Below are 114334 nucleotides of genomic sequence, written 5' to 3' on the forward strand. Positions count from 1 at the left end.
GAGCGCCAGTCCCGCAATCACTGGAATCCGGTGATAGATCACCGTGAGTGCCAGCACATCAAAGTACCCCGCCGCGAATCCTGTTGCTGCGGTGGCGATACCACCGACACGGCCACCAGGTCTGGATTGCACCCGGATGCCAAGGGCAACCAGACCCGCGGCAAGGACGGCGCCAGAGGCCATGCGCGGGATCGGACCGAAGTACCCGCTCTTGGCGGCGAGGACCAGGAGCATCACCACACCCGCGAGTGTCACCACCGCGCCCGCGAGGGCCATTGCCTTGCTGGCGAATCCTTCACGTGCCCAAAATGACTCCCGCGGCAGGGGCGTGGTAGGCACCGGGGCCTGAACGGGCCGCGCGGGAGCAGCCACCGGAGTGTGTCTCGCGGGTACCGGTGCAGCCAGCGGAGGCGCCCCCTGAGCGCGCCGGTAGTCATCCCAATACCGCTGCGCCTTGAGATATTCGGCCTGAGTCCATTCGACCATTCGGCCCCGCAACGCATCGAGCTCCGCACGCAGGGCGCGCTCACGCCCGTCCAACTCATCAAGCGCGGCGGTCATCTGCTGCAGCTGTGGATCTGTCATGCCTCTGAGCGTCGCGGCTACGGGTCCCGTAGTGAACACGTAGACCTACCTCGATGGGTAGGGGTTTCTCACGCCGTTAGGTAGCGCTACTCAGCACCACGCATCCGGTCCGGCGCATCCGCCGCCACGTGACCCAGATACGCGGTGTACAGGGTCCGGGAGGCAAAGGACTCCTGCTCGCCCCACGGCAGTTGCGGCCTGGTGACGAGCAGCGAGGCAACCCCATGCGTGGTCGCCCACAGTTGCAAGGCCGGTTCCAGGGTATTGCCCGGCGGGAACAGTTCCTCGTCGACGAGTTCCTGAACAACGCCGCGAAGATGCAAAAAGGCTGAACTGTTGAGTATCTCGTCAGATTCGATACCCCGCCGTGGTGGTCGGGTGGTCGCGAACCGGTACATCAACGGGTTCTGCGCGGCGAAGCGCACATAGGCCAGGCCCAGTGTGTGAAGACGTTCCACCCCGGCAGCGATGTTGGACGTTGCCCGCTGCAGTGCCTCACCGAGTTGCTCGAAGTACCTGGAGCACAGCGCGTCCGCCAACTCGTCGGTGCTCGAAAAATGCCGGTAGAAAGACGGCGCCGTGATGCCCAGCGCCCGCGTCAATTCACGGGCCGACGGGGCCCGGGCCTCGCCCGATCTGCGGATGAGATCCATTGCCGTATCGATGATCTGCTGTCGCAGCAGCCAACCCTGCCCCCGGGGCAGGCGCTTTCTCGGTGCGGTTGCGTTGTTTTCGTCATCCATGTGTCACTCCACCGCATGTCCTGGATCAGCTCGGGGGCGCGATGGGTAGTGTCGGCCCGCCCTGAGGTGTAGGGATGGTGAACCTCCCCTTGGGAGTGGGGTCCGTGGTCTTCCCGAGGTCGGCACCCATGGGAGGTCCGGCAGTGTCGTCGCCCGCGGGGCGCGGAGCGTTCTTGGCCCCGCGGATCAGAACCGCCGGATCGTCGTTGGCGCAGTACGTATAGATAGGCGGTTCCGGGAAATCGGCCGATGAGGGCGGTACTCGCGGGGTGCCGTAGTCACAGGCGTAGCGCGGGTACAGATCTGCCGTGGCCCACACACCACCGTCGCGCATGGTGTCAGCGATGCCACCGAACACCGAGCCCCGGTAGTTGGGGAAGAACGCGTTGATGGCTGGGGTACGCACGTACAGCATCTGCGCTGTCGAAGCGAGGTTGGCCAGGAGCGCGACCATGGTGTCGGAGTTGTCGGCGAACAGGTTGTCGACGGCGCCCAGGGTTTTGGGGGTTTGATCGACGAGGGTGCGGTAGCCGTTTTGCATCTTCTCGATGCCGCGCAGGGTGCGGCCCAGCTCGTTGGCGGTGGCTTGGATGCCCGAGTTCTTGTCGGCGGCCAAGGTGAGCACCACCCGGCTGGTCTTGAGCAGGCTGGTGGTCTCCGGCAACACCGAATCCAGGGTGCTCAGCAAGAAGGTGCCGCCGTCGATGATCTCGGTGAGCTTGCGCGGACCTTCCTTGCTCAGGCTCAGTTCCTTCTTGATGAGCTCCAGCTTCTTGGGATCCACCTGCGCCAGCAGACCATCGGCATCGGCCAACAGCTTGGCCAACGTCACCGGCACCTGCGCACCCTCAGAGATCACGGCGCCGTCCTGCAGAAACGGGCCTTGCTGACCGGGCCCGCCCTCGAAGTTGAGGTACTGCTCACCGGCTGCCGACAAACCCGTCACGCGGACTTTCGCCGCAGTCGGAATCCGGTACCTGGATTGAATCTCGGCGGTCGCATTCACACCCTGCTGGGTAATCTCGAGCGACTGCACCGTCCCAATCTTGACCCCCCGCAACGCCACATCCTGATTCGGTAACAACCCACCGGACTCCGGCAGCTGCACCATCACCCGATACGTCGAGGCAAATGGGTTGACGCGCAACGCGCCTACGAACAGATAGACCACCGCCACGACCATGGTCAGCGCCAGAGCGATACCCGACAACGCCGCCTTCTGGCGGTGGCCCGCACGCACAGCGCCGACCAGAGTATTTGCAACCGCGTTGATCATCGCCCACCTCCCGGAGCGGGCGGGATGGTCTCGATGACACCGGGCTCGGTGGGGCTGGGGCGCACCGGAACTTCCTGCCCGTACGCACCCTGGCCGACGACGCGTTCCTGCAAGCGCCATAGCGTGTACTTAACGGACCCCACCAGTTGCGCCCAGTTGTATCGCTTAGGGCCGTGTAGACCTGTGTCGGCGTGAGAACCCGCATCGGGTATCGAGCCGAGAACCAACTGGTCTATTCCCGCAGTGAGGGACAGCGAGTTACCGGCGGTTGCTTTGATCGCGGTGGGCATGATCCGGTTGAAGGCAGCAAGGCTGGTATCGGGATCCAGCGCCACGTCATTCCATGCCTTCGCAACGGTATTGGCGTCCTTGATAACGCTGCGACCACTGGTGTCGGTACCGGCAATCGATGGGAACTTCTGCAACTGCTTGGTGGTGTCGCCCGCCATCACCAAGAGTTCGGACAGCTGCGCGGTATTGGCGGCCAGCGTCTCCGTGGCCGGCCCCGCCGCCGTCACGATATCGGTAATAGCCTGGTTCTTGGCGTCGATCCGGTCAGCCAGCTGCGAAGTCTGGGTAAGGGCGTCAGAGATCTCCGCTGAGCGTGAATTCAGCTTTCCCAGTAACTGATTGGAGTCGTTGATCAGATCGCCGAATGCCTGGCCCTGATCACCGGTCGCCTTTCCGAAACCATTGACAATATTGGTCAGGTTGCGTACGGCGCCCCCGTTGGAGGCTAGCGCGGCCGAGCTGAGTACCGATTCCACTGTGGCGGCGGCGGTCGTCGAGTCCAGACCGATGGTGTCACCGTCTTTCAGGAGCGGGCCATCCGACAGTGCCCCCGCAGGGGGCCGGATCGAGACAAAAACATCACCGAGTGGTGTGGCCGAACGCAATTCGGCGGTGCTGCCCTTGGGCAGCCGAACCCCGTCAGAAATGCGCAACGTAGTGATCGCCGTGTAGTTACTCACGTGCATCTCGTCGACCTGTCCCACATCGGCACCGGCGAGTTTGACCTTCGCACTGTCCGGCAGGTTGAGGACGTTGGCGAACAGCGCCGTGAGGCGGTATCCGCCGCTGCCGATACCCGGCGCGGGCAGGGGCAGGTCACCGAGACCGTTAGTGGCACAACCACTCAACACACCAGCGGCCGCGACCGCCGAAGCCGCCAGTATCTTGCGCGCGCCCATCACTTCTGCCCCATCGCCGCGAGTCCGTCCAGCATGTAGGTCAGCCCAAAATCGGGTCCATAGTCCTGCAATGTCCCGGTGCCACAGCCCAATTGACGTAGGCCCATCATGTTGCAGATTTCCTTGTCCATCTGGCTCTCGAATAGCAGCCGGTCGGTCATGAACCGGACACGCAGCCGCTTGTTATCCTGGTCCACGACGTTGTACATGTTGTCCCATGCCAACGGCTGGACGTCGATCCACTCGGAGATCTCACGCTGGTTGTCCACTACCGCTTTGAGCGCGGTGTTGGAGTTGAGGATGGTTTGTTTGAGGTTGTCGCGATTGGCCTCGACAATGTCTCCAGCTTGCTTCACCAGATCGTTGAACTTGTGCCCAGTGGACCCGGTTCCCAATGCCTCATCATCGAGGATTTGGCTCAGTTGGTGAACAGTAGAGGCGAATTCACGCAACTTGCCATCGTTGGCTGCCGCTGCGTCAAACAGCGAGCTGACGTTCTTGATGATGGTGGTCAACTGCTCGCGGGTGGTCACCCCACCTTCGGAACTCAGGCGCAGCGCCTTGGATAACTCACCGAGCCCGGACTTGATCTTCTCCCCGTTGTTATCGGCGACCCCGGCAGCCGAGTTGACGATATCGGCCACCGGCCCCTGACCCTTGCCATCTCCTTTGAGGGACAATGAAAGCCGGTCCAGCATGCCTAGCACCCTGTCGAACTCCACCGGGGTTTTGGTGTGGTCCAATCCGATGGTGTCACCGTCTTTGAGAGTCGGCCCGCCGCGATAGGGCGGAGACAGCTCGACCTGGCGGTCGGTCAGAATCGAGGTGGACAGCGTGACTGCCTGGACATCGGCAGGCACCTTCACATCTTTGTCGACCGTGAACTGCACCTCGACGTAACCGGATTGCGGCGTGATCTTCGTAATCTTTCCTACCGGCATACCGAGCACCGCAACGACATTCGACTCATACAAACCGGAGGCATTGTCGAACTGTGCGGTCAGCGTGATGTGATCGAGTTGCGATTTAACGAAATACGCCCCCGCGCCGATGACGGCCGCTGCCAGCACGACTACCGTGCCGACCATCGCGATCAGCCTGCTGCGCCTAGCGCCCATTGTCATCATTTGCAGTCCTTGAAGTACGGGATCATTCCGAATTGCTTGGCGCGCCCACTGATCGCACACATCCACGAATCGACCAACAGGCCATTCGACAGGTTGATGTCGATAGCGTTGCCGGTACCTGTCGAGTTGGCGATACCGCGTATCAAGACCGGCGCAATCGGGTAGAGACTGCGTAGCAGATCGTCATGCTTACCCAGCATGTCGGAAAGCCCCCGCGCCGTCTTGAGCATCTCGTCGAGCTGCGGGCGGTCCTTGATCAGGACCTTGCTGAGCTGCTCAACCAGGTTCGTGAATGACTGCAGCATTGCGTGAAAAGTGGCGCGGCGGGCCACGAGTTCACCAAGCAGATCTTGTCCCTGGTTGATCAGCACGCCAATGCCGGACTGCTGGCGACGCAAGGTGTTAGTCACCTTTTCGGTGCTCTCGAGCAGCGTCCCCAACTGATCGCGCCGCTCGGCGATCACCGAGGACAGCGACTGGATGTTCGCCATGGCCTCTGGCACCACGTTGGGCAGTCCCTGCAGCTGCTTGCCGAGGATGCTCAGTGACTGAGCCACCTTGTCGAAATCGACTTGGTCAAAGGTGTTCGTCGCCCCAGCCAGCGCGGCCTGCAGATCGTAAGGAACCTCGGTATGCGCGAGATCAATTGTCTTGCCAGGCAACGCCCCCGCACCCTTGGGCTGCAGGTCCAAGTACCGGGATCCCAGGATGGTGGTGACACGGATCGAGGCTTTGGTGTCCTTGCCCAACGTGATGTCGTCTCGGACGCTGAGCCCGGCTTCAACATGGTCACCGACCAGTTTCATGCCGGTGATGTTTCCGACGGGTATACCCGCCACCGTGATCGGCTGACCCGCGCGTAACGAGGCAGCCTGCGCGAATTCCGCCGTGTAGGTGGTGTAGCCCAAGCCCATGGCCTTGACCAGCAGCATGCCACCCACCAGCGCAGCGATTGCCGCGATAGCGATGAACCCGAGCCAGGTCTTGTTGTAGGTCTCGACCGGCCGATTCTTGATCCTCTGCCATCTGGATTGCTCAGCCATTGGCCATGTTCCGGCATCGCGGGGTGTGCTGGGCGACGTTTCCCGGCGTAGCGGCGTTGACGATGATCGGTATCACGTCATTGAGACCGGGGAAGAAGCCGGTGAGGTTCAGGTCGCACATGTAGACGTTGATGAACGCTCCCTCGGAGTAAAAGCGAGACAGCCCCTTCAGAGTGAGCGGCAGGTTGGCTCCCAGGAACGCGTACTGCGGTTCAATACTCACCACATGCTTTCCGAATCCGGGCTGGCGGGTGATGAGTTCGTCGAGCGAAGGGTATACCTCGTCGGTGATCTTCGACAGGCGCCTCATGGACTGCGCCATCGAGCCCACCGAGGACACCAGCTCGGGCCGCTTGCGATCCAGATCCGACACCGTCTGCCGTGTCTGGGTCAGCATCTTGTCGAGGTTGTCGTTCTGCTGCGCAAGATTGCCCGTGACGGTGTTCAGGCTGGTGATGGCATTACCCAACGCCTGGTCACGCCCCGCAAACGTCTTTGTCAGAGTTGATGTTTGACTAACCAGCGTGACAATCGAGGCATTGTCACCTTGCAGTGACTGAATAACGCCCTTGGTCAGATTGTCGGCCTGCTCGGGCGACAGCGTGCTGAACAGCGGCTCGTAACCGTTGAGTAGCGTGGTCACGTCAAACGACGGGTCCGTGCGCTCCACTGGGATGGTCGACCCGCCCGGCAGCACATTGGTGTCGCCCGACTTACCCAGCGCCAGACCGAGGTAACGCTGGCCCACGATGTTCTGATAGGTCACCGAGGCAACTGTGTTGCCGTACAGCTTCTGGTCGTTCTGGACCACGAAGTCGACCTTGGCCTGGTCGTTGTTGACCAGCTCGATCTTCTGCACGCGGCCTACCCGGACCCCCGCCATGCGCACGTCGTCGCCGTCACGCAGTCCGTAGACATCGGTGAACACCGCCGAATACGCCGTAGTACTTCCCGATACATCGCGGCGAAGCGTGGCGTACACCAACCAGCCGAGTGTCAGCGCCACAGTCATGAAGACCGCAAGCCCGATCAGCGGGCCACGGAATTTCATTGCGGTCCTTCCTTCACGAACGACACCGCGGTCCCGCGGGCCACGGGGCCAAGCAGCAGTTGTGTGGCAGGAGTCCGCAGACCACCGGTGATCACGCCCAACTGATCCCGTTCATGCTGACTACCGACTGGCCCGACGTTCCCGCCGAACGATGCGGGCACGACGGGCACGCCTCCACTGTCATGGGCGCCGGGAGCTACCGGCGCGGGCGGGATCGGCGGTGCCTGAGGCGGCGGAGGTGGCTCCAGATCATCGGGATCGTGGGTGCCCGGAACACGCGGCGCCGGAAATGGATGCCATGGCGGCAGAGGCGGGTTGGGGTCCGTAAGGTTCGGGCCGCCCGGCGGCACCACGTACGGCGGACCCACCGCAACCAGATTTCCGTTGGGGCCCACGACTGTTCCGCGAGGCGGTTGCAGATTCGGCGGCACCTTGTAGTTCTGCGGAAGCAACGTCTCGGGCAGATCCGGTCGCACTACCTGTTCCGGAGCGGTGAAACAGCTCGGCCCCTTCAGATCCCCGTACCGCGGACAGTCCACGCGCGTATAGGTGTAGCTCGGAGCCAGAGTCACCGCGATTGGCATATGCGGCAGGTCCCGATCTGCCACCCACATCTGCTCAAACCAGTTGCGGGACAGCTTGTTCATGTTCCGGAAGATCGGAACGAACTTGTCGGCATTAGTGGCGAAGACACCGATCGGGGGCGTCATGTGTGTGGTGATACCGATCAACTGGTCGGTGTGGTTATCGAAAGCCTGCTTGGTGGTGCCCACCGTGGTCAGCCCCGCGTGTACCAGACTTGTGAGCTGCTCACGATTTTCGGCGAGCGTCTGCATCGGCCGCACCGCCTGATGTAGCGAATCCAACAGATCGGGTGCAGTCTGCTTGAGGCCTTCAGTGGCATCGAGAAGTGCCGAGATCGTTGAGGGGCCCGAGTCAGTCGCCACCACCTCGTTCAATTGGGTAATAAGCCGGTTGAGCTGGGCGCCGCCGGTGAGCAGTTTGACGCGGCGACTGTCGGTAGCGGCGGCTACCGCTGCGAGGATGCCCACCGAATTGTCCTCGCGACCACGGCCGGTGGCATTGAGAACATCACGCAACTTGCTCACGGTGGTCTGGAACAGCACCGTCGGCAACTCTTGGTCTTCGGCGATATGGGCTCCGGCACGGATGGGCGCACCCGGCCCGCGGTCAACAAGCTGCACCGAAGACACCGCGAACACATTGCTCGGCACCACACGGGCGGTTGCTGTCGCCGGGATTGCCTTGGCGTACTGCGGTTTGAGGTTGATGTGTACGAAGTTCGGCTTGTTACCGGTGGCCGGGGTGACGTCGTCTACCTCGCCGACCAGTACGCCGTGATACTTCACGTCCGACTTCTGCGGCAGCCCATCCCCGACATTCGTCAGGTCGGCGACCACGCGCAGGTAATCGTCGAGGCGGCCCGCAGACTTGAGCAACATCGTCGCGGTGAGGGCCACGATTGCGATGAGCGTGACGGCGGCCATGGTGAGCAGCTGCCTCTCGGACGGCCCCCGGCCGTCCACTTCGAAAGAGTTTGGCATCTAGCCACCCAGCCTCGCGCCGGCGTCCACACTCCAGAGCGCCATGGTGAGCAGCATGTTGACGACGATCACGATGGTGATGGCCGCACGCATGGCGTGCCCGGCGGCGATGCCGACGCCCTCAGGGCCGCCGCTTGCGTAAAAGCCGTAGTAGCACTGGATAGTTGAGGCCAACCACACGAACACGACGGTCTTGATGACGGAGTACACGACATCGATACCACTGACACCGATGCCGAAGTAGTGCAGATACGAGCCCACCGAGCTCCCGCTGAGAATCTGCACCATAACCTGGCAGGACAGGTAGCTGACGGCCAGGCACGCGACGTACAGCGGGATCACGGCGATGATCGATGCCATGAGGCGAGTGGTCACCAGGAACGGAATCGGTCTAATGGCAACCGAATCCATCGCGTCGATCTCCTCCGCGATCCGCATCGAGCCGAGCTGCGCGGTGAACCGGCAACCCGCCTGCATCGCGAATGCCAACGAGGCCATGATCGGCGCCAGCTCTCGCGTGCTGGCCAGCGAGCTGATGATGCCGGTTGCCGGCCCCAGACCCAGCAGATCCAGGAAGTTGTACGACTCGATGGCCACCAGTGCGCCAGCCGTGATCCCGAGGACCAATGCCACCCCGGCCGTTCCTCCACCCACCACCAATGAGCCATTGCCCCAAGCGATATCGGACAGGTGTCGCAGGAACTCCTTGCGATACTGCCGCAGCACCACGGGCACACCGGCAAGAGCCCTGAAGAAGAAGGCAACCATATGACCGAAACGGGCCATAGGAGAGCGAATCTTGTTGTAAACGACGACAAACGGACGAAACCGTGGCGACAGATAGCTGGATACCGTCATGTCACAGCCCCGTCCGCGGGAACATCATGATGTACAGCTGGCTGATGGCGACATTCACGATCATCAACAGCAGGATCGATTCCACGACCGCTGCGTTGACGGAGTTGGCGACACCGATGGGTCCGCCCTTGGTGGACAAACCCTTCTGGCACGCCACCACCGCCACGATGGCGCCGTAGATGATGGCCTTCAGGACCGCCAGAATCATGTCGCCAGGCGTCGCGAAGGAGGCGAACGTGGACACGAAGCTGCCCGGCGCACCGTTCTGCCAGTAGACGTTGAACAGGTACGCGCCGAGAAACCCGACGAAGCAGACGATCGCGGTGAGCGCGACGGCGATCATGATGGCGGCCGCGAATCGGGGCACCACCAGCCGCCGGATCACGGATACACCCATGACTTCCATGGCGTCGGTCTCCTCACGCATAGTGCGCGAGCCCAGGTCGGCGGTGATGGCCGAGCCCACGGCCGAGGCCATCAGCACCGCGGCAACCAGGGACGCTGCCTGGCGGATGATCGCGATGCCGCTGGCGGCACCCGCCAATGAAGTCGCACCCACTTGGCCTGCAAGTAGCGCGAATTGGATCGACAGCGTGACACCGATGGGCAGTGTCACCAAGATGACCGGCGTTACGGCCGTCGCGGCCTGGAATGCACCCTGCCGAACGAACTCCTGCCACTGGAACTGCCCGGTGAACAGGTCGACAAAGAACCATTGAATGGTGCGCACGCCCAGCATGAACTGCTCACCAACCGTGCTCAAGGATTCCAGCGGGTGACGCCTGACGTACCCGGTGGCCCAGTCCTCGATTGCCGCGACGCCGTCTCCCGTAGCGACTCCGGTTTCCGACCCGCTCACGGCCGACACTGGCGCAGCGCCACCCCTAGTCCAGTGGGACCAGACGCATGAATCGTCGCACCACGCATTCCAGACTCCTCGTTGACCCGGTATTCGCTGGGCGCCAAGGGCTGCGGCGCCAATGTGCGTTGACGCTAGATGATGAAGCGTTAATTTAACAGTTGGTAATATCCTAAATCACACCGATCGGTGTACTGTGTCGTGGGTCACAGTTTGTGATGATGTGCCGCCAGAGCCGGTCGGAAGCACGCGCTCAACGGGCTGAATTACATTGGTGAAAAGCATTTTTGACATAACGTGTGCCCGCTCACAGTCTCGCTGGACGGAGGCGCCATCCTTGGCTGGCCGCCCGCGGAGTGCGGTGTCGATCATTGCGTTCTGAGCCATAAACGCGGGTCCAGGAGCCGCACGTCACACTCGCGTTGATCTGCCAATGTTTGCTGAAACTGCACTCGCCGACACCAACGGTGAAAGCAGGGAAAGCCGGAGAGCCCTATTCGTCCAGTCCGTGTTCGATGGCGTACCGCGTGAGTTCCACACGGTTGCCCAGCTGCAGCTTGCGCAGGGTTGACTGCACATGATTCTCGACGGTTCGGTGACTCAGCGACAACCGTGTGGCAATCTGCTTGGCGCTCAAACCCTTCGCCACCAGACGCAGTACCTCGGTTTCCCGTTCGGAGAGCCGTGGCGTGTCGTCGCTCTCGGTCGACGGCGCGCTCGACATCCGCCGAAACTCCCCGAGTACCAGCCCAGCCAGGCCCGGAGTGAATACCGCCTGCCCCTTGGCCGTCGCCTTCACGGCATCGATGAGCTCGGTGGCAGACGCACTCTTGACCAGATACCCCGTGGCTCCGGCTTTAACCGCTTCCAGCACGTCCTCGCGTTCAGCCGAAGCCGACAGCACCAAGATGTGGCTTCCCGGAGAGGCCGCGAGTACCGCGGCAGTTGCCTGTGCTCCGTCACCGTCTGTCAGCTGCATATCCATCAGCACCACATCGGGTCTCACCGTCGCGGCAATCCGCCCAGAGGAGGCAACCCCGTCGGCAGTGGCCACAACCCGCAGCCCCGCCGCCTGCAAATCGCGAGACACCCCATCGCGCCACATGGGATGGTCATCGACCACCATCACCGAAATCTGCTCACTGTCAATGCTTTCCGGATTTTCGGTCACAACCCCACCTCCTGCGACCTGGGCACCGTGATCTCCCATTCGGTGCCTGCGCCCGGCGCTGTCTCCAGCAGGACAGCCCCGCCCAGATCGGCTACCCGGCCCAGAATCGATCGGGACACCCCCATCCGTCCCTCACGTTCTGCCTGATCCAGCCTGCCTGCGGCGATACCACTGCCGTCGTCGCGCACCGTCACGACCACCGAATCGTCGAGATCTTCGATAAGCACATAGGCGTGTGCCTGCGGCCCGGCATGCAAGGCCACATTGGACAGCGCGCTACGCACCACGGCCGCCAGCTCGCTGGCCATGTGCTGACCGATGAGCACCGGAGAGCCCGGCGCAGAGACCGAGACCGCGGTACTGGCCTGTGTGCGCAATAGTGGACGCAGATCGACCAATTCGTCGTCGGCCAACATCGTCTGGGTAGCCCCGGAGATCAGCTCCCGGAGGGCCACTTCCTGCTCGCCCGCGATGGCCGCCAGTTCCGCTGTCGGGCCACCGATCTCGGTGCCCCGCCGCTTCACATAGGACAGCACCTGGAGCACCCCGTCGTGTACCTGCCGTGCGAGCCGCTCGCGTTCGATGGCCGCTGCTGCCGCACGCTCCGCGCGCCGCAGCTCATGGAAGGTGCGCTTCGCGGTGGTCGATGCGGCACCAATCGCGAGCCCCACCACCACCAAGGCCGGCATGGTGGAATCGAGCCACAATGCGCTCACGGGCAGCCCGCGCGCAGCGATGCTGATGGCGGCCAGGACGAACCCCGAGATGACGCCGGCGAGCTGTCCGCGCAGCAGACCCATGGACACCACCGCATTGGCCACCCATAGCGTGGTCGGCAGCGTCTGATGTCCGCTGTACCACTGCACATCGACTACCAGCCGGCCGGCGAGCATCAGCGCGATGACTATCACCTGATCGCACAGCACTAGCTGCCAGCGCCGGAGCCAGTTGCGCGACAGTGCGACTGCCGCGAGTCCGGTCCATATCGCCATGCCTGCGTACAGCGCCCAGCTCAGTGCTTGCCGGTCGTAATGGGTGTAGGAGGTCAGCTGTGAGGCCAGCAGCGCGTACCCGAAACTCGCCAATCGGAACACCTGCGCGGCACGCCACAGCGATGCCGTCGGATCGTTACCGCTCACCCAGCGTGGGACGGTTCCGTGTCCGGATGCCATAACGGTCCGTCAGTCCTTGGGCGGAGCCGGGCCCAATTCCGGCACACCGTTGCTTGGACCGGCGCCGACTGCGGGTGGGCCACCGTCGGGCACCATCTCTGGATCGAGGATTTCCGCTTCCTCTTCTCCTTCAACCAGATACGGATCGGCGGAGTCCTCGGGTTCGATGAGGGCCCGGATCGCGGTGTTGAGCACCGCCACGGTCGGCACCGCCAGAAGTGCGCCGATGATTCCGCCCAGCACGCCGCCCGCGGCGATCGACAGCACCACCGCCAGCGCGTGGATCTGCACCGCATGGCCCATGATGAGCGGTTGCAGCACATGGCCTTCCACCTGCATCACCACGATCACGATGACCAAGATCATCAACGCGGTAAAGGCTCCCTTGGTGATAAGTGCGATGAATACCGCCACAAACCCGGAGATCGCCGCACCAATGATGGGGATGAAAGCACCCAGAAACACCAGCGAGGCCAGTGGAAGCGCCAGCGGCACACTGAAAGCCGCGAGGCCCACACCGATACCGATGGCATCGACCAGCGCCACCGCGACCGTGGCGCGCACGTAGCCGATCAGCGAACCGAAGCCGAGAGCACCGGCGCGACGCACCCGCGGCCGCACCGCCGTCGGGAAGATTCGGGTGACGAACTCCCAGATCTCCTTGCCGCCGTAGAGGAAGAAGATAGTGGTGAACAAGGTCAACACCGCACCGGTGATGATCTCGGTGACCGTGGTCGCCGTCGCCAGCGCCCCGCTGGTGACCCTTCCCTGGTTGTCCTTGATGGCGTTGACCAGAGCATCGCCGGCCTTGCCGATCTGGTCCTCACTGACGTGGAACCGACTGTGGATCGCCCAGTTCTTCAGCGACTCGATGCTGTTGGTCAGCTGCGTCGACAGGTCCGGCAGACCCTTGATGAACTGGTCCACCACGAAAGTCAGGATCCCGCCGACCGCCGCGGTACCGGTCAGCATGACCACGACGACTGCCAGCGAACGCGGAACCTTATGCCGCTGAAGGTAGTTGACTGTGGGAACCAGCAGCGCCGAACCCATCAGGGCGAGCAGCAGCGGGATGGTGATCGTTTTGAGATGCCAGAACAACCACAACGAGGTGAGCCCGAAGGCAAGCAGCACCAGCAGGCGCCAAGCCCATGCCGCCCCCTTGCGCACATACGGATGAACCGACTCGGCTGCGTCAGCGTGCGTCATGCGGCGAGCCTAGCTCAGCAACTATCCCTTCGGCGCAGGCTCGGCAAGTACCTCGGTCAGCCACTTCACGACGAGCTCGGGCTGCTCATCGACGATGAAGTGACCACAGTTGGGCACCTCGGTGATGTTCAGATCGTCGGCGTGGTCTTTGAAGCCGTCGAGCAGCGACGGGTGCACGGCGACGTCGTCGAGCCCGAACAGCACCCGCACCGGCATCGCGAGTTTCTGATCGTCGTATGGGCCGCGCGCCAACCTGGCGAATTCCTTGCCGACCATCGACCGGTAGATCTTGGATCCGGCCACCCGGCGGTCACGGTCACGGAAACAGCCGCGGAAGAAGTCCACCGACTCCTTGGGCATGCCGCTACGGCGGATGAACCACCACAGGGTCGGCGACAGGTGCGATAGCGGTCCGACGACGGGGGCTCCCACCACGAGCTGGTAGGCCAGCTTGTGGGCATGCCTGGCGACACGGCCCGGCTCCTGCCACACCGGCGGAATGTTGAGGATGGCCAGCCGCTTGATCCGCGACGGCGCCTTCAGGGCCACCAGCTGCGCCGTCCAACCACCCCAGTCATGTCCGACCAGGTCGAAGGATTCGAGCCCCAGCGCGTCGGCCGCGGCCAGCACATCGGAGGCGAACTGCTCCTTCTCGTAGCCCGCCGGAGCGACCTCGCTCCACCCCGCGCCACGAAGATCGACGGCGTGCACGCGGTACCCGGCATCGGCCAGGGCCGGAATCACCTTGTGCCACATCCACCAGTTCTCGGGCCAGCCGTGCAACAACACGACCGGTCGTCCATCCTGCGGTCCGGCTACGGCGACGTGGATCTTCACGTCCCCGGCTTGCACATATTCGTGGGTCACGCCCTCGAGGACGGGCATGCTGCGCTGCGTCATGAACCGCACCCTACCGCGCAGTAGGTTCCGTGGCGCGAGCGCGGCCTCCACATATGCATCCGTAAGACCTGCAAGAACTGGCATGCTTCGTCATAGCGGGCGGATAAGAGTACAAGTGAAGTAGACCGATCGGAATACCTAGGTGATGGAACGGCTGCGCGAATGGTTTCGGGCCATGCATGTGCTGGGCCCCCGCTGGACGGTGTTCGTGGCATCGATGGTCGGCATCAATGCCGCCACCCTGCTGTTGCTGTTCTACTTTCTGCGCCATTGGATGCCGTTCAAACGGCCGGCCGACGACTGGGTCTTCGAGAACGGTCCCCCGTTGTTCTGGCTGCTGTTCGGAGTCATGATCGTCACCAGCGTGGGCTGGGCGCTGCATATGGAACACCGGCTCGCCCGCTGGTACTGCCGGGGCGGGCCGCCCACCGCGCTGGAGTTACGCACGGCGTTGACCGCCCCCCTTCAGCAGTCGCTACTGCACCTCGGTGGTTGGGCCATCGGCGCGGGAGTGTTCATCGCGGTGGGCGCCATGCACGACTCCAAGTGGACTCTGGCCACCATCATCGGGTGTGTGCAATCGGCGACGGCCAGCTTCGGCCTCACCTACCTACTCGGTGAGCGCATCCTGCGCCCCATTGCGGCCAAAGCGTTGAGCGCCAGCGAATTTCACGGACGATTCGCCCCCTCTGTATTCGTCCGAGTCCGCCTGAGCTGGTGGATCGGCACACTGGCGCCGGCCATCGGAATCATCGCGCTGTGCGGCATGGCCCTCTGGAAGCCGGAGGACTTGACCTCCACGCGCGACCTTGCCCTGACCGTCCTGCTCATCGTCTCGACCACCCTGGTCGGCAGTTACGGGCTCGCCCTGCTTACCGCCGGACAGCTGGCCGACCCAGTGCGCCAGCTGCGCACCGCCATCAGCGATGTGGCGCAGGGCGACTTCGAGGCGCGCGTCGACGTCTACGACGGCAGCGAGCTGGGCGTCTTGCAGGCCGGGTTCAACAGGATGATGCAGGTGGGTGAGGAACGTCGTCAGCTGCGTGAACTATTCGGTAAGCACGTGGGTGCCGACGTGGCCAGCCAGGCCTTACAGCTCGGTACCAACCTCGGCGGCGAGAACCGTTATGTCGCAGTGTTCTTCGTCGACATGATCGGGTCGACGTCGATGGCTTCCGACCGCGACCCCGAAGAAGTGCTCACCATCCTCAACGACTTCTTCCGCATCGTGGTGGAAGTGGTCGACAGCCGCGGCGGCTTCGTCAACAAGTTCGTCGGCGACGAAGCGCTCTCGGTCTTCGGCGCCCCGTTGCACCGCCCCGATGCCACTACCGCCTGCCTGGCGGCGGCCCGGGAACTGCGCGACCGGCTCAACGAGGACTTCCCCCATCCCTTCGAGTTCGCCATCGGGGTATCGGCAGGGCTGGCGGTCGCCGGGAACGTCGGTGCGCCGGAACGCTATGAGTACTCGGTGATCGGCGACCCGGTGAACGAGGCATCTCGCCTTACTGAGCTGGCCAAACACCGGCCCAGCCGCCTACTCGCCTCCACAAATGCGCTCTATTTCGCCGACCCCGACGAACAAAAACACTGGGATCACGGCGACTCTGTGCTGCTCCGGGGCCGCACCAGGGCGACACACCTAGCGTGGCCTGCGGGAACCTGAAAGAAGTGGCCAGTCCGCGCCGTTACTGTGGTGCCCGTGCCCGATGACCGTGACCCACTCGACGGCGGCTGTACGCCGCCCGAAGGAAGCGGTCCGGCTTCATGCCCGGACGATCCCGAAGCGGATACCGCACCCCAACCCGTCATCAAGCAGCGGGGAAAGTACTGGTGGATCCGCTGGGCGGTCCTCGTGGTCCTCGCCATCGTGCTCGCGGTGGAAATCGGATTCGTCTCCGATCAGCTGGCATCGGCCTGGCGCAGCCTCAAGACCGCCAACCCGTGGTGGGTGCTGGCGGCAGCGTTCGCGGCGATGGCCTCGATGCACAGCTTCGCGCAGATCCAGCGCACGCTGCTGCGTTCGGCGGGCGTGAAGATACGTCAATGGCGCTCTGAGGCCGCGTTCTACGCCGGCAACGCGTTGAGCACCACATTGCCCGGCGGACCCGTGCTCTCGGCCACCTTTATCTATCGGCAGCAGCGACTCTGGGGCGCGACCCCGGTCGTGGCGTCCTGGCAGTTGGTGATGTCCGGGGTGCTACAGGCGGTGGGTTTGGCGATCCTGGGATTGGGCGGGGCATTCCTGTTGGGTGCCAAAACCAACCCGTTCTCGCTGATCTTCAGCATCGGCGGACTATTGGCCATCTTGCTCCTCGCGCAGGCGGTCGCATCGCGACCGGAGATGCTCGACGGCATCGGGGTGCGAGTCCTTCGCTGGGTCAACGATGTTCGCGGTAAGCCGCCGATGATGGGGGTGGCGCGCTGGCGCGAGATCCTCAAGCAGATGGAAGCGGTGACGCTGACCCGGCGGGCCCTCGGCGAGGCGTTCGGCTGGTCGCTGTTCAACTGGATCGCCGACGTGGCGTGCCTGGCCTTCGCTGCCTACGCCGTGGGCAGCCGCCCCTCCCTGGTCGGTGTCATGGTTGCCTATGCCGCGGCACGTGCCGCCGGTTCGCTCCCACTCATGCCCGGTGGCCTCCTAGTGGTGGAGGCCTTCCTGGTTCCCGGTCTGGTGTCCTCCGGGATGACGCTGCCCGACGCGATCTCCGCCATGCTCATCTACCGCGCGGTCAGCTGGATTTTCATCTCCGCGATCGGCTGGGTCATCTTCTTCTTCCTCTTCCGCAACGAGAGCCAGATCGACCCCGACGCCACGCCGAGCCCATCCAAGGAGCCCGAACCCGCGCCTGACGCTCGTCCAGGCGACCCTCCAAAAAATTCTTCCGATCCCCCGAAATAAAGCGGACTGTGGTCCGGTTGGCATGAATGTCCTACCCCAACTTTGAGGAGCATTCATGACCACCACCACGCCAGTTCTCGCCCCTGGAACCTGGACCATCGACTCGGTTCACTCAGACATCACCTTCTCCGTACGCCACCTGGGTGTTTCGAAGGTTCGCGGCTCGTTTACCGACTTCAGCGGTGACATCACTGTCGCCGAGGACGGCACTCCCTCGGTATCGGCCACCATCAACGTGGCCTCTGTCGACACCCGCAACGACCAGCGCGACGGCCATCTGCGTTCGGCCGACTTCTTCGACACCGACAACCACCCCACCGCCACCTACCGCTCCACCTCGGTACGTGCCGACGGTGACGACTACATCGTCGATGGTGAACTGACCCTGCACGGCGTCACCCAGCCGGTCTCGCTGAACCTGTCCCTGGAGGGCGTCGGCCCCGGAGCACAGGGCGGCACTGTCGCCGGCTTCGAAGCCAGCGCCGAGATCAACCGCGGCGACTTCGGCGTCACCGGCGGTGCCGGACTGGTCGGCGAGAAGGTCACACTGACCTTCAACATCGAAGCCGGGCACCCGGAGGCACCCTCCAACTGATCGCCGCACGGCACCCGCTACGGTCGGGGAATGCCCAGCGTGCAACAGAATTCGTCGCCCCAAGCGCCGGTGACATCCGTACTGCTCTCCCTGGTACTGGATGTCATCGGCGTCTTGGTCTTCTGCACCATCGGCCGCCGCAGCCACGCCGAAGGCATCACGCTGGTAGGTGTGTGGGAGACGGCGTGGCCGTTCTTGTCGGGCGCCGGAGCCGGTTGGCTGCTGAGCCGGGGTTGGTCGCGTCCGACATCCGTCGCCCACACCGGGATCGCGGTGTGGGTCTGCACGGTGCTGTTCGGGATGATCTTGCGCCGTCTGAGCAACCAGGGTGTGGCGTTCAGCTTTGTCATCGTCGCCTCGCTGGTGACTGCCCTATTTCTCCTGGGATGGCGCGTCGTCGCGAACCGGTTTGTCGGAACAGCCCGCAGCTGATCAATAAATAGCGAGCCGCCGTCAGGATCTCGTCAACGCGCTTGGATACACGGCCGGCGCCCCCGCAAGCTGACTGCATGGAAGGTCTCGCCGCCGTGCTGGTGCCCCTCGCCGGTTATGCCGTAGTGCTGCTGTCGGTGCGGTATCTCAACCGCCACGACGACATCTCCCCGGCGGGCCCGGAAGCCTTGCCCCGCTAGTCCCCAAACACCGAGTGCGAGCCTCGCGCGGATATCTCCAGAGAGATCCGCGCGAGACTCGCACTCGAATGACGTATGTGCCCTTAGACGCGCGGACCGGGCGCGGGACCTGTGCCCACCGGGCCGGCCGGAGCCGGAGCGACGGCGGCCGGAGCCGGTCCGGGCGCGGGACCGGGGCCCTGCGGGAAGCTGGCAGCCGGTGCCTGGTTCTGAATCGCGGACTGCACTGCAGGGTTCTGCACGAGGGCCTGCGCGGCCGGGTTCTGCGCCACCTGCTGTGCCGCCGGGTTCTGCGACAGCGCGGTCAGCAGCGCGGGGTTGACGCCCATCGCGGCCGGGTTCAGTCCGCCACCGTTGACCACCTGGGCCAGGTCCAGCGGCAGACCGCACTTGGTGCGCAGGTCATTGAGCGGTGCGGCGATGCCACCGAGGGAACCGGCCACATCGGGCCGCGACACCAGATAACTCTGCGTCTTCGCGGCGATCTGGTCCTGCGGGGCCGCCTTGATCTCGGTGAAAGCCGCATCGACGTCGGGATGCTGCTCCAGGTAGCCCGCGGCGTTCTGCACCACGTTGCCGACGGTCTTGGTCATCTTGCTGGCCTGGCATCCATCCGGCGTGGGTGTGGCAGGAGTCACCGTCGCCGCGGCAGGTGCGGCGGCGTTCGGGGCGGGTGCCGGTGCGACGGGAGCCGCCGGAGCCGGGGCGGGGGCCGGGGGGATTGGTTCGGCCGCGGCAATCGGTGCCAGGGCGCTCATCGCGAGCCCGCCAGCGAGAACACCTGCGCTCAGCAAGCCGTAGGCCGTGCGCCGCGAGGTTGTGGCTGACATGACATTCCTCCTACTTGGTTGGGGGATTACAGCCAACGTATCGAAATTCGGCGCCATTTCGAAACACGCACGCGCGTAGTGACCAGAGCGTTACCCACTCTTTATCGTCGGCCAGATTCTGAATTTCAAGATCCTATTTTCAGCTCAGCGCAACGTTGCCAGGGAGCGCGAAAAGCATGTCCAGCCACCACTGGTTTTTCGCCAAGGCCGGCTGTTAGTAAGCGTGTCATCGCAGGTTGCCGGGATATATACGGACAGGGGGCGAGGTTGGTCGCGTTGCTGTAGCATCACGACCACGCCACAGGAGACTGCGTGCGTCACACCGAACGACAGGAACCATCGTGCAGTCAGTCATGATGCGCACCAGCGACTACCTTCGCAGGTATAGGTGGTTGACGGTCGCTGTCTGGCTGATTCTTATTGCCTCCGCGGCGGGCCTGGTAGCCAGTCATGGAGAAAAGCTCACCGGTGGTGGTTTCGAGGTCGCCGGTTCGCAGTCGCTGAAGGTTCATGACGCGATGGAGACCGGGTTCCGTGATCACGGCGCCTCCCCGCTGGCACTGGTCGCCGCGCCCCGGCCCGATGCGACCGTCGCCGATATGACTGCCGCCGTCGACTATCTCAAGCAGGTGGCGGCGCAGATCCCTCAGGTCTCGGTCGAGCCCATCCCCCCGCAGCTGACGCCGCAACCGGATCGCCCGTTCGTCGTCACCCTGCGGATCGGCTTCGATAACACCGGCGCGACAGACATCGCCAAGGACCTTCGCAAGAAGATAGGTGTGCACGGCGGTGAGCCCGGGCAGATCGCCGGTGGCCGCGTCTCCCTCTATGTCATCGGCCAAGGTGCGTTGGGCGCCGCGATGACCGAACAGATCGCCGGGGATATCAAGCAGGCCGAGAAGTGGAACATCCCGGTCATCCTGATCGTGCTGATCGCCGCGTTCGGCTCGCTGGCCGCGGCCTCCCTGCCCTTGCTCCTGGGCCTGTGCACGGTCGCGTTGAGCGTCGCGATCGTCCTCGCGCTGTCCAACATCACCACTATCTCGGTATTCGCCCTGCCGACGGTGACCATGATCGGCCTCGCCGTCGCGGTGGACTACTCCCTTTTCATCCTCATGCGATACCGCGAGGAGCTGAACTCGGGGAAGAACCGGCAGGAGGCGATCGCCGCGGCGATGGCCACCTCCGGGCTCACCGTCACATTCTCCGGCCTGACGGTGATCGCCGCCCTCGCCGGCATCTACTTGATCGGAACCCCCGCGTTGGCATCGATGGCCTCCGGCGCCATCATCGTCGTCGCGATCGCCGTTCTCAGCTCCACCACACTGATGCCCGCACTGCTCGCCATCTTCGGTAAGGCCGCAGCCAACCAGTCCCGATTCCTACGTCTCTCACCGCTACGCAAACATTCAATTCCATTCTGGCGCAAGTGGACCCAAGAGGTTATGCGCCGGCCCTGGCTATCCGCGCTGGGCGCTTCGATTTTCTTGCTCGCACTGGCCGCACCGAGTCTGCACATGCAGGTCTCCAATAGCATGCTGCGCCAATTCGATTCGTCCCATGAGATCCGACGGGGCATCGACGCTGCGGCCGTCGCAATGGGACCGGGCGCGCTCGGACCGGTGCAGATACTGCTCACTTTCGACGGCAACGCGCAAGATCCTCAGCATGCACAAACCCTGGAGGCCGCGAAGGAGACAATCGCGCGGGCCCCCAACATCGCGCGGGTCTCCGATCCGATCTTCTCCACGGGCGGGCATAACGCACTGATCTCGGCAGTGCTGTCGGTAGACCCCGAGGCGAACGCCGCCCGCGACACCGTCAGCTGGATGCGCGCGAATGTGCCCGATGCACTCAAGGATTCGGGTGCCGATATCAGCGTCGGCGGGCCTACTGCGCTGCTGTTCGACTACGACAACAGGGTGGAACACGCACTGTTGGGAGTGTTCGCTTTCGTCTGTGTCCTCGCCTTCGTCATGCTGCTGGCCACGCTGCGCTCGCCGGTGCTGGCGCTCAAGGGCGTGGTGATGACGGTGCTCTCGGTCGCCGCCGCTTACGGCAGCCTGGTGATCGTCTTCCAATGGGGATGGCTGGAATTCCTGGGCTTCCACAAGGCCAACATCGACAGCAGCATCCCGCCGTTAGCGCTCGCGCTGACCTTCGGTCTCACCATGGATTACGAGATCTTCCTGCTAGCACGCGTGCGCGAGCGCTATCTGCGCACCGGTGATTGCGCCGACGCGGTCTCGTTCGGCGTACGCACGAGCGCGCGCACCATCACCAGCGCGGCGCTGATCATGATCGCGGTGTTCATCGGATTTGCCTTCGCCGGAATGCCGTTGGTCGCCCAGCTGGGCGTCGCGTGCGCCGTGGCGATCGCCGTCGATGCGACGGTGGTGCGCTTGGTCTTGGTACCGGCGCTGATGGCGATGTTCAACCAGCGCAACTGGTGGCTTCCGGGCTGGCTGGATCGGGTACTGCCCACCGTGGATTTCGAAACCCCGTGTGTCGACGAGCTTCCGGGCCCGCATACCGAGAGCGCCCTGCGACTTCAGGGATCCGGACTCGAGGAACCGCGCATCGACTACCACGCCATCGCTGTCTCGGCGGCCCGGCTCAAGCGGCTCGCCGATGGCGGCACCGTCGCCGCACCCGATGCCCAGTCGGTGCTCGTGGACCGCTGGCGTGACAACTTGACTGTGGCGCTGGAGGCACTGCAGGCCGGCAAAAACGGATCCGATGCCGACACCGTCGCCATGCCAGGTCCCCTCTCACGAGTGACACCGGTCGAAATCACCCAGGTAAAGCTGCCGACGGGACAAAAGTGTGTCGTGCCCACCGACGCTGAAGCACTACGCATGCAAGGACTGTTGTTGATGCGCCGCAACGCCGAACGCGATTACACCGAGTTCGCCAGGCTCGCATCGCTGATGGAACCGCAAACCGCGGCAAAGGTCCTCGCCGGTCTCGATCAGCATTACTGTGTACAGTCCAATCAGAGGTGGGTTTCCAGTCAGCTGGTGCGACGGCTCGCTGACCCGAAGCCCGGCGACGGTGCAATGGAATGCCCCGCGGTGCGCAGGCAGTGCCTGTCCGTTGCGGTTGCGATGTTGGAGGATGCGAGGTGACGGTCACGAGCGACGCTCCAGCCGTCTCCCCCGAAGTGCCCGATGAGCCTTCGGGTTCCGGCGACATCGGCTCCGGTTCCACTCACGCCGAGCAGCCGGCACGCAGCGACAAGCCGGTCACCCACTGGACCACCTCCGAGATACTCGACGCCCTGCAAAGTGGTGACCTTTCCGATTGGCAGGCGATAGTCCACGCGCTCAAGCGCGATCCCTTCGGACGAACCGCACGCCAGGTTGAGGAAGTCGTGGGCGCCGATGAGCTCTACGGCATTTCGACCGTGCTGCAAGAAGTCCTCACCCGGGCGCGCGACAACCTTGCCGAAGCCGAGCAACGAGAAGCAGCCAACGAGATCAACCTGCTGTTCGAGGCATCCGGTCTGCGCCAGGCCGAGTTTGCTTCCCGCATAGGTGTTTCAAGCGGCGAACTCTCCTCGTACCTGGCAGGCACAACGAGCCCCACGGTCGCGATGCTGGTGCGGATGCGCCGGGTAGCCCGGCGGTTCGGGCGCACCCGTCCCCGCGGATAGCCACCGGGCACATCGCGTTACATCCGGGTACCTGCGTAACCAATGTCAGTTCCCTGAGAGCTGTCCGATCGTTATGGCAGCCCGCCTGAAATCGGCCTAACCTCGTGCCATGACCGACGAGACGAAAACTGACGAACCTACCGGCGCCATTTCGACGCCCGCGCCCCCGCCCGCACCGACGGCCTCCGCGGGAGTTCCGAAGCCTCCCCCCACCAATGTCGGCTGGGCAGTGGCCTCCATTGTCTTCTTCTGGCCGTTGGCGTTCAGCGCATTTACCAATGCACTGAATGTCACCCAGTACTGGCTCACCGGCCAGTACGACCGCGCGCAGGAATCCTCGGATCGCGCCAAGCTCCTCGGCAAGATCGCCCTGCTGACCGGCCTGGTGCTGCTGTTCCTGTTCATCGCCTTCCGCATCGCATGCGCCATCTGGTGGCACACGCACGGTGGCGGCGGTGGCGGCTGGGGACACCACGGCGGCTGGCACCGCACCTGGGATGACGACGGATGGAACGGCCCGGGCCCGATGGGCCGTCCCGGTCGCGACAACTAGTTAGAAGTCATCGGGTGCACTAGGTGCGACGGGCCAGCCGAATGCGATCGCGGCCCGTTGCACCGCACCTGTTCGAAGTTCTCTGACCAAACCTGCCCTGGCCAGCGCCTGCAGGCTGACCCCACCCATATAGACGGACCCGAGATCGCGCACGGTCAACGCGATATCGGCGTCCGCCGTGGTGATTTCGCAGCTGGCACCGGTCAGACTGCCGCGCAGACGGTAGCGTCCCGAATTCTCTGGCAGGAATTCGTCGGTGACCTCCAGCACCACGTCCACCTCGGTGGCGTAGCGCCGCTGCGACAGCGCCTTCGCAATATCGACCAATCGCACGTGGATCGCGTCGCTCACAGCGCATTCGAGTGCAGGGTGGTTCGCCACCAGGTAGCGCAGCTCCTCATGTACCGATGCGCCGTGATATTTGATCTTGCGCACCAGATCCATATCCAGCAGGTAGCGCCACGTCCGCGCGTAGGCGCGCGGGTTGGCACCCAGCACCTCTTGCACATGCAGCTCCGCGTCGGGGCCTGCGTCGCCCCACCCCGGCTTCGGCCGATAGATGGCGAATCCGCTGACTGTTCCATCGGATTCGTAGTGCAGGACGAAGCGGATCTTGCCGGACTCCTTCTGGCGTTCCTCGTTATCCAGCGTCCAGATCGCCCACCACTCGGGCGTACGGGACATTTGGCCGGGCAGTTCGGCGATGGCGCCGTCATACACAGCAGGGGCCGATGCCAGGAAGGTGGCGGCGTCGACTTCCTCCAGGGTGCCGTCGCCCAGATCCACATCCGGCCGGAAAGACAGCTCCTTGACCCGGCCAGACAATTCCGCGGCTTCCGTCGCGACTCCATAACCAAATCGGCCGTAGATCAACGCTTCCGAGGCGAACAGCATGGCGATGGCCTCACCACGCGCGCGGACGTCCTCCAGTTGACGGCGCATCATCGCGGTCAACAGACCGCGACGCCGATGCGTTGGCGCCACCGTGACCGCGGTGATGGCGGCGACCGGTGCGACCGTTCCGCCCGGTAGCACCACGTGACGGCTGTATGCACCCGCCGTCGCCACCCACTTGCGCCCGTTGTGGAATCCGATCATGCGGTCCAGCTCGGTGAACTTGCGGCTGGCCGCTATCTCGTCCTGCTGGGGATCCTGCAGGAACACGGAGTACGCGAAGCTCACGTACGACTGATAGTCGTCCTCGTCTTGAATGGTGCGTAGGGTCAGCTCAGACACATACCCATGTCTACCGTGCCATGCCAAGGCCTGTCACTTGAGTTTTCGGCGTGCCACGGGTCAGCAGGAAAGGAACCGCGGTGTGGACTGCCCCCGATGACACGGCAATCGCCGAGATACTGCTCGAAACAAAGACCATTGCCATCGTTGGCGTTTCGGCCAATCCCGACCGGCCCAGTCACGGCGTCTACCGCTATCTGGCCACACACAGTCCCTACCGAATCTTCTTGGTGAATCCGACGCTCTCCGAGCTCGACGGCCAGACGGTCTACCCGAGCCTTGCGGCGCTGCCGGAGACACCCGACCTGGTCGATGTGTTCCGCCGCCGCGAGGAATTGGCGGGCATCACCCAGGAGGCCATCGACATCGGTGCACGCACACTCTGGTTCCAGCTCGATCTCGTCGACATCGACGCCGCGAACAAGGCCACCGATGCTGGGCTGCAGGTTGTCATGGACCGCTGTACCGAAATCGAATTCGCTCGTATCAGTTCGCGTTAGCCCCTGGGCGGCTGCGCCCCGATCCGATCGATCGGTGCGATGTTGTCCACGAGCCAGCGGCCATCACGCTTGGCGAGGGTCATCCGCAGCGCCAGCACCGATTCTTCGGGTTGCGCTTTCGCGGCAACGCTCGTGCGTCGCACCAGGGTGGCGGTCACGGCGTCTTCGGGTCCCAGGGCTTCGATGCCAACCGAGATGATCTCACCCTGCTGGGAGATTCCCTTGGCCTTGAGCTCGGCAGTGGCCCTGTCGAAGTCACGTGTGAAGGACTGCCTCTGCCCTTCCGTCATGTGCTCGGTGGCCTTGCGCACGTAGGAATCCGGGCTACCCGGGGCGAAATTCACCACCGCCCCGGCCACCGTCGCGACGACGTCGGTCACCGCCGCGCGGTCCGCGTTCCCCTCCCGGTCGGGAACCGTCCAGTGCCGGTACCCCACGACAGCGACCGCCAGCACCGAAATCGTGGCCAGGGCGACGATTCCGGTACGCAGCGCCGGCCCGTCATCGTCGGTGCCGACGGTCACCGAATCACGTCGGGCCAGATAGGCGTTCACGGCTAGACCTTGAGCGATAAGCAGACACGATGCCGTGCACACCACCACCCACCAGGTGGGCCAGCGCAGTATCACGCCGAGTTCGACAATCGCCAGCATCGTGACCAAAGGCGCCAGCAGGTCAAAGATGATGACCCGCACTGTATTACGGCTCATCGCAGCAGCTCCAGACCAGTGATCAGCAACTGGTCCCCAACCTTGGACACGGCAAGCCGGAGGTGCCATTGATTGACCTTCGGGGCGGCATCGGCGTCACGCGTCACCGACGTGGCCACCACCATGACGCGATCCACCCGCTCCACGGAAGGCAGGCCGATTTCCTCATCGGGAATTCTCGCGCCGACCCTGTCAATGGCCACCGCATCGATCTCTCCCGCCGCGTCGGCATCGACCGTTCGCGCGAGCTTCACGACGCCCGCGAGCATCTCCCCCAGATGATCGCTCAGCTGCCCAGCGGTACCGTCCTGCAGCATCTGCACACTGGAGTCGACATTGCTCTTCTTCATGTTGATCAGGGTGTTGACCCAGGTCACCGCGGTATCAAGCACGCGCGAGTCGTAGCGGTCACGGGCCGCTTGGCTGCGATGACCGGCAACGACGAAGACCGAAAGCACCACAGCGACAGCCGTGATCGCACCGAGAACGGCCGACAGCACGCCGTATCGGGAGAAGACGGGTCCGTCTGCGCTGCCTTGGCTGGTTGCCGGGGCCTCTTTGCTCACGGGCCTCACCCTAGCGACCCGTGCCACCATGGACGGGTGACGACAGAATCCGTGCTGCCAAAATCCGGTATCGACCTGAGCCACCGCGACGAATCCATCCGCCCGCAGGATGACCTGTTCGGCCACGTCAATGGCCGCTGGCTCGCCGAATACTCCATTCCGGCCGACCGTGCCGTCGACGGGGCGTTCCGAACTCTGTTCGACCGCGCCGAAGAGCAGGTGCGCGGGATCATCACGGAGGCCGCCGACTCGGGCGCACCCGAAGGTACCGAGGCGCAGAAGATCGGCGACCTGTTCGCGAGCTTCATGGACATCGAGACCGTGGCGGCTGTCGGCCTGGCACCGCTTCATCAGGAGCTGGACGGGATCACCTCGGCAGCCGATGTCACCGCACTGGCCGCTGTCATGGGCACGTTGCAGCGGGCCGGCGCCGGCAGCGGGGTGGGCTGCTACGTGGACACCGATGCCAAGGATTCCTCCCGCTATCTCCTGCACATCAGCCAGTCCGGCCTGGGCCTGCCCGATGAGTCCTACTACCGGGAGGAGCAGCACGCGGCGACGCGCGAGGCGTATCGCGCCCATATCGCCACCATGTTCGCGCTCGTGTACGGCGAGGGTGACCACGCCGATACCGCCGACCGGATCCTCGCGCTGGAGACCAAGATCGCCGCAGCGCACTGGGATGTGGTGAAGCGGCGCGATGCCGAGCTGAGCTACAACCTGGTGCGGTTCGCGGACCTGGAACACACCGCCCCCGGATTCGATTGGGACGGATGGATCTCCGGGCTGGGTGCCACCACCGGCCAAGTCACCGAACTAGTGGTGCGACAGCCCGACTACCTGACCGCCTTCGCCGGCCTCTGGGCCTCGGAGCCGTTGAGTGATTGGAAGCAATGGGCAAGCTGGCGGCTCATCTGTGCCCGCGCGGCATACCTCACCGAACCGCTGGTGGCAGAGAACTTTGACTTCTACGGACGCACGTTGTCCGGCACCGAGCAGATTCGCGACCGCTGGAAGCGCGGCGTCGCGGTGGTCGAGTCATTACTCGGCGAGGCCGTGGGCCAGCTCTATGTCGAGCGCCACTTCCCGCCGAACGCCAAGGCGCGCATGGAGGTTCTCGTCGATAACCTGCGCGAGGCCTATCGGGTCAGCATCACCGACCTGGCGTGGATGACGCCGGAGACCCGCGAACGCGCGCTGCAGAAGCTCGACAAGTTCACCCCGAAGATCGGCTACCCCGCCACGTGGCGTGACTATTCGACCATCGCCATCCGGCGCGATGACTTGCTGGGGAATGTCCGCCGCGCGACGGCCGCCGAATGCGACCGTGGCCTGGCCAAGTTGGCCGGACCCGTCGATCGTGACGAGTGGTTCATGACCCCGCAGACCGTGAACGCCTACTACAACCCGGGCATGAACGAAATCGTCTTTCCCGCAGCGATTCTGCAGCCGCCCTTCTTTGATGCGGACGCCGATGACGCCGCCAACTACGGTGGCATCGGTGCCGTCATCGGCCACGAGATAGGCCATGGATTCGACGACCAGGGTTCCAAATACGACGGCGACGGCAACCTGGTCAACTGGTGGACCGATACCGACCGCGACGAATTCGGTATGCGCACAACGGCGTTGATCAAGCAGTACGACGAGTTTGTGCCCCGCGAACTCTCCGATCAGCACGTGAACGGTGCGTTTACCGTCGGCGAGAACATCGGCGATCTGGGCGGTCTCTCGATCGCGCTACTGGCCTACGAGATCTCGCTGCGCGGCAACCCGGCTCCGGTCATCGACGGACTCACCGGAGCACAGCGGGTCTTCTTCGGCTGGGCGCAGGTATGGCGCACAAAGGCCCGTGAGGCTGAAGCCATTCGGCGTCTGTCGGTAGACCCGCACTCGCCGCCTGAATTTCGTTGCAATGGCGTGGTGCGCAACATCGACGCGTTCTACGAAGCCTTCGAGCTGAGCGCCGAGGACGAGCTGTTCCTGGAAGCCGATCAGCGTGTACGCATCTGGAGCTGAGCTCCCCCGACGAGAAAGCCCCCGGCCAGTGGCCGGGGGCTTTCTCGTGCGCTAGGAAATCTAGAAGCGCTGCCAGTCGTCGTAGCCGTCGTAGTCCTTGTACGGGCCACCGGGCGAGTTCTTCACGATCACCGGATCACCAGGGTGGGACTGGTTGAAGTACCAGGTGGCGTTGTCGGTGCTCAGGTTGATGCAGCCATGGCTGGTATCGCTCCTGCCCTGCTGGCCGACCGACCACGGTGCGGCGTGGACGAAGATGCCGGAGTTGGACAACCGGGTGGCCCAGTAGACGTCAAGCTTGTAGCCCTCGGCCGAATTGACCGGCACCCCATACGTTGACGAGTCCATCACCATCTTCTGGAACTTCTCGCTGACGTAATAGGTGCCGTTCTTCGTCTCGTGCTTCTTGTCGTGCTTACCCATTGACATGGGCATGGTGCGTTCCACAACCCCGTTGCGGGTCACCGTCATCGTGAAGGTGGCATCGTCGACTGTCGACACGAAGGCGTCACCGACCTTGAAGCTCCACTTGGTTCCGCCGGCATTCACATTCACATCGGTGTTCGCGGGCCAGAACTGGGTGGGCTTCCAGCGCAGCTGCTGATCGGTGTACCAGTAGAAATATCCCGGCGCGGGCTTGGACGTGGTGATCTTCACGGCGGCCTCGGCGGCCTTCTTGTCCGTCACCGGAGCCGCGAAGACAATCGTCACCGGCTGAGCCACACCAACGACATCGCCATTGTTGGGCGAGTTCTTCAACAGGCCCACCGGCAGCGGCGGCACATCGCCCGTCGGGGGCGCCCCGGGAGGCGGCGTGGTCGGCGCCGGAGCCGGCGGAACCTCGCCGGGAGGCGGCGCGTCAGGTGCGGGTGGCGGCGGCAGCTCCCACGGCAGCGGCGGGGGCGGCGGCAGCTCGAACGGCGGCGGCGGGGGCGGTTCTTGAATACCCGGATCGCCGGGGTCACCCGGCTCTGCGAAGGCAGGAACCACGCCAGCACCCAGCAGTCCTGCAACACAGATACCGCTGATGAGGGCGCGCCGGGACCAACGAGTTAAGACAAGCATGCTCACTCCTGTAGACGCGACACATCCAGTGTGTCATAGGGTTCGTCGCCACCAGGCAACACGATGTTTCACCGGTTCAAGAAAATACGTCTTGACCAGGCCTTATCGCCGTTGATTAGAAAAGGTCACATTCATAACCCCGTGGGGGTACCTGATGTGACTCAGCGCGCTGGGTGACCGTCGCGGAAGCCCAGCTCGCCTAGCCAGCTAAGTACTCCGACAGGCTACCGGCTCAACGCGCGGGCGATGAGCATCAGCTGCACCTCGCTCGTGCCCTCGCCGATCTCGAGGATCTTGCTGTCGCGATACTGACGAGCGACCGGTGACTCGTTCATGAATCCCGCTCCCCCGAAGATCTGGGTGGCATCCCGCGCGTTGTCCATCGCCGCCTCGCTGGCCACCAGCTTGGCAATCGAAGCCTCGGTCTTAAACGGCTTTCCGGCCAGCAGCAGGGCGGCAGCGTGGTAGTAGGCCAGCCGGGCCGTGTGCGCGCGCGCCTGCATCCGGGCGATCTTGAACGACACCGACTGATAGTCGATGATCGCGCTACCGAAGGCCGGACGGCTGCTGGCGTACCGCAGGCTTTCGTCGACGCATCCCTGTGCGGCACCGGTTGCCAATGCCGCGATGGCGATTCGCCCCTCATCGAGGATCCGCAAGAATCCGGCGTAACCGCGGCCACGCTCACCCAGCAGATTCTCGTAGGGCACCCGCACATCGTCGAAGCTCAGCGGATGAGTGTCCGAGGCATTCCAACCGACCTTGTCGTACCCGGGCTCGACGGTGAATCCCGGTGCACCTGAAGGTACGTGAATGACCGAGATCTCTGGCGATCCGTCCGCCGAACGTCCGGTCACTGCCGCAACACCCACCACCGCGGTGATATCGGTCCCGGAATTGGTGATGAATGCCTTGGAGCCGTTGATGACCCAGCTGCCGTCATCCTCGACGGCCCGGGTACGAATCGACCCGGGGATGTCGGTGCCACCACCGGGTTCGGTCAAGCCGAAGGCGGCCAAGGATTTTCCGGAGGCAAGCGCCGGAAGCCAGCGCTGCTTCTGCTCCTCGTTCCCGAATCGGTAGATAGGCATGGCACCCAGGGACACGGCAGCCTCGAGGGTGATGGCCACGCTCTGGTCCACCCGGGCCAGTTCTTCCAGCGTCAGGCACAGCGCGAAGTAGTCACCACCCATTCCGCCGTACTCCTCGGGGAAGGGCAGACCGAACAGCCCCATCTCACCCATCTGCGCCACCACCGCATAAGGAAAGGTCTTGGTGGCGTCATGATGGGCGGCCACCGGCGCGACCACCGAATTCGCAAATTCTTCAACGGTTTTACGTAGCGACTCGTACTCGTCGGGCAGTTCCGCGGTGCTGAATGTCATGCCTTCCCCTCCTCGGGGTTGATAACGGGGTGGATGGTGGCCAGGAGTTGGTCGACGGCCACTTGGTCGCCGACGGCCACCGCGACGGTCACGGTTCCGGTGATCGGGGCGCGCAGGGTGTGTTCCATCTTCATGGCCTCGACCACCACCACCGGGGCGTCGCGCTCGACAACGGCACCCGTGTTCACCGACACCACCCGCACGAGCCCGGGCATCGAGCTCCGGATCTCGCCGTCCTCGTCTTCACCGTCGTGGTGCCGCAACCGGGGTTCCGGCGCGATATCGGCGTGCCAGGTTCCTTCTTCGGTGGCGATCCACGCCGCGCTGCCGGCCTGTGCGGCGTTCGCGCGGTACAGCTGGCCGGCGAATTCGACACTCACCTGCCCCGGGGCGCGATGCGCCCGGGCAGAAGTGCGCTCGCCGTCTCCGATGCTGACCTCGGCCACCGGGTCACCCCAGAGCTGGACCAGTTCGATGGTCTCTCCGAAGCGCAGCCGGTACGAACGCGGCGCGTGTTCCCCAATACGCCACCCGGACTTGCTGTTCCACAATGTTCCGGATTCCGACTCGCCGTCCAGCAGGGCCGCCGCAGCCACCCACACCCAATGCGGAACGACGGGCGGACGATATTCGGACGCGATCTTGTCGAGCAGCGCCGTGTCGATGTCTCCGGATATCACGACGGGATTCGTGACCAGCGCGCGCAAGAAGTCGATATTGGTACCCACACCGAGTACCTGGGTGTGGGCAAGGGCCCGGTCGGCGTCGGCCAGTGCGGTGGCGCGGTCGTGCGCGTGCACGATGACCTTGGCCAGCATCGGGTCGAACCGCGAACCCACCACCGAACCAGTCGACAATGCCGTGTCCGTGCGCGCACTACTCGAAAAACGCGCCAGCGCAACCGTTCCTCCGGTCGGAAGGAACTCACGGGCCGGGTCTTCGGCGTACACCCGCGCTTCTATCGCATGGCCGCTGAGCGAGATCTGTTCTTGCGTCAACGGGAGGCGTTCACCGGCCGCGACCAGGATCTGCCACTGCACCAGGTCGATCCCGGTCACCATCTCGGTGACCGGATGCTCCACCTGAAGCCGCGTGTTCATCTCCATGAAGTAGTAGGACTCGGGAGCATCGCTGTCCAGAATGAACTCGACGGTTCCGGCGCCGAAATATCCAACGCTGCGCGCGATCTGGCATGCGGTCTCGCCCATCGCAGCCCGCAGCTGCGCGGTCAACAGTGGTGAGGGTGCTTCTTCGATCACCTTCTGGTGCCGCCGCTGCAGACTGCACTCACGCTCGCCCAGGTGCACCACATTGCCGTGGGTATCACCGAAGACCTGAACCTCAATATGCCTGGGGCGGGCCAGATAACGCTCGACGAGCAAGGTGTTGTCGCCGAAGATCGCGGTGGCCTCGCGCCGGGATGCGATCAGCGCATCGGGCATCTGCTTCAGATCGTGCACCACGCGCATGCCCTTGCCACCGCCGCCCGCGGACGGCTTGATGATCAGCGGGGTTCCGATTTTCTCGGCGGTGACAACCAGCTCTTCATCCGAGAGTGCACCGACGCTGCCCGGCACAACCGGCTCGCCGGCCGCGGCAACGGTGTCCTTGGCTCTGATCTTGTCGCCCATGGCGTCCATCGCTTCGGCGGGCGGCCCGACGAAGACGATGCCCGCCGACTGACACGCGCGAACAAAATCGGCGTTCTCCGAGACAAATCCGTATCCGGGATGGACAGCGTCGGCGCCGGCCTGTTTGGCGGCGCTGATGATCGCGTCGATGTCGAGGTAGCCCGCGGATTCCGCGCCGAGGTACACCGCGGTGTCGCAGGCACCGAGATGATCGGTGTCCCCGTCGGTGTAGACGGCGATCGATCGAATCCCCATGGTCCGCAACGTGGACGCGATGCGTACCGCGATCTCACCGCGGTTGGCGATAAGCACTGAACGAATCACTGTCCGCACCTTCTGTTTTTCGTGTAAACGGCTCCCACAAGCGGGTGGGGGCACCTCCCGCTCGCGGGGGAGTACCCCCACATCACTGTCACATCCGGAAGACGCCGTAGGAAACGGGTTCAAGTGGTGCGTTGGCGCAGATTCCGAGCGCCAGCCCGAGCACTGTGCGCGTATCGGCAGGGTCGATCACGCCGTCGTCCCACAGCCGCGCTGTCGAGTAGTACGGATTACCTTGCCGTTCATACTGTTCGCGTATGGGCGCCTTGAACGCTTCCTGCTCGTCCTCGGTGAACTCCTTGCCCGACGCCGCGCTTTGATCGGCGCGCACCGTCGCAAGCACCGAGGCGGCCTGCTCACCGCCCATCACCGAGATGCGTGCATTCGGCCACATCCACAGGAACCGCGGCGAGTACGCGCGCCCGCACATCGAGTAGTTGCCGGCCCCGTAGGAGCCACCGATGACCACCGTCAGCTTGGGCACGCGCGCACACGCGACGGCGGTGACCATCTTCGCCCCGTGCTTGGCGATGCCGGCGGCCTCGTAATCGCGGCCCACCATGAATCCGGAGATGTTCTGCAGAAACACCAGCGGTATGCGTCGCTGATCGCACAGTTCGATGAAATGCGCAGCCTTCATGGCACTTTCGGCGAACAGCACCCCGTTGTTCGCGATGATTCCGACCGGGTGTCCGTGCAGCCGTGCGGTTCCCGTGACGAGCGATTTTCCGTACTCCGCCTTGAACTCGGTGAAGGTGCCGCCGTCCACGAGCCGCACAATCACCTCGTGGACGTCGTAGGGGATGCGCGGATCGGTGGGCACCACGTCGTACAGGGTGCCCGGATCGCGCTCTGGGGCAATTGTTTCGGTGATCGGCCAGGGCGCCTCGACCTTGGGCGCTAGCGTCGACACGATGCGGCGCACGATCCGCAATGCGTCCTTGTCATCGGCTGCCAGATGATCGGTCACACCCGAGGTACGCGAATGCAGGTCGCCGCCGCCGAGCTCCTCGGCGGTCACCACCTCACCCGTGGCGGCCTTCACCAGCGGCGGGCCACCCAAGAAGATCGTGCCCTGCTTGCGCACGATGACGGCTTCGTCGCTCATCGCCGGCACGTACGCGCCACCGGCGGTGCAACTACCCAGCACCGCCGCGATCTGCGGAACTCCCTTGGCGCTCATGGTGGCCTGGTTGTAGAAGATCCTGCCGAAGTGCTCGCGATCCGGGAACACCTCGTCTTGCTTGGGCAGGAAGGCGCCACCGGAGTCCACCAGGTAGATACAGGGGAGCCGGTTCTGTAGTGCGATTTCCTGGGCGCGCAGATGCTTCTTGACCGTCATCGGGTAGTACGTGCCGCCCTTGACCGTCGCGTCGTTGGCGGCAATCACGCATTCGCGCCCCGAGACGCGGCCGATGCCGGCGATCATGCTGGCTCCGGGGGCATCGTCGTCGTACATGCCGTTCGCCGCCAGTGGTGATAGCTCCAGGAACGGGCTGCCCGGGTCGAGCAGCGCCTCGACGCGGTCGCGCGGCAGGAGCTTGCCGCGGTCCACATGCCGCTGCCGGGACTGTTCACTGCCGCCGAGCGCGGCGCGTGCGAGCCGCTCCCGCAGCTCGCCGACCAGTCGGGCATGCTCGGCCCTGTTCTGCTCACCAACCAGAGTCATACCCAGCTCCGAAGTCTGAAGTTTCAGTTAATGAGGATTAACTTGAATTAAGATAATCTCCATTAACTGATTTGTCTAGAGCGCGCCGCCGAGGAGGTGTGATGACCAACCTGGTACCCGAGTCGGAAACCCCGAACAAACGCGAACGTGCCAAAGCCGATCGCCGGGATCAGCTGCTGCAGGCCGCGGCCCGGCTGGTGGCCATGCGCGGATATGCGCGGGTGCGCCTGGAAGATCTCGGCTCGGCCGTGGGGATTAGCGGCCCGGCGATATACCGGCACTTCCCCAACAAGAAAGCCCTGCTGGTGGACCTGCTCACCGACGTGAGCCGCCGGCTTCTCGCCGGGGGAACCGACGTCGTCGAGGCGGCAGCCGGAGCGTCAGAGGCACTCTCGGGTCTCATCGATTTCCACCTCGACTTCGCGCTCAACGAGAGCGATCTGATCCGGGTGCAGGACCGCGATCTTGACTCGCTACCGGAAAACGCGCGGCGTCAGGTGCGCCAATATCAGCGCCGGTACGTGGAGGCCTGGGTCCAGGTGCTCTGCCAGATCGATGGCGAGCTCGACGAGTCGGATGCGCGCATCAAGGCGCATGCCGCATTCGGCCTGATGAACTCCACGCCCTACAGCGCCGGTCGATCAGCGCCCACTCAGACGCGAGCGGTGCTGCGGCAGATGGTGGTTGCCGCGCTCGGCTCCTAGCTGCGAACCAGCCGGGCAATCGCCGCGGAGGCCTCGGCCAGTTTCTCGTCGGCATCGGCGCCGCCAGAGGCAACGGCATTGGAGACGCAGTGACCGAGGTGCTCGTCGAGGAGCCCGAGCGCGACCGAGCGCAGCGCACTCTGCGCGGCGCTGATCTGGGTCAGCACGTCGATGCAGTACTTGTCCTCGTCGATCATCTTGGCGATGCCACGCACCTGCCCCTCGATACGCAGGAGCCGCTTGGCGTAGTCATCCTTTTTCAGCGAGTAACCGTGTGGAGTCGAAGTCTTGGTGCTCATGTCCATTTATCCCTTGAGGAGGCCTTGCATCGTGTCGATCTCAGGCTGCTGATTATCGATGATCTTTTGCGCCAACTGCTTTGCCGAAGGGTACTGGCCTCCGGAGAGTTCCGCATTCGACATGGCGACGGCACCCTGATGGTGAGCGATCATCGACTGCAACCACAGCTGGTCGAAAACCTCGCCGTTGAGGGTCTTCATCCGGTCCAATACCGGCGTGTCCACCATGCCAGGCATGTGTCCGGCGGGGTCATGCCCCTCCGGCATGAGCGGCTGACCCCAGCTGGTGAGCCATTCGGTGAAGGTGTCGATCTCGGGCTGCTGTGCCGTCTGAATGTTGTTCGCGAGCTCCAGTACCGCCGGGTTGGCGGTGCGCCCCTCGGTCAACTTCGACATCTCGACGGCCTGCTGGTGATGCATGATCATCTGCTGGGCAAACGTCACATCAGCGTCGTTGTGATCGGACGGAGCCGTCGCGGGGTTGGTATCGAGCGTCGTCGTCATGCCCGGCATGCCGGAATGACCTGAATGCTCGGACTTCGTCTCATCACCCTTTTTGTCCGAGCTACACGCTGACAGAATCAGCACCGCAGCAGCAGCGCCGGCAAGGATTGCAGTCCGAGTTCGGTTTCGCATGCCACTATCGTAGCTCAGATACCCCCGTAGGGTACGAGATCGCGAGAGGGTATACCCCTCGCGGGTACAACGCGCTAAACGACGGACTCCTCCAGCTGGGTCAGCGCCTCCTCCAGATGGGTCAAAATCCGCTGCAGATGCGGCACGCTGGTGCGGCACCCGGTCAATCCGAAGTGCATCGCCGACCCACTGCTGGTGCACGTGATGTTCAACGCCACTCCGTCGATCGGAATCGACGCCGGGTAGCACCCGTCCATCTCGAACCCGTTCCAGAACATATCGGTGCGGGGGCCCGGGACATTAGAAATGATCACGTTGAATGCGGGAGCCGCCCGGTCCACCAAACCCGGGACGGCACCGCTCAGCGCGGGAGCTCCATTGAGCGCGCCAACCAGCATCCGCTGCATGGGTGTCATCTCCGAGAGCACCGACTTGGCGGCCTGCACCGAGTCGCGGATCGCACTGAACCGCTCCAGCGGATCGGGCTTGTCGGTCGCCAGGTTGGCCAGCAGCGCGGTGATCGAGTTCCCCGCGTTCTGGTCCCCCTCGGCCCGGATCGACACCGGGCACATCGCGATGAGCGGCTTGTCGGGTAGCGCGTTCTGCTCCTCCAGATATGTGCGCAACGCACCGGCGCACATGGCCAGCACCACATCGTTGACGGTTCCCCCCAGGGCTTTGCCCGCCTCCTTGATCCGTGTCATCGACCAGGTTTGCGCCGCGAAGCGCCGGGCGCCTCCGATCGAGACATTCAGCATGGTGTGCGGGGCCGACAACGGCCTGACGAGCTGTGGGTCCGACAGCGCGTGGCGTCCGTACTTGAGCAGACCGGGCGGAATCGACACAACCTGCCGCACGGCGCCGGCGGCTCCCTTGACGAGGTCCAGCGCCGAGGTGTTGGTGGTGCTCACGATGCTGCTCTTCGCGCGCCGCTTGGCCGGGGCCCACACGGCCTGGCAGTCGCGCGCATCGGGATCATCGGAGAGCGAGCGCATCATCATGCGCAAGGCACCGACACCGTCGATGACGGCGTGGTGCATCTTCGTGTAGACAGCCAGTCGCCCGTCCGAAAGCCCTTCCACCACATGCATTTCCCATAGCGGCCGGTGCCGGTCCAGCGGGGAGCTGTGCCACCGTGAGGTGACGGTCAGCAGTTCACGCACCCGTGCCGGGCGCGGCAGCGCCGAACGGCGCACGTGGTACTCCCAGTCGATCTCGTCGTCGATGATCCAGGTGAGGTTGCCCATCACCGCCAGCGGCTGCCCGGGTCGTTTGCGGAAGTCCGACGACACCTCGGTGGTGGACATCAGCTGTTCGTAGAACACCTCGGCATAATCCGGGCCCGCATCAACGGGCGGTTTGAACAGCTGTAGGCCGCCGACGTGGAAGGGATGTTCCCGCGTCTCCCCGATGAGAAACATCGAGTCGCTGACCGGCATGAATGGCATGGCGGTCATGCTGCCACTTTGCTCGGCTTCCGGAGGCGGAATCCGCAGCGATGAGCTGCTGGCGCGAAGAGCGAATCCCCTTTGACCGGCTAAGTAGCCGCCGGGGATACTTAGGCGCATGTCAGCCCACGACGCACCTGATATCAAGCCGCGTAGTCGCGACGTCACCGATGGTCTGGAGAAGACTGCCGCCCGCGGGATGCTGCGCGCCGTAGGCATGGGCGACGACGACTGGGTGAAGCCACAGATTGGCGTCGGTTCGTCGTGGAACGAGATCACCCCGTGCAACATGTCGCTGCAGCGCCTGGCCCAGTCGGTCAAGGAAGGTGTGCACGCGGCCGGGGGTTATCCACTGGAGTTCGGCACCATCTCGGTGTCCGACGGCATCTCGATGGGCCACGAGGGCATGCACTTCTCGCTGGTGTCCCGCGAGGTCATCGCCGACAGTGTCGAGACCGTGATGCAGGCGGAGCGGCTGGACGGCTCCGTGCTGCTAGCCGGATGCGACAAGTCCATCCCCGGGATGCTCATGGCCGCGGCGCGTCTGGACCTGGCCTCGGTGTTCTTCTACAACGGTTCGATCATGCCCGGCAAGGCCAAGCTGACCGACGGCACCGAAAAGGAAGTCACCATCATCGACGCCTTCGAGGCGGTCGGGGCGTGCGCACGCGGTCTGATGTCGCGTGAGGACGTCGACATCATCGAACGCGCCATCTGTCCGGGCGAAGGAGCCTGTGGCGGTATGTACACCGCCAACACCATGGCCAGCGCCGCCGAGGCACTCGGCATGTCGTTGCCGGGCAGTGCTTCTCCCGTCGCCATCGACAAGCGTCGCGAGGAGTACGCACGCAAGTCCGGGGAGGCCGTCGTCGAGATGTTGCGCCGCGGGATCACCGCGCGCGACATCCTCACCAAGGAGGCCTTCGAGAACGCCATCGCCGTGGTGATGGCGTTCGGCGGGTCCACCAATGCGGTATTGCACCTGCTGGCCATCGCCCGTGAGGCAGAGGTGCCGCTGTCCCTGGATGACTTCACCCGCATCGGCCACAAGGTTCCGCACCTGGCCGACGTGAAGCCCTTCGGCCGTCACGTGATGAAGGACGTCGACGAGATCGGCGGCGTGCCCGTGGTGATGCGCGCGCTCCTGGACGCGGGCCTGCTGCACGGCGACTGCCTCACGGTCACCGGCAAGACCATGGCCGAGAATCTCGCACACATCGCGCCGCCGGACCCGGATGGCAAGGTGTTGCGCGCCATGAACAACCCGATCCACCCGACAGGTGGCATCACCATCCTGCACGGCACACTGGCCCCGGAGGGCGCCGTGGTCAAGTCGGCGGGCTTCGAGTCCGATGTTTTCGAGGGCACTGCAAGGGTTTTCGAGCGGGAGCGGGCAGCACTCGACGCCCTGGAGGATGGCACCATCACGCACGGCGACGTCGTCGTCATCCGCTACGAGGGCCCCAAGGGCGGGCCCGGTATGCGCGAGATGCTGGCCATCACCGGTGCGATCAAGGGTGCCGGCCTCGGCAAGGACGTGCTGCTGATGACGGACGGCCGATTCTCCGGCGGTACCACCGGTCTGTGCGTCGGGCATATCGCGCCCGAGGCCGTCGATGGTGGCCCCATCGCATTCGTCAAGGACGGTGACCGTATCCGCCTCGACGTTGCCAACGGAAAGCTGGATCTCCTGGTTGACGAGTCCGAACTTGCCTCGCGCCGTGAGGGATTCGAACCGTTGCCGCCGCGGTACAAGACCGGGGTGCTGGCCAAGTACACCAAGCTGGTGCAGTCGGCTGCTGTCGGAGCGGTCTGCGGCTAAGCCTTCCGGCCTCTCTTGAGCGCGGGATGGCTACGCGCCACCATCCGGGTGAGTAATCCGCGCGGAAGCAGATGGTTGGCGGCTGCGCCGATGCGGTTGGCCACCCCGGGCACGATCACCGTCTTGCCCGCTGTCAATCCATCGACCGCCGTCCTGGCAACGGTCGCCGCGTCCACCCACATGACCTTGGGCATCGCGGCTTCGGCGTCCTCGTCGGAGATTCCCACCGCCGCACCGAATCCCGTCTTCACCGGCCCCGGACACAGCGTGGCGGCGCGGACGCCTGTCCCGCGCAGCTCTTCATTCAGCGCGTGGGTGTACGAGACCACGAATGCCTTCGCGGCCCCATAGGCGGCTTGCCCGGGCAGCGGGCCGAAGGCGCCGACCGAGCCGAGGTTGAGCACGACCCCTCTGCCGCGTGCCACCATCTGCGGCACAAAGCGCGAGCAGAGATCCACTACCGCACTGACGTCCACCTCCACGAGGTTGAGCTCGGCGGCGGGGTCGGATTCGGCGACGGGACCCGCCGTACTCAGCCCGGCGTTGTTGACCAGCACGTCAACCGCGAGTCCAAGCTGCGCCACGCGCTCAGGCAATTGAGCGCGCTCCTGGGCATTCGAAAGATCAACGGGCAGTACGTAAGCAGACGGTCCCAGGCTCTCGGCCAGCCCACGTAGCCGATCGGCACGCCGCGCCACCAGCACCACGGGATAACCACGCCGGGCGAATTCTCGTGCGAGTTCTTCGCCAATGCCCGATGAGGCTCCGGTGATCAAGACTGCGGCGTCGGCGCGCGGGGAAGGAAGCACCTACTGAGCCTATGTCGACGGCGATGCGGCGACATCAGAAATCTTCGGCGCTACGGGAGGCGTGCGGGATCTCGGTAACGCTGCACGTTCCGAGCGATTTCCCCGGGTTCTGGCAGTGGCTCCTCGCTGTCGAGGTAGACACCGCCCGCACGCAAGCTGTCCTCCACGATGAGCCAGATGCGCCGAACCAGGCTCTCGATCAATCGTTCTTGTGAGGTCTGCCCTGGCTGGTCCAACCAGTAACTCACCGAGGTCTCGGCCATCCCGACAATGCCCATTGCCAGCAGCTCGGCATCGGTGTCAACCCCGAACGCTTCGAGGTACACCGCAAACACCCGCGAAAGATGCAGTCCTGCAGACATTTTGATATCGGCAATGGCATCGGGCGCATCCGAGCCCTCCGAAAGTGAGCATCGCGCAAGATACCGATACAGGTTGCGGTGGCCAACCAGGAAACGAACGTACGCACCGATACCCGCCTCGATGATCTGTGCCATCGAGCCGAGCGGCTGCCATACGGGTGCAAGCTCAGCGATGATCATGTCGCCGGCCCGCCGAGCCACGGCGCGCTGTAAGTCCGCGGCGCCGTCGAAGTGCCGGTAGAGCTTTGTTCGGGTGACCCCCACATAGACCGCGATCTGCTCCGTGGACGTCTGCGGACCGTGCTCGGCAATGGCGGCAAGGGCGGCCTCGACGAACTCGGCCCGGCGCCGTTCGCGCTGGCCATCCCACCTGCCAGCTGGGAGTTCTTGGCTGTCGGGCTGCACGAAGCTCACTCTAGCAATGGGGTGGTACGTCACGTACCATGTGACCCACCGAACACATCACCACCCGACTTCGATTAGAGCGCGAGCTGACATCCATGACCGACGTACAGATCGAATCCCCCGTCGACCAAGCCCTGCAGGACTTGACCGAAGGCGAAAAGGCCTGGGCCAAAACCTCGTTGGCAGATCGTTTGCGCTTGTTGGCGGATACCCGCCAGCGCGTGATCGACAATGCGCACCAGTGGGTGCAGGCGGCGGCATTCCAGATCAAGAAGCTCGACCCGGAATCTCCCCTGGTCGGCGAGGAATGGATCTCGGGCCCGTACGCCGTGGCGGGGGCCATCGCCTCCCTGATCGCCAGCCTGGAGCAACTCCAAGCTGGGCAGAGCCCGCTTCAAGACGCCGAATTCGGTGTCACTCCCGGCGGTCGTACGACGGTTTCGGTGTTGCCGCTCAACATCTTCGACAAGCTCCTGCTGTCCGGGTTCAGCGCTGAGCTGTGGTTGCAGCCTGGTGTGGATAAGGCCGAGGCGTTGCGCACAGCCGGCCTGGCGCAGCGTGACCCCAGCCGCACCCAGGGTGTCGGCGCGGTGCTCGGCGCAGGCAACATCACCTCGATCGCGCCCCTGGACACCCTGTACGAACTTTTCGCGAATAACCGCGTGGTGGCCCTCAAGCTCAACCCCATCACCGATCCACTGCTGCCGGTGTTCACCCAGGTGCTGCAGCCCTTCATCGCGATCGGCGCGGTACGCATCCTGACCGGCGGCGCCGATGTCGGCACCTATCTGGTGCACCATCAGCTTGTCGATCACGTCCATATGACCGGCAGCTCGGTCACCCACGACGCGATCGTGTTCGGCACCGGCGAGGAAGGCGCGCAGCGCAAGGCCGCCAACCAGCCGGTCCTGGACAAGGCCATCACCAGCGAACTCGGCGGGGTTTCGCCGACCATCGTGGTGCCCGGCCAGTGGAGCTCCTCCGATATCGAGTTCCAGACCCGGCACATCGCCACCCAGCGGTTACACAACAACGGCTACAACTGCATCGCCTCGCAGGTCGTGGTGCTCTCGAAGGCATGGCCGCAGCGCCAAGAGTTCCTCGCCGCGCTGCGCAAGGCCGTCGACGAGGCGCCGTCCCGTCCTGCCTACTACCCCGGTTCAGATGACCGGGTGGCCGGTGCGCAGCAGTCCTACCCCGACGCCGAGCGCCTCGGACAGAACGGCGCGCGCGTGCTCGTGGTCGATCCGCAGGACCGCACGGCTCTGCTGCGTACCGAGTACTTCGGGCCCGTCCTGGGCGTCATCGAACTCGATGTCGCCAATGACCCGGACGGAGCCCTCTTCCTGCAGGAGGCCGCACGGGTGGCCAATGACGAGTTCGTCGGAACGCTCGGCGTGAACGTGCTCGCGCACCCCGACACCATCAAGGCGCTGGGCTCGCATTTCGACACCTTGGTCGAAGACCTGCGGTACGGCACCGTCGCGATCAACGCCTGGACCGGGGTGGGATATCTGACCCCCTCCGCGACGTGGGGCGCATTCCCCGGCCACGTGCTCAACGACGTACAAAGCGGGATCGGCGTGGTACACAACGGCTTCCTGGTCGAGAAGCCGGAACGTACCGTGGTCCGCGGCCCCTTCCGGCCGTTCCCTCGGTCCTTTGCACATGGCGAATGGGCCCTGTCCCCGAAGCCACCGTGGTTCGTGAGCAATGCCACAGCGGCGGGCACTGGCGAACTGCTGGTCGACTTTGCCGGTAAGCCCAGCCTGCTGAAAGTGCCTCGGATCTTCATCTCCGCGCTACGCGGCTGAGGCGAATCACGTTGCCCGGCATCATCTCGGTGCGGCGTAATGTCGGGTCATGGGCAACGCAGAGAGCCGCTGGGTAGAAGTCGACCAGTACCTGGAGCGCACAGTCGCTACCGATGCCGCCGAGCTGGACCATATTCGGCAGGCGCAAGACGACGGTGGCCTACCGGATATCGCGGTGTCGGCCACGCAGGGCAAGTTCCTGTACCTGTTGGCGACGATCGCCAAGGCCAGCCGCGTGCTGGAGATCGGCACGCTCGGCGGGTACAGCACCGCGTGGCTGGCCAAGGCGGTCGGACCCGAGGGCGCCGTCGTGACGCTCGAGTACGAGCCCAAGCATGCCGCCGTGGCTCAGGCGAGCCTGGAGCGCGCCGGGCTGGCCGAACAGGTCGAGATCTTGGTGGGTAGCGCCCTCGACAATCTTCCGTCGGTCCAGGGGCCGTTCGATCTGGTCTTCATCGACGCCGACAAGGCCAACAATCCCAACTACCTGGGCTGGGCATTACGACTGACCACTGCGGGGTCGGTCATCGTGGTAGACAACGTGATTCGCTGGATCTCCGAAGACGGACCGAACGCCGAGGGGACGCGGGACGCGCTGGAACTACTGGGGTCCAACCCACGCCTTGATGCCACCGCGCTGCAGACGGTGGGCGTCAAGGGCTGGGACGGGCTGGCGATCGCCGTCGTGCGTTAGCGCGCTCCCTCGCGGGCATAGACGGTGCGCAGAACGAACTCCACCTCCGGCCCCATGGCCAGCCCCGCCAGTTCCGGATAAAGGGCCACGAAATCGTGCCCGTGCGCCGGAGCGTCGTGCGGGCACAGGTGATGCGCCAGCTCATGCAGGATCACCAGTTCACGCATGGCCCAGGCGCTTCCGTTGCGATCGTCGGGAACGGCGATGGCCGCCCGGTCTCCATCACGCTCGTAATGGGCGGCCGTCGCTCCCCGCCGGGCACGCACCGTGACGGGTCCGGCAGACCATCTGGTCGCGACGAGGTCCAGCACCTCATCGACATAGCGCTGCACCGATTCGACCGACGCGAACCGCGCCTCGGGCGGCAGGGTCAGCCTGGTACCGAAGAAATCGATATCCCGTTGGCTGTGACTGGCCGCCCGCTCGAACATGGTGCGCACAAACTCTTCGGCCGCGTATACCTTGGCGCGCTGGGAATCACGTGGATGAGCCGCTCGCGCGACGGCATCCGACTGCGGCCGTGACTGATCGCTCAGTTCTGCTCCAATGCGCCACGCGCACCTGCCAGTTCGGGACTGTTCCCAAGCCTGGCCCGGCGGCCCGCACGATCACCCGCACGCCGGGCGTGTGAGGAATAACCGGCCTGTGCGCTCACCGCACGCCACTGACCGCGGGCCGTCGAGGCACCCTTGTAGAAGTCTCGCAGCTCGATGTCTTTGTCACGCAATACCAGTTCGGTTCCCGTGCCCCGTTTCTCGGTCTTGACCGCCTCGGCGCGCGCCTCCTGCCGCGCATCGGCCAGCCGCTGCCCCACCCGTGTACCGAAGGCCAGCTGGAAGTTCAGGCGGGCCGTGATCGTCGGCGTGGGCCGGTGCGCACCCGAACCGATGTAGGTATCCGAGGCCCTGACCATCTGGACCACCAAACTGGCGTAGAGCGCGTGGACGGCGTCGATGTCCTCGGCGAAGCCGTAGGCATATACGTAGGTCGAGTTGGATGCGACATCACACGTGACGTCATTGGCGCCGGCGATCAACGCGAACAGGTTGACGTAGGTCCGCAGGCCACGGGTGCCTGCCTCACCGATGGTGATGGTGCGCTGGGTGGGCCGCGCCTGGGCGTCTCGTTTGGCCGAGTGCGCACGGGCGACCGCCAGGTCGATCGAGGTCGCGGTGGCAAGGCGCTGCGCCGCCGCCATGAAGGCCTCGGCTTCATGGGCGTTGTCCGTGCCCTCGGCCTGGCGGAGCAGTGCGGCGATCCGCGAGAGCTGCTTGTCCTCTGTCACGAAGGCCAGATTAGGCGAGCGCGGGGACATGCGACCGCGGCAAGCATCACCCTCACTTCTGACAACCTCTGTTGTCAAGTCGTTCGAGTTGTGTTTCGATAGCCGCACATGAGACATACGGAGATACCGGAGGCCGCGTGACCATTCAGGAAAATGCAGTACTGCCTGCGGCTTACGCGGAAAATCTCGCACATCCCGCACCCGCACACACAGGGCTGCGCAACACCCTGCGCCGTTGGACGGGATTCGATCTCACCCCATCCGAAGAGGTAGTCCGCCAATACGGGGCCGGCCTGTGGATAACCGATCCGGTCGCCGAGAGCTTCGTTGAGGAGGTCTACTACGGGGAGATCGGCCCGGAGCGCGGCCGCGCGTTACTGGAGCGCGCGCTCAGCGAGGGAATCGACGCCGTCGAGGAGGCACCGGAGTCAATGCGGGCGTTGTTCGCCGAATTCGACACGCTGCCACCGTGGGCCGATCCGCAGCTCATCGAGGCCGGTGCTGCCGTGTGGCGGCGGTGGGGCTATGACATGGGCTCCATCGCCAACGCCGGCACCATGGACACCTACACCGAGGGCTGGCTGGCGACCCCCCTGTCGCTGGCCGGTGGTTATGCGGGCCAGGGCGCGATGCACCGGCATCTCGAGACCAGCCGGTGGTGGCTGGAATGCGCACGACCCGGCGCCGCCCTGGACCGATACTCAGTTGCCCGGCAGATCACCATGAAGATCCGCGTCATGCATGTCTCGGTACGCCGCGGGGTGCGCAAGCATCCCGAGTGGCGCCGCGAGCAATGGGGCGAGCCCATCAGCCAATCAGAGATGCTGTTGACACTTATCGCCGGCAGCGTGGCGCCCGGGCTCGGCCTGTGGGCGGTCGGCTATCTCACCACACGATCGGAAATGATTGCGGCCCTGCATTTTTGTCGATACCTGGGATACCTGCTCGGGGTGCGCTGTGATGACATCTATCCCGAGACAGTCGCCGATGCGGTACGGATCCTGTACCACTTCGACGCCACCCGCGCCTACGACGGCGGTGACGCCTCACGTGAACTCGTGGAGTCCTTCGTCCCGTCGTTCACGCCGAGTCCCGGCTCATCACCGGCCAATCGGCTCCGGGGCCTGTTCCATCTGCAACTGCAGGCGGGTTTCACACGGCTGTTCATGCTGCCGTGGAACCGCCGGCTCTATCGGATTCCCAATGGCTGGCTGGGCACCGCGGCACTCGTCGCCCGTGCCCCATTTGTCGCCGCGATCGAGCTGGCGCGCCATGCCGTCCCGGCGGTAGACCAGCGCTGGCAGCGGGGCAAGATGCGGCGCTGGGAGCACTGGATCGACTGGCAGTCCGGCGCCCACACCCACGACTTCCAAGACCTGTCCGCCATGCGGCGGTAGCGGCGGCCGCGCGTCAGAGCCGGGCGTCGATCCAGGACAGCACCTCATCGAGCACGAGTTCCTTCTCGAACTCGTTGAAGATCTCGTGGTATAGGCCCTTCCAGATCTTCGGCGTCGCATCGGGCGCGGACTCGGACAGCCACACGCTGCCTTCGGGCGCGGTCAGCCGGTCGTCTCCTCCGTGCATCGTCAGCACCGGGCGCCGCAGACCGGCAGCGCGCTGCCGCATCGTCTTCCCCACCCCCAGCAAGGCCCGGCCGATGCCCGCGGGCACCCGACCGTGATGCACCAGCGGATCGGCGTTGTATGCGGCAATGATCGCCGGGTCATGGGAGATCGCGTTGACATCGAGCTTCTGCACCGGCAGCCCGGGCGCCAGACGCCCCACCACCGGAGCCACCAGCGTCAGCACGTACGGCAATCCGACCTGCGCGGCAATCGCAGGCCCCGAGAGCACCATCAGGTCGTAACGGTCCTGGTGGTCCACACCGTAGGCGAAGACGATGCCACCGCCCATGCTGTGCCCGAGCACAATTCGCTTGAGGTCGGGGTACTCGCGTGCCGCGATGTCCACCAGGGTGCCGAAGTCGTCGGTGTACTCGGAGATGTCCCGCAGATACACGCGCTTCCCCCCGGAACGACCATGACCACGGTGATCCAGGGCGTACACCAGGTACCCGGCATCATTGAACCGCTGCGCGACGTGGTCGTACCGCCGCGCATGCTCGCCGAAACCGTGCGAGAGCACGACCACGGCACGCGGCGGTCTCTCCGGCGTCCAGGTGTCATAAACAATCCGCACGTTGTCGGCGCCGTCGAAGGCGCGCTGCACCCGAGATCCACTCACCCCGAAAACTCTACGGAACCGCCGAACCTGCCATCCTCAACTAGAACACGTTCTAGTGTGGGGCCATGGGATTCCTCAAGCCCACACTGCCCGTCGTCGATATCGCCGAATGGAGCAAGGGCACCCGCGCCGAGAAGATACGTCCGATGGCCCGGCACTGGGCCGAGGTGGGCTTCGGGACACCGGTGGCCTTGCATCTCTTCTACGTCCTGAAGATCGGCCTGTACATCCTTGGCGGCTGGCTGTTCGCCATGGTCTCGACCGACGGAGTCGGGCCCGCCGACTGGTCCGCACCCATCGTCTTCCAGAAGGTGGTGCTCTACACCATGCTGTTCGAGGTCATCGGCCTCGGCTGCGGCTTCGGCCCACTCAACAACAGGTTCTTCCCTCCCCTGGGTTCAATCCTGTACTGGTTGCGTCCCAGCACCATTCGCCTGCCGCCCTGGCCACGCATCCCCCTCACCCGAGGCAGCGCGCGAACCCCCGTGGACGTGGTGCTGTACGCCGCCTTGCTGGCAATGCTCCTGGTCGCGTTGTTCTCCCAGCCCGCACCGACGGGGCTGCTGCCCCTCTGGCCGGTCGTCGCCATCCTCGGATTGCTGGCCATCGCCGGCCTGCGCGACAAGGTGATCTTCCTGGCGGCCCGCGGCGAGGTGTACGGCGCTCTCACCGTGACGTTCCTCTTCACCGGGGCCGACATGATCGTCGCCGCCAAACTGATCTTCGTCGTCATCTGGATGGGTGCGGCAACGTCAAAACTCAACCACCACTTCCCTTTTGTCATCTCGACGATGATGTCCAACAACCCGCTCATCCGCGCCAAACGTCTCAAGCGGGCGTTCTTCGAGAAGTTCCCCGACGACCTGCGCCCCGGACGGCTCTCCCGCGTCGTCGCACATCTGAGCACCGCAATCGAGATGCTGGTACCCATCGCACTGTTCTTCAGTCACGGCGGCTGGGTCACCATGGTCGCCGCCATCGTGATGGTGTGCTTCCACTTGGGCATCCTCACCGCCATCCCGATGGGTGTGCCGCTGGAGTGGAATGTGTTCATGATCTTCGGCGTGCTGTCGCTGTTCTTCGCGCACGCGAACATCGGTCTGCGCGATATGGAACATCCCGTGCCCGTGCTTGCCCTATTCGCCCTGAGCGCCGGGGTGGTTGTCGCGGGAAACCTGTTGCCCCGCAAGATTTCCTTCCTGCCCGGCATGCGCTACTACGCCGGCAACTGGGATACCACACTGTGGTGCATCAAACCGTCCGCCAGCGCGAAAATCGACAAGGGCATCGTGGCGATCGCGAGCATGCCGCAGGCCCAGATGGAGCGCTACTACGGCACCGACCAGGCACCGCTGCTCATGTACATCGGCTATGCGTTCCGCGCCATGAACACGCACGGCCGGGCCATGTTCACGCTCGCGCACCGGGCCATGGCGGGCCCGAGCGGTCGCGACCGCGAAGATGACTACGTCATCACCGACGGCGAACGGATCTGCAGCACGGCGATCGGCTGGAACTTCGGCGACGGGCACATGCACAACGAGCAGCTGATCGCCGCGATGCAGGAGCGGTGCCAGTTCGAGCCGGGTGAGGTGCGCATCGTCTTACTCGATGCCCAGCCCATCCATCGTCAAACCCAGCAATATCGACTCGTGGACGCGGCCACCGGCGAGTTCGAGAGCGGCTACGTTCGGGTGGCCGACATGGTCAACCGTCAGCCCTGGGATGACGAGCTGCCCGTGCACGTCAACACCCGGTAACCGGCTGACACGTGTCGGTGGACGCGACTATTGTCGCCCCCGTGACGGCACAAGCCATCGAGGATGAATTTCTTTCGCACACCGAACAATATCGGCGCGAGATTCTGGCCCACTGCTACCGGATGACGGGCTCCATCCACGATGCCGAGGACCTGGTGCAGGAGACCTACCTGCGCGGCTGGAAGGCCTACGAACGGTTCGAGGGCAAGTCGTCGGTGCGCACCTGGCTGTATCGGATCGCCACCAATACCTGTCTGACGGCGCTGGAAGGCAAGCAGCGCCGCCCGTTGCCCACCGGACTGGGAGCCCCCAGCGCCGACCCGCTCGCCGAGTTGGATGAGCGCACCGAGATCCCGTGGCTCGAGCCACTGCCCGACGACGCGACCGATCCGGCCAGCATCGTGGGTTCACGGGAGTCGGTACGCCTGGCGTTTGTCGCCGCACTGCAGCATCTGCCCGCCAAACAGCGCGCGGTGCTGGTGCTGCGCGAGGTGCTGCAATGGAAAGCCCAGGAGGTCGCCGAGGCGATCGGTTCCACCACCGCCGCGGTGAACAGCCTGCTGCAACGCGCCCGTGCACAGCTGCAAGAAGTATCGCCACGGGAAGAGACCCTGCTGGAACCCGAGGACCCGATGCTGCGCGAGCAGCTCCGCCAGTACATCAACGCATTTGAGCGCTATGACGTCGATGCGATCGCGAAAATGTTCACCACCGAAGCGATTTGGGAGATGCCGCCGTTCACCGGTTGGTATCAGGGCGGGCAGAGCATCGCCACGCTCATCAAGGAACAGTGCCCCGCCGAGCACGCCGGCGATATGCGCCTGCTCGAGACGTCAGCCAACGGGCAGCCCGCCATCGGCCTCTACATGCGCGAGGGCGACGGGGTGCACCGCCCGTTCCAGATGCACGTGCTGGACGTCACCCCCGACGGTGTAGCCCATGTGGTGTGCTTCTTCGACATCTCACTGTTCGAGAAGTTCGGTCTCCCAACCGAACTCACCGAACTCGAAACCTAGGTTGTGGCGGGTTCGTCTCGCCTTTTCGCGCCACAACCTCGGTCTCGGCGTAGCCGCTTACCGCTGAGCGAGGCTCCCCGGGAATAGGTACTGGTCCGCGGGGCGGGTCGTGCTGTGGAACCACGCGGTGAAGAATCCGGAGAGGTCCTTACCGGTGACCTTCTGCACGTACGCCTCGAACTGCGGCCAGGTCGCATTGCCCCATTTGTGCACCGACGGCCATGACCGCAGAATCTGCAGGAACGGCCCGTCCCCGATGGTGCGGCGCAGCGCATGAAGTGCCAGCGGGCCCTTGCCGTACACACCGAGCGGGTTGAAGACCTCGTCCGCACTGCATTCGGCAGCGTCCGGGCACATGTCGTAGAGCAGGTTCCCCCACACCTTGTCCTCATCCCAGATCTTCTCGACGGTCTCGCGGTAGTGCTTGTCGATGGACTTACCTTCCTTCTCCTCCGACCACATCCACGGCAGGTAAGAGGCGAAGCACTCGTTGAGGCAGATATCGCGCCACTGCTCGACCGACACCACGTCGCCGTACCACTCGTGGGTGTTCTCGTGCACCACCACCGACAGTCGCTTTTCCTCCTCGGTATCGCGGCTGAACGTGTAATACGGGCGGGTCTGCGTTTCCAGGGCGCTGAATGAAATGTCCTCGCGAATCGGGTCGGCGAAGATGCCGCCCGCCGCGACATGCGGGTACTTGCCCAGCTTGGATTCCAGGAAACTGAGCACCTCGGGCAATCGTGCCTCGGCGTTACCGGAGCCGGCGTCGGGCGCAAACGCGCTCACCACCGGAGTACCACTGGGCAAGGCGGACCGGAACACCGAGAAATGATCCACCGCGAACGGAACCAGGTACATGGCAACGGGATTCGGCTCGTTCCAGGTGGTGGTGGTCCAGCCGCCGGACTCGGTGGCCTTCCCTTCCCGGCCACCGCCCACGGCCACCCACGAGGACGGCACCGTCGCGGCGAGTTTGAACGGCGCCTTGTTCACCGGGGTGTTGTTTGACGGGTACCAGTTCTCGGCACCGTCGGGTTCACCGCCCTTGGCATAGCCACCGCTGGTGCTGCGTACCCAACCCGACAGCGCGCCAAGACCACGTTCCTCGGCCTCCTGTTGCTCGTTGAACGCGTACGTGACCGTGGTCGTGAAGGAACTTCCGGTGCGGATGCCCTTGTCCGGAGTAACAGTCATCTCGTGCTCGCCGCTGAATTCGGTGGCGGCCGGCCGGCCGTCCACGGAGGCCGTCACCGTTCCCAGATCCGAGAAGTCCAGGTTGAAGCTCGACAAGTTCTGGGTGGCGGCTGCGTGGATCACCATCGTGCCGTTCACGTCGGTGGTCTCCGGATCGAAGCGCAGCGTCAGGTCGTACTGGGTGACCCGGTATCCGCCGTTGCCATCCTGCGGGAAGTAGCTGTCGATCCCGTTGGGTGATCCCGGGGTGAAGACGTCGGTCGCCTGCGCGGGGGCCACGCCACCACCGATCACGAGCGCCGCCAGAGCGGCCGGGATCCCGAGAGTCTTGAAAATCATGTGAGCCTTACGTAGAGCGGGCCCCTGTGACCCTGATGAACGACTCTACGTAAGGCAGCACCGATCGCGGGTAGCTACTGCAGGTGTGCCGGATCCATCCAGCTGACCTCCCACACATGTCCGTCCAGGTCGCGGAACGACCGTCCGTACATGAAGCCAAGTTCCTGCGCCGGCATCCAATCCACCCCACCGGCAGCAAGCGCCGCATCCGTCAGTTCGTCGACACCCTCGCGGCTGTCGGCCGAAACACAGAGCAGCACTTCGCGATTCTTGGACGTGTCGGTGATGTCGTCGGCGATGAAACCGCGGAATCGTTCTTCCTCCAGCATCATCACCCAGCTCTGTTCGTTGATGACCATGCAGAGGGTGTTCTCGTCGCAGAACTGGTCGTTGAAAGAGAAGCCGAGGTGATCGAAGAACTTGCGGCTGGCCGCGGCATTGGCGATGGGAAGGTTGACGAACAGCATGCGGGACATCGGGTCTCCTCAGTGCGTAGACGGCGGCGTTTCCACCGTTCATCAGTACCGACTACTCGGAGTCCGGAAACTCATCGCCGTTCCCATGCGTACTCGGGAACGGCGCGCAGAATATCGCTCAGGTACCGCACGTGCGGCTCAACCCACTCTGGCCTGAGCGCCTCCCACCTCCAGGTAAACAGGTTGGAGTTATCGAACCTCATCGGCAGTTGAAACCGCCGGTCGGTCAGCATGCGGTGCATGGTGCTGGGATTCAGTACGTCGTAGGCGAATCGGTTGTTGTTGGTGCGGATGTGAAAGCGCCGATTGAAATCCTCCGACTCCAACTTGAGATCCCCGAGCCCCATCGCCTCCTTCAGTCCGGACAGCGCCCCTTCGGGAGTCACCACCAGCATGTTCGGCGACGGCGGAGTCCGCACACACGTCACCATGGCGGTGTAGGTGACCTCGGAGTTCTCCGATGAGTCACCCGTTCGATACGTGTAGGTGAACGACACGAAGGGCGCCCCATCAATGACGCCGCGAATCACGTCCGTCGCGGATCTACTGTGTCCCAGACCAAATGGCGCATAGGCCGAAAGCCTGACGAGACCGGGTTCACTCTCGGCGAAACTCCATCCCCGCCCGGACGCGAAGGACCACAACCACGCCGAGCGCCGCTGACGGTTCCGCTGAACTGCCTTGAACAACCACACGCCCAGCAGCACAAGTCCACCGAAACCCACGGCGAGCGCACCGAAGATCAGGACGCTGAGCAGCGCACTCACCTACTGCTGCGGAGGTGGATTCAGTCGGTCGAAGGCTCCGCGAATGTTGGGCACCTTTCGCGCCGCTGGATCGTCAAGCTCGAAGTAGTCGGCTGCGGTGAACCCGAACCATTTCGCCACAATGTTGGAGGGGACCGTCTGGACCTTCGTATTGAGCGCACGCACATTGCCGTTGTAGAAGCGCCGGCCTGCCGCGATGCGATCTTCGGTGTTGGCGAGCTCGCTCTGAAGTGCGACGAAGTTCTGAATCGACTGCAGCTGTGGGTAACTCTCGGCGATGGCGAAGAAGCGACCCAAGGCTCCAGAGAGCTGCTGCTCGGCCTGAGCCTGGGCCGTCACGCCCTGATGTGTGGCGGCCGCGTCGCGGGCAAGGTTGCGCGCAGCGGTCACCTGCTGCAAGGTGTCTCGCTCGAATTGCGCTGCCGTGCTGGCTACTTCAACGAGGTTGGGAATGAGGTCATGACGTCGCTGGAGTTCGACATCGATCTGCTTCCACGCTTCCTGAACCAGATTGCGGATCCTGACGAACCCGTTGTATGTGGTCAGGAGCCAAAGTCCAATCGCCAGCGCGAAAAACACCGCCACGACGATGACAATCAGAAGTGGAGTCATTTCCTTCTCCTAGTGTTGTTCCCACGCATACGCCGGGATTGGTTCAACGGTATCTATCAGGTACTGCACCTCGCTGGCGATTCTCTGCTCATCGAGCTTGCCGCGGCGCCAGGTCAGCAGTCTCCCGTTCTCGAATCGCAAGGGCTGCGAATATCTTTGGTCGGCCAGCATCCGCTCCATGGCCCGCGGATTGAGCACGTCATACGCAAACCGCTCCGGATTGGCCTTGACGTTGAACCGCTTGTTGAACTCGTCCGATTCGAACTCCAGATCCGTAAACCCCACCGCACGAGCGAGTCCCGCAAGTAGGCCCTCGGGCTTGATCTCGAGCCGATACGGCGACGGTGGCGTGACGAGGCAGGTCACCATGAAGTAGTAGGTCTCGGTGCTCCGCTGGTCACCACTGCCGGTGGTCACCTTGTATGTGTACTGGAATGACACGAATTCGTGACGGCCAATGCTGCCGTTGAAGACGTCTTGGAACCTGCGGCTATGCCCCTGCCCGAAGGGCTCATCATGGGACAGCCCCAGCAGACTCTGGTCCTCGGCGGTGTACGTCCAACCGTGCGCCTGGGCCCAGGCGCTCAGGGCGGCGATTCTCTTCTGCCGCATCCGGGACGAAAGAAACCACACCCCCGCAAAGACCAGCACGAAGAGAGCGACACCCGTCGCGATCAGCAGCCCCTCAGACACGATCCCCCCTCGCTAACCGTTGCCCCTGCACACATCGTACCGGGACACCGAGCATTGCCTGTTAGCTCGACGAATTCCACACTCGAGACAGCCCAGGACGGCAAGATCGGGGTATGCAATTCACCCAGTGGCTGCACCGTGCCCTACAGCAGGACCCGAACCGCCCCATCACGATCGATCGGGGTCGGGAACGCACCGTGGAGCAGTTCGCCGACCGTGTCGCCCGGCTGGCCGCGGGGCTTGCATCACTCGGCGTCCAACCGGGCGACCGCGTGGGCATGCTGTCGCTGAACTCCGACCGTTACGTCGAATACCTCACCGCGGTGCCGTGGTTGGGTGCCGCGCTGAACGCCGTCAACATCCGCTGGAGCCTTGCCGAGATCGGATATTCCCTGCGCGAGTCCGGCACCCGTGTGCTGCTGGTCGACGACGTGTTCAAGGCTGCTGCCGCGCCCTTGCGCACCGCGTGTGCATGCCTGGACACCGTCATCTACTGCGGTGACGGTCCGACACCCGAGGACATGATCAGGTATGAGGACCTCCTGACCGCACACGAACCCATCGGCGACACCCGCACCGGGGGCGCTAGCCTGCTGGGCGTCTTCTATACCGGCGGGACCACCGGAAACCCCAAGGGCGTCATGCTGTCTCACGACAATGTGTTGACGTCGGCGATGGGGTCGCTGTCCACCGGCAACTTCCTCACCCGGGGCGGCCGCCTGCTGCATTCGGCGCCGATGTTCCACATGGCCGACTTCAGCGCCGTGATGGCGGGGAACCTGTCCGGTTCTACGCACGTGATCATCCCGTCGTTCACGCCGCAGGGCGTGCTGGATGCCATCGTCGAACATGACGTTCAGGACATGCTCTTGGTACCCACCATGATTCAGATGCTGGTGGACCATCCGGCAGCCGCCGAGCTCGACCTCAGCGGCATCCGCGGAATCACGTACGGCGCCTCGGTCATCTCCGAGGCGGTGTTGCAGCGCGCCAAGCAGGTGTTCCCCAACGCGCGATTCACCCAGGCCTACGGGATGACCGAGGTCTCTCCGGTGGCGACACTGCTGCTACCCGATGATCATGACGACCCCGCGCTGCTGCGCTCGGCGGGACGCGCGGCACCGCACTGCGAGGTCAAGATCGTCGGCCCGGACGACAACGAGGTGCCGCGCGGCGAGATAGGTGAGGTAATCGTCAAGGGCGACAACGTCATGCTGGGTTACTGGGAACTGCCCGATGAGTCGGCAAAGGCCATCCGCGGCGGGTGGATGCACACCGGCGATGCCGGCCGGATGGACGACCGGGGCTACGTGTACATCGTCGACCGCATCAAGGACATGGTGGTGACCGGCGGCGAGAACGTCTACTCGGCCGAGGTGGAGAACGCGCTGGCCAAGCATCCGGCGGTGGCGGCATGCGCGGTGATCGGCATCCCCGACGAGCAGTGGGGTGAACGCGTGCACGCCGTAATCGTCAAACAGACGGAAGCCGTGTGTTGCGACAGCGACTTGCAAGAGCATTGCCGCGCGCACATCGCCAACTACAAGGTTCCCCGCAGCTTCGAGTTCGTCGACGAGCTTCCCCTGTCGGGAGCCGGAAAGATTCTCAAACGAGTTCTCCGCCAGAAATATTGGGAGAAACGAGACGCCGGCGTCTCCTGAGATACCTGGTGTACGGTGGCGCCCACGTCGACCGACAAGGAGAAATCGCATGGGACGCGTCACCGGGAAAATTGCTCTGATCAGTGGAGGAGCACGTGGGATGGGCGCCGCCCATGCGCGCGCCCTGGTCGACGAGGGCGCCCACGTGGTGATCGGCGACCTTCTCGACGAGGCCGGTCAAGCCCTAGCCGCCGACCTGGGCCCGAGTGCTCACTACGTGCACCTGGACGTCACTGACAAGCAGCAATGGATCGATGCCGTCGCAGCCACTAATACGACGTTCGGACCGGTGAATGTGCTCATCAACAACGCGGGTATCGCCAACGGCAACCTGCTCACGGACTTCGAGTTCTCCGAGTGGCAACGCATCCTCGATATCAACCTGACGGGCACATTCCTGGGTTGTCAGGCGGTGGCGCAGACGATGATCGACAACAAGGCCGGGTCGATCATCAACATCTCGTCGGTTGAGGGCTACCGCGGCAGCCCAGGCCTGCACGGCTACACGGCGACGAAATTCGCGGTGCGCGGGCTGACCAAGTCGGTCGCACTCGAGCTGGCACCGCACGGCGTCCGGGTGAACTCCGTCCATCCCGGACTCATCCGGACCGATATGACGGCGGGTATCCCGGAAGACTTTCTACAGATCCCGCTGGGCCGGGCGGCGGACCCCGCCGAGGTCTCGGCTCTGGTTCTTTACCTGGCCAGCGACGAGTCCTCCTACTCGACGGCAGCGGAGTTCCTCATTGACGGCGGCCTCATCGCAGGCGTTCCGCACAAGACCTCATAATCATGCATAGATAGTCGTCAGAGCCCCTCTTGGCTCGCTGACCACGCGCTTTTAGAACGCGTTTCACTTTTCGCCCAAAGCCGCTATCCTCGTCCACGAGAGTGATCTGGTTCACGTGTATCTGGAAGGACTAGCCAGTCAATGAAGACAAAAGGCGCGCTGATTCGCGAGCTCAACAAGCCGATCGTCGTCGACGACATCACGCTCGGCGATCCCGCTGAAGGCGAAGTTCAGGTCCAGTTGCACGCCGCCGGCATGTGCCACTCCGATTACCACGTGCTGACCGGCGCCACCCCGATGGAACTGCCGGTACTGCCCGGACATGAGGGCGCGGGCGTCGTCACCAAGGTGGGCAAGGGCGTCACCTCCGTCCAGGAGGGCGACCACGTCATCTTCGCCTTCATCCCGGCCTGCGGTAAATGTCCGCCATGTATGCGCGGCTATCGATCGCTGTGCGACCGGGGCGCAATCCTGCTGGGCGGCAAGGCTATTTCCGACGGCACCAATCGCATCCACGCCGGCGACACCCCCGTCTCCGCAATGAACCTGCTGGGCACCTTCTCGCCGTACGCCGTGGTCCACGAGGACTCCGTCGTCAAGATCGACGACAGCGTGCCCTTCGAGTCGGCCGCTCTGCTCGGCTGCGCCGTGCCCACCGGCTTCGGCTCCGCCACCAACATCGCCGAAGTCAAGGCCGGCGAAGACGTCATCATCGTCGGCGTCGGCGGAATCGGCATGAGTGCCTTGCAGGGCGCCGTCGTCTCCGGAGCCCGGTACGTCATCGCGATCGACCCGGTGCCGTGGAAGCGTGAGCAGGCCCTCAAGTTCGGTGCCACCCATGTCTACGCCTCGATGGCCGAGGCCATCATGCCCGTTATGGACCTGACCTGGGGCATCATGGCGCAGAAGACCATCATCACGGTCGGCGAGATGAAGGGCGAATACATCGAAGAGGCCATGATCCTCACCGCCAAGACCGGCACCTGTGTGGTTACCGGCATGGGCGCCATGGTCGACGTGGACGTCAAGTTCAACCTGTTCCTGTTCACCATGTTGCAGAAGACGCTGAAGGGCAACATCTTTGGTGGCGGAACCACACACACCGAGACCCCGCGCCTGGTCGGCCTGTACAAGCAGGGCCTATTGAAGATCGACGAGATGGTCACCACCACCTACAGCCTGGAGCAGATCAACGAGGGCTACCAGGACATGCTCGACGGCAAGAATATCCGCGGCGTCATCAAGTACACCGAAGCCGACTGGTAAGCCGAATCTTTCACCGGCAGTAACGCCACGCAGACGATTCCCCGGATTCTCTGCGTGGCGTTACTGTCGGTATATGGCCATCGACATTAGGCGCGCGAGTGAGCGGCTCGCGACCACAATCTCGTGGCTGGATTCCAAGCACTCGTTTTCCTTCGGCGAGCACTACGACCCGCACAACACCCATCACGGGCTGCTCCTGGTCAACAACGACGATATCGTGCTGCCGGGTGCCGGATTCGAGACGCATCCCCATCGCGACATGGAAATCGTCACCTGGGTCCTCCAGGGATCCTTGGTCCACCAGGATTCTGAGGGTAACGCCGGGGTGATCTACCCCGGTCTGGCACAACGGATGTCGGCAGGTACCGGCATCCTGCATTCGGAGAAGAACGACTCCTGGCGGTTGTCCGGAGAGCGGCATAGCGATCCGGTGCGATTCGTCCAGATGTGGGTGACCCCGGATGACTCCGGGATTGATCCCGGTTACCAACAACGAGAGATCGACGCAGAGCTGCTCGCCGGCGGGCTGGTGACCGTGGCCTCCGGAATGCCGCGGCACCGGGATCAGACGGCGATCACCATCGCCCAGAAGAACGCGGCGCTGCACGCGGCCCGTATCCGTGCCGGCAACAGCGTCGAGCTTCCCGCCGCACCCTTCGTGCATCTTTACGTCGCGCGCGGTGCCGTAGCCCTCGAGGGCGCAGGTGAGCTGACCGAGGGGGATGCCGTGCGGCTGACCGACACTGGGGCCGCCCGGGTCACCGCGACCATCGACGCGGAAATCCTCGTCTGGGAGATGCACACCCGCCTGGGCGGCTAGCGCGCCAATCGCGACGCTGCCGATGTGGGATCGATCCCCACTTGTTACCAAAGTTGACTGTGTTGCTGCTGTGATTATCGTTGACTGTTCAGGAACTTCACAGAAGGGGCGGCCGTGGGCATTTCACCCTTTTCTCGCCTTCGGCGGCCCACTTCCGGACGTCGCCTGATGACCGCAACCGTCGGCATGATGCTGATAGCCGCGCTGCCCGTGCCGGCCACCCACAACACCGCCCGCGCCGAGGCGGCTCACGATGCGGTGCTCGCGGCCATCGCCAACACCAAGGGCACCTTCCTGGTCTATAACTTCGGAGGCGGCAACCCGGCGCCGTTTCGCAACGCCGCGGGTAGTGAGTACACACTGGACAACGGCGGCCATCTGATGGTCATCAAGAGCGCCTCGTCACGGCTGCGCGCAAATCTGTTGGTGGACACCCATTCTGGGTACCAATCCCGATGTGAACGCGATGCACGCGCGCGTACCTCCGAAGGTCTGTGGCAGGCCTCCGAGACATACAAGCCGATGGCCGCCTGGACGCTCATGGGCAAGCCCACCTTCATCATCAACGCCAACTTCTTTGACGTCCGCGGCCAACAGGGCGGCACCTGGAAGAGCACCGGATGCACCTCCCCCCTGGGCGCCTATGTCGATACCGCCAACGGCAGCGCCAACTACAACAAGCAGGTCACCGGAACGCGCGTGTACGCGGGGAAACAGGCACTCTCCGGCGGCGACGAGATCTGGACGGCGCTGGCCACCATGGTCTTTTCTCCGGGTTCGGCGCCCGAGGTCATCGCCTCCGCGGGACCGAAGGACTATGGGTATGCCACCGCACCCCTAGAAGGCCTGATGGACAAGGGAGTTCAGTTCGTCGCGGTAAGCGGCTTGAAGCTGTTGCTTCCAGGATTCACCGAGCAGCTGAACGACCCGGGCCCGGCGGCCGCACGCACCGCGCTCGGCTACAAGTCCGCGACCGATGAGCTGATGGTCTTCCAGGGCGGTAGTTACACCCCCGACAACCTCCAGGATCTCTACCGCGGGCTAGGTGTCGACAAAGCCATCGCGCTCGACGGTGGCGGCTCATCGGCCATCGTGCTGCGCCGCGATGCCGGTGGCATGTGGGCCGGATATGGCTCACCCAAAGGCAATTGCGATACCACCTACACCCTGTGCGATGCCGCGGGAGGTGTCGGCCGGGCACTGCCCAGCTGGCTGGGATTCAGTTAGACGGGTTAATGCGGCGGTTCGATGGGGAGCGTCGGGCCACCGTAGGGTGTGGGAATAGTGAAGCGGCCCTTGGGAGTCGGATCGGCCACCTTTCCCAGGTCCGCACCCATCGGCGGGCTGGCGGTGTCATCGTCGGCAGGCCGGGGTGCATTCTTGGCGCCGCGTACCAGCACCGCCGGATCATCGTCACGGCAGTACCCGGCATACAAATACGGCTCCGGATAATCGGCGGCGGATGCGGCGGTCCGTGGCATGCCGTAATCACAGGTATAGCGGGGATAAAGATCGCCGATGGCCCAAACGCCATGATCGTAGAAAGTATTGCCGACGGCCTCGATCACCGATCCCCGGTAGGACGGGAAGAGCGCATTGAGTGCCGGCACCCGCACATAGGACAACTGCGCCACCGTTGTGAGGTTCCCGAGCAGCTGTGCCATGGTGTCCGAGTTGTCGGCAAAAACCGCGTCCGTTGTCGCCAGCGGCCCAGGGACCCTGTCGATCAAGGTGCGGAAGCCGTTGTCCATTCGTGCCACACCGTTCAGAGACCGGTTCAAACCCTGAGTGGTGGTGGCAAGGCCTCTGTTCATCTCGGCGGCCGAGGACAGAGTGACACGACTGTTCTTGAGCATACTGACGGTCTCGGGCAGTACGGAATCCAGTGTGGATAAGAGGAATACGCCGCCATCGATGATGTCGGTCATCTTGCGCGGTGCCTCACGCGACAGATGAAGTTCCTTCTTGATGATCTCAAGTTTCTTCATATCCGCCTGAGCGAGCACACCATCGGCATCAGCGAGCAGTCGCGACAACGATACGGGAACCGCCGCCTGTCCACGGCTGATCACGCTGCCATTACTCAGGTATGGGCCGGCCGTGGTCACGGGCGCAAAGTCAACGTACTGTTCCCCGGCAGGCGAGAGCCCGGACACCCGCACCGGGCTTCCCACCGGGATCTTCACCCCGGAGTCGATATGAATCAGCGCAACCGGCCCCGCAGGCGACGGGGTTACCGAATCGACGCGGCCGATCCGCATCCCACGCAATGCCACATCCTGGTCTGGGATCAAGCCACCCGACTCGGGCAACTCGATCGACACCTCGTACGACGACGAGAACGCCCGGGCGCGCAAAGCACCCACCATCAGATACGTGCAAGCCAACAACAAGGTGGCCAGAAGCGCGAGCCCCGACAGCCAGAAACGCTGGCGGTGGCCCATTTTCACGGCATCGACAACCGCGTTCGCGACTGCATTGATCATCGCGGAAGCCCCTGAGGCACAGGAGCAGCACCCGGCACGGGTTCGATCACACCGGGTTCGGTCGGGCTGGGACGCATCGGAACCGTCGGAGCATCCGGCCCCTTACCCACCACACGCTCCTGCAGGCGCCATAGCGTGTACTTGAACGAGCCGACGAGTTTGGCCCAGTCGTAACGCTTGGGCCCGTGGAATCCCGGATCACCCAGGTATCCGATATCTGGGATCGATCCCAATGCAATCTTGTCGATCGACACCTTCGTCGCAAAGGCCGATCCCGCCATGATCTTGACGATCGGAGGCATCAATCGATTGAGCGCCGCAATGCTCGTATCGGGGCTGACCGCAATGTCATTGAACGATCGCGACAGGGTATTGAAATCTGCGATGACGCTTCGCCCGCTGGTGTCGGTACCCGCGATAGACGGGAACTTGGAGAGTTGCTTGGTCACCGCGCCGACCTGGTCGGCCAGATCCGCGATATGGGTTGCATTGGCAGACAAAGTATCTGTGGCCGGTGCGACCGCAGTCAACAGCTCCGAGACCGTCTCATGCCGGGTGTTCAACTCTGCGGCAAGCTGTGCGGTATCGCGCAAAGCACCATCTAGCTGCCCGGAACGGGCGTTGAGCGTCCCAAGCAGCCGGTTCGACTTACCGATCAGATCTCCGAATGCCTGACCATTGGTCCCTGTAGCCCGGCCGAGTCCATTGATGGTGCCGGTGAGATTACGCACGGCGCCTCCGTTGACGATGATCGCCGCCGAGCTGAGTAGCGCCTCCACCGTGGCTGCGGCCGTGGTGGAATCCAGACCGAAGGTGTCACCGTCGCGCAGCAGAGGCGCGTTGGGGTCGGCCGGTCTCGGTGGTTTCAGCGCCACGAAGACGTCGCCCAAGGGCGTCGCGGTACGCAGTTCTACGGTTGTTCCTTTCGGAATCTCCACATCCGTACGGATCCGCATGGTCACCACGGCGGTGTAGTTGCGGGTACTCATGGAGTCGACTTCGCCGATGTCGGCACCACCTAGTTTCACCTTGGCGCGCGACGGCAGGTTCAAGATATTGGTGAATATCGCCGTCAAGCCATAGGAACCACCGCTCATACCCGGCGCCGGAAGCGGCAGGCTGGCAAGACCGTTGGTGCTGCATCCGCTTGTCAGCAGGACGACAGCGCCCGCCGTAATCCCCGCGAACTTTTTCAATCTGTTCATTTCTGCCCCATTGCCGCGAGACCATCGAGGACGTACGTCAATCCGAAGTCTGGTCCGTAGTCCTGCAGTGTTCCGGTGCTGCAGCCCAATTGCCGCAGGCCCATAAGGTTGCAGATCTCCTTGGCCCCCTGGGTATCGAACAGCAGCCTGTCGAGGGGAACATGGGCGCGGACAACGTTATTGACGGGATCGACGACGTTGTAGACATTGTCCGCCAACAACGGAAGTAGGTCGAACCCCTCCGATAATTCGCGACGGTTGTCGTAGACGGCCTGGGCGATTTGGTTCGAGTTACCCACCGATTGCTTGATGGCATCGCGATTCTGCTCGAGCAGTGAACCCGCTTGCAGCAGGATGTTGTTCAGCTGTTTGCCGGTCGTCCCAGATCCCAGCTGCTCCTCGTCGAGCACCTGCGACAACTGCCGTACCGTCGAGGAAAACTCGCGGATGTTCTTGTCGTTTCGCGCCGAAGCCTCGAAAAGCGAGCTAAGCCGGGTAACGATCTTGGTCAGCTGATCGCGAGTCAGTGCACCGCCATCAGCACTCAACCGGAGTGCCTTGGCCAACTCGTCCAAAGAGGTCCTCATCAACTCACCGTTGCCAGACAACGAGCTCGCGCTGGCATTGACGACGTCTGCCAACGGACCGCCGCCTTTACCGTCGCCCTTCATAGCCTTCGAGAGCCGGTCGAGCATGGCCAACACCTTGTCGAACTCCACCGGAGTCTTCGTGCGGTCCAATCCGATGATGTCACCGTTCTTGAGCACCGGCCCACCGTGATAGACCGGCGTTAGTTCGATGTGGCGGTCGGTGAGAATCGAGGAAGACACCGTGACCGCCTTGGCGTCTGCCGGAACCTTGACCTTGGAGTCGACCGTGAACTCCACTTCCATATACGTTCCTCGCGAGGTGATCTTGGTGACCTTGCCCACCGGCATACCCAATACCGACACCTTGTTATCGGTGTACAACCCGGAGACGGATTCGAACTGTGCCGTGACGGTGAGCCTGTGGCTCCGCTCACGCAGATAACTCCATCCGACGGCGCCCACCACCACCGCGACCACCACCGCGAGTGCTCCCGCGATCCATAGCATCCGTTTGTTGGTCAATGCGCTCATTGGCAGTCCTTGAAATACGGGATCATGTTGAACTGCTTGGCTCTTCCGCTGATCGCACACATCCAAGAATCCACTGCGATGCCGCTGGGCGCGCTCAGCTCGAGCGCGTTGCCGTAGCCCGTGAGGTTGGTGACGTTGCGTGCGGCGACCGCAGTCACCTGCAAGAGGCTCCGGAACAAGTCCTCATGACCACCGATCAACGTGCTGAATGTCTTCACATCGGCGATCAGTGCGTCGACCGCCCGCCTGTCCTTGACCACAATCTTGCTCAGGACGTTCACAAGCTCAGTCACCGCCCGCATCATCGCGTGGAAACTCGCTTGGCGAGAGACGAACTCACCCAAAAGATCGCGCCCCTGAATGATCAACTTGCCGATATCGCCCTGCTGTCGGCGCAGCGTGCCGGTCACCAGCTCGGTGCTTGCCAGCAGTGTCCCGAGCTGGTCGCGCCGATGCGATATCACCGAGGACAGCGTTTGAATGTTCTGCATGGCCTGCGGTAGCACCGCAGGCAGGCCTTCGAGCTGCTTGCCCAGTATCGCCGTCGATTCGGCGATCTTATCCGCGTCGACCTGCTCGAACGTGGCGGTCGCATCCTGGAGCGTCGCCTGGAGATCGTAGGGAACCTCGGTATGGGCGAGATCGATTCGGCGGTCCGGCAGCGTGCCTTCGCCACCATTGCGCAATTCCACGTACTGATTACCGAGTATCGTAGTGATCTTGATGGAGGCCTTGGCTTCCTTGCGTAGCGTGATGTCATCACGCACCCGCATGCCGACCTCGATATGGTCGCCCGCTAGCTCCACGCTGGTGACATTCCCCACCGGCACTCCGGCATAGGACACGTTGGCGCCTGGTTGTAGCGACGCCGCCTGCAGGAACTCCGCGGTGTAGTGGCGGTAGCCCACACCGACGAACTTCACCAACAGCATGGCGCCGATCAGGGCGCCGATTACTGCCAGCGCTATCGCGCCCAACCACACCTTGTTGTACGTCTCGACCGGTCGGCGTGAAATTCGTTGCCACACTGTAGATTTAGCCATCTGACAAGTTCCTGCACTTCGGGGAGTATTGGGCCTTGTTTCCAGGGGTAGCGGCATTCACGATGATCGGAATCACGTCGTTGAGTCCGGGAAAGAATCCGGTGAGATTCAGGTCGCAGACGTACCCGTTGATGAAAGCACCCTCTTGGGTGGTGCGCGCGACTCCCTTGAGGAGCAGCGGAAGGTTGGCCCCGGTGAAGGCCAGCTGCGGTTCGATACTGTTCAAGTGACTGACGAATCCCGGTTCCCGATGCAGGATCTCGTTCAACTGCGGGTACACGGTGTCTGAGATATTCGACAATCGACGTACGGCGAAGGCCGTCGAACCGACCGAATCGACCAAAGCTGCCCGGCGGTTGTCCAGGATCGCCACCATCTCACGCGTATGCGTCAGTACGCTGTCTAGGTTTTTGTTCTGGCTAGCAAGGGTTTTGGTCAAGCCATTGAGATTAGTGATCACGTCATCGAGAACCTGATCCCGGCCCGCGAAGGTCTCGGCGAGCTGTGAGCTTTGGTTGATCAATCCGACAATCGAACCGGTGTCTCCCTGCAGGGATTTGACGACACCGTCGGTAAGATTATCGACCTGCGCAGGATCCAAAACGCTGAAAAGTGGCTCAAAACCGTGCAGCAGCATGCCGATATCGAAAGAAGGCTCTGTCCGCTCCAACGGAATCACACTCCCCGGCTTGAGCCGATCAGTGCTGCCGGTCTTACCCAGGGACAAGCCGAGATAACGCTGTCCGACGATGTTCTGGTACGTGATCGTCGCAATCGTGTTGCCGTACAACGGTTGATCGGTCTCTACCCGGAAGCCCACCCTGGCGAAGTCACCGTCAATGGCCACCGACTCCACACGGCCCACCCGTACGCCAGCGATACGCACGTCATCCCCGTCACGCAACCCGGTGACATCGGTGAACACAGCGGCGTAGTTGTAGGTCGATCCCGCGACCTCGCGGCGCAGCGTGGCGTACACCAGCCATGTCATCGCCAGCGCGATCACCATGAACACCGAGAGCCCGATCAACGGGCCACGAAATCTCATCGCTGACCTCCCGACTGCACCTGCTGGGCAACAACGGGTTTGGTACCGCGCGCTACCGGCCCAAGCAGCAACTGGGTAGCCGAGGTTGCCGTACTGCCCGTGATCATGCCCAGTTGTTCGCGTTCACTGTTACTACCGACAGGCCCAACATCCCCACCGTAGGAAGCGGGGGCGGTACCCGCGGACTGTGGCGGGGGTTCGGCGTCTCCTGGGTCAGCAGTGCCAGGTACTCGCGGCACTGGGTTGGGTTGCCACCAGGGCAGCGGCGGGTTGGGGTCCGCCAGGCTGGGATTCGGATTGTGCAGCGGCGGCCCCGTGACAATCAGGTTGCCATCCGGGCCGACTGTCGTTCCCGGCGGCGGTAGAAGATCGGGCGGCGGTTTGAAGTTCTGCGGGAGCAGGGTTTCCGGGAGGTCGGGGCGAACCACGAGCTCGGGGGCGGTGAAGCAACTCGGCCCCTTCAGCTCCCCGTACTGTGGACAGTCGGCGCGGGTGTACATCGTCGACGGCGTAAACGAGGCAATGGCTCGGATATTGACTACACCATGCTCTGGATCCCAGACATCACTAAAGAACTTGTCGGAGAACACCTTCAGCCGCGTTGCAATCGGAAGAAACTGCACGGAGTTCTGGGCAAGCACGCCGACGACCGGTGTCAGCTTGGTCGTGATGTCGATCATTCGATCGGTCTGGTTATCCAGCGACTGCCTGACCGTACCGGTGGTGTGCAGCCCGGCATTGAGCAGACTCTGCAATTGCTCCCGTTTCTCGGCCAGCGTCTGCATGGGTTTGATCGCTTGATGCAACGCATCGACGAGCTCTGGAGCGGTGGTCTGTAAGCCCTTGGTCGCGTCGAGAAGCGCGGAAAGAGTGGACGGACCCGTGTCGGTGGCCACGATGTCGTTGAGCTGATCGATGAGCCGAGTCAGTTGGCCGGCCGCATTCAGCAGCGTCGCGCGCCGGCCCTCCGTTGCCGCGGCGATGACGGCGAAAATACCCACGGAGTCGTCGTCACGGCCGCGGCCGTTGGCCAGCAGGATGTCGCGCAGCTTGCTGATGGTCGTTTGGAACAGCACTGTCGGCAGCGCGGTTTCTTCCTTGATGACGGCCCCGTTAGTGATCGCCGGGCCGGGACCGTTATCGACCAGCTCCACCGAGGAGACTGCGAACACATTGCTCGGAACCACACGGGCCGTCACCGAATTTGGAACCGTGCGCGCCAGATTAGGTTTCAGATTGATATGGACCACATTGGGCCTACCCCGCTGCGACGGAGTCAGATCGCTCACCGAACCGACCAGCACGCCCTGGAATTTCACATCCGACTTGGCCGGCAGCCCATCACCCACGTTGGTCAGCTCAGCGTCCACCCGGACGTAGTCGTTGAGTCGCCCGGTGGACTTGATGATCAGCACCCCGCCCACCAAGGCCGCAACCACGGCGATCGCCACACCACACAAGAGGAGCTGACGGTCTGACGGACCACGCCCGTCGGCTTCAAAGGAGTTCGGCACGCAGCCCCCCTCCCGCATCGCCCGCGTCGGCATGGCGCCACCACAGGATCCGAAGCATCACATCGTCCTTTCCGTCAGCCAACGCGCCTGCAGTAACTACAGGTTCGGTCACGCCAACCCCTCCGATGTGACGCCGATTACAGGAATGTACATGACGTACAGTTCTACGTATTACGCTTTACCAAATTTTTCTGAATCCAGATTCATATTTGCTGTCAGGCCCCGCCGAACTGTTTGCGCAGTTCGTTCTTGAGGACCTTGCCCGACGGATTACGGGGTAACGCTTCCACGACCACGAGATCCTTGGGGTGCTTGTACCGGGCCAATCGCTCGGTGAGAAACCCATCGAGATCACCGATCGTCAGTCCGTCACCATGGATGGCTGCCACCGCCACCGGCACCTCGCCCCATTTTTCATGAGGCCTGCCGATCACCGCGACCTCGGTGATCTGCTCGTGCTCGGCGAGCGCGTTCTCCACCTCCGCGCAATAGATGTTCTCTCCGCCGGAGATGATCATGTCTTTCTTGCGGTCCACCACCCAGACGAAGCCGTCGGCGTCCTGACGGACCAGGTCACCGGAGTGGAACCACCCACCCGTGAACGCTTCGGCCGTGGCCTGGGGGTTGTTCCAGTAGCCCTGCATCAGCGTCGGCGCCCGGTAGACAATCTCTCCGACCTCACCGGCCGGCACATCGTTCATGTTGTCGTCGACGACCCGCGCGGACACCGTCGGAATCACCCGGCCGACGGACCCCATCTTCCGGATTGCGTCCTCCCCCATCAGCATGCAGGTGACCGGAGACATCTCGGTCTGCCCGAACGCGGCCAGGATCTTGGCGTCGGGGAACGTCTCAGACATCGTCCGCAGCAGCACGTCGCTGGCGGGGGCAGCACCCCAGGAGAGTGTCTTCAGTTTGATCTTGCGCGGGTTTGCTTGCTGGGCCGCGCAGACGGCTTGCCACTGGGCCGGGACCAGAAAGATCCCGGTGACTCCCTCGGACTCCAGAACATCCAGCAGCGCACCGGGATCGAAGGCGCCCAGCGGGTGAATGACCGTGGGCAGGCCCAGCAGCAGGCCGGTGATCATGTTGCCCACGCCGGCGATGTGGAACATGGGAACGCCGATGAATCCCACATCGGCGTTCAGATCAACGGTGGTGCTCAGCAGATAGCTCATGGCTTGCCCGGACAGATTGAGGTGCGTCAGCACCGCGCCCTTGGGCCGGCCCGTCGTCCCGGAGGTGTACATGATGAGCGCGGGGGTATCGCCGGGCAGATCCACCTCTGGGTGCGGGTCACCCACTTCGGCGATGACCTCTTCATACCCGAGCGCGCCGTCTTCGGACTCCGAGCCCGCGATGATGACCGTCTCCAGCGCGGGCACCTGCTGGCGTACCGCGGCCGCCACCGGAGCCAGCACCGTCTCGGTGATCGCTACCTTGGCCCCGCTGTTCTCAACCAGGAACGCCACTTCCGGTGGCGTCATGCGGAAGTTCACCGGAATGGCGATGGCTCCGAGTTCGTTGATGGCGAGCCATGATTCGACGTACTCGGGGCGGTTGAGCATCAAGATGAGCACACGGTCCCCAAACCCGACACCCCGGCGGAACAGTGCATCGGCCAGGGATTGCACACGCTGGTTCAGCTCTCCCCAGGAGATGCTGCGCCCGAGATACCGGATCGCCGTGGCATTGGGTTGCATGAGCGCATGCCGGGCCAGCTGGTTACACCAGTTCTGCCGCCGCGCGCGGTAAGGCTGGTCAAGGCTCGCGGACGTCGCGGTCGCAGCGATTGTGTCGGTCACAGACTCTCTCCTACTAACTGAAATTGGGGCGTCGGCCCTCGAGGAATGCGGCGAAGCCCTCTTGGGTATCGGGTGAAATCAACAGTTCGATCTGCCCCTCACGCTCACGGGCGATGGCCTCGTCGAACAGCTTGAGTGACACCGAGTTCATGGCTTCCTTGGTCAACTGCAACGCACGACGGGAACCATGGGCGAGCCTGCGCGCCGATTTATCGACACGTTCGCGCAGTTGATCCCCGGGCAGTACTTCGTTGACCAACCCGGCCGCATGAGCATCGGCGGCGTTGAGGGGTTGGGCCAATAGCGCCATCGCGTTGGCCTTCACACGACCGATCGAGGCCGACACCAATGCGCTCGAACCTCCATCGGGCATAAGCCCGATGTTCGCAAATGCCAGCAGAAAGAATGCCGAATCGGCGGCATAAACCAGATCGCACGCCAGGCCCACCGACGCACCGATCCCGGCGGCCGCACCCGTGACTTCGGCGATGGTGGGCACCGGACAATTCAGGACCGCGCGCACCAACCGCTCGGCGTTGTCCATCGTCAGCTCGGCGGCTTGCAGCGGAGTCAGGTCTCCGGCCCCCGCAGCCAGCTCTGCGACGTCGGCGCCCGCCGTGAACGCACTCCCCGGTGCACCTCCACTGATGACGACGACTCTCACGTCATCTCGCCCGGAAACCGAGTCCAGCGCTTCGATCAATCCGGCGGTGGCGGGCGCGTTGAGCGCATTCATCCGATCCGGTCTGGTGAACGTGATCCGCATGATGCCGTCCTCGACGGCTACATCGGGTGCGCCGACAGATTCATGGGGACTCAAGTCACTGCCTCCTGGCTTTGTCGCTTCGTCGCGTCGGCTCAAATATATTTGATATGACTTTAGATGCAAGGGCGTCACCACACATGGAAATGGCAGGCAGATCGGATGAATGCTCCCCGGGCACAAACCCGTGAAATTCGCAGGCCGCAGCTGTCCGAGGAGGTTGCCGGCCGGCTCCGCGCGGCGATCATGACAGGTGAACTGCGTCCCGGTGAGTACATCCGGATGGATGAGACGGCCGCCCAGCTGGGCGTCAGCGTCACACCCGTGCGCGAGGCGCTACTGACCTTGCGCGGCGAGGGCCTGGTCGAGGCCGTCCCTCACCGCGGGTACATGGCCGCCGCGCTGAGCCGGGCCGATATCGAAGACATTTTCGCGCTGCAGGCACACCTCGCCGTCGAGCTGGCGAAGACCGCAGCCGAACGCATCACCGCGGACCAGATCGACACCCTGGCAGATCTCAACGACACCCTGCGCCACGCCGCTTCGCCCGAATTGATCTCGGTCGCGGAGTTCGAGTTCCACCGATTTCTCAACCACGTGGCCGACCGCCCCAAGCTGGCCTGGTTTCTCCTGCAGGCCACCCGGTACACACCGCACATGATGTTCGCCTCGGCCGACGCGTGGGCTCGGCACGCGGTGGAGGCGCACGACAAGCTCATCGCGGCTTTGCGTGCGGGCGACCTCGCCGAAGTGATTACCCAGACCGAGGTTCAGTTCGTCGACGGAGCACGCCGACTCACCGAGTACCTAGACCGCGCCGGGATGTGGCCCGGGGGGTAGTGGCGCTGCCTGCGGCGGCGCCGGCGGTGCGATGGCACCCGACGCGATCTGCTCGGCGCGGCCCTTCAATCCCTCGGCGAGATGTTCGAGGACCTGGTTGGCGAGCTTCTTCACCATCGGCTTGGGGATCGGGAGTTTGGTCTCGACATCCATGTCGACCGTGAGCAGACACGTGGGCCCCATCGGGACGATCGAGAACGTCTGTTCCTGCTTCTCGAAGATGTCGCTCTCGAGCAGGCGCGTGGCCACCTGCGCGGCGTTGAGGTACGCGATCTCCGCGACGTTTGTCGAAGCCATGCCCGTCATCTCCACCCTCAAGCGCACGATGCGGGGGCGGCCGTCCGGGAGCCGATCCAGAATCTCGACGCTGGAGATCTCCTTGTTCCACTCGGGGTAGGCCTCGTAGTTGGTGACGATGGAGACGATCACCTGCGGCGGGGCGGCCACCTCGACGGTCTGACTGACGACTGGCATTGGTTCACTCTACCTTTGTGGTTGGCATGCGCAGGAACTCACGCACGAGCTCGTGCACTACGTCCGGACATTCGAGATGTACGAAATGTCCACCGCCATTAATGATTTCAACGCGGCGATCGGGCAGATCCGGGCGCGCAGAATCTACCAGCCGCCACGTCATGCACCCATCGTTCCGGCCATGCAGGTAGAGCAGCGGGGTGCGGGCATCGTCCAGCAGAGATCGCTGGGTCTTCCAGTACTTCCGCGAAGGAACCAGGGCCCGCCGAATGTTTGCGCGGTAGTAGCCGATGACGGCGCGGCGATTCCCCTTCTGAAGCATCGCGTCACCGGTGTACAGCAGGTCCGCACGTGCGTCGTATCCCGGCGACCATCGTCGCCAATACAGACGAAGAAGCCAGGGCAGCAACAACTCCGGCAGCACCGGAATCTGATGGAACATCGTGTACCAGCTCATCGACAGCTGGCGCCCGAGCACGCCGGGCCAGCCGAGCGGCCCGATCGACGCGAAACTCGAACCGAGGACCTCGAACGGGGGCACGGCCATGGTGACAATGCGGGCGAACGGCGACAGCCTGCTACGGGCAAGGGCGTTACCCACCAGTGCTCCCCAGTCGTGACCGATATACACGGCGCGCTCGTCACCGCCCAGCAGCGTGTGGATGTCCAGGATGTCCTGCATCAGCGCACCCAGCCCGTACTCTGCGTCGGCCGGTATCTCACTGGGCGAGTAACCGCGAGTGAACGGCGCCACCACACGCCACCCGTCGGCGGCCAGCTTCGGCCCCAGCAGGCGCCACGTGTGGGCGGAGTCGGGGAAGCCGTGCCCACAGATCACCAGCGGACCGTCCTGCGGTCCCCAGCACAGTGCCTGCAATCTGACGTTGGGCAGATCCAAGGTCAGGGTGGAATCAGCGGCCACTACAGCTCCGCCACTACGGGGTGCCGTCAACGGACGTCGCCGTCGCGACGCCCAGCGGATCGTTGATCCGCGTTTCCTCATCGCGAATCAACCCGCGCAACAGCGTGGTGCTGAACTCCACGGCGATCTCCTGGGCGCTGCGGCGGCCGCTCGGGTTGAGCCAGCGGTAGGACCCGAGAACCATTCCGATGTAACCGAGCGCCATGACATGCGAGTCGCACTCGACGAACTCGGAACTGGCGATACCCCGCTCGATGATGTTCTGAACCCGCTCCTGCACCATGTCCTCGCGCTTACGGATCTCGGCGACCTGCTCGGGCGAGAGCCACTCCGACAGGAACGGGTTCTCCTGGAAGTACACCGCGCCCTGCTCGCGATTCGAGAAAATGAGCGCCAGCATGCGGCTCGTGCATTGGTACAGCGATTCACGCGCCGACCATCTCGGGTCGTCCTGCAGGCAGGCCAGCGTCTCCTCGGCAGCCTTGAAGTAGATCTCATACAAGATGAGTGCCTTGGAGGCGAAGTAGTGATACACCGTCGCCTTGTTCAGGCCCGCGACATCAGCGATGTCGTCCATCCTGGTGCCGTGATAGCCCCGCGCCGCGAACAATTTGGACGCCACCGCCACCAATTCCTCGCGGCGGCCGGCACGGCGCTGCGAGGAATTGCCTGCCTTCGAGGCAGCGTGGACCGGTTGCATGGTGCCTCACTATATGCGCAGGCCTTCCACGCACGGACGAAATCCCGATCAACTGGTTGGATTATTCGGTCATTATGTTCGCCGGCCCCGACGCCAGAAGCACGTTAAGCTGCCCCCGTCCGGCGCTCCACCGACCCTGAATAGGTAACCACATGACCAGTGGCCTGCGGGCCATGGTGGCACGCGATCCCGCGCAACCGCACCGCGCGGCCACCCCGCTAGAACTGCTTTTCGACCTCGTCTTCGTGGTCGCGGTCTCACGCGCCTCCGGAACCCTCCACCATTTCTGGGCCGAGGGCCATTTCGCCGAGGGACTCGTCGGGTACGCGATCGGCTTCTTCGCCATCTGGTGGGCCTGGATGAACTTCACCTGGTTCGCCAGTGCCTTCGACACCGACGACTGGCTGTACCGCTTGACGGTGGTCGTCCAGATGGCCGGGGCGCTCACCGTCGCGGCCGGTGTCGAGCGAGCGATGACCGGTGCCGATTTCGGCATCGCCATCAGCGGGTACGTGCTTATGCGTATCGCCGCGGGCAGTCAATGGGTGCGCGCGGCCATCAGCGATCCGACCATGCGGGCCACCTGCCTGCGCTACGTCTCGGGTATCGCCGTCGTCCAAGCGGCGTGGGTTTGTTGGGGGCTCTTCGCACCGGAACATCTGCGCATACCGCTGTTCGTGGTGATCGCGCTGGCCGACCTGTCGGTGCCCGTGTTCGCCGAACGCGTCGCCCCCACCTCGTGGCATCCTCAGCACATCGCCGAGCGCTACGGCCTATTCACCTTGATCGTGCTGGGCGAGTCCATCCTGGCCTCCGCGAACTCGATCATCGGCGGCGCCGAGGAAGCCGACCACACCGGCACCATGATCGGTATTGCGGTGTCGGCCTTGGTCATCGTCGCCGCGGTGTGGTGGATCTACTTCGACCAGGAACAGGAGTGCAAGGACACGTCGCTGCGCTCAACCCTGCTGTGGGGCTACAGCCATTACTTCATCTTCGCCGCCGTCGCGGCAATCTCGGCGGGGTTCGAGATCGCCGTCGACGAGGGACTGGGCAAGAGTCACCTGAGTTCGACCGTTGCCGCCTTCACGATCACGGTCCCATTCGCGATCTACCTGGTGCTGGCGTGGCTGGTGCTGCTCCTGCAACGCCGCGACACCATCTTGAATATCGGGCTACCAGCGATCGCCGTTGCCTCAGTTGCCATCTCGACGCTGCCGCACACGTTGTACTGGCTGGCCGGCTTAGCGGCACTGGCTGCCGCGCTGGTGACCTGGCGGCGCATCGAGGACACCGAGACCTCTTAACGCATCGGGCATACCTGTTCCAATGCCGCCAAGGCATTGACCGCATCGGCCATCTCCTCGCCCGGCGGCGCGAGCACACCGTCCACGGAGGTCGCGGCGGCCATCACCTCGGCGTAATGCTCGGCGGCCGCCGCGGCGTCCAGGGCGCGGCTTTGCACTGTCAGGTCGGCGGTGTCGCGCGCGGCCGTCCGTAGCAACGCGGCAATCGCCCGGTTTCGCGCGACAGCGGTCTGACGCACCGCGACGCCGTTCTGCTGCGAGAGTCCCCGCATCTGTACCCGCGCCCGATCGACCGAAGCACAGTCATGCGGCTCCGCTGCGGCCACCGGAGCCCACGCGGCCCACGCCACCACGAGTGCGACCAGCGGCCAACGCATAAACCCCTTCATACGCCGAATGGGAACCTCGCGAGGATTTCCGGCTGGATTTCCGCGTGAGGTTCCCATTCGACGACAAAGAGGTTGGGCTACAGCGCCTTAAGCTCCTCGATGACCGCGGACACCGACTTCTTGGCATCCCCGAACAGCATCGAGGTCTGCGGCTGGAAGAACAGCGGGTTCTCGATACCGGCGTAGCCCGAGCTCATCGAACGCTTCAGCACGATCACCGAGCGCGACTCGTCGACGTTCAGGATCGGCATGCCGTGAATCGGGCTGGACGGGTCGTTGCGCGCCGCCGGGTTGGTGACATCGTTGGCGCCGATCACGATGGTGACATCGGTGCGGTTGAACTCGCCGTTGATGTCATCCATTTCCTTCATGGCGTCGTACTCGACGTCGGCCTCGGCGAGCAGCACATTCATGTGGCCGGGCATACGGCCGGCGACCGGGTGAATGGCGTACTTGACCTCAACACCCTTGCTCTCCAGCAGGTCCGCCATCTCCTTGACGGTGTGCTGGGCCTGCGCGACGGCCAGACCGTAACCGGGCACCACGATCACCTGGTTGGCGTAGGCCATCTGGATCGCCGCGTCGGAGGCAGACGTCGCCTTGACCGTGCCCTGTTCGGCCGAGCCAGCGGCGGCCGCGGTGTCACCGCCACCGAACGAGCCGAACACGATGGCCGGAATCGACCGGTTCATCGCGACGGCCATCAGGTTGGTCAGGATCGAACCAGAGGCGCCCACGATCATGCCGGCGACAATCATCGCGGTGTTGTTCAGCGCCAGACCTGCGGCGGCGGCAGACAAACCGGTCATCGCGTTGAGCAGTGAGATGACCACCGGCATATCGGCGCCACCGATGGGGAACACCACGAACAGACCCATCACACCAGCGAAGACCAGTACCGCGACGATCCACCAGACCGGCAGTCCGGGGTGCAGCCCGATGTAGACGGCAGCGCCCACCGCGGCCAGCAGCAGCACGATGTTGGAGCCCTGGAAAAGCTTGGCGGAAGCGACAAGCCGCTTCTCGACGTTCTTCGGGATGGACTCCTGCAGTTTGGCGAAAGCCACCAGCGAGCCCCAGAACGACACCGAGCCGATGACCGCGGCGAACAGCGATCCCACCACCAGCGCCACGGTCGGCGACTGATCCGGCTTGAACTCCGAAAAGCCCTTTGTCTCAATGAATTCCGACCAGGCGATAAGAGCCACGGTGCCACCACCGACACCGTTGAACAACGCCACCAGCTGCGGCATGGCGGTCATCTTGGTCTTCAGCGCCGGCGGAATGCCCAGTACGACACCGATACCCAAACCGGCACCGATCAGAATCCAGTCCAGCGTGGTGGCGCTCTCGCTCACCTTGATCAACGTGGCCAGTACCGCGATGCCCATACCGACGGCGGCAATCCAGTTGCCGCGCACTGCGGTCTTGGGCCCAGTCAGGCCGGACAGACCGTAGATAAAGAGGGCGAACGCGGCGATGTAGAGAACATCGACGAGGTAATTGAGGCTTTCGGTGCTCACTTGGCCGCCTCTTTCTGCTCAGGCTTCTTCGACTTGAACATGCCCAGCATGCGGTCGGTCACCAAGAAGCCACCGATCACGTTCAGGGTTCCGAAGATCAGCGCGACGAACGCGATGATCCGGGTACCCCAGCTGGCGTCGGCGGGCAGGTTGCCCAGCACGATCAGCGCACCCAGCACCACGATGCCGTGAATGGCGTTGGTGCCCGACATCAATGGGGTGTGCAAGGTGTTGGGCACCTTGGAGATAACGGCGAATCCAACGAACCCGGCAAGCACCAGGATCGCGATGTTGGCCAATAACTGTCCGTACATGTCTAGGAGACCTCCCGGGTAACGCAGGAGCCCGCGACGATCTCATCATCGAAGTCCGGTGCCAGAGCGCCGTCCTTGATGAGGAGTTCGAGAACGGACGTGATGTTCTTGGCATACAGCTCGCTGGCGTGCTCGGGCATGGTGGCCGGCAGGTTGAGGGGCGACGCGATCGTCACACCGTGCTTCACGACGGTCTGACCGGGCTCGGTCAGTTCACAGTTGCCGCCGGTCTCCCCCGCGAGATCCACCACGACAGAACCGGGCTTCATGCCCTCGACCGCCGCCGCAGTCACCAGACGCGGGGCCGGACGCCCGGGCACGAGCGCCGTGGTGATGACGACGTCGAATCCCTTGATGGCCTCTTCCAGCGCCTGCTGCTGCTTCTGACGCTCTTCCTCGGTGAGCTCGCGGGCGTAGCCGCCCTCACCGGCCGCATCGATGCCGAGATCGAGCCACTGGGCACCGACCGAGCGGACCTGATCTGCCACCTCGGGGCGAACGTCGTAGCCGGTGGTACGCGCGCCGAGCCGCTTGGCCGTGGCCAGGGCCTGCAGACCGGCCACACCGACACCGAGCACCAGTACCAGCGCGGGCTTGACGGTTCCGGCGGCCGTGGTGAGCATCGGGAAGAAGCGGGTCGATTCGGTGGCCGCCACGAGCACGGACTTGTATCCGGCAACGTTGGCCTGTGACGACAGCGCGTCCATCACCTGCGCACGGGAGATACGGGGAATGGCCTCCACGGCAAAGGCTTGCACGCCCGCGCTCTTGAGCGCTCCGATGCTGTTGTCGGCATTGCGCGGCGCCAGGAAGCCGATGAGCGTCTGCCCCTCACGCAGGCGAGCGACCTCGGCGGGCGAGGGCGGCGCAACCTTGACGACGACATCGGCGGACCAGGCGTCACCCACACTTGCACCGGCCTCGGTGTACAGCTCGTCGGGCAGCAGCGCGCGCTCGCCGGCACCGCTTTCTATGACGACGTTCACACCCTTGCCAATCAGGCCGGCGATCGCCTTGGGCACCAGCGCAACGCGGCGCTCGTCCTCACCCGACTCTCGGACAACTCCGATAGTGACTGGTTGATCGGTCATCTACTCGCCCTTCACCCTGTGGTGCAGCATGCCGACGGATACTAAGGAAAGGCATGCTTGTTAACAAGTCTTCCGTTTTTGTAAATCCTGCAAAGGTCGTTAACCAGGGCAAGGACCGTGATCTGGCACGCGTTCCGACTCTCTCGGCGGCCCCGGCGGGGTGCCATCCCCGAACGGTCTACCCCCCAGTGTCTCGCGTCCATGCGGGGTAAGCCAGCCACTCAGATCCGGCCCCTTCGGGACAATCCGAGTGGGGTTGATATCGGTGTGCACCACGTAGTAGTGCTCCTTGATCTGCCCGAAATCGACGGTGTCACCGAAGCCCGGCGTTTGGTACAGATCCCGTGTGTACGCCCACAGCACCGGCATCTCGCTCAGCTTCTGGCGATTGCACTTGAAATGCCCGTGGTACACCGGATCGAACCGGGCCAACGTGGTGAACAGCCGCACGTCCGCCTCGGTGATGGTGTCCCCCACCAAATATCTTTGTCCGGCAAGCCTTTCCGACAACCAATCGAGTGCGGTGAACAGGCGATCGTAGGCGGCGTCGTAGGCATCCTGGCCTCCGGCGAAACCGCAGCGATAGACGCCGTTGTTGACCTCCGTGTAGACGCGGCGGTTCACCTCGTCGATTTCGGCGCGCAGCGCCTCGGGATACAGCTGTGGCGCACCCGGCCGGTGATACTCAACCCATTCAGTGGAGAAATCCAGCGTCATCTGCGCGTAGTCGTTGGTCACGACCTCGCCGGTGGCCTCTTCCACGATGGCGGGCACGGTGATGCCGCGGGGATAGTCCGGATACCGCTTGAGATAGGCATCGCGCAGGAAGTGGATACCCAGGACGGGATCGACACCACCCGGATCCAGATCGAAAGTCCAGCTGCGCTTGTCGTGCGTGGGGCCACAAAGCCCGAGAGATAAAACGTCTTCCAAACCGAGGAGGCGACGGACGATGAGCGTCCGGTTCGCCCAGGGACAGGCACGCGCGGCGACGAGCCGGTACCTCCCAGGCTCTACCGGATAGCCGTCGCGGCCGTCTGCCGTGATCCGCGTATTGATGTAGTTGGTATCCCGCTTGAACTCACCGGGCTCGACGTACTTGGTGTTCTCCGGGTTCTGGCTCACACACTCCAGTCTCGCACCGTCAGCATTCGAGGCAACGTCCTTCAGCCGGCCGATCCGTCAGGTTCGCCCTTCTCGTTCAGCGGATGGCCACCCTTGACGCCTTGGACGATTCCCGATGGAAATGCCGACGTCGTATTGGAGCCTGCACTGGGCGCACCAGGTATCACCAGGCACGTGGTGTCCATCGCGACGCCCGGCAGATTCGGCCAACCCCGATCCGAGTGATACTGGGCGAAAGCGTTGATCTCCATGTTGACCGTTCCCTGCCCATCCGGGTCAGGTTCCACACGGTAGGCCGTCAGCTGTGCCATGGCGGCATTCTCGGGGTCGGCCGACGACTTCTCGAGATTTACTTCAACACCCGACAGGGTCTGGGGTGCGCTTGCCGACGACATAGGCCTCGCCACAGAGCCGCAGTGGGCATAGGTCAGCACCCATCCGTTCTGCAGGGCCTTCCGTGTCTCTCGGGTGACAACGTCCAATGGATCGCCGTGTGTGAAAGACGCAGTCCTGACCACCGACTCACGTGAGATGTTGTTCAGTCCGTTGTACGAGGCGTGGTACGCCTTGGCGGGAGCAAGCCAGGCATCCGCCGTCAGCCGGGCAGATCGCGCCGAGTCCACACTGTTCGGCTCAAAGTTCTCGGGATGCTTAGGACACGATGCGGCCAGCACGAAAACCAGCAACAGCGCCGGTGAAAGTCGTAGGACCTTCACTTCGGGATCACCTCACCCCATGGCCGATAGCGCGTTTCGCCACCGAACGATATTCGGTTGTTGACGAAATCATCCTTCGGGATTGTCATCTTCTGTCCAGAAGAGGGCTCGTAGATTTCCAGTGAGTCGCCCTGCATTCCTGTCACCAAGACGATGTGCCCGTTCACTCCGCTGCCGACGAACAGCGGAACTGACTGACCGGACTGGACAGCCGCTGTGATCGCCTGATAGTCCCCAGACGGGCCCAGCGGATTAGCCACCTCGAATCGATACGCGCTGCCCGGGACGCCAGGACCGCCGGGCTTGCCCATCTCATCAGCGGCGCCTCCCGGGGGTGTCCCCAACGACTCGGGCCAGGTCGTGCCCCAACCCGGGACGATCGCGTTGTTCGTCGAATCGTGCATCTTCTTGGCTTCATCCGCGAACTTGGATGTGACCTCGGCGCTGGTTATCGATTGTCCAGACTGTGGCGGTTCGGACCCGGTCGCGTCATATCCCGTGAGCATCTTCATCGCGTACACCGGGTCATTGATCATCTTGGCGACAACAAGCGAGGAAGACCCGCAGGTGGTGCCATCGGGTTGCGTCAGGACGCCCGGATGATTCTTCGCGTACTCCACCGGGTCAAGCTCACGCACCTGCTGATCGTCCATGAGCGCCAACTTGTCCGAGAAGCGTTGCAGCGTATTAATATCCCCGCCCCGCGCGAGGGCGGAGATGATCCAGTTCCGTCGGGCCTCATCCTTCGCGTTGTCGAGCATCGCCTGCGCTCTGGCGCGATCCTCGGGGCTCATCGCCGCCAGGTTGGCATCTGCGCGCTCCTGCACGCCCGGCCGCAAACCGGTTCCGTCCTTATGACCATCCGGATCGTCCTTGACGCCCGACCAATTGTTGACCGAACCGATCGCACCTGCCGCTACGGAGGTGTGGTCGGGCAGCGTGATGCCCTCCACCGCTTTCCCGAGTTCACCCTTCGCGGTGTTCACCGCCTTGTCGGCGTCCCCATACGCGCCCGCGAGTTCTTCGACACCGTGCACGACATCGCCCACAAGCTTCCGGACATATGGGATGGCGTCCCATGGCGCCTTAGGGATGTTGCCCCAGTCGACGTCGTCCTTGAGCGAGGCGAATGCGTTATGCCACCGTTCCCGCGCCTTCTCCATCGACCCGCCAAACGTGTCGAGCGAGGCTGCCACCCCGGTAGCGGCCGGACCGATCGTCGTGGATCGTGTCTTGAAGTTCGCGATGCTGGTGCGCGCCTTATCCCCGGTCGTCTCACCGTACGGATCACCCGGCGTACGCCCCCACACCGTTTCGGGGATCGTGTTCTGAGCCTGCTGAACATCGTTGGCGTGCCATTCCCCCATAGCGGGCGCCATTTCCCGCCAGCGAGCGGCTACCTCGCGCACGGTCGCCGGGTCCGGAGGAGGTGGCTCGGTGGCCACCGCGATGACCTTCCGGACAGCACTGACGACCTTGCGCGCTATCGGCCAGACCGTGCTCACGGTGATCTCGCCGATCTGTCGCAGGTCGGCGATTACCTGCTCCAGCTGCTTTTGCGTGTCACCCAGCGTCATCGCGCACCGGCCCTAGTTGAGCACCGGAAACTTGATTCCGGTGTCGCTGAGATTGCCCGCATTACGCTGATCCATCTCGACAAGCGCCTTGGTGCACGACCGGATGTTCTGCGAGATCTCTTTTTGCACAGCGGTAACCGTGCTGAGCGCGCCGGACACCCGGCTCCGCGCAGCGTTCATGGCATCGCTCAGGTCACCGAGGTCCTTGCCCTCCGTGGCACGCAACTTTCCCTTGGCGAACTCGACATGGGTATCCGTTGCGTCGAGTTGTGCCGCGCATTTCTCCGTAGCTACCGGGTCGATCTTCATGGGCTCCCCCTCCAGACATGCCCTTTCCGCTTGTTAGCCCGGAACCGGTGGCCCAACCACCCCTTGGGGATAGACCACTTAGCGCGGCAGAGCAGCGGTGAGGTAGTTGCCCTGCTTCACAAGTTCGACGATCTCGTTCGGCAGCTCCGGGATCTGTACCCCATAGCCGGCCGCCAGCTCCAGCGCATCTGAACCCCGCACGGTCCATCCGCGCGCGGCAAACCACTCCTGGACATCGGCCCGGTCTTCGTCGTAGAACAACGCACTGATATCCACCTTCGACAAAGGGTGATTGTCGCCCGCATACTTCTTCTGGACCTCGCCCCATTTGGCGATGTCGGGCCGTCCGCGCGTGGCTTCCACGGCGACCTGACTGCCCGGCGCCGAGAGCGCGACAACCCGCTCGAACAGCAGATCCTGTGCCGCAGACGGCAGATAGACGATCAAGCCCTCCGCCGACCACGCCGTCGGAGCCTCAGGGTCGAAGCCTGCGGCCAGTAGAGCGGCAGGCCAATCGTCGCGGAGGTCCACGACAACCTCCCTGCGGTCACTCGTGGGGGTGGCGCCCTGTTCAACCAGCACACGGTCCTTGAACTCCAGCACCTGGGGCTGATCCAACTCGAAGACCTTGGTGCCGTCCGGCCACGGCAGCCGATGCGCCCGCACATCCAGCCCGGCAGCGAGGATCACTGCCTGCGTGCAGCCGGACTTGGTTGCGCTCAGGAAGAACTCGTCGAAGAACCTGCTGCGCAATCCGATCTGCCGAAGCGCTGTCGCGGGGTTCTGCGCCTGGGCCTCGGGATTGTCCAGCAGCCCAATCAGATGCGGCTCACCGGCGGCCCGCACGAAATGCTCCGCGTACTCGTCGCGCACCAGGGGATCAGGCTGCGCGTTCTCGACCGCGCGAGCCGCCGCGACTCCCAGGGCGGTGAACCCGACGCTCGACACAATGTCCCAGGAATCGCCCTCGCTGCGCGACCAGTCCTTGTCCTCGATGTTGGTCATAACGTTTCCTTTCAGGCAGGCAGTGTGCAGGTCAGGTAATGCATCGAACCGGCGAGCTCCCGGATGTCCTCGGGGACTTCCGGATACTGCACGCCATAGCGTTCTGCCAGATCAAACATGTCCACCCCCAGCGTGTTCCATCCTCGTGTGGAGAACCACTCGACGGGCGGCGTCTTCTCCTCGTCGTAGAACAGCTCGGTGATGTCGATCTTGCCGAAGGTGTCCTTCTCGGATCGGTACTTCTGCTCGACCTTGGCGAATTGACTCACGCCCAGCACGCCCGTGGGGCCCTCGATCGCGGCACGACTGCCGGGGGCCGACAACTCAACAATCCTCTCGAACAACAGTTCCTGCGCGACGGCAGGCAGATACGGCAGCAGTCCTTCGGCTGACCATGCGGTGGGCTGACTGGGATCAAATCCAGCCTCCTTGAGCGCGGCCGGCCAGTCATCACGCAGGTCCACGGCCACTGCCCGACGATCACTGGTCGGCGCTGCGCCCTGCTCGGCATACACCCGGTCCTTGAAGGCCAAGACCTCTGGCTGATCCAGCTCGTAAACCGTGACCCCGGCGGGCCAGGGCAGCCGATGTGCCCGTGCGTCCAATCCGGCGGCAAGGATGACGGCTTGCCGGATGCCAGAGGCGGCGGCATCCAGGAAGAATTCATCGAAGAACCGGCTGCGCATACCCATCCCACGCAGATACTCGAACGGGGAGGCCCGGGGCACATCGCGTTTGGTGATCGTATCGATCAAATGCGGTTCTCCCGCTGCGAGCACGAAATGCTTGGCGAACGGGTCGACGATCAGCGCGTCCGGCCGCTCGCTCTCCACGGCACGCTGCGCACTGACCCCCAACGCGGTGTATCCCACGCTGGACACGATGTCCCAGGAGTCGCCCTCGCTGCGCGACCAGTTCTTATCCTCGACGTCTGTCATGGCGTCCTCTCAGCTTGTCCGGGTAGCGGTGAAAAACTTTGTACGCAGCAATGTTTCGAATGATCGAGGTACTTCCCCGAACGGCCTGCCGTATCCCACGGCCGCCTCCACAAGGTCGATTCCCGCCACGGTCCAGCCTCTTTCAGCAAGCCACGACGTGGTATCCCGCCGGGGATCGTCGTACCAGAGTTCGGACACCTTCGGCTGACCAGGAGAATCTGCATGCGACGGCATATCCCGTTCAAACTGTGCAATCTCCCCGGGCAAGGGACCCAGCTCGGCAGCGATCCGGCTTCCGGGAGCCGACAGCTCATGCAACTTCTCGAAAAGTGCGTCCTGCGCCACCCCGGGCAGGTAGGGCAACAGTCCTTCCAGAGCCCATGCGGTGGCCTGTTCGGGATCGAACCCGGCCCCCACCAACGCATTCGGCCAGTCATCACGCAGGTCGACGGCCACCGGCACCCGACCGGCCGCCGGACCAGCATCCGCCCCGGCTAGTACCTGATCTTTGAATTCGAGAACCCGCGGTTGGTCCACCTCGAAGACGGTCGTGCCCGTGGGCCAGGGCAATCGGTATGCGCGGGCGTCTAATCCGGCGGCCAGAATGACCACTTGCCGCACCCCGGCGCCGGCCGCATCGGCAAAGAAGTTGTCGAAGAATCGTGTCCGCACACCGACCCAACCGGCATTGGCACCGGCGAGGCCGCTGATGTCTCCGGCGGCCACGGCTTGGGCCAATTGCGGTTCGCCGGCGGCGGCAACGAACTTCTCGGCGTACTCGTCGTGTGCCAGTGGCGGATCCAGTTTCGCGTCGAGTGCTCGAGCGGCCGCGACTGCCAGCGCGGTGTAGCCGACGCTCGTGACGATGTCCCAGGTGTCTCCGTCGGTGCGCGCCATGGTCATGCCCCCAGAGATGCGGTGAAGTACCGGCTCTGCCCCATGGCATCCGTCAGCTCATGCTCACCGGCCAACGGAGCTCGGTTGTACCGCTTCAGCAGTTCACCCGCCGTGGTGGCCTCCACGGTCCAGCCGTGCCCGGTCAGCCACTGCGCCGGATCCTCGCGCTCGTCGGCGAACCAGAGGCTCGACGGGGGTGCGTCCTCCTCAACGATGCTCTTGAAGATCCGGCGTAGTGCGCCGTCTTCGTTCTCCATCGCGCTCGACATCCGATCTGCCTGGGTACCGGGGGCACCGAAATCCTCTACGGCAACACGGCTTCCGGCTGCGGACAGCGTGACAATGCGCTGGAACAGCAGGTCTTGCGCGGTACCGGGCAGGAACGGAAGCAGCCCTTCGGCCAGCCAGGCCGTCGGCTGGGTGGGGTCGAAACCCGCTGCTGTGAGCGCCTCCGGCCAATCGTCGCGGAGGTCGACGTGCAGGTCGTGGACGGTAGTCGTGGCCCGCACCCCGTGCTCGTCGAGAACCTGTTTCTTGAACTCGAGCACCTTCGGAAGGTCAAGCTCATAGACCGTGGTGCCCGGCGCCCAGGGCAGCCGATACCCGCGGACGTCGAGGCCCGCCGCCAGGATCACCGCCTGGCGCACACCCGCATTTCCCGCAGCCAGGAAGAACTCGTCGAAGTACTTCGTCCGCGCCCCCAGGTAACTCGAGAACAGCTGCACGTCGGGCTCCTGGGCGACAGTGGGGTCCTCCAGGAGCTCGGAAAAGATCGGCGCCTCGGTCTTGGTCGCAGCCACAAAGTGCTGCGCATAGTCGTCCCGCGCAAGCGGCTCTGCCTTACGCGCCTCGACAGCACGCATGGCAGAGACGATGAGCGCAGTCGCGCCCACGCTCGTCACGATGTCCCAGGTGTCACCTTCGGTTCTGGCCACAGCAGTGTCTCCCATCAAACGTGCATGTCAGGTGTGCATACATCTAAAAATGCAGGTCACGGGGTTTTACCCATGAAAAGTTTGCACAACTAACTACAGTACGCCGATTGACTGGGAGCGCCACTGATCCTTTTCGAGATGACAGATACGAGTGGGCTACTTGCCCTTCCAGACGGGTGCACGCTTCTCGGCGAACGCCTGCGCGCCCTCCTTGGCGTCCTCGGAGACGAAGATCGGCATGAGGATCTCGCCCTGCTTGGCGAAGGCTTCCTCAGGGGCCCAGCTTGCCGACTCGATGACAATGCGCTTGGTGGCCGCGACGGCTAGGGGCCCATTGGCGGTGATCTTGGCAGCCAACTCCAGCGCGGCCTCCAGTGCCTGACCATCGTCGACGAGCCGGTTGATGAATCCGTACCTGGCGGCGTCCTCCGCGGTGAACGAGTCTCCGGTGAGCGCCAACTCCATGGCTACCTGGTACGGGATTCGCTTCGGCAGACGCAACAGGCCGCCGGCGCCGGCCACCAGACCGCGTTTGACCTCGGGGATGCCGAACTTTGCGCTCCGGCCGGCCACCACCAGATCACAGGACAGCACGAGTTCAGTGCCGCCTGCCAGGGCGAAGCCCTCCACCGCGGCGATGATCGGCTTACGCGGCGGCACATTGGTGAAACCAAGGCCGCGCTCGGACAGTACCGCCTCGCCGCTTACGAATGCCTTGAGATCCATTCCCGCACAAAAATTTCCACCCGCGCCGGTGATAATGGCGACGGACAGGTCGTCGGAGCTGTCCAGCTGATCCGCCGCTGCGGCGAGCCCCTGGCTGACGGCCCTGTTTACCGCGTTACGCGCGTCCGGACGGTTTATGGTGATCAATAGGACACGGTCACGCTGTTCGATCAGGACTTCGTCGGCCATGACATTCCTCCAGGTGGTCGGTGAGTTTGTTTCTTGATGCTAGCCAGTAGCCGGAATCAGGCTGCGAGCCACCGAAAGTAGCCTCGGAACACCCTGGTCCAGCTCGGCGAAGAAGGGGTCGTCGGTGGTTCCGGCGAGATGGCGCTGATAGGACACCTCCAGCAAGGTGGCGAGCTTCCACCCACCCAGCACCTGGTAGTAGATCAAATCCTCTGGTGTCCAATAGCTTTGGTCGCCAGTTCGGGCTCCACGGTAGGCCTCGGCGATCTCGACGTGCGAGGGGCAACCCTCTTGTGCGGTCACCGAACCGGTGAGCTCCGACATGGCGACCTCCCCTCCCGGCTCGGGGGTCATGTACAGCAGATATCCCAGGTCCGCCAGCGGATCGCCGACGGTCGCCATCTCCCAGTCCAGCACCGCGGTAATCCGCGCCGTGGCCGCGTCGACCAGCACGTTGTCCAGCTTGTAGTCGCCGTGCACGACTGCCGCGGGGCGGTCCCCCGGATAGTTCTGGGTGAGCCACGCGGTAATGGCCGTGTGATCCTCCAGATCACGGCCGGTGGGCAGCTCCTTGATGGACTCCCATTGCCCACCCCAGGTCTTCAATTGTCGTGCTAAGTAACCCGATTCACGACCCAACTTGGCCTCCACCAACCGCATCGGGTCCGCATTGTGAATCTCGGCCAATGCGACCGCCAGATCGAGCACCAGCTCCCGGCGCGCCGTGCCGACGAACCACTCCGGCGAGACGTCCCTGATCACCTCGCCTTCCTGACGCTCCATCAAATAGAACGGGGCGCCGAAGATCTCCGCATCGGTGCTGGCCAGCGTCACGCGCGGAACCCGCACCTGGGCCGCGCTGAGCGCGTCGAGCACCCGGTACTCACGCATCACGTCGTGCGCACCGGCCTGCAGCCGTCCGAACGGTGGGCGCCGCATAATCCACTGCACACCAGAGCTTCCCGTGACCACGTAGGTCAGATTCGAATGTCCGGCCGAGAGCCTCCGGACGCTGACCTCCTCCCCCAGCTCGCGGTTGAGGTACTCCAACAGGCTCGCGGGAATGGCATCGGCATCCAGCGACACGTCGCCGGCGGGGCCTTCGGGTGAAGCGGACACGTCCTTGTGCATGGGTCATGTTTACCTGACGGCACAAACGATCAGTGAGGGGCCGGGACATTCCTTAGCAGTTCGCGCTGCCAACTGGGCCGATGTCCCCCACTATTGGTGTCCAATGAACCTCTCTACCCGCCTCATCGTCATGAACTTCCTGCAGTTCTTCGTGTGGGGAGCCTGGCTGTTGACGCTCGGGGCGTACTGGTTCAACGCGAAGCACTGGTCGGGAGCGCACTTCGGGGCGGTCTTCTCCACCATGGGTATTGCCGCGATCCTGACGCCGCCGATCATGGGGGTGATCGCCGACAAATGGGTGAACGCCGAAAAGCTCTACGGGATCTTGCATCTGGGCGGAGCCGCAGCGCTGTTCAGCCTCCCCCAGGTGAACAGCCCCACCGTCTTCTTCTGGGTTCTGCTGCTCAACATGCTGTGTTACATGCCGTCGCTGTCCCTGGCCATCACCGTTGCCTTCAACGCCCTCAAGGATGCCGGCAAGGACACCGTCGTCAGCTTCCCGCCGATCCGCGTGTGGGGCACCGTCGGATTCATCGCCGCATTACATACGGTGAGCCTGCTGAAGCTGGAAACCTCGGCCGGCCAATTCTACGTCGCCGGAACTGCGGCGCTGCTCCTGGGGCTCTACGCGTTCACGCTACCCAGCTGTCCCCCGAAGCTGGACCGCACGCGCAGCACCACATTCGCCGACAGATTCGGCCTCACTGCCTTCACCCTGTTCCGTCACCGCAATATGGCCGTCTTCTTCGTCTTCGCGATGCTCCTCGGCGGGGCGCTGCAACTCACCAATGCCTACGGCGACACGTTTCTGCACGACTTCGCCACCATCGACGAGTACAAGGGCCTTTTCACCGTCGAACATCCAGCGATCATCATGTCCATCTCACAGATCTCCGAGACGCTGTTCATCCTGGCCATCCCATTCTTCTTGCGCCACTTTGGAATCAAGGGGGTCATGCTCATGAGCATGACCGCTTGGACATTGCGCTTCGGGCTGTTCGCCTATGGCAATCCCGGCGCCGGGCTCTGGATGATCGTGTTGTCCTGCATCGTCTACGGCATGGCCTTCGACTTTTTCAATGTCTCAGGCCAGCTGTTCGTCGAGGACCAATGCGACCCCGCGATCCGGGCAAGTGCGCAGGGCCTGTTCATGTTGATGACCAATGGGGTCGGCGCCATGCTGGGCAGTCTCATCAGTGGAGCCGTCATCGAGTACTTCTTCACCTATCCGGATCAGAGCAAGAACTGGCATGGCATCTGGTTGAGCTTCGCCGCGTACTCGTTGGTGGTCACGATCGCGTTCTTCCTGCTGTTCCGCCACAAACCGGGCGAGAACGCCGTCAAAAACGCGCCCGCTACCGTGGGGGTGTGACGATCTCCAATGCTGAATCGACCGCCTCCCCCGCAGACAGCCCTGTGGAGGGCATCTGGAACTTCCGGGACGTCGGCGGCGCGGATTCACCCGTCACCCTCAGACCTGGAGTGCTGTTTCGGTCTTCTGAACTAAGCGGCCTGACCGCGGCGGGCGCCCAGACACTGCGCACCCTCGGCATCACTGATCTGTATGACCTGCGCAGCCCCACCGAGATTGCACGCACCGGTTCTGATCGGGTGGACGACGCAATCCGCGTACACGAGGTTCCCTTCGCTACCCCGGCTGCCGGGGAGGAGCGCGCTCCGCATGAAATCGCCTACCGGCAGATGATGATCACGAGCATGACTTCGGGCCATGGCCCGGATCCGGCATCCCAAGTGGAGTTCATGCTGGCCGAGTACCGCCGGTTCGTCGAACTCCCCGGCACGCTCGTCGCCCTCAAGGCAGTGGCTAGCCAACTTGCAAGCGGTGCAACAGCTTTGGTGCACTGCGCGGCAGGCAAGGACCGTACCGGTCTTCTGATCGGCGTGTTGCTGCACACGGTAGGCATCGACTATGCCGATATCGCCGCGGACTACCTGCGCAGCAATGCGGCGATCGGCGCGATGCGGGCCCATATCTCGGCACAGATGGCTGCCGCCGAACCAGAGCTGGCGCAGACCATGGCCGCGATGCTCTCCGATGAGGTGCTCGGCGTTCGCGAGGAATACCTCGACACCGGATTCAGCGAAATCGCAAAGCTTTTCGGGTCACCCGAGGCGATGGTCACTGCTGCCGGAATCGACGACGATGGCCTTACGGCACTGCGGAAAGCACTGACCTAGAAGACGATTCAGATCAGTACGGCACCCAGCCAGATGCCTGCCGATACCATCGCGCCCACCATCTCGATACCGATCGAGGTGGCGACCGCTTTCACAGCCGTGACGGTCGCGGCCCACGCCTGCTTCTGGCTGCTGCGGCGCAGGAATTCCGCGAGGTAGATACCGAGCACGAAGCCGATCACCAACCCAACCACCGGGATGACAAAGAACCCGATGATCGCCACGACGCCGCCCAGCACCAGGCTCAGCGTGGGCACTCCTGCCTCGCGCATGCGCGCAGCGGGCCATACGTATTTCACCACCGTGGTCACGACGGCCAGTGCCACCACAATGCCAAGGACCACCCAGGCTTTGGCGGTCGATTCGACGAGGGCCCACGCCCCGATGGAGAGCACCACCAGCGTGGTTCCGGGAACCATCGGCACCACGATGCCGACCATCCCGATGGCTATACCCAGGGCGACGAGTAGCAGTCCGCCGACACTCATCAGGGGGGCGGCTAAGTCAGTTCGACATCGCTGGCAAGCCAGCGTCCGTCGACCTTCTCCATGGTTATCTGAACGCGGCTACGGTCCATGCGCGCATCCGGAACCGCCACATTGGACACTGCCTGATCGATGAACATGAGCACCTCGACCTTGTCGGGCGTCGCCGACTTCACCGCGGAATCGACCACAACACCCGTTGCCTTGGCCTTGTTCTCGATCATGACCTGGCGCAGCGTGGTGCTGGACTCGGAGTACTTCTGCTTGAAGTCACCGGTAGACCTGTCCAGCGTCTTGCTGGAACTCTCATCGAGTTTGGCACTGTCCACGTTGATCATGACGTTGGCGAATTCCTGTGCCGCGGCCAGTGCCTCACGAGACGACCGCTCCTCGATGCGCTGCTCTTCGTAGAGCCGCCCGATGATGGCCGTCCCGGCGGCGATCGCAATGACCACCAATGCGGCCGCGGTCAAGGCCCAATGGCGGGCGCCGAACCGCTTCGGGCTCTGTTCCTCTTCGTCGGGTTCGAGGCTGATGTCCTCGTCATCGACGTCCTTGGAATCCTTCGAGCCCTCGGCGTCCTTCGAATCCGTGGAGTCTTTCTCAGATGCGTCCGCGTCGAGGTCAGCGACCTCTTCTGCTGCAGCTTCCGTTGCCTTGTCCGCCGAGGATTCGACCTTCTCCGCATCCGAGGTCACCGCAGACTCATCCGCGTTCTTGGCGTCCTTGCCGGCAACGTCATCTGCCATGGTTGTGCTCCTTGCGCGTGTTGCTTGGTACCGGTCCGAACGTACCTAGCGTCCGGTAGGTGGAGTATTACCGAAACCGGGTGGCGGCGCAGGTGCATCGGGAGGCAGAGGCGCATCCCCGGGAATCGGCAGAGGCCACTGCGGTCCACCATACGGCGTCGGAATACTCCACTTACCGCGCGGCGTCGGATCGGACACCTTGGACAGATCGGCGTTGGGCGGCGGGCCCGCGGTGTCGTCGTCGGCCGGACGCGGAGCGTTGCGAGCACCGCGCACCAGCATCGCCGGGTCCGGATTGGCACAGTACGTGGAGTACAGCGCCGGTTCGTAGAAGCTGGCATCCGAGACGGGCTTGCGCGGTGTCGCGTAATCACATGTGGGTCGCGGATACAGCAGGTCCGCGAGCGCCCAGATGGCGCCATCATGGAAGATCGTCGCCGCGCTCTCCAGCGCCGACCCACGCACCTCGGGTCCAGGGAACAGCGCGTTGAGCGCCGGGACGCGCACGTAGTTCAACTGAGCGACCGTCGCGAGATTGCCCAACAGCTGCACCATGGTGTCGGAGTTGTCGGTGAAGAGATTGTCCACGCTGTGCAACGTCTGCGGGGCGCGCCCGAGCAGCGTGCGGAAGCCGCCATCCATCTTCTTCAACCCGCCGAAGGTGCTCCCCAGCTGCTGGCCGGTCGCATCCAATCCCGCATTGAGGTCGACGAGCGTCGAGAAAGTCACCTTGCTCGACTTCAACAGGGTCACCGTCTCCGGCAACACACCATCAAGGGTCGTGATGAGGAAGGTGCCGCCGTCGAAGATGTCGCCAAGCTTCTCCGGGCCTTGCGTGCTGACGCCGAGTTCCTTACGGATGGTGCTCAGCTTCTCGGTATCAAGCTGTGCCAGTAGCCCATCGGAATCGGCCAGCACCTGCGCCAGGGTTATCGGAGTGGTCGCCTGACCCAGCGCAACCACGCTGTTGTTCTTCAGAAATGGGCCGTCGTTCGTCGTCGGCCGGAAGTCGAGGTACTGCTCACCAGCGGGCGATAGTCCGGAAACCCGCACCTCGCTGTTGACCGGAAGCTTCACGGCGCCGTCGATCGCCGCGGTCGCGACCACGCCGCCCTTCTCGAGATTGACGGACTGCACCCGGCCGATCGGCACTCCGCGCAGCGTCACTTCCTGATTCGGCAGCAGCCCACCGGATTCGTGCAGCTGCACCTTCACCTGGTACTTGGACTCGATCGGATTGACCTTCAGAGTCCCGAACATCACGTAACCGACGCAGATGACGAGGATGGCCACCAGGCCCACTACGGACAGCCATTTCCAGCTGCGCTTGAAGACATCCGACAGCGCAACCAGCCCTCGCGAGAGCGATTCCAGCAGACCGTGGGACTGGGTGGGTCCCGTCGCGGGGGCGGTCATCGGCCCGGTCCCGGTTCGGGCGCAGGTGCCGGCGCGGGAGCAGGCTCCGGAGCAGGCGGCATGGGCGGGTTCGGTCCCTGACCCACGACGCGTTCCTGCAACCGGTACAGCGAGTACTTGAAGCTACCGACCAGATAACCCCAGTCGGCCTGCTTGGGGCCATGGAAGGTCGGATCGCCCTTGTATCCCGCGTCGGGCCAGTTACCCAGCGCGAGCTTGGCCATGTTCACATCGACGGCCAAGGCGCTACCCGCATTCGCCTTCACCAGCACCGGAAGCAGCCGGTTCAAGGCGACCAGGCTGGTGTCAGGGCTCACCGCAATGTCGTTGAAGCCCCGCGCAATCGAGTTGAAATCGGCGATCATGCTGCGAGAGTCGGTGCCCTGGATCGACGGGAACTTCGCCAGCTGATCGGAGATGTGACCAGCGGTGTCGGCGAGATCTCCGACCTGGTCGGGATCAACAGCCTTCAACGCCGGCGCACCGGCCTCCAGCAGATCGTTGATGGTCTTCTCCCGAGCCGACAGTGTCGCGGCCAGCTGAGAAGTCCTGTCCAACGAGTTCTGAATCTGTGAGGACCTGCCGTTGAGCGTGCCCATCAACTGATCGGACTGCTTCACGATCTCACCAAACACGATGCCGTTACTGCCATTACCGCCAGAAGACTTACCGAGCCCGTTCACCACGTGCGTCAGATTGCGGATGACGCCACCGTTGACCAGCACGGCAGCGGAGGCCAGCACACCTTCGACGGTGGCCGCCGACGACGTGTTGTCCAGATCCAGCGTGCCGCCATCCTTGAGGAGCTGACCAGTGACCTTGGCAGGCGGAGTGACCGCCACGAACACATCGCCCAATGGGGTGGCCGTGCGCAGTTGCGCCGTGGTTCCGACGGGCAACCGCACGCCTTCGCGGATACGCAGCTGGACTACCGCGACATAGTCGACAGCTTCCATCGACTCGACCTCGCCGACGTCGGCTCCGCCGAGACGCACCTTGGCCTTCGCGGGAAGGTTGAGCGCGTTGGCGAATCGCGCGGTCAGCTGGTAAGACTTCGAGCCCATGTTGGGGGCCGGAAGCGGCAGGCTGTCGAGTCCCGGTGGGGTGCACGCAGATACAGACAGCACACCGGCCGCGGCCAGCGCGGCGACTCTCAGCTTGGAAACCTTCAAGCGGCTCATCACTGCCCCATCCTGGCCATGCCGTCGAGCATGTAGGTCAGTCCGAAATCGGGTCCGTAATCGGCTGGCGTTCCGGTGCTGCAGCCGAGCTGCCGCAGACCCATCATGTTGCAGATCTCCTTGGTGAACTGGCTCTCGAAGAGCAGCTTGTCCAACAGCGGGTGCAGGCGGATCGACCCGTTCACCGGGTCGATGACTCGGTCCACGTTGTCGAGCGTCAGCGGCAGCAGATCCAGAGTTTCCTTGAGTTCACGCTGGTTGTCGGTCAACGACTGCAAGGTGACATTGCCGTTTCCGATGAGGCCCTTGATGACGTCGCGGTTCTTCTCGAGGAGTTCGGCGGTGCTCTTCAGCACCTCGTTGGCCTTGCGGCCGGTGTCCCCGGTGCCGAATCGCTCGGCGGCCAGCACGTCCGCCGTGCCGTGCACCGCGGAACCGAACTGGCGAATCGCCTTGTCGTTCTCCCCCATCGCGTTCACCAGCGAGCTCACGCTCTTGATGATCGTGGTGAGCTGATCCTTGGTCTCGGCGCCGTCGGTGGTCATCTTCAATGCCTTCGACAGCTCATCGAGGGCGGTCTTGACCTGTTCACCGTTACCCGAAGCGGCTTGCGCGCCGATGCTGACCAGGTCAGCCGCCGGCCCGCCGCCCTTTCCGTCGCCCTTCATCGCCGAGGCGAGCTTGTCGACAGTGGCAAGTACGCGGTCAAACCCCACGGGCGTGCGAGTGCGGTCGAGCGGAATGACATCGCCATCCTTGAGCACCGGGCCCTCGGTGTACGGCGGACTCAACGCCACATGCCGATCGGTGAGGACCGAGCTGGTGAAGGCGGCGGCAATGACATTCGCCGGTACCTTCACGTCCTTGTCGACGTTGAACTTGACCTCGACATACGTGCCCTTGGCCTCTACCGATTCGATGGCGCCCACCGGCAAGCCGAGTACCTCGACCACATTGCCGACGAAAAGGCCAGAGCCTTCATCGAATTGGGCGGTGACGGAGATCTTGTCGTCCACCACACCGGCCTTACGCAGCCCCAGGTAGCCACCAATCGCGGCGGCAATCACCAGCACCGAAACCACACCGATCATGAAGACGCGGCGGGCGGTGGACCCCTGCTGTGTCACGTTCACGCTCATGCGCAGTCCTTGAAGTACTCGAGCAGACCCCATTGCTCCGCGCGGCTGCTGATCGCGCACATCCAGTTGTCCACCACCAGACCGTTGGTCAGGTTGATGTTCATGGAGTACGCCGAACCGGTGGCATTGGTCAGGTTCCTCAGCGGGACGGGCAGGATCTGCAACAGGTTTCGTACGTAGTCGTCATGGTCGCTGGCCATCGCCGTGACTTCCCGCAGCTGCTGCAACAGTTTCTCGAATGCGGGCCGGTCCTTGACGACGACCTTGCTCAGCAGGTCGACCACCTTGGTGATCGAGGCCATCAGGCGCTGGAACGATGCCTTACGGGATACGAACTCTCCCAATAGGTCCCGCCCCTGGAAGACCAGGTGCCCGAGGTTGGCCTGTTGCCGATGCAACGTGGCGGTGACGGTGGACGCACTCTTGAGCAACTCGCCGATCTGCGTGCGGCGGGTGGAAACAATCCCCGAGAGTTCCTTCAGGTTCTTCATGGCCTCGGGCAGCGCCTCGGGCAGCCCCTCGAGCTGCTTGGCCAAGATGTCGATGGACTGCGCCAGCTTGGTCGTATCGACCTGTTCATAGGTGGCAGCGGTGTCCGCGAGCAGCGCCTGCAGGTCGTATGGCACCTCAGTGTGCGACAACGCGATTCGCTTGTTCGGAATGGCCCCTGCACCGCGCGGCCGCAGCTCGACGTATCGCGAACCGAGCAGCGTGGTGGTCTTGATCGCGGCCTGGGTCTCGGCGCCCAGCTTCACCTCATCCCGGACGCGCATGTCGACGAGGACCTTGGTGCCATCGAGCACAACGCTTTTGACCTCGCCGACATCAACCCCGGCGACACTGACGTAGTCGCCCTTCTTGAGCTGTGCCGCCTGCGCGAACTCTGCCTTGTACCGGGTGTATCCGAAGCCGATCTGGCGGAACAGCAGCATCGACGCGATGATCGCCGTAACGACACCGACGGCGATCATGCCGATCCAGAACTTGCTGCGGTCTTCTAGCCTGCGTTCACGGGGGCTCATTCGATCCCTCGGCATTTCGGTGTGTACTTCGCGACACCACCGTGCGTGGCGTGCCGGACAATGGCGGGCACCAGGTCATTGAGGCCCGGGAAGAATCCGTTGATGTTCAGCTGGCAGGCATACGAATTGCCGTACGCACCGTCTTGCATCGTGCGGGCCAGTCCCTTCAGAAGCAGCGGCAGGTTGGAGCCCAGGAAGGCGAACTGGTCCTTGTTGGCAAGGATGTGCGCTGCAGTGCCCGGCTCGCGATAGACGAGCTCCTGCAACTGCGGATACACGTTGTCGCCGATGGTCTGGATCCGGCTCACAACATGCGTGGCCGAACCGATGGACGAGACCAGGCTCTGGCGGCGGTTATCCAGCTCCCCGACGACGTTCTGGCTCTGCACCACGAGCTGGTCCAGATTGTCGTTCTGCTTGGCGACGTTCTCCAGAACCGTGTTGAGGTTCTCGATGAGCCCACCCAGCGACTGATCGCGCCCGGCAAAGGATTTCGTGATCTCGGTGGTCTGTGCCACCACATGGGCCAGCGCGCCCCGGTCACCGGCGAAGGCGTCGATGAGCCCGTTGGACAGGTTGTCCACCTGCTTCGGATCCAGCAAGGTGAACAGCGGCTCGAATCCGTTGAGCAGCGCGCCGACATCGAAGGACGGCTCTGTGCGCTCCACGGGAATCACGCTGCCTTCGGGCAGGCGCTCCGGGCTGCCGTCCAGACCACGAGAGAGCGAGATGTATCGCTGTCCGATGATGTTCTGGTAGGTCACCGAGACGATCGAATTGCCATACAGGTTCTGGTTGCTCTTCACCCGGAACTTGAGCTTGGCCAGCGAGCCGTCCAGTTCGATCGAGTCGACGCGGCCCACACGCACACCCGCGATGCGCACGTCGTCGCCGACGCGCACACCCGTGACATCGGTGAAGATCGCGCTGTAGCTCTTTGTCGAGCCCGTGGTGTCGCGGCGCAGCGTGCCGTACACCAGAGTCGTCACGCCGATGGCGAACACGACGAATAGCGATAGTCCGATCACCGCGGCCCGGAAGTTCTTCATCGTCCGCCTCCCTCGACCGCATTGGGCTGTACCGAATCGCGGCTCACCGAAATCGTGGTCCCGCGAGCCACCGGGCCTAGCAGCAGCTGCTGCGAGGCGCTGGGATCTCCGCCCAGCGCCTTGCCGAGCTGCGCGCGCTCCATCGCGCTTCCGACCGGCCCGACGTTCCCTCCGAAGGAGGCCGGTGCCACTCCGGCAGGTGCCGGGTTAGGTGGCGGGCCGAACGGCGGCAGCACCGGGTTGGCGGCCCGGTCGACTTCCTGTGGGTTGGGACCCGTGCCGTGCAGCATGATGTCGGCTGCGGTCGGCGGGAAGATGGTTCCCGGGGGTGGCGCGATATCCGGCGGCGGCTTGTAGCTGCCAGGCTGCAGCACCTCGGGAATGTCGATCCACTGGCGGGTCTCCGGTGCGGTGGTGCAGCTGGGTCCGGCTAGCTCTCCGTACCGCGGGCAGTCGTCGCGCACATAGGTCCACGCCGGGCTGAACGACAGGATCAGGTTCAGGCCCAGGACCTGACGGCCGGGATCCCAGCCGTTCTCGAAAATCGCGTCCGACAGCACCTTGATGCGCGACGCGATCGGCACGAACTGGCCCGAATGCTGTGCCAGGACACCGACAACGGGCGTCAGGTGCGTACCGATCCCGATCATCTGGTCGATGTGGTTATCGATGGCAGTCGAGGCGGTGCCCGCGGTGTGCAGACCGGCCGAGAGCAGCCCCCGCACATCGGATTGCTTCTGGGCCAGGGTGCGCAGCGGCACCAGGGCGTTCTCCAGGTTGTCCAACAGTCGCGGTGAGGTGGTGCTGAGCGCCGCCGACACCTTCTCCAGCGCCGCGATCGTCGAGGGATCGTTCGGGCTGGCAGACACGATGGCGTTGAACTCGGTGAGGATAGATTGCAGCCGGGCGCCGGAGGTCAGCAGCTTGTCGCCGCGTCCCTGGGTGGCTTCGCCGAAGACCCCGATCAAGCCGATCGGTGCATCGCCGCGTTGCCGCTCGGTGGCGGCAAGCACCTGACGCAGCTTGTTCGTGGTGGTCTGGAACAGCACGGTCGGCAGCTTGGTGTCCTCGGTGATCACCGCACCGTCGCGCAGTGCGGCACCATCGCCGTTATCGACCAGCTGCACCGACGACACCGCGAACACGTTGCTCGGCACCACCCGCGCGGTGACCGTGCTCGGAATGCCGCTGGCGTGCTCGGACTTCAGGTCGATGTGCACGATGTTCGGCTTGCCGTCTTCGGCCGGCGTCACCGACGTGACGGCGCCGACGAGCATGCCGCGGAATTTCACATCGGCACGTTCGGGCAGACCGTCACCGACGTTCATCAGCTGCGCGTTGACCTTGACGGTGTCTTCCAGCAAGCCCTTGGACTTGGCGAGCAGTAGCCCGGTCACCAATCCCAGGATGGCCAGCACGGCGATGCCGGAGAGAAGCAGCGCGCGATCGGACCAGCCGCGGCCGCTCGATGAGAATGAACCACCACTCACGTCAACCACCGAACCTTGCGCCAGCGTCGACTCCCCACAACGCCATGGTGAGAAGCATGTTCACGATGATCACGACGGTGATGGCAGCACGCATCGCGTGTCCGGCGGCCACACCCACGCCCTCGGGTCCACCCGAGGCGTTGAATCCGAAGTAGCACTGGATGGTTGAGGCGATCCAGACGAAGACGACGGCCTTGATCACCGAGTAGACGATGTCGGTGCCGCTCAGCATCATCGTGAAGTAATGGTTGTAGGCACCGCCGATCGAGCCGCCGCTGGAGATCCCGACAAGCAGGCGGCACGTGATGTAGCTGATGACCAGGCACAGCAGGTACAGCGGAACCACCGCCACGGTGGAAGCCATCAGTCGAGTGGTGACCAGGTACGGGATGGGCCGGATCGCCAGCGCGTCCAGTGCGTCGATCTCCTCGTTGATGCGCTGAGCACCCAGCTGCGCGGTGAAGCGGCAACCGGCCTGCATCGCGAAGGCGAGGGCCGCCATCACCGGCGCCAACTCACGTGTCGACACCAAGGAGGAGATGAATCCCGTGGCCGGCCCCAAGCCGATGATGTTCAGCAGGTTGTAGGCCTCGATACCGATCAGGGCACCGATCGTGGCACCCAACACCGCGGCCACGCCGACGGTTCCGCCACCGGTGACCAGCGAGCCATTACCCCAGGTGACGTCGGACAGCAGCCGGAAGAACTCCTTGGAGTAGTAGCGCAGCGCGTTCGGGATGGACGCGATGGCCTCCACGAAGAACGCCAGCATGTGTCCGAGCCGCCGAATCGACTGGGCGACCCGATGCCCGGCATCGATGATCGGCTGGACGCCCTTGGGGCGGTATGTAGAGATAGTCATGGCGCGCCCCTATATCCCATGCCTGGGGAAGACCATGACGTACACCTGGCTGACGAGCACGTTGATCAGCATGAGCACCAAGATCGACTCGACGACCGCGGCATTCACGGAGTTGGCGACACCGGCGGGACCACCCTTGGTGGTCAATCCCTTGTCACACGCGACGATGGCGACGATGAGGCCGTAAAGGATCGCCTTGAGCAGCGCCAGGATCAGGTCGTCGACCCGGGTGAACGACGCGAAGGTCGCGACGAAGCTTCCGGGTGCGCCGTGCTGGAAGTAGACGTTGAACAAATAGCTGGCCAGGAAGCCGACAAAGCAGGTGGTGCCCGTGAGGCCGACACCGACGAGAACCGCAGCGGCCACGCGTGGGACGACGAGCCGCCGAATTACCGAGACACCCATGACTTCCATGGCATCTATCTCTTCGCGCATGGTTCGTGACCCCAGGTCCGCGGTGATGGCCGAGCCCACCGCGGAGGCCATCAGCACCGCGGCAACCAGCGAGGCGCCCTGACGCACGATCGCGACACCACTTGCCGCACCTGCCAACGAGGACGCACCGACCTGGCCCGCGAGCAGGGCGAACTGGATCGACAAGGTGACGCCGATCGGAATGGCCACCAGTAGCGTCGGGACCACCGCGCTGCCCGCCATGAACGCACCCTGGTGGATGAATTCCTTCCACGGGAACGCGCGGTGGATGAGGTCCGAGAACATGTACTGCATCGCCCGTACACCGAGGACGATCTGGCTGCCTGCGGTTTCTACCGCCTGCACCGGGTGCTTGCGTACGTACTCCTTGAGGGCGCCGGATACGGCGTCACGAGACGGTGTTGCGGGGCGGCCGGTACCGGCCGTGTCGAAAGTGGTCATCACGCGCTCACGATCGAATGCACCGAATACCCCAGGGCAACACGTCCGTGTGCTGGCTGACCCACGTGATGCCCTCTCGTCCAAACCTCTCGGGCCCACCATCTTCGCTGGTCACAGAGAAAGCACGGCCCAAACTGAGCAGTAACATAACACCTGACTGACGTGATCTACACATCGTCGTAGATCACGGTGAGATTTTGGACACTCTGCTACATGCGCTGTCTAAACGATGGACATATCGCAGGTCGCGATTTCATTGGGCGAGAATAGCTATCACACCGACTGGCGTGCAGTTTCTCACCCTCGTCACGGACCGGCCGAAATGAGCTGTGGCCCCGAGCCTCTAACGCGATATCCCGGTCGGCTAGGCGATAAAGCGCGAAATCGATTCGGCCACACAAGCCGGCTTGTCGACACCTTCGATCTCGACGGTCGTCAAGATCGTCACGTCCACGGCGCCCGGCTTCTGTTCGACATGGGTCACCTCGGCCCGGGCACGCAGTCGCGATCCCACCAGGACCGGGTTGAGGAATCGAATCTTGTTGTACCCGTAATTGATCCCCATCGCGATGTTGTCGACCCGAATCAGCTGGAACTGAAACTGCGGCAGCAGCGACAACGTGAGCAGCCCGTGGGCAATGGTGCCACCGAACGGGCCATCAGCGGCCCGTTCGGTATCGACGTGAATCCATTGGTGGTCACCGGTGGCGTCGGCAAAGGTGTTGACCCGCTCCTGATCGACCACAAGCCAATCGGTGGCCCCGAGATCACCCACCGCGACGTCGGCAATTCCGTTGAACACCTTGGTGGTCACGGAACGAGGACCATCTTCCCGTAGACCTTTCCATCGGCGAAGTCCTGGAGCGCCTGACGGCCCTCTGACAGCGGTATCCGCGCGCTCACCGGCGGCCGCATGCCCTCGGCCACCAACTTCTCCAACCCCGCCTGGGTCTCATAGAGGTAATCCGTATGGGTGCGCAGGAATTCGCCCCAGGCCACACCGATCAGCGAGGCGTTGCGCAGCAGCAGCCGATTCACCTTGATTGTCGGTATCGCACCGGCCGCAAATCCGACGACCAACAGCCTGCCTTCGGAGGCCAGGGTGCGTACCGCGTCGTCAAAGGCGGGCCCACCGATGGGATCCACCACCATGTCGACACCGACACCGCCGGTCGCCTCGCGCACCGCCTTAGCCCAGCCATCCTCGAGGGGCAGGACGATATCGGCACCGACACTCTTGACGAATTCCGTTGCGGCGGTCCGGTTGACGACGGCGATCACCTTGGCCCCCAGGCCCTTGGCAATCTGGATGGCGGCAGTTCCGATACCGCCGGCCGCGCCGAGTACCAGCACCGTCTCCCCCGCACGCAGTTGTCCACGGCGGGCGTACGCGAAGTACATCGTGTGGTAGTTCGCGATGAGGGCGACGGCCTCGGCATCGTCTAGCTGCGGGGGCGTCGGAAGAATGTTGGATGGCGCCACTGCCACCCGTTCGGCATACCCGCCAATGAAATTGAAGGCCATCACCCGGTCACCGGGGTTGATCCCCGAACCCGCGGGTGCCGACCGCACGACCCCGGCGGTTTCGATACCTGGGACGAACGGAGGTTCCATTCGTAACTGGTACTCGCCCTTGGTCATCAGGTAGTCGGGAAAACAGACTCCCGCGGCCTTGACGTCGACGACCACGACGTTGTCACCGCGCGGCTCCTCGACATCGGTGTAGACCAGCCCCTCTGGGCCCGACAGCGACTGCGCCTGTACGGCTTTCATGCGAGCGAGGGAGGGCCGGCCTTGACCGCATTCGACAGATCCGCGATCTGCGACCACTTCTCGGCGACCTCGTCGACGGTGGGCGGGGTCTCGAAGTCCGCACCGGCGTTCTCGAACAGTGCGACGCGTTGCACCTTGCCGCCACCGACGACGAAAACCGAGCCGTTATCGGTGCTTTCCTCGGTGCACAGGTATCCGACAACCGGGGCGACGAAGGACGGTGGCAGCTTGTCCAGCACAGCCTCCGGGGCGATGTCGGCTGTCATCCGGGTGGCCGCGATCGGCGCGATCGCGTTGGAGTGGATGTTGTACTTGGCGCCCTCCAACGCGAGGGTGTTGATGAGCCCAACGAGTCCCAGCTTCGCGGCGCTGTAGTTGGCCTGCCCGAAGTTGCCGAACAGACCACTGGTCGAGGTGGCGACCACGATGCGGCCGTAACCCTGCTCGCGGAAATGCGGCCATGCGGCGCGGGTGATGTTGTATCCGCCGTACAGGTGAACCTGTTGCACCGCATGCCAACTGTCATAGGTCATCTTGTGGAAAGTGCCGTCTCGCAGGATGCCGGCGTTGCTGACCACACCGTGGATGGCGCCGAACTCGTCGACCGCGGTCTTGACGATGTTGGCGGCGCCCTCTTCGGTAGCGACACTGTCGTAGTTGGCAACGGCGCGGCCCCCGGCCGCCTTGATCTCGTCAACCACGCTATCGGCCATGGCGGACCCGGCACCGGATCCGTCTCGGGCACCACCCAAGTCGTTGACGACCACCGAGGCGCCCTCGCCAGCGAGGGTGAGCGCGTACTCACGGCCCAGGCCTCCACCGGCTCCGGTCACGACAATTACCCGGTCTTGCACTCCCGGCATGCAGAACTCCTAATTCACTTGGCACTTCATTGGGTTGCTGAATGATATGGAGGACGAAAACTACAACTACATAAGCTTTTTCATCAGCTTAAGGTTCTTCTCCAGGTACGGCGGGTACGGAAGCTTGAGGTCCATCTTGGTGCTCTTGTACAGAGTCGACTTGAGGTGACTGAACTCGTCGAATCCGGCCTTGCCGTGGTAGGCGCCCATACCGCTGGCACCGACCCCGCCGAAGGGCAGGTTCGGGATGACGGCGTGGTACAGCAGATGATTGATCACGGTGCCACCCGCGGGCACATCGTCGATGAATCGGTTGCCGATGCGCTTCGACTCCGTAAAGGCATAGGCTGCCAGCGGCTTTGGCCGCGAATTGATGAAGTCGATGGCGTCGTCAAGGCTGTCCGCCGTCAGCACCGGAAGGATCGGGCCGAAGATCTCATTCTGCATGAGCGGCTCGTCAGCGCTGGGATCAACAACGATCGTCGGCTCAATGGTCAGCGCGGACGCGTCGGAGGCACCGCCGGTGGCGACCTCTCCTTCGGTCGCGGCCAGGTAGCCCACCAGACGATCGAACTGGCGCTGGTTCACCACGCGCAGTCCCTTGGATTCCTTGTCCGCCTGGAAATCTGCCCATGCCGCGGTGATCTTCTCGACCAGCTCGTCGCGAACCGCCGGATCCACCAGGACATAGTCGGGAGCCAGACACACCTGACCGGAGTTGAGGCCCTTCATGTATCCGATGCGGCGGGCGGCCACTTCGATGTTGGCATCGGCGGCGACGTAGACCGGCGACTTGCCACCCAATTCCAGTGCGACCGGTGTCAGGTGTTGTGCGGCGCCTTCCAGAATGCGCTTGCCGATCTCGGTGCCGCCGGTGAACAGAGCCTTGTCAAAACCCTGCGCCAGCAGTTCCTGTGTCACCGACCCGTCGCCCTCGACAACAGCAACGGCGTGCGGGTCGAGGTACTGCGGAATGAGTTTGGCCATCAACGCCGAGGAAGCGGGCGCGATCTCCGAAGGCTTGATGGCCACGGTGTTGCCAGCGGCCAACGCGCCGACCACGGGACCCAGCGTCAGATACAGCGGGAAGTTCCACGCACCGATGACGAGCACCGTGCCGTAGGGCTCCGGTACCGACCATGCCTTGGCCGGTTGCTGTGCCAACGGAAGACCCCGTACCCGCTTGCGTCGCATCCAGCGCCGCAAGTTCTTGCGCGCATAGACCACCTCGACAACCGACCCGACCACGTCGGCGATCCAGGCCTCGGCCGACGAGCGACCCAAGTCCTCGTGCAATGCGGTGGCGATCGCCGCCTCGTTCTCGGAGAAAAGTCGCTCCAAGCCGACGAGCTGCGCCTTGCGCCAGTGGTACTCGCGGGTCCGGCCTGTTGCGAACGTCTCCCGCAGGCCCCGGACGATCCCCGGAATGCGGGAAGGCTCGGACGCAGCGTGCTGGTCGGCAGGCGTAGAGATCTCGGTGGTCATATCCGTTCCTCTCGATGGCACGCTCATCAGTGAGTGCATCTACGCAGGTCACGTACGCGCATACGGACTAGCGATGGCAGCTACGTGAGCTGTATCACCGATGGTAACCAACCAGTTGGGACCTGAGAACCCCGCACCCCTGAGGGCCGCGCTCCATCAGCCCTTGAGCTCGGCTTCTATCAGGGTGTTCCCCCGTATGTCTTCTTCCGAGTGCACCAGTCGGCCGGCATCCGCCATCTCGGCCTCGGCCGGAATCGCCCGGACCGTCCACCCACGCCCGGCGAGCCATTGCGGAACATCGGTGCGGTTCTCGTCGTGGTACATCAGTGATCCGACGTCCAGGGACTCGCCCTCGATTCCCGCCAGCTTGCGGGCCCGGTCGAAGTGTTCACGCATCTTGCTGCGGACCTCATGCCGTTTGGCGTTGTCCGGCCCGACGGCCTCGACGGCGATCCGGCTGCCCGGTGCGCTCTGATCCACGATCAGTTCGAAGAGCCTGTCCTGCGCCTCGGTCGGCAGGTACATGAGCAGGCCTTCGGCCAGCCACGCCGTGGGCACAGTGACGTCGAACCCCTCGCGTTGCAGCGCGACCGGCCAATCCTGTCGAAGGTCGACGGCCACCTCACGGCGCAGGCAGGCAGAGCGCACGTCGTGCTCGTCGAGTGTCTGACGCTTGTACTGCAACACGAGTGGCTGGTCGATTTCGTACACGGTGGTACCGGCTGGCCAGTCCAGGCGATACGCACGCGAGTCCAGGCCGGCGGCCAGGATCACCACCTGGGTGATTCCCGCCAGCGAAGCCCGCTCGAAGAAGCCATCGAAGAACCGCGTGCGGACGGCCTGATAGTCCACCGCGTACTGCATGATGCGGTCAGCTTCGGGATCGAGCTCGGCAAGCTGCCGTCGCACGTCGTCGCTCGCAATCACCGACCATGCCCCGGCACCGGCGCGCTCTACGAGAAGCTGCGCAAAAGGGTCCCTGATCAGTGGCGCGTCACTGCGGGTTTCAGCCGCCCGCGCGGCGGCCACCATGACCGCGGTGGCGCCCACGCTGCTCGCGATGTCCCAGCTGTCGTCGTCGGAGCGCGTGGTGGTCACATTGCTCACCGGAGTTCACCCTGGATCAGCTGGCCGCGGAATGTCCCCTGTTCGACGTCCTCGGTCACCGGCCTGCCCAGCCGTGCCATCTCATCGTGCGCATCGGTCTTCGTGACCGACCAACCGTGTGCACCAAGCCATTCCGCAGGGTCGGCGCGGTTCTCATCTTCGTAGATCAAGTTCTCGATCGCGACGTCGACATCCACGGCGGTCTTGAATGCGGCTCGCACCTGCTCCCGGCGGGCGGCTTCCTCCTCGCTCTCGTCCAGAACCAGCTTTCCCTCATACCCCTCGACCGCGATGTGGCTGCCGGGAGCGCTCAACGCACCGATGCTGACGAACAGACTGTCTTGGGCTTCGGCGGGCAGATACGGCAACAGACCCTCGGCCAGCCATGCGGTGGGTTTCGCGGCATCGAACCCCGCCTCACGCAAGGCGGCCGGCCAGTCCTCGCGCAGATCGATGGCTACGGCGTGCCGTTGCGCCTTCGGTTCATGGGCGGCCAGTGCGGCGGCCTTGAATTCCAGAACCTGCGGCTGGTCGATTTCGAACACCGTGGTGCCGGCCGGCCAGTCGAGGCGGTAGGCGCGCGAATCCAGACCAGAGGCCAAGATGACCATCTGCCGGATGCCCGCAGCCGCCGCTGCCAGGAAGAAGGCGTCGAAGAAACTGGTGCGGGTGGCCTGGTAGTCGACCATCCGTCCGTAGATCCGGCCCGCCTCGGGATCTGGCCACTCGATGTCGCCGGCCGCCAAACGCTCCCAGCCAGTCGATTTACCGGTCGCGTCAACGAGTATCTGCGCGAACGGATCGTGGATGAGCGCGTCGGTCCGCAGCGTCTCGGTGGCGCGTGCGGCCGCCACCCCGAGGGCGGTCGCCCCCACGCTGGAAGTGATATCCCAGGTGTCCCCGTCGACCCGCATGCGGCTCCTCTCAAGGCAAACTAGACCCAATAGTGAGCAATGCTACAGATCTCCGTCGATGACCGGCATTGTGCGGCGGGTCACATCAGCCCTGGCCACGCCGAGGTAGCTGAACCCTTCATTCATTTGCCCGTTACTTAGGACAACCTGCGCTGCGGGACGTCAACCGCCCAGACACACTTGCCGAATTTGTGCAGTTCCTCCACAGATCTGGCATAGGGTTCATCATCTAATCCGTTTGATGGCCCACCCTGGCGAAGTTCGCTGGCAGACGGCTTACTAAAATCCGGTCCAAGAGATAGCTCAGCTGAGGTTCGAAAGGGGATAGAACGTGCTTGCCACGTACATGTCCATGGGGGGATGTCAATAATGGCCAAACCATCTACCGCAAATGGTGGCTTTCCGAACATCGTCGTGACCGGCATGGCCATGACGACGTCGATCGCACCCGATGTCGAGGGCACCTGGAAGGGACTACTCGCCGGAGAGAGCGGCATTCGCGTACTCGATGACGATTTCGTCGCTCAGTACGACCTGCCGGTGAAGATCGGTGGGCACCTCAAGGTCCGCGACTTCGACAAGGACATGACGAAGATCGAACTTCGCCGCCTGTCCTATGTGCAGCGCCTGGCCGCGATCCTGGGCCGTCAGGTCTGGGCAGACGCGGGTGCTCCCGACGATATCGACCTGGAGCGCCTGACGGTTTCGGTGGGCACCGGCCTGGGCGGCGGCGAGAAGTTGGTCGAAGCCTATGACGAGATGCGTGCCCGGGGTACGAAAGCCGTTTCCCCCCTTACCGTTCAGATGTTCATGCCCAACGGTCCTGCTGCTGTCATCGGCCTGGAGCGCAAGGCGCGCGGTGGTGTGATCACCCCCGTCTCGGCATGTGCCTCCGGTAACGAAGGCATCGCCCACGCCTGGCGCCAAATCGCTTACGGCGACGCCGATATCGCCATCTGCGGCGGTATCGAAGCCGCCATCGAGGCCGCACCCATCGCCGCATTCGCCAACATGCGCATCGTGATGTCTACCGACAACGACAACCCCGCAGGGGCATCGCGACCGTTCGACAAGAACCGCACCGGCTTCGTGTTCGGCGAGGGCGGCGCACTCATGGTTATCGAGACCGAGGAGCACGCCAAGGCACGCGGCGCGCGGATCTACGCGCGCCTGCTCGGCGCGGGCATCACCTCGGACGGCTTCCACGTAGTGGCACCGCATCCCGATGGCATCGGGGCGGCCAAGGCGATGGATCGGGCTCTGGAGACTGCCGGGCTCGACGCCAAGGACATCGACCATGTCAACGCACACGCCACCGCCACCAGTGTCGGTGACGTCGCCGAGGGCAAGGCTATTCACAAGTCCGGTCTGCAGAACGCCGCGGTCTACGCACCCAAGGGCGCCCTCGGGCACTCGGTGGGTGCGGTCGGTGCCGTCGAGGCCATCATCACGGTGAAGTCGTTGCAGGAGGGCATCATTCCGCCCACCCTCAACTACGAGACGCCGGACCCCGAGATCGATCTCGACATCGTCAGCAAGGAGCCCCGCAAGGGCGACTACAAGTACGCCATCAACAACTCGTTCGGGTTCGGCGGCCACAACGTGGCCATCGCCCTCGGCAAGTACTGATCACCGCTCTTCCCCGACACGCCGTCTGGCGGCGGATTCGTATCGCACGATTCCGCTACTAGGCGGCGTGTCGGCGTTATGGCGGGTACAGCCGGCCGCGCTGATCAGCGGAACGCGGCGATACCCGTCAGCGCCTGGCCGATGACGAGCGTATGCATCTCGCTGGTGCCCTCGTAGGTCAACACCGACTCCAGATTGTTGGCATGCCGCATGACGGGATACTCGCCCGAAATGCCGTTCGCACCAAGAATTGTCCGGGCCGTTCTGGCGATCTCGATCGCCTCGCGCACGTTATTGAGCTTGCCGAGACTGACCTGGGGAGTACTCAAGGTGTCCGCATCTTTACGACGTCCTAGATGCAACGCCAACAGCACACCCTTGCCGTATTCGAGCGCCATGTTGGCCAGCTTCTCCTGGGTCAGCTGGAATCCCGCAATCGGCCGATCGAACTGTTCCCTGGTGTTGGCGTAATCGAGTGCGGTACGCAAGCATTCACGCGCCGCGCCCATCGAGCCGAAGATGATGCCGAAGCGCGCCTCGTTGAGGCATGACAGCGGCGCCTTGAGCCCAATGGCCTGCGGCAGCCGGTTCTTCTCCGGCACCCGCACATCGCTGAGGTTGAGCTCAGCGGTCACGGACGCACGCAAGGACATCTTGGAACGGATGGTTTGAGCGTTGAATCCCGCGGAATCGGTCGATACCAGGAATCCGCGAACACCCTCGTCGGTCTGCGCCCAGATGACCGCGACATCGGCAATCGACCCGTTGGTGATCCACATCTTGGTGCCGTTGATGATCCAGTCGCTACCGTCTCGCCGGGCATGGGTGCGCATTCCCCCAGGGTTGGAGCCAAAATCGGGTTCGGTAAGACCGAAACACCCCAGCTCCTCGCCTGTCGCCATCCGCGGCAGCCACTTCTGCTTCTGCGCATCACTGCCGTAGGCATAGATGGCGTACATCGCCAGCGACCCCTGCACACTGACCAGCGAACGAATCCCCGAGTCGCCCGCCTCGAGTTCCATGCATGCCAATCCGTATGCGAGAGAAGATGTTCCGGAGCATCCGTAACCCTGCAGGTGCATGCCAAGCACACCGATCTTGCCCAGTTCCAACGCAAGCTTGCGCACCGGGAGGTCACCGTCTTCGTACCACCGCTGCACGTTCGGAACCACGCGCGCCTGAACCAGGGCTCGCACGCTGTCGCGGATCGCGCGCTCCTCGTCGCTGAGTAGCGCGTCGATACCGAACAACTCGTCGGGGTCACTTCGATCAGCATCCACAGCCATGCCGCCGACCCTAGCGCCCCCGGGCCTTCCCTCGGCCAGAAACCGAGGCGGGACAGCCGCTCAACCTGCAGAGCTAGGGCAGCCTAGCCATAGTCCAGAACAGGCCTACCCTCGGAGATATGTCCACCCCCGACAGGCCGCAACTGGTTCCCGGCCCGGACCATCCGATCACCATCGAGCCCGCCAGCACCCGCGTCGTGGTCACGTCCGGCGACGTCACCATCGCCGACACCACCGGCGCCTTGCGGCTGCAGGAGGCCAGCTATCCGCCCGTGTACTACCTCCCACCCGATGCGGTGAACTGGGAGGTGCTGCAGCGCACCGACACCCACACGTACTGCCCGTATAAGGGCGAGGCCTCGTACTACTCGGTGCGCACACCCGAGGGAACGATCGAAGACGCCGTCTGGACCTATGAAGATCCCTACCCGGCGGTCGCCCGGATTGCCCGCCATCTGGCCTTCTATCCCGACCGGGTCAACGTCACCGCGGACTGAACGCACCCGTCTGGCGACCCCCTGATTGCTGGCGTACGTTGTGCCCATGACGACGGTTCAACGACGAGCTTTCAACGACCAGGTGACGCGGTTCTGGGGACGCGCTGCCAAGGCATACGACTGGGCACCGTTACAACAATGGGTGTACCGCCCGGCACAGGACGAGATGATCGCCCTGCTGCGTCAGCACGAGTCGCAACGTGTTGTCGATATCGCCTGCGGTACCGGCATTCTGGCGACACGCATCCAGGAAGAACTCGAGCCCGAGCAGGTGCACGGGGTCGACATGTCCGAGGGGATGCTCGCCCAGGCGAAGGCCCGTTCCGCGTTGGTCGACTGGCAATTCGCGCCGGCCGAAAAGTTGCCGTTCGACGACGGCGCACTGGATGCGGTGGTCTCCACATCGGCGTTCCACTTCTTTGACCAGCCCGCCGCCCTCGCCGAGTTCCATCGCGTGCTGGCGCCCGGCGGCTTCACCGCGATCACCACCTTCACGCCCGACCGCGCCTCCGCCCCCATCCTGCGCCGGATCTTCGGCGATCGCGTGCCCGCGAGCGTTCCGTCGAAGGCCGAGATGCGCCAGATGTTCGAGGCCGCCGGATTCGAGGTCGCGGTGCAGCGACCGGTGCACCATCCCTTCACCCTTCCGTTCGTGGAGTTCGATCGACTCACTGTGGGCATCAAGCGATGACACGGTGGCTGCTGCTTCGTGGCTTGAGCCGCGAGAAGCGCCACTGGGAGCAGTTCCCCCAAGTCTTTGCCGAATCGCTTGGCGTTCAGGTGGAATGCCTGGATGCGCCGGGATTCGGCACCGAATTTCAACGTGTCTCGCCGGCAAGTATCTCGGCCATCACCGATGACATCCGGTCCCGGCTGGACCGGGATAGCGACGGTTGGTCACTGCTCTCGATCTCTCTGGGCGGCATGATCGGACTCGACTGGTGCGCGCGTTACCCCGGAGATTTCGAACGCGCCGTCGTCATCAATTCGAGCACTGCCTCGACACCGATATGGCAGCGATTTCAGCCGTCGTCGATCCCCAACTTGGTACTCGGACGGTTCCGCGCCGACGTGCCTCGCGAACGTGCCATCCTGGAGCAGACGGCCAATAACCCCGATCTGGATCTCGACGCGCTGTCCCAGCGGTGGGCCGGTTACCTACAGACCCAGCGTCCGTCGAGCGCCAGTGTCGCCCGGCAGATCGCCGCGGCCATCAGCTTCCGGATGCCGAAGCGCGTCGATACTCCGCTGCTGGTTCTGACCTCCACGCACGACCGGCTTGTGAGTTCCGCGGCGTCACGCGCGATCGCCAACAGCTTCGGCGCACCCCTCGCGGTGCATCCCACCGCCGGCCACGACATTCCCCTCGACGACGGCGCGTGGATCGCCGAGCAGGTAAGACGGTGGATCGACTAGATTCACCAGCTGTGCCACAACGTCTTTCGGCCTGGCGATTCGTCACGACATTCGGCGTCATCAGCATGTTCGCCGATATCGTCTATGAGGGCGCGCGCTCGATCACCGGGCCACTTCTGGCATCGCTCGGGGCCTCGGCGCTCGTGGTCGGCGTGGTGACCGGAATCGGCGAGGCCGCCGCCCTGGCGCTGCGTCTTGTGTCGGGCCCACTCACCGACCGCACCCGCATGTTCTGGACCTGGACCATCGCCGGTTACGCACTGACCGTGATCACCGTCCCGTTCCTGGGCGTGGCCAGCGTGCTCTGGGTTGCCGCTACGTTGGTGATCGCCGAACGGGTGGGCAAGGCGGTACGCAGCCCCGCCAAGGACACCTTGCTGTCGCACGCCACCTCCGTCACCGGCCGTGGCAGGGGCTTCGCGGTGCACGAGGCCATGGACCAGGTCGGTGCGATTACCGGCCCACTCGTCGTCGCGGGCATGCTCACCCTCACCCACGGGAACTATCTGCCGACATTCGCCGTGCTGGCGGTCCCCGGTGCGGCGGCGCTGGCCCTGTTGTTCTGGCTTCGCCGCCGGGTGCCCCACCCGGAACGGTATGAGGCCAGTGCGGAGACGCATGACTCACCCACCGAGCGCCAAAAACTCCAACTACCGATACGTTTTTGGCTGTACGCGGGGTTCTCCGGGATCACCGTGTCCGGGTTCGCGACCTTTGGCGTGCTGTCATTTCACATGGTCGACCGGGGCATCCTGGCGCCCGCCGCGGTGCCGTTGGTGTACGCCGTCGCGATGGCCGCAGCCGCCATATCCGCCCTGTTCTCCGGCTGGGCGTACGACCGGATAGGCCCCAAAACCCTTGTGGTCTTGCCTATTGTCGGCGCGGTCGTGCCCATGTTGGCATTCACAGACTCACTCATGGGCATCGTGCTTGGCGCGCTGTTATGGGGTGCCGCCATCGGGATTCAGGAATCCACCCTGCGTGCGGTGGTCGCAGACCTGGTGCCGCCCGCACGACGGGCCACCGCATATGGGGTCTACGCCGCTGTGCTCGGCACGGCAACCGCCGTCGGCGGGACACTCACGGGGTACCTCTATGAGGTGTCGATTCCCATGCTCATCGGAGTGGTCGGCGTGATTCAACTGGTCGCGCTGGTCGCCGCCGCACCCACAGTGCTGCGGCACGCCGATCAGGTGTAAGGCAGACGACTGCTGGCGTCTTCGTCGACATGGACGCTGCGGCCGATGTAGGGAAAAGCTCGCTGGGCACAGGAATCGCGGACGCACACCTTGCAGCCCGGGCCGATCGGCACTGCGGTTGACGGATCGTCGATGGCGATCCCCGTCGAGTACACCAGACGATGCGCATGGGCGATATCGCATCCCAGTCCGATCGCGAACGATTTTGGCGTGCTGAGGAATCCGCCTGTTGATGTACTACTCGTGCGCGCCACCCAGAAATACGTGCGGCCGTCGGGCATCTCGGCAACCTGGGTCACAAACTGCCCCGGATTCGAGAACGCCTCGTGCACTACCCACAGGGGGCAGTTTCCACCCACTCTGGAGAAGTGAAACGCCGTGGCGGATTGGCGTTTCGAGATGTTCCCCGCACGGTCGGTCCGGACCAGAATGAACGGAACTCCCCGCATGGAGGGGCGCTGCAGAGTCGACAGCCGGTGACAAACGGTCTCATGCCCGACCTCGAACTGTCGCGCCAGGATGTCGACGTCATATCTAGTGGACTCTGCCGCATGGTGAAACTGTTTGTACGGCAACAGGAAAGCACCAGCGAAGTAGTTGGCCAACCCAATCCGGGCCACACCAATGGCCTCGGGGCTCAGCTGCTCGGCACCGGAGAGAATCGCCGCCATGGTTTCGGTCTGCGTCAACAGCGCCAGCTGCGTGGCCATTTGAAATGCGCGCTGACCGGGCGTGAGCCAATGCGCGATGCGCAAAACCCCTGCGTCCGTGTCGAACCGGCGTTTCGAAGAATCCGAAAGCGCCCCACCCTTGGCCACGGTGACGGCGATACCGTGGTCTTGCTTCAAGACCGTGGCCAGCTGCGTGTCGAGACCGCCGATGTGCAGCCCGTAGTGCTCGAATAGATCTTCGGCGGCGGTGTCGAGTTCACCAAGATAGTTCTTGTGATCGTAGAAAAGGTCGCGGACTTCTTCAAATGGCATGGGACGCAGCGGTTCTCTTATCGAATCACCGATTGTGGCCGCATTCTCGGTCGCGCGATAGCTCTCCAGCTCAGCGGTGACGTCCCGCAGCCTGCGGTGCATGCCCACCAGGGTCTGACCCACCGACGGCATCCGGGCGACTAGCTCTTCGAGCTGCAGGTCACTGATCTCGCCCACGGCAGCCTCGGTGAATATCTCGCCAAGGTCCGCGACAAGCCGGGCGTCGGAGTCCGGGGAGAAATAGTGCGGTGACAGATCGAATCGTTCGGTGAGGCGCAGCAGCACCGCGACCGTCACCGGGCGCGCGTCATTCTCCAGCTGGTTGACGTAACTCGTCGACAAATCCAGGACGCGTGCGAGCGCCGCTTGCGTCAGGCCGCGCTCCTCGCGCAACCTCCGCAACCGCGCTCCGGCGAACGGTCTGGACATGTTCGCCAGGATAACTCCATAACCATTCGCAATGTTTGCAAGATATGCGAACTAAGGATACAGAAATACGCATTTACATGGTCTTTTTATCCACTGACCACGTGCGTAATGTGCGAATCATGCACGTTCACTCCGTACACACCCGCCGCAGCGCCGACGTCTTCCCCCGCGACCAACACCTCGCCTGGAAGATCGCCGAGGTCGCTTCGGATCCCGTTGCCGTTCCCGCCGACACCGAGGCGATGGTCATCAACCGGATCATCGATAACGCCGCCGTCAGCGCCGCGTCGGTCATCCGTCGTCCCGTCACCGTCGCGCGCCGCCAGGCGCAGGCCCATGCGGTGTCGTCCGGTGGACGTGGTGCCAATGTCTTCGGTGTCAGCGGTGGCTACTCCGCCGAGTGGGCGGCGTGGGCCAACGGCGTCGCAGTACGCGAACTGGACTTCCACGACACCTTTCTGGCCGCCGACTATTCACACCCCGGCGACAACATTCCACCGCTGGTGGCCGTGGCCCAGCAGCTCGGCATCGGCGGGGCGGACCTCATTCGCGGTCTGGCCACCGCGTACGAAACTCAGATCAACCTCACCCGCGGAATCTGTCTGCACGAGCACAAGATCGACCACGTCGCACACCTCGGCCCTTCGGTCGCCGCCGGCCTGGGCACCATGCTGAAGCTCGACACCGAGACGATCTATCAGGCCATCGGTCAGGCCCTGCACCTGACCACCGCCACCCGGCAGTCCCGCAAGGGACTCATCTCCAGCTGGAAGGCCTATGCCCCGGCGTGGGCCGGCAAGGTCGCCATCGAGGCCGTCGACCGCGCCATGCGCGGCGAGGGTGCTCCGTCCCCCATCTGGGAGGGCGAAGACGGCGTGATCGCCTGGCTGCTCGGCGGTCCGGACAAGGTCTACGAGGTGCCGCTGCCTGGCCCGGGTGAGGAGAAGCGCGCGATCCTGGACAGCTACACCAAGGAGCACTCGGCCGAGTATCAGAGCCAGGCGCCCATCGACCTGGCCCGCAGGATGCGCGAGCGCATCGGCGACCTGGATCAGATTGCGACGATCGTGCTGCACACCAGCCACCACACGCATGTCGTGATCGGGACCGGATCGAATGATCCGCAGAAGTTCGACCCCGACGCTTCGCGCGAGACACTCGACCACTCGGTCATGTACATCTTCGCCGTGGCGCTGGAGGACGGCACCTGGCATCACGAGCGTTCCTATGCACCCGAACGCGCACACCGCCCCGA

The 114334-nt window shown here is 63.8% G+C and carries 111 protein-coding genes (2 of these 111 cut by a window edge); 32 read left to right on the plus strand and 79 right to left on the minus strand.

Features of this window, described 5'->3' with window-relative positions:
• From RHO23_RS19340 to RHO23_RS19405, 14 genes are all read right to left on the minus strand, one after another.
• Window positions 1–585 carry the 5' portion of a DUF2339 domain-containing protein gene (locus RHO23_RS19340; RefSeq protein ID WP_412457839.1) on the minus strand. The gene continues 1248 nt to the left of window position 1, outside the view, so 585 of the gene's 1833 nt are visible here — the first part of the coding sequence; its start codon is at window positions 583–585; its stop codon lies beyond the left edge, outside the window.
• Between the two features lie 86 nt (window positions 586–671).
• Window positions 672–1328 carry a TetR/AcrR family transcriptional regulator gene (locus RHO23_RS19345; RefSeq protein ID WP_030097344.1) on the minus strand — a complete coding sequence of 219 codons (657 nt, stop codon included), beginning with the start codon at window positions 1326–1328 and terminating at the stop codon, window positions 672–674.
• A 25-nt stretch (window positions 1329–1353) separates the two neighbouring features.
• Complete coding sequence (locus RHO23_RS19350) at window positions 1354–2604, minus strand: MlaD family protein (RefSeq protein ID WP_070922318.1); 1251 nt, start codon at window positions 2602–2604, stop codon at window positions 1354–1356.
• Window positions 2601–3794, minus strand: coding sequence for an MlaD family protein (locus tag RHO23_RS19355; protein WP_070922319.1), 1194 nt, complete (start codon window positions 3792–3794; stop codon window positions 2601–2603). Before RHO23_RS19355 ends, RHO23_RS19350 begins: the two co-directional genes overlap by 4 nt.
• Window positions 3794–4921: an MlaD family protein gene (locus RHO23_RS19360; RefSeq protein ID WP_064409883.1), complete on the minus strand. Its 1128-nt coding sequence runs from the start codon at window positions 4919–4921 to the stop codon at window positions 3794–3796. Before RHO23_RS19360 ends, RHO23_RS19355 begins: the two co-directional genes overlap by 1 nt.
• A complete protein-coding gene (locus RHO23_RS19365) occupies window positions 4918–5964 on the minus strand; it encodes an MCE family protein (RefSeq protein ID WP_070922320.1) in 1047 nt (348 codons plus the stop codon). The genes RHO23_RS19360 and RHO23_RS19365 overlap by 4 nt, the downstream gene beginning before the upstream one ends.
• Window positions 5957–7015: an MlaD family protein gene (locus RHO23_RS19370; RefSeq protein ID WP_070922321.1), complete on the minus strand. Its 1059-nt coding sequence runs from the start codon at window positions 7013–7015 to the stop codon at window positions 5957–5959. Before RHO23_RS19370 ends, RHO23_RS19365 begins: the two co-directional genes overlap by 8 nt.
• Window positions 7012–8580 (minus strand): MlaD family protein, encoded by a 1569-nt coding sequence (locus tag RHO23_RS19375; RefSeq protein WP_064409885.1) that lies wholly within the window; start codon window positions 8578–8580, stop codon window positions 7012–7014. Before RHO23_RS19375 ends, RHO23_RS19370 begins: the two co-directional genes overlap by 4 nt.
• Window positions 8581–9438, minus strand: coding sequence for an MlaE family ABC transporter permease (locus RHO23_RS19380; RefSeq protein ID WP_030097351.1), 858 nt, complete (start codon window positions 9436–9438; stop codon window positions 8581–8583).
• 1 nt (window position 9439) lies between these two features.
• A complete protein-coding gene (locus RHO23_RS19385) occupies window positions 9440–10297 on the minus strand; it encodes an MlaE family ABC transporter permease (RefSeq protein ID WP_030097352.1) in 858 nt (285 codons plus the stop codon).
• Between the two features lie 493 nt (window positions 10298–10790).
• Complete coding sequence (locus tag RHO23_RS19390; RefSeq protein ID WP_064410484.1) at window positions 10791–11423, minus strand: response regulator; 633 nt, start codon at window positions 11421–11423, stop codon at window positions 10791–10793.
• Between the two features lie 41 nt (window positions 11424–11464).
• A complete protein-coding gene (macS, locus tag RHO23_RS19395) occupies window positions 11465–12640 on the minus strand; it encodes a MacS family sensor histidine kinase (protein ID WP_423488219.1) in 1176 nt (391 codons plus the stop codon).
• A gap of 9 nt (window positions 12641–12649) precedes the next feature.
• Window positions 12650–13849, minus strand: a complete 1200-nt coding sequence (locus tag RHO23_RS19400) for an AI-2E family transporter (protein ID WP_064409887.1) — start codon at window positions 13847–13849, stop codon at window positions 12650–12652.
• Between the two features lie 21 nt (window positions 13850–13870).
• Window positions 13871–14749: an alpha/beta fold hydrolase gene (locus RHO23_RS19405; protein WP_064410485.1), complete on the minus strand. Its 879-nt coding sequence runs from the start codon at window positions 14747–14749 to the stop codon at window positions 13871–13873.
• A 142-nt stretch (window positions 14750–14891) separates the two neighbouring features.
• Between RHO23_RS19405 and RHO23_RS19410 the strand changes: the two genes are divergently transcribed.
• The 5 genes from RHO23_RS19410 to RHO23_RS19430 all read left to right on the plus strand — a co-directional run bounded on the left by RHO23_RS19410 (window position 14892) and on the right by RHO23_RS19430 (window position 18878).
• Complete coding sequence (locus tag RHO23_RS19410) at window positions 14892–16415, plus strand: adenylate/guanylate cyclase domain-containing protein (RefSeq protein ID WP_030097357.1); 1524 nt, start codon at window positions 14892–14894, stop codon at window positions 16413–16415.
• Between the two features lie 27 nt (window positions 16416–16442).
• Entirely contained in the window at window positions 16443–17651 is a 1209-nt protein-coding gene (locus RHO23_RS19415; protein WP_423488220.1) for a lysylphosphatidylglycerol synthase transmembrane domain-containing protein, read from the plus strand.
• Window positions 17652–17706: 55 nt separating this feature from the next.
• Window positions 17707–18246, plus strand: a complete 540-nt coding sequence (locus RHO23_RS19420) for a YceI family protein (RefSeq protein ID WP_064409888.1) — start codon at window positions 17707–17709, stop codon at window positions 18244–18246.
• Between the two features lie 30 nt (window positions 18247–18276).
• On the plus strand, window positions 18277–18678 hold the full coding sequence (locus RHO23_RS19425) for a DUF3054 domain-containing protein (RefSeq protein WP_101312587.1): 402 nt from the start codon (window positions 18277–18279) through the stop codon (window positions 18676–18678).
• A 77-nt stretch (window positions 18679–18755) separates the two neighbouring features.
• On the plus strand, window positions 18756–18878 hold the full coding sequence (locus RHO23_RS19430) for a hypothetical protein (protein WP_044105399.1): 123 nt from the start codon (window positions 18756–18758) through the stop codon (window positions 18876–18878).
• Between the two features lie 83 nt (window positions 18879–18961).
• Here the strand turns inward: RHO23_RS19430 and RHO23_RS19435 are convergent, their stop codons facing one another.
• Window positions 18962–19708 carry a hemophore-related protein gene (locus RHO23_RS19435; RefSeq protein WP_070916053.1) on the minus strand — a complete coding sequence of 249 codons (747 nt, stop codon included), beginning with the start codon at window positions 19706–19708 and terminating at the stop codon, window positions 18962–18964.
• Window positions 19709–20061: 353 nt separating this feature from the next.
• Between RHO23_RS19435 and RHO23_RS19440 the strand changes: the two genes are divergently transcribed.
• From RHO23_RS19440 to RHO23_RS19450, 3 genes are all read left to right on the plus strand, one after another.
• Window positions 20062–22836: an MMPL family transporter gene (locus tag RHO23_RS19440; protein WP_423489262.1), complete on the plus strand. Its 2775-nt coding sequence runs from the start codon at window positions 20062–20064 to the stop codon at window positions 22834–22836.
• On the plus strand, window positions 22833–23363 hold the full coding sequence (locus RHO23_RS19445; protein WP_070932205.1) for a helix-turn-helix domain-containing protein: 531 nt from the start codon (window positions 22833–22835) through the stop codon (window positions 23361–23363). The genes RHO23_RS19440 and RHO23_RS19445 overlap by 4 nt, the downstream gene beginning before the upstream one ends.
• A gap of 109 nt (window positions 23364–23472) precedes the next feature.
• Window positions 23473–23916: a CD225/dispanin family protein gene (locus RHO23_RS19450; protein ID WP_030097364.1), complete on the plus strand. Its 444-nt coding sequence runs from the start codon at window positions 23473–23475 to the stop codon at window positions 23914–23916.
• Here RHO23_RS19450 and RHO23_RS19455 read toward each other — a convergent pair whose 3' ends face one another.
• The gene (locus RHO23_RS19455; protein ID WP_070916051.1) at window positions 23917–25152 is read right to left on the minus strand and encodes a GNAT family N-acetyltransferase; all 1236 of its coding nucleotides are present in this window, start codon (window positions 25150–25152) and stop codon (window positions 23917–23919) included. It abuts the gene before it with no gap.
• An 80-nt stretch (window positions 25153–25232) separates the two neighbouring features.
• Between RHO23_RS19455 and RHO23_RS19460 the strand changes: the two genes are divergently transcribed.
• A complete protein-coding gene (locus tag RHO23_RS19460) occupies window positions 25233–25652 on the plus strand; it encodes a CoA-binding protein (RefSeq protein WP_070916050.1) in 420 nt (139 codons plus the stop codon).
• Here RHO23_RS19460 and RHO23_RS19465 read toward each other — a convergent pair.
• Window positions 25649–26362, minus strand: coding sequence for a hypothetical protein (locus RHO23_RS19465; RefSeq protein ID WP_423488221.1), 714 nt, complete (start codon window positions 26360–26362; stop codon window positions 25649–25651). The genes RHO23_RS19460 and RHO23_RS19465 overlap by 4 nt on opposite strands.
• On the minus strand, window positions 26359–26838 hold the full coding sequence (locus tag RHO23_RS19470) for a hypothetical protein (protein WP_064410486.1): 480 nt from the start codon (window positions 26836–26838) through the stop codon (window positions 26359–26361). The genes RHO23_RS19465 and RHO23_RS19470 overlap by 4 nt, the downstream gene beginning before the upstream one ends.
• Window positions 26839–26964: 126 nt before the next feature.
• On the opposite strand from RHO23_RS19470, the gene RHO23_RS19475 reads away from it, so the two are divergent.
• The gene (locus tag RHO23_RS19475) at window positions 26965–28947 is read left to right on the plus strand and encodes a M13 family metallopeptidase (RefSeq protein WP_423488222.1); all 1983 of its coding nucleotides are present in this window, start codon (window positions 26965–26967) and stop codon (window positions 28945–28947) included.
• 60 nt (window positions 28948–29007) lie between these two features.
• On the opposite strand, the gene RHO23_RS19480 is transcribed toward RHO23_RS19475, so the two are convergent.
• From RHO23_RS19480 to RHO23_RS19495, 4 genes are all read right to left on the minus strand, one after another.
• On the minus strand, window positions 29008–30012 hold the full coding sequence (locus RHO23_RS19480; protein ID WP_057967255.1) for a L,D-transpeptidase: 1005 nt from the start codon (window positions 30010–30012) through the stop codon (window positions 29008–29010).
• Between the two features lie 224 nt (window positions 30013–30236).
• Window positions 30237–31397 carry an acyl-CoA dehydrogenase family protein gene (locus RHO23_RS19485; RefSeq protein WP_070921197.1) on the minus strand — a complete coding sequence of 387 codons (1161 nt, stop codon included), beginning with the start codon at window positions 31395–31397 and terminating at the stop codon, window positions 30237–30239.
• Window positions 31394–33352 (minus strand): acetyl/propionyl/methylcrotonyl-CoA carboxylase subunit alpha, encoded by a 1959-nt coding sequence (locus RHO23_RS19490; RefSeq protein WP_423488223.1) that lies wholly within the window; start codon window positions 33350–33352, stop codon window positions 31394–31396. Before RHO23_RS19490 ends, RHO23_RS19485 begins: the two co-directional genes overlap by 4 nt.
• An 88-nt stretch (window positions 33353–33440) precedes the next feature.
• The gene (locus RHO23_RS19495; RefSeq protein ID WP_057967258.1) at window positions 33441–35018 is read right to left on the minus strand and encodes a carboxyl transferase domain-containing protein; all 1578 of its coding nucleotides are present in this window, start codon (window positions 35016–35018) and stop codon (window positions 33441–33443) included.
• A gap of 101 nt (window positions 35019–35119) precedes the next feature.
• On the opposite strand from RHO23_RS19495, the gene RHO23_RS19500 reads away from it, so the two are divergent.
• Window positions 35120–35722, plus strand: coding sequence for a TetR/AcrR family transcriptional regulator (locus RHO23_RS19500; RefSeq protein ID WP_423488224.1), 603 nt, complete (start codon window positions 35120–35122; stop codon window positions 35720–35722).
• Here the strand turns inward: RHO23_RS19500 and RHO23_RS19505 are convergent.
• The 3 genes from RHO23_RS19505 to RHO23_RS19515 all read right to left on the minus strand — a co-directional run bounded on the left by RHO23_RS19505 (window position 35719) and on the right by RHO23_RS19515 (window position 38114).
• Complete coding sequence (locus RHO23_RS19505; RefSeq protein ID WP_030097375.1) at window positions 35719–36021, minus strand: metal-sensitive transcriptional regulator; 303 nt, start codon at window positions 36019–36021, stop codon at window positions 35719–35721. The two genes, RHO23_RS19500 and RHO23_RS19505, sit on opposite strands and share 4 nt — an antisense overlap.
• 6 nt (window positions 36022–36027) lie before the next feature.
• Complete coding sequence (locus RHO23_RS19510) at window positions 36028–36657, minus strand: DUF305 domain-containing protein (RefSeq protein ID WP_030097376.1); 630 nt, start codon at window positions 36655–36657, stop codon at window positions 36028–36030.
• Window positions 36658–36731: 74 nt separating this feature from the next.
• Window positions 36732–38114 carry a WS/DGAT/MGAT family O-acyltransferase gene (locus RHO23_RS19515; protein WP_078284797.1) on the minus strand — a complete coding sequence of 461 codons (1383 nt, stop codon included), beginning with the start codon at window positions 38112–38114 and terminating at the stop codon, window positions 36732–36734.
• Between the two features lie 109 nt (window positions 38115–38223).
• Here RHO23_RS19515 and ilvD point away from each other — a divergent pair, with 109 nt between their 5' ends.
• Window positions 38224–39927, plus strand: a complete 1704-nt coding sequence (ilvD, locus tag RHO23_RS19520) for a dihydroxy-acid dehydratase (protein ID WP_057965516.1) — start codon at window positions 38224–38226, stop codon at window positions 39925–39927.
• Here the strand turns inward: ilvD and RHO23_RS19525 are convergent.
• Window positions 39924–40736: an SDR family NAD(P)-dependent oxidoreductase gene (locus RHO23_RS19525; protein WP_423488225.1), complete on the minus strand. Its 813-nt coding sequence runs from the start codon at window positions 40734–40736 to the stop codon at window positions 39924–39926. The genes ilvD and RHO23_RS19525 overlap by 4 nt on opposite strands.
• Before the next feature lie 50 nt (window positions 40737–40786).
• A complete protein-coding gene (locus RHO23_RS19530) occupies window positions 40787–41512 on the minus strand; it encodes a TetR/AcrR family transcriptional regulator (protein WP_109365485.1) in 726 nt (241 codons plus the stop codon).
• Window positions 41513–41598: 86 nt separating this feature from the next.
• Between RHO23_RS19530 and RHO23_RS19535 the strand changes: the two genes are divergently transcribed.
• Complete coding sequence (locus tag RHO23_RS19535) at window positions 41599–43317, plus strand: aldehyde dehydrogenase family protein (RefSeq protein WP_423488226.1); 1719 nt, start codon at window positions 41599–41601, stop codon at window positions 43315–43317.
• A gap of 49 nt (window positions 43318–43366) precedes the next feature.
• Window positions 43367–44011: an O-methyltransferase gene (locus tag RHO23_RS19540; RefSeq protein WP_070921202.1), complete on the plus strand. Its 645-nt coding sequence runs from the start codon at window positions 43367–43369 to the stop codon at window positions 44009–44011.
• On the opposite strand, the gene RHO23_RS19545 is transcribed toward RHO23_RS19540, so the two are convergent.
• On the minus strand, window positions 44008–44442 hold the full coding sequence (locus RHO23_RS19545) for a TIGR04338 family metallohydrolase (protein ID WP_070942105.1): 435 nt from the start codon (window positions 44440–44442) through the stop codon (window positions 44008–44010). The genes RHO23_RS19540 and RHO23_RS19545 overlap by 4 nt on opposite strands.
• 101 nt (window positions 44443–44543) lie before the next feature.
• On the minus strand, window positions 44544–45296 hold the full coding sequence (locus tag RHO23_RS19550; RefSeq protein ID WP_030097385.1) for a DUF2786 domain-containing protein: 753 nt from the start codon (window positions 45294–45296) through the stop codon (window positions 44544–44546).
• A 137-nt stretch (window positions 45297–45433) separates the two neighbouring features.
• Here RHO23_RS19550 and RHO23_RS19555 point away from each other — a divergent pair, with 137 nt between their 5' ends.
• Complete coding sequence (locus RHO23_RS19555) at window positions 45434–46693, plus strand: oxygenase MpaB family protein (protein ID WP_373877327.1); 1260 nt, start codon at window positions 45434–45436, stop codon at window positions 46691–46693.
• A gap of 13 nt (window positions 46694–46706) precedes the next feature.
• Here the strand turns inward: RHO23_RS19555 and RHO23_RS19560 are convergent, their stop codons facing one another.
• Window positions 46707–47525 (minus strand): lysophospholipase, encoded by an 819-nt coding sequence (locus RHO23_RS19560; protein ID WP_423489263.1) that lies wholly within the window; start codon window positions 47523–47525, stop codon window positions 46707–46709.
• Window positions 47526–47605: 80 nt separating this feature from the next.
• On the opposite strand from RHO23_RS19560, the gene RHO23_RS19565 reads away from it, so the two are divergent.
• Both RHO23_RS19565 and RHO23_RS19570 read left to right on the plus strand, forming a co-directional pair.
• Window positions 47606–49300, plus strand: a complete 1695-nt coding sequence (locus RHO23_RS19565; RefSeq protein ID WP_064409901.1) for a DUF3556 domain-containing protein — start codon at window positions 47606–47608, stop codon at window positions 49298–49300.
• A gap of 41 nt (window positions 49301–49341) precedes the next feature.
• Window positions 49342–50316, plus strand: a complete 975-nt coding sequence (locus tag RHO23_RS19570) for a sigma-70 family RNA polymerase sigma factor (RefSeq protein WP_030097389.1) — start codon at window positions 49342–49344, stop codon at window positions 50314–50316.
• A gap of 57 nt (window positions 50317–50373) precedes the next feature.
• Here the strand turns inward: RHO23_RS19570 and RHO23_RS19575 are convergent, their stop codons facing one another.
• The 5 genes from RHO23_RS19575 to RHO23_RS19595 all read right to left on the minus strand — a co-directional run bounded on the left by RHO23_RS19575 (window position 50374) and on the right by RHO23_RS19595 (window position 54400).
• Window positions 50374–51852, minus strand: coding sequence for a M1 family metallopeptidase (locus tag RHO23_RS19575; RefSeq protein ID WP_423488227.1), 1479 nt, complete (start codon window positions 51850–51852; stop codon window positions 50374–50376).
• Window positions 51853–51926: 74 nt separating this feature from the next.
• Entirely contained in the window at window positions 51927–52328 is a 402-nt protein-coding gene (locus RHO23_RS19580; protein ID WP_030097391.1) for a VOC family protein, read from the minus strand.
• A gap of 71 nt (window positions 52329–52399) precedes the next feature.
• The gene (locus RHO23_RS19585) at window positions 52400–53095 is read right to left on the minus strand and encodes a DUF3137 domain-containing protein (protein WP_423488228.1); all 696 of its coding nucleotides are present in this window, start codon (window positions 53093–53095) and stop codon (window positions 52400–52402) included.
• Complete coding sequence (locus tag RHO23_RS19590) at window positions 53096–53707, minus strand: LemA family protein (protein ID WP_064409905.1); 612 nt, start codon at window positions 53705–53707, stop codon at window positions 53096–53098.
• A 9-nt stretch (window positions 53708–53716) separates the two neighbouring features.
• Complete coding sequence (locus RHO23_RS19595; RefSeq protein WP_057965526.1) at window positions 53717–54400, minus strand: DUF3137 domain-containing protein; 684 nt, start codon at window positions 54398–54400, stop codon at window positions 53717–53719.
• 113 nt (window positions 54401–54513) lie between these two features.
• On the opposite strand from RHO23_RS19595, the gene RHO23_RS19600 reads away from it, so the two are divergent.
• From RHO23_RS19600 to RHO23_RS19620, 5 genes are all read left to right on the plus strand, one after another.
• Entirely contained in the window at window positions 54514–56061 is a 1548-nt protein-coding gene (locus RHO23_RS19600) for a long-chain-fatty-acid--CoA ligase (protein ID WP_423488229.1), read from the plus strand.
• 49 nt (window positions 56062–56110) lie between these two features.
• Window positions 56111–56851 (plus strand): glucose 1-dehydrogenase, encoded by a 741-nt coding sequence (locus RHO23_RS19605; RefSeq protein WP_423488230.1) that lies wholly within the window; start codon window positions 56111–56113, stop codon window positions 56849–56851.
• A 141-nt stretch (window positions 56852–56992) separates the two neighbouring features.
• Complete coding sequence (locus tag RHO23_RS19610; protein WP_030097397.1) at window positions 56993–58117, plus strand: NDMA-dependent alcohol dehydrogenase; 1125 nt, start codon at window positions 56993–56995, stop codon at window positions 58115–58117.
• Window positions 58118–58190: 73 nt separating this feature from the next.
• Window positions 58191–58937 (plus strand): pirin family protein, encoded by a 747-nt coding sequence (locus RHO23_RS19615; RefSeq protein ID WP_046255175.1) that lies wholly within the window; start codon window positions 58191–58193, stop codon window positions 58935–58937.
• A gap of 114 nt (window positions 58938–59051) precedes the next feature.
• Window positions 59052–60164: a phosphodiester glycosidase family protein gene (locus RHO23_RS19620; protein WP_057965530.1), complete on the plus strand. Its 1113-nt coding sequence runs from the start codon at window positions 59052–59054 to the stop codon at window positions 60162–60164.
• A gap of 5 nt (window positions 60165–60169) precedes the next feature.
• Here the strand turns inward: RHO23_RS19620 and RHO23_RS19625 are convergent, their stop codons facing one another.
• From RHO23_RS19625 to RHO23_RS19665, 9 genes are all read right to left on the minus strand, one after another.
• On the minus strand, window positions 60170–61423 hold the full coding sequence (locus RHO23_RS19625; protein ID WP_064409911.1) for an MlaD family protein: 1254 nt from the start codon (window positions 61421–61423) through the stop codon (window positions 60170–60172).
• Complete coding sequence (locus tag RHO23_RS19630) at window positions 61420–62628, minus strand: MlaD family protein (protein ID WP_064409912.1); 1209 nt, start codon at window positions 62626–62628, stop codon at window positions 61420–61422. The genes RHO23_RS19625 and RHO23_RS19630 overlap by 4 nt, the downstream gene beginning before the upstream one ends.
• Complete coding sequence (locus tag RHO23_RS19635; protein WP_064409913.1) at window positions 62625–63749, minus strand: MCE family protein; 1125 nt, start codon at window positions 63747–63749, stop codon at window positions 62625–62627. The genes RHO23_RS19630 and RHO23_RS19635 overlap by 4 nt, the downstream gene beginning before the upstream one ends.
• Entirely contained in the window at window positions 63746–64792 is a 1047-nt protein-coding gene (locus tag RHO23_RS19640) for an MlaD family protein (protein ID WP_064409914.1), read from the minus strand. The genes RHO23_RS19635 and RHO23_RS19640 overlap by 4 nt, the downstream gene beginning before the upstream one ends.
• On the minus strand, window positions 64785–65840 hold the full coding sequence (locus tag RHO23_RS19645; protein WP_064409915.1) for an MCE family protein: 1056 nt from the start codon (window positions 65838–65840) through the stop codon (window positions 64785–64787). The genes RHO23_RS19640 and RHO23_RS19645 overlap by 8 nt, the downstream gene beginning before the upstream one ends.
• Window positions 65837–67354, minus strand: coding sequence for an MlaD family protein (locus tag RHO23_RS19650; RefSeq protein WP_064410490.1), 1518 nt, complete (start codon window positions 67352–67354; stop codon window positions 65837–65839). Before RHO23_RS19650 ends, RHO23_RS19645 begins: the two co-directional genes overlap by 4 nt.
• The gene (locus tag RHO23_RS19655; protein WP_321179099.1) at window positions 67338–67466 is read right to left on the minus strand and encodes a hypothetical protein; all 129 of its coding nucleotides are present in this window, start codon (window positions 67464–67466) and stop codon (window positions 67338–67340) included. The genes RHO23_RS19650 and RHO23_RS19655 overlap by 17 nt, the downstream gene beginning before the upstream one ends.
• Window positions 67467–67569: 103 nt before the next feature.
• The gene (gene fadD5, locus RHO23_RS19660; protein ID WP_064409916.1) at window positions 67570–69159 is read right to left on the minus strand and encodes a fatty-acid--CoA ligase FadD5; all 1590 of its coding nucleotides are present in this window, start codon (window positions 69157–69159) and stop codon (window positions 67570–67572) included.
• A gap of 13 nt (window positions 69160–69172) precedes the next feature.
• Window positions 69173–69979 carry an enoyl-CoA hydratase gene (locus RHO23_RS19665; protein WP_423488231.1) on the minus strand — a complete coding sequence of 269 codons (807 nt, stop codon included), beginning with the start codon at window positions 69977–69979 and terminating at the stop codon, window positions 69173–69175.
• Window positions 69980–70084: 105 nt separating this feature from the next.
• On the opposite strand from RHO23_RS19665, the gene RHO23_RS19670 reads away from it, so the two are divergent.
• Complete coding sequence (locus RHO23_RS19670; RefSeq protein WP_057965537.1) at window positions 70085–70762, plus strand: GntR family transcriptional regulator; 678 nt, start codon at window positions 70085–70087, stop codon at window positions 70760–70762.
• Here the strand turns inward: RHO23_RS19670 and RHO23_RS19675 are convergent.
• The 3 genes from RHO23_RS19675 to RHO23_RS19685 are packed head-to-tail and all read right to left on the minus strand — an operon-like array spanning window position 70730 to window position 72858.
• Entirely contained in the window at window positions 70730–71236 is a 507-nt protein-coding gene (locus RHO23_RS19675; protein ID WP_057965538.1) for an SRPBCC family protein, read from the minus strand. The two genes, RHO23_RS19670 and RHO23_RS19675, sit on opposite strands and share 33 nt — an antisense overlap.
• A gap of 4 nt (window positions 71237–71240) precedes the next feature.
• Window positions 71241–72158 (minus strand): alpha/beta fold hydrolase, encoded by a 918-nt coding sequence (locus RHO23_RS19680; protein ID WP_064409917.1) that lies wholly within the window; start codon window positions 72156–72158, stop codon window positions 71241–71243.
• 13 nt (window positions 72159–72171) lie between these two features.
• A complete protein-coding gene (locus RHO23_RS19685) occupies window positions 72172–72858 on the minus strand; it encodes a TetR/AcrR family transcriptional regulator (protein WP_064409918.1) in 687 nt (228 codons plus the stop codon).
• A gap of 152 nt (window positions 72859–73010) precedes the next feature.
• Here RHO23_RS19685 and RHO23_RS19690 point away from each other — a divergent pair, with 152 nt between their 5' ends.
• Window positions 73011–74165: a low temperature requirement protein A gene (locus tag RHO23_RS19690; RefSeq protein WP_064409919.1), complete on the plus strand. Its 1155-nt coding sequence runs from the start codon at window positions 73011–73013 to the stop codon at window positions 74163–74165.
• Here RHO23_RS19690 and RHO23_RS19695 read toward each other — a convergent pair.
• The 14 genes from RHO23_RS19695 to RHO23_RS19760 form a co-directional block, all read right to left on the minus strand.
• Window positions 74162–74542: a hypothetical protein gene (locus RHO23_RS19695; protein ID WP_057967159.1), complete on the minus strand. Its 381-nt coding sequence runs from the start codon at window positions 74540–74542 to the stop codon at window positions 74162–74164. The two genes, RHO23_RS19690 and RHO23_RS19695, sit on opposite strands and share 4 nt — an antisense overlap.
• An 89-nt stretch (window positions 74543–74631) precedes the next feature.
• Window positions 74632–76077 (minus strand): NAD(P)(+) transhydrogenase (Re/Si-specific) subunit beta, encoded by a 1446-nt coding sequence (locus RHO23_RS19700; RefSeq protein WP_070941593.1) that lies wholly within the window; start codon window positions 76075–76077, stop codon window positions 74632–74634.
• Complete coding sequence (locus RHO23_RS19705; protein WP_030097415.1) at window positions 76074–76391, minus strand: NAD(P) transhydrogenase subunit alpha; 318 nt, start codon at window positions 76389–76391, stop codon at window positions 76074–76076. The genes RHO23_RS19700 and RHO23_RS19705 overlap by 4 nt, the downstream gene beginning before the upstream one ends.
• A 2-nt stretch (window positions 76392–76393) precedes the next feature.
• Window positions 76394–77482 (minus strand): Re/Si-specific NAD(P)(+) transhydrogenase subunit alpha, encoded by a 1089-nt coding sequence (locus tag RHO23_RS19710; RefSeq protein ID WP_046255192.1) that lies wholly within the window; start codon window positions 77480–77482, stop codon window positions 76394–76396.
• 99 nt (window positions 77483–77581) lie between these two features.
• Window positions 77582–78607, minus strand: coding sequence for a glutathione S-transferase family protein (locus tag RHO23_RS19715; protein ID WP_070941594.1), 1026 nt, complete (start codon window positions 78605–78607; stop codon window positions 77582–77584).
• A 41-nt stretch (window positions 78608–78648) separates the two neighbouring features.
• A complete protein-coding gene (locus tag RHO23_RS19720) occupies window positions 78649–79323 on the minus strand; it encodes a hypothetical protein (RefSeq protein WP_064409921.1) in 675 nt (224 codons plus the stop codon).
• Window positions 79320–80900, minus strand: coding sequence for a hypothetical protein (locus RHO23_RS19725; RefSeq protein ID WP_070941595.1), 1581 nt, complete (start codon window positions 80898–80900; stop codon window positions 79320–79322). Before RHO23_RS19725 ends, RHO23_RS19720 begins: the two co-directional genes overlap by 4 nt.
• Window positions 80901–80912: 12 nt before the next feature.
• Entirely contained in the window at window positions 80913–81209 is a 297-nt protein-coding gene (locus RHO23_RS19730) for a hypothetical protein (RefSeq protein ID WP_030097420.1), read from the minus strand.
• A 78-nt stretch (window positions 81210–81287) separates the two neighbouring features.
• Window positions 81288–82214: a class I SAM-dependent methyltransferase gene (locus tag RHO23_RS19735; RefSeq protein ID WP_070941596.1), complete on the minus strand. Its 927-nt coding sequence runs from the start codon at window positions 82212–82214 to the stop codon at window positions 81288–81290.
• Between the two features lie 11 nt (window positions 82215–82225).
• Window positions 82226–83152 carry a class I SAM-dependent methyltransferase gene (locus RHO23_RS19740; protein ID WP_030097422.1) on the minus strand — a complete coding sequence of 309 codons (927 nt, stop codon included), beginning with the start codon at window positions 83150–83152 and terminating at the stop codon, window positions 82226–82228.
• Between the two features lie 9 nt (window positions 83153–83161).
• A complete protein-coding gene (locus RHO23_RS19745) occupies window positions 83162–84049 on the minus strand; it encodes an SAM-dependent methyltransferase (protein ID WP_070921219.1) in 888 nt (295 codons plus the stop codon).
• A gap of 2 nt (window positions 84050–84051) precedes the next feature.
• Entirely contained in the window at window positions 84052–84984 is a 933-nt protein-coding gene (locus RHO23_RS19750; RefSeq protein ID WP_064410491.1) for a class I SAM-dependent methyltransferase, read from the minus strand.
• Between the two features lie 156 nt (window positions 84985–85140).
• Window positions 85141–85899 (minus strand): crotonase/enoyl-CoA hydratase family protein, encoded by a 759-nt coding sequence (locus RHO23_RS19755; RefSeq protein WP_064409925.1) that lies wholly within the window; start codon window positions 85897–85899, stop codon window positions 85141–85143.
• Window positions 85900–85938: 39 nt separating this feature from the next.
• Complete coding sequence (locus tag RHO23_RS19760; RefSeq protein ID WP_057967137.1) at window positions 85939–87030, minus strand: phosphotransferase family protein; 1092 nt, start codon at window positions 87028–87030, stop codon at window positions 85939–85941.
• Window positions 87031–87160: 130 nt separating this feature from the next.
• Here RHO23_RS19760 and RHO23_RS19765 point away from each other — a divergent pair, with 130 nt between their 5' ends.
• The gene (locus RHO23_RS19765; RefSeq protein WP_234798263.1) at window positions 87161–88402 is read left to right on the plus strand and encodes a nucleoside permease; all 1242 of its coding nucleotides are present in this window, start codon (window positions 87161–87163) and stop codon (window positions 88400–88402) included.
• Window positions 88399–89229, plus strand: coding sequence for a tyrosine-protein phosphatase (locus RHO23_RS19770; RefSeq protein WP_070941598.1), 831 nt, complete (start codon window positions 88399–88401; stop codon window positions 89227–89229). Before RHO23_RS19765 ends, RHO23_RS19770 begins: the two co-directional genes overlap by 4 nt.
• Window positions 89230–89237: 8 nt before the next feature.
• On the opposite strand, the gene RHO23_RS19775 is transcribed toward RHO23_RS19770, so the two are convergent.
• The 16 genes from RHO23_RS19775 to RHO23_RS19850 form a co-directional block, all read right to left on the minus strand.
• On the minus strand, window positions 89238–89717 hold the full coding sequence (locus RHO23_RS19775; RefSeq protein WP_057967135.1) for a DUF456 domain-containing protein: 480 nt from the start codon (window positions 89715–89717) through the stop codon (window positions 89238–89240).
• A gap of 11 nt (window positions 89718–89728) precedes the next feature.
• The gene (locus tag RHO23_RS19780) at window positions 89729–90463 is read right to left on the minus strand and encodes a hypothetical protein (protein ID WP_057965552.1); all 735 of its coding nucleotides are present in this window, start codon (window positions 90461–90463) and stop codon (window positions 89729–89731) included.
• Window positions 90464–90508: 45 nt separating this feature from the next.
• The gene (locus tag RHO23_RS19785; RefSeq protein ID WP_030097431.1) at window positions 90509–91879 is read right to left on the minus strand and encodes an MlaD family protein; all 1371 of its coding nucleotides are present in this window, start codon (window positions 91877–91879) and stop codon (window positions 90509–90511) included.
• Complete coding sequence (locus tag RHO23_RS19790; protein ID WP_030097432.1) at window positions 91876–93060, minus strand: MlaD family protein; 1185 nt, start codon at window positions 93058–93060, stop codon at window positions 91876–91878. The genes RHO23_RS19785 and RHO23_RS19790 overlap by 4 nt, the downstream gene beginning before the upstream one ends.
• Window positions 93060–94199: an MlaD family protein gene (locus tag RHO23_RS19795; protein WP_057967132.1), complete on the minus strand. Its 1140-nt coding sequence runs from the start codon at window positions 94197–94199 to the stop codon at window positions 93060–93062. Before RHO23_RS19795 ends, RHO23_RS19790 begins: the two co-directional genes overlap by 1 nt.
• The gene (locus RHO23_RS19800; RefSeq protein WP_057967131.1) at window positions 94196–95221 is read right to left on the minus strand and encodes an MCE family protein; all 1026 of its coding nucleotides are present in this window, start codon (window positions 95219–95221) and stop codon (window positions 94196–94198) included. Before RHO23_RS19800 ends, RHO23_RS19795 begins: the two co-directional genes overlap by 4 nt.
• Entirely contained in the window at window positions 95218–96270 is a 1053-nt protein-coding gene (locus tag RHO23_RS19805) for an MCE family protein (protein ID WP_030097435.1), read from the minus strand. Before RHO23_RS19805 ends, RHO23_RS19800 begins: the two co-directional genes overlap by 4 nt.
• Window positions 96267–97760: an MlaD family protein gene (locus tag RHO23_RS19810; RefSeq protein ID WP_030097436.1), complete on the minus strand. Its 1494-nt coding sequence runs from the start codon at window positions 97758–97760 to the stop codon at window positions 96267–96269. The genes RHO23_RS19805 and RHO23_RS19810 overlap by 4 nt, the downstream gene beginning before the upstream one ends.
• A 1-nt stretch (window position 97761) precedes the next feature.
• A complete protein-coding gene (locus RHO23_RS19815) occupies window positions 97762–98622 on the minus strand; it encodes an MlaE family ABC transporter permease (RefSeq protein WP_070941599.1) in 861 nt (286 codons plus the stop codon).
• A gap of 9 nt (window positions 98623–98631) precedes the next feature.
• Window positions 98632–99498: an MlaE family ABC transporter permease gene (locus RHO23_RS19820; protein WP_030097438.1), complete on the minus strand. Its 867-nt coding sequence runs from the start codon at window positions 99496–99498 to the stop codon at window positions 98632–98634.
• Between the two features lie 364 nt (window positions 99499–99862).
• Window positions 99863–100312, minus strand: a complete 450-nt coding sequence (locus RHO23_RS19825; protein ID WP_030097439.1) for a MaoC family dehydratase — start codon at window positions 100310–100312, stop codon at window positions 99863–99865.
• Window positions 100309–101271: an NADPH:quinone oxidoreductase family protein gene (locus tag RHO23_RS19830; RefSeq protein WP_030097440.1), complete on the minus strand. Its 963-nt coding sequence runs from the start codon at window positions 101269–101271 to the stop codon at window positions 100309–100311. Before RHO23_RS19830 ends, RHO23_RS19825 begins: the two co-directional genes overlap by 4 nt.
• A complete protein-coding gene (locus RHO23_RS19835) occupies window positions 101268–102134 on the minus strand; it encodes an SDR family oxidoreductase (protein WP_057967128.1) in 867 nt (288 codons plus the stop codon). Before RHO23_RS19835 ends, RHO23_RS19830 begins: the two co-directional genes overlap by 4 nt.
• 66 nt (window positions 102135–102200) lie before the next feature.
• Entirely contained in the window at window positions 102201–103619 is a 1419-nt protein-coding gene (locus RHO23_RS19840; protein WP_057967127.1) for an aldehyde dehydrogenase family protein, read from the minus strand.
• Between the two features lie 156 nt (window positions 103620–103775).
• Window positions 103776–104717, minus strand: a complete 942-nt coding sequence (locus RHO23_RS19845) for an SAM-dependent methyltransferase (protein ID WP_371258635.1) — start codon at window positions 104715–104717, stop codon at window positions 103776–103778.
• Window positions 104718–104722: 5 nt separating this feature from the next.
• Window positions 104723–105640, minus strand: coding sequence for an SAM-dependent methyltransferase (locus tag RHO23_RS19850; protein ID WP_070941600.1), 918 nt, complete (start codon window positions 105638–105640; stop codon window positions 104723–104725).
• A 369-nt stretch (window positions 105641–106009) separates the two neighbouring features.
• Between RHO23_RS19850 and RHO23_RS19855 the strand changes: the two genes are divergently transcribed.
• A complete protein-coding gene (locus tag RHO23_RS19855; protein WP_070941601.1) occupies window positions 106010–107269 on the plus strand; it encodes a KasA/KasB family beta-ketoacyl-ACP synthase in 1260 nt (419 codons plus the stop codon).
• Between the two features lie 104 nt (window positions 107270–107373).
• On the opposite strand, the gene RHO23_RS19860 is transcribed toward RHO23_RS19855, so the two are convergent.
• Window positions 107374–108555 carry an acyl-CoA dehydrogenase family protein gene (locus RHO23_RS19860; RefSeq protein WP_030097449.1) on the minus strand — a complete coding sequence of 394 codons (1182 nt, stop codon included), beginning with the start codon at window positions 108553–108555 and terminating at the stop codon, window positions 107374–107376.
• Between the two features lie 119 nt (window positions 108556–108674).
• On the opposite strand from RHO23_RS19860, the gene RHO23_RS19865 reads away from it, so the two are divergent.
• Genes RHO23_RS19865 through RHO23_RS19880 form a run of 4 tightly spaced genes read left to right on the plus strand, consistent with a single transcriptional unit; the run spans window position 108675 to window position 111667 of the window.
• Window positions 108675–109052 carry a DUF427 domain-containing protein gene (locus RHO23_RS19865; protein ID WP_070941602.1) on the plus strand — a complete coding sequence of 126 codons (378 nt, stop codon included), beginning with the start codon at window positions 108675–108677 and terminating at the stop codon, window positions 109050–109052.
• 46 nt (window positions 109053–109098) lie between these two features.
• Window positions 109099–109743 carry a class I SAM-dependent methyltransferase gene (locus tag RHO23_RS19870; RefSeq protein WP_057965562.1) on the plus strand — a complete coding sequence of 215 codons (645 nt, stop codon included), beginning with the start codon at window positions 109099–109101 and terminating at the stop codon, window positions 109741–109743.
• The gene (locus RHO23_RS19875; protein WP_070941604.1) at window positions 109740–110468 is read left to right on the plus strand and encodes an alpha/beta fold hydrolase; all 729 of its coding nucleotides are present in this window, start codon (window positions 109740–109742) and stop codon (window positions 110466–110468) included. Before RHO23_RS19870 ends, RHO23_RS19875 begins: the two co-directional genes overlap by 4 nt.
• 11 nt (window positions 110469–110479) lie before the next feature.
• Window positions 110480–111667, plus strand: a complete 1188-nt coding sequence (locus tag RHO23_RS19880; protein WP_070941605.1) for an MFS transporter — start codon at window positions 110480–110482, stop codon at window positions 111665–111667.
• Here the strand turns inward: RHO23_RS19880 and RHO23_RS19885 are convergent.
• Window positions 111658–113079, minus strand: coding sequence for a short-chain fatty acyl-CoA regulator family protein (locus RHO23_RS19885; protein ID WP_057965564.1), 1422 nt, complete (start codon window positions 113077–113079; stop codon window positions 111658–111660). The genes RHO23_RS19880 and RHO23_RS19885 overlap by 10 nt on opposite strands.
• Window positions 113080–113198: 119 nt before the next feature.
• Between RHO23_RS19885 and prpD the strand changes: the two genes are divergently transcribed.
• On the plus strand, window positions 113199–114334 hold the 5' portion of the coding sequence (gene prpD, locus RHO23_RS19890; protein ID WP_070916035.1) for a 2-methylcitrate dehydratase PrpD. Its footprint extends 379 nt past the window's final position; the window shows 1136 of its 1515 coding nt (coding positions 1–1136); the start codon lies at window positions 113199–113201; its stop codon lies off the right edge, out of view.

The organism is Mycobacteroides sp. PCS013 (assembly GCF_049532645.1).
Taxonomy (GTDB): domain Bacteria; phylum Actinomycetota; class Actinomycetes; order Mycobacteriales; family Mycobacteriaceae; genus Mycobacterium; species Mycobacterium gwanakae.

What these genes read in the sequence shown, in the direction of transcription:
- RHO23_RS19345 (WP_030097344.1), bottom strand. Translation starts at nt 1,328, where the DNA reads ATGGATGACGAAAACAACGCAACCGCACCGAGAAAGCGCCTGCCCCGG.
- RHO23_RS19350 (WP_070922318.1), bottom strand. Translation starts at nt 2,604, where the DNA reads ATGATCAACGCGGTTGCAAATACTCTGGTCGGCGCTGTGCGTGCGGGC.
- RHO23_RS19355 (WP_070922319.1), bottom strand. Translation starts at nt 3,794, where the DNA reads ATGGGCGCGCGCAAGATACTGGCGGCTTCGGCGGTCGCGGCCGCTGGT.
- RHO23_RS19360 (WP_064409883.1), bottom strand. Translation starts at nt 4,921, where the DNA reads ATGATGACAATGGGCGCTAGGCGCAGCAGGCTGATCGCGATGGTCGGC.
- RHO23_RS19365 (WP_070922320.1), bottom strand. Translation starts at nt 5,964, where the DNA reads ATGGCTGAGCAATCCAGATGGCAGAGGATCAAGAATCGGCCGGTCGAG.
- RHO23_RS19370 (WP_070922321.1), bottom strand. Translation starts at nt 7,015, where the DNA reads ATGAAATTCCGTGGCCCGCTGATCGGGCTTGCGGTCTTCATGACTGTG.
- RHO23_RS19375 (WP_064409885.1), bottom strand. Translation starts at nt 8,580, where the DNA reads ATGCCAAACTCTTTCGAAGTGGACGGCCGGGGGCCGTCCGAGAGGCAG.
- RHO23_RS19380 (WP_030097351.1), bottom strand. Translation starts at nt 9,438, where the DNA reads ATGACGGTATCCAGCTATCTGTCGCCACGGTTTCGTCCGTTTGTCGTC.
- RHO23_RS19390 (WP_064410484.1), bottom strand. Translation starts at nt 11,423, where the DNA reads ATGGTGGTCGATGACCATCCCATGTGGCGCGATGGGGTGTCTCGCGAT.
- macS (WP_423488219.1), bottom strand. Translation starts at nt 12,640, where the DNA reads ATGGCATCCGGACACGGAACCGTCCCACGCTGGGTGAGCGGTAACGAT.
- RHO23_RS19400 (WP_064409887.1), bottom strand. Translation starts at nt 13,849, where the DNA reads ATGACGCACGCTGACGCAGCCGAGTCGGTTCATCCGTATGTGCGCAAG.
- RHO23_RS19405 (WP_064410485.1), bottom strand. Translation starts at nt 14,749, where the DNA reads ATGACGCAGCGCAGCATGCCCGTCCTCGAGGGCGTGACCCACGAATAT.
- RHO23_RS19420 (WP_064409888.1), top strand. Translation starts at nt 17,707, where the DNA reads ATGACCACCACCACGCCAGTTCTCGCCCCTGGAACCTGGACCATCGAC.
- RHO23_RS19425 (WP_101312587.1), top strand. Translation starts at nt 18,277, where the DNA reads ATGCCCAGCGTGCAACAGAATTCGTCGCCCCAAGCGCCGGTGACATCC.
- RHO23_RS19430 (WP_044105399.1), top strand. Translation starts at nt 18,756, where the DNA reads ATGGAAGGTCTCGCCGCCGTGCTGGTGCCCCTCGCCGGTTATGCCGTA.
- RHO23_RS19435 (WP_070916053.1), bottom strand. Translation starts at nt 19,708, where the DNA reads ATGTCAGCCACAACCTCGCGGCGCACGGCCTACGGCTTGCTGAGCGCA.
- RHO23_RS19440 (WP_423489262.1), top strand. Translation starts at nt 20,062, where the DNA reads ATGATGCGCACCAGCGACTACCTTCGCAGGTATAGGTGGTTGACGGTC.
- RHO23_RS19450 (WP_030097364.1), top strand. Translation starts at nt 23,473, where the DNA reads ATGACCGACGAGACGAAAACTGACGAACCTACCGGCGCCATTTCGACG.
- RHO23_RS19465 (WP_423488221.1), bottom strand. Translation starts at nt 26,362, where the DNA reads ATGAGCCGTAATACAGTGCGGGTCATCATCTTTGACCTGCTGGCGCCT.
- RHO23_RS19480 (WP_057967255.1), bottom strand. Translation starts at nt 30,012, where the DNA reads ATGCTTGTCTTAACTCGTTGGTCCCGGCGCGCCCTCATCAGCGGTATC.
- RHO23_RS19485 (WP_070921197.1), bottom strand. Translation starts at nt 31,397, where the DNA reads ATGACATTCAGCACCGCGGAACTGCCCGACGAGTACGAGTCGCTACGT.
- RHO23_RS19495 (WP_057967258.1), bottom strand. Translation starts at nt 35,018, where the DNA reads ATGACTCTGGTTGGTGAGCAGAACAGGGCCGAGCATGCCCGACTGGTC.
- RHO23_RS19500 (WP_423488224.1), top strand. Translation starts at nt 35,120, where the DNA reads ATGACCAACCTGGTACCCGAGTCGGAAACCCCGAACAAACGCGAACGT.
- RHO23_RS19505 (WP_030097375.1), bottom strand. Translation starts at nt 36,021, where the DNA reads ATGAGCACCAAGACTTCGACTCCACACGGTTACTCGCTGAAAAAGGAT.
- RHO23_RS19510 (WP_030097376.1), bottom strand. Translation starts at nt 36,657, where the DNA reads ATGCGAAACCGAACTCGGACTGCAATCCTTGCCGGCGCTGCTGCTGCG.
- RHO23_RS19515 (WP_078284797.1), bottom strand. Translation starts at nt 38,114, where the DNA reads ATGACCGCCATGCCATTCATGCCGGTCAGCGACTCGATGTTTCTCATC.
- ilvD (WP_057965516.1), top strand. Translation starts at nt 38,224, where the DNA reads ATGTCAGCCCACGACGCACCTGATATCAAGCCGCGTAGTCGCGACGTC.
- RHO23_RS19535 (WP_423488226.1), top strand. Translation starts at nt 41,599, where the DNA reads ATGACCGACGTACAGATCGAATCCCCCGTCGACCAAGCCCTGCAGGAC.
- RHO23_RS19540 (WP_070921202.1), top strand. Translation starts at nt 43,367, where the DNA reads ATGGGCAACGCAGAGAGCCGCTGGGTAGAAGTCGACCAGTACCTGGAG.
- RHO23_RS19545 (WP_070942105.1), bottom strand. Translation starts at nt 44,442, where the DNA reads ATGTTCGAGCGGGCGGCCAGTCACAGCCAACGGGATATCGATTTCTTC.
- RHO23_RS19565 (WP_064409901.1), top strand. Translation starts at nt 47,606, where the DNA reads ATGGGATTCCTCAAGCCCACACTGCCCGTCGTCGATATCGCCGAATGG.
- RHO23_RS19575 (WP_423488227.1), bottom strand. Translation starts at nt 51,852, where the DNA reads ATGATTTTCAAGACTCTCGGGATCCCGGCCGCTCTGGCGGCGCTCGTG.
- RHO23_RS19580 (WP_030097391.1), bottom strand. Translation starts at nt 52,328, where the DNA reads ATGTCCCGCATGCTGTTCGTCAACCTTCCCATCGCCAATGCCGCGGCC.
- RHO23_RS19590 (WP_064409905.1), bottom strand. Translation starts at nt 53,707, where the DNA reads ATGACTCCACTTCTGATTGTCATCGTCGTGGCGGTGTTTTTCGCGCTG.
- RHO23_RS19600 (WP_423488229.1), top strand. Translation starts at nt 54,514, where the DNA reads ATGCAATTCACCCAGTGGCTGCACCGTGCCCTACAGCAGGACCCGAAC.
- RHO23_RS19605 (WP_423488230.1), top strand. Translation starts at nt 56,111, where the DNA reads ATGGGACGCGTCACCGGGAAAATTGCTCTGATCAGTGGAGGAGCACGT.
- RHO23_RS19610 (WP_030097397.1), top strand. Translation starts at nt 56,993, where the DNA reads ATGAAGACAAAAGGCGCGCTGATTCGCGAGCTCAACAAGCCGATCGTC.
- RHO23_RS19615 (WP_046255175.1), top strand. Translation starts at nt 58,191, where the DNA reads ATGGCCATCGACATTAGGCGCGCGAGTGAGCGGCTCGCGACCACAATC.
- RHO23_RS19625 (WP_064409911.1), bottom strand. Translation starts at nt 61,423, where the DNA reads ATGATCAATGCAGTCGCGAACGCGGTTGTCGATGCCGTGAAAATGGGC.
- RHO23_RS19630 (WP_064409912.1), bottom strand. Translation starts at nt 62,628, where the DNA reads ATGAACAGATTGAAAAAGTTCGCGGGGATTACGGCGGGCGCTGTCGTC.
- RHO23_RS19635 (WP_064409913.1), bottom strand. Translation starts at nt 63,749, where the DNA reads ATGAGCGCATTGACCAACAAACGGATGCTATGGATCGCGGGAGCACTC.
- RHO23_RS19640 (WP_064409914.1), bottom strand. Translation starts at nt 64,792, where the DNA reads ATGGCTAAATCTACAGTGTGGCAACGAATTTCACGCCGACCGGTCGAG.
- RHO23_RS19645 (WP_064409915.1), bottom strand. Translation starts at nt 65,840, where the DNA reads ATGAGATTTCGTGGCCCGTTGATCGGGCTCTCGGTGTTCATGGTGATC.
- RHO23_RS19670 (WP_057965537.1), top strand. Translation starts at nt 70,085, where the DNA reads ATGAATGCTCCCCGGGCACAAACCCGTGAAATTCGCAGGCCGCAGCTG.
- RHO23_RS19675 (WP_057965538.1), bottom strand. Translation starts at nt 71,236, where the DNA reads ATGCCAGTCGTCAGTCAGACCGTCGAGGTGGCCGCCCCGCCGCAGGTG.
- RHO23_RS19685 (WP_064409918.1), bottom strand. Translation starts at nt 72,858, where the DNA reads ATGCAACCGGTCCACGCTGCCTCGAAGGCAGGCAATTCCTCGCAGCGC.
- RHO23_RS19690 (WP_064409919.1), top strand. Translation starts at nt 73,011, where the DNA reads ATGACCAGTGGCCTGCGGGCCATGGTGGCACGCGATCCCGCGCAACCG.
- RHO23_RS19695 (WP_057967159.1), bottom strand. Translation starts at nt 74,542, where the DNA reads ATGCGTTGGCCGCTGGTCGCACTCGTGGTGGCGTGGGCCGCGTGGGCT.
- RHO23_RS19705 (WP_030097415.1), bottom strand. Translation starts at nt 76,391, where the DNA reads ATGTACGGACAGTTATTGGCCAACATCGCGATCCTGGTGCTTGCCGGG.
- RHO23_RS19710 (WP_046255192.1), bottom strand. Translation starts at nt 77,482, where the DNA reads ATGACCGATCAACCAGTCACTATCGGAGTTGTCCGAGAGTCGGGTGAG.
- RHO23_RS19725 (WP_070941595.1), bottom strand. Translation starts at nt 80,900, where the DNA reads ATGACGCTGGGTGACACGCAAAAGCAGCTGGAGCAGGTAATCGCCGAC.
- RHO23_RS19730 (WP_030097420.1), bottom strand. Translation starts at nt 81,209, where the DNA reads ATGAAGATCGACCCGGTAGCTACGGAGAAATGCGCGGCACAACTCGAC.
- RHO23_RS19735 (WP_070941596.1), bottom strand. Translation starts at nt 82,214, where the DNA reads ATGACCAACATCGAGGACAAGGACTGGTCGCGCAGCGAGGGCGATTCC.
- RHO23_RS19740 (WP_030097422.1), bottom strand. Translation starts at nt 83,152, where the DNA reads ATGACAGACGTCGAGGATAAGAACTGGTCGCGCAGCGAGGGCGACTCC.
- RHO23_RS19745 (WP_070921219.1), bottom strand. Translation starts at nt 84,049, where the DNA reads ATGGCGCGCACCGACGGAGACACCTGGGACATCGTCACGAGCGTCGGC.
- RHO23_RS19755 (WP_064409925.1), bottom strand. Translation starts at nt 85,899, where the DNA reads ATGGCCGACGAAGTCCTGATCGAACAGCGTGACCGTGTCCTATTGATC.
- RHO23_RS19760 (WP_057967137.1), bottom strand. Translation starts at nt 87,030, where the DNA reads ATGCACAAGGACGTGTCCGCTTCACCCGAAGGCCCCGCCGGCGACGTG.
- RHO23_RS19765 (WP_234798263.1), top strand. Translation starts at nt 87,161, where the DNA reads ATGAACTTCCTGCAGTTCTTCGTGTGGGGAGCCTGGCTGTTGACGCTC.
- RHO23_RS19775 (WP_057967135.1), bottom strand. Translation starts at nt 89,717, where the DNA reads ATGAGTGTCGGCGGACTGCTACTCGTCGCCCTGGGTATAGCCATCGGG.
- RHO23_RS19780 (WP_057965552.1), bottom strand. Translation starts at nt 90,463, where the DNA reads ATGGCAGATGACGTTGCCGGCAAGGACGCCAAGAACGCGGATGAGTCT.
- RHO23_RS19785 (WP_030097431.1), bottom strand. Translation starts at nt 91,879, where the DNA reads ATGACCGCCCCCGCGACGGGACCCACCCAGTCCCACGGTCTGCTGGAA.
- RHO23_RS19790 (WP_030097432.1), bottom strand. Translation starts at nt 93,060, where the DNA reads ATGAGCCGCTTGAAGGTTTCCAAGCTGAGAGTCGCCGCGCTGGCCGCG.
- RHO23_RS19795 (WP_057967132.1), bottom strand. Translation starts at nt 94,199, where the DNA reads ATGAGCGTGAACGTGACACAGCAGGGGTCCACCGCCCGCCGCGTCTTC.
- RHO23_RS19800 (WP_057967131.1), bottom strand. Translation starts at nt 95,221, where the DNA reads ATGAGCCCCCGTGAACGCAGGCTAGAAGACCGCAGCAAGTTCTGGATC.
- RHO23_RS19805 (WP_030097435.1), bottom strand. Translation starts at nt 96,270, where the DNA reads ATGAAGAACTTCCGGGCCGCGGTGATCGGACTATCGCTATTCGTCGTG.
- RHO23_RS19815 (WP_070941599.1), bottom strand. Translation starts at nt 98,622, where the DNA reads ATGACTATCTCTACATACCGCCCCAAGGGCGTCCAGCCGATCATCGAT.
- RHO23_RS19820 (WP_030097438.1), bottom strand. Translation starts at nt 99,498, where the DNA reads ATGACCACTTTCGACACGGCCGGTACCGGCCGCCCCGCAACACCGTCT.
- RHO23_RS19830 (WP_030097440.1), bottom strand. Translation starts at nt 101,271, where the DNA reads ATGAAAGCCGTACAGGCGCAGTCGCTGTCGGGCCCAGAGGGGCTGGTC.
- RHO23_RS19835 (WP_057967128.1), bottom strand. Translation starts at nt 102,134, where the DNA reads ATGCCGGGAGTGCAAGACCGGGTAATTGTCGTGACCGGAGCCGGTGGA.
- RHO23_RS19840 (WP_057967127.1), bottom strand. Translation starts at nt 103,619, where the DNA reads ATGACCACCGAGATCTCTACGCCTGCCGACCAGCACGCTGCGTCCGAG.
- RHO23_RS19850 (WP_070941600.1), bottom strand. Translation starts at nt 105,640, where the DNA reads ATGCGGGTCGACGGGGACACCTGGGATATCACTTCCAGCGTGGGGGCG.
- RHO23_RS19855 (WP_070941601.1), top strand. Translation starts at nt 106,010, where the DNA reads ATGGCCAAACCATCTACCGCAAATGGTGGCTTTCCGAACATCGTCGTG.
- RHO23_RS19860 (WP_030097449.1), bottom strand. Translation starts at nt 108,555, where the DNA reads ATGGCTGTGGATGCTGATCGAAGTGACCCCGACGAGTTGTTCGGTATC.
- RHO23_RS19865 (WP_070941602.1), top strand. Translation starts at nt 108,675, where the DNA reads ATGTCCACCCCCGACAGGCCGCAACTGGTTCCCGGCCCGGACCATCCG.
- RHO23_RS19870 (WP_057965562.1), top strand. Translation starts at nt 109,099, where the DNA reads ATGACGACGGTTCAACGACGAGCTTTCAACGACCAGGTGACGCGGTTC.
- RHO23_RS19875 (WP_070941604.1), top strand. Translation starts at nt 109,740, where the DNA reads ATGACACGGTGGCTGCTGCTTCGTGGCTTGAGCCGCGAGAAGCGCCAC.
- RHO23_RS19885 (WP_057965564.1), bottom strand. Translation starts at nt 113,079, where the DNA reads ATGTCCAGACCGTTCGCCGGAGCGCGGTTGCGGAGGTTGCGCGAGGAG.